At 66.4% G+C, this 113,499-nt stretch carries 97 protein-coding genes, 1 other RNA gene and 4 pseudogenes; 45 read left to right on the top strand and 57 right to left on the bottom strand.

Annotated features, from left to right (window positions below):
- Nucleotide 1 precedes the first annotated feature (1 nt).
- Nucleotides 2–77, bottom strand: a non-coding RNA gene (locus tag AX284_RS00500) — sX9 sRNA.
- A gap of 127 nt (nt 78–204) precedes the next feature.
- On the opposite strand from AX284_RS00500, the gene AX284_RS00495 reads away from it, so the two are divergent.
- From AX284_RS00495 to AX284_RS00475, 5 genes are all read left to right on the top strand, one after another.
- A complete protein-coding gene (locus AX284_RS00495; RefSeq protein WP_068382988.1) occupies nt 205–630 on the top strand; it encodes a polyribonucleotide nucleotidyltransferase in 426 nt (141 codons plus the stop codon).
- The gene (locus AX284_RS00490) at nt 630–1,544 is read left to right on the top strand and encodes a cation diffusion facilitator family transporter (protein WP_017639148.1); all 915 of its coding nucleotides are present in this window, start codon (nt 630–632) and stop codon (nt 1,542–1,544) included. Before AX284_RS00495 ends, AX284_RS00490 begins: the two co-directional genes overlap by 1 nt.
- Before the next feature lie 79 nt (nt 1,545–1,623).
- Nucleotides 1,624–3,153 carry an apoptosis inducing factor family protein gene (locus tag AX284_RS00485; protein WP_064307408.1) on the top strand — a complete coding sequence of 510 codons (1,530 nt, stop codon included), beginning with the start codon at nt 1,624–1,626 and terminating at the stop codon, nt 3,151–3,153.
- 9 nt (nt 3,154–3,162) lie between these two features.
- A complete protein-coding gene (locus AX284_RS00480) occupies nt 3,163–3,633 on the top strand; it encodes a metallophosphoesterase family protein (RefSeq protein WP_068382986.1) in 471 nt (156 codons plus the stop codon).
- A 10-nt stretch (nt 3,634–3,643) separates the two neighbouring features.
- Entirely contained in the window at nt 3,644–4,264 is a 621-nt protein-coding gene (locus AX284_RS00475; RefSeq protein ID WP_068382983.1) for a flavin reductase family protein, read from the top strand.
- A 59-nt stretch (nt 4,265–4,323) separates the two neighbouring features.
- Here the strand turns inward: AX284_RS00475 and AX284_RS00470 are convergent, their stop codons facing one another.
- From AX284_RS00470 to AX284_RS00440, 7 genes are all read right to left on the bottom strand, one after another.
- Nucleotides 4,324–5,262, bottom strand: coding sequence for a glutathione S-transferase family protein (locus AX284_RS00470; protein ID WP_068382981.1), 939 nt, complete (start codon nt 5,260–5,262; stop codon nt 4,324–4,326).
- Nucleotides 5,250–5,570: a GIY-YIG nuclease family protein gene (locus AX284_RS00465; RefSeq protein WP_177329635.1), complete on the bottom strand. Its 321-nt coding sequence runs from the start codon at nt 5,568–5,570 to the stop codon at nt 5,250–5,252. Before AX284_RS00465 ends, AX284_RS00470 begins: the two co-directional genes overlap by 13 nt.
- Nucleotides 5,571–5,572: 2 nt before the next feature.
- Complete coding sequence (pcsA, locus tag AX284_RS00460) at nt 5,573–6,265, bottom strand: phosphatidylcholine synthase (RefSeq protein WP_085982652.1); 693 nt, start codon at nt 6,263–6,265, stop codon at nt 5,573–5,575.
- A 265-nt stretch (nt 6,266–6,530) separates the two neighbouring features.
- A complete protein-coding gene (locus AX284_RS00455; protein WP_017639134.1) occupies nt 6,531–7,298 on the bottom strand; it encodes an amino acid ABC transporter ATP-binding protein in 768 nt (255 codons plus the stop codon).
- A 10-nt stretch (nt 7,299–7,308) separates the two neighbouring features.
- Nucleotides 7,309–8,409, bottom strand: a complete 1,101-nt coding sequence (locus AX284_RS00450) for an amino acid ABC transporter permease (protein ID WP_017639133.1) — start codon at nt 8,407–8,409, stop codon at nt 7,309–7,311.
- Nucleotides 8,410–8,418: 9 nt separating this feature from the next.
- Nucleotides 8,419–9,606, bottom strand: coding sequence for an amino acid ABC transporter permease (locus AX284_RS00445; RefSeq protein WP_017639132.1), 1,188 nt, complete (start codon nt 9,604–9,606; stop codon nt 8,419–8,421).
- A 100-nt stretch (nt 9,607–9,706) separates the two neighbouring features.
- Entirely contained in the window at nt 9,707–10,735 is a 1,029-nt protein-coding gene (locus AX284_RS00440; RefSeq protein ID WP_017639131.1) for an amino acid ABC transporter substrate-binding protein, read from the bottom strand.
- 383 nt (nt 10,736–11,118) lie between these two features.
- On the opposite strand from AX284_RS00440, the gene AX284_RS00435 reads away from it, so the two are divergent.
- The 3 genes from AX284_RS00435 to rhlB all read left to right on the top strand — a co-directional run bounded on the left by AX284_RS00435 (nt 11,119) and on the right by rhlB (nt 14,502).
- Nucleotides 11,119–11,763 carry an alpha/beta hydrolase gene (locus AX284_RS00435; protein WP_017639130.1) on the top strand — a complete coding sequence of 215 codons (645 nt, stop codon included), beginning with the start codon at nt 11,119–11,121 and terminating at the stop codon, nt 11,761–11,763.
- A 199-nt stretch (nt 11,764–11,962) separates the two neighbouring features.
- Complete coding sequence (locus AX284_RS00430; protein WP_068382978.1) at nt 11,963–12,913, top strand: GGDEF domain-containing protein; 951 nt, start codon at nt 11,963–11,965, stop codon at nt 12,911–12,913.
- Between the two features lie 95 nt (nt 12,914–13,008).
- Nucleotides 13,009–14,502: an ATP-dependent RNA helicase RhlB gene (gene rhlB / locus AX284_RS00425; protein WP_068382976.1), complete on the top strand. Its 1,494-nt coding sequence runs from the start codon at nt 13,009–13,011 to the stop codon at nt 14,500–14,502.
- 253 nt (nt 14,503–14,755) lie between these two features.
- Here the strand turns inward: rhlB and moaE are convergent, their stop codons facing one another.
- The 4 genes from moaE to AX284_RS00405 all read right to left on the bottom strand — a co-directional run bounded on the left by moaE (nt 14,756) and on the right by AX284_RS00405 (nt 17,559).
- Nucleotides 14,756–15,208, bottom strand: coding sequence for a molybdopterin synthase catalytic subunit MoaE (moaE, locus tag AX284_RS00420; RefSeq protein WP_068382973.1), 453 nt, complete (start codon nt 15,206–15,208; stop codon nt 14,756–14,758).
- Nucleotides 15,209–15,210: 2 nt separating this feature from the next.
- On the bottom strand, nt 15,211–15,462 hold the full coding sequence (locus AX284_RS00415; RefSeq protein WP_017639126.1) for a MoaD/ThiS family protein: 252 nt from the start codon (nt 15,460–15,462) through the stop codon (nt 15,211–15,213).
- Nucleotides 15,459–15,938, bottom strand: coding sequence for a cyclic pyranopterin monophosphate synthase MoaC (gene moaC, locus AX284_RS00410; protein ID WP_017639125.1), 480 nt, complete (start codon nt 15,936–15,938; stop codon nt 15,459–15,461). The genes AX284_RS00415 and moaC overlap by 4 nt, the downstream gene beginning before the upstream one ends.
- 229 nt (nt 15,939–16,167) lie before the next feature.
- Complete coding sequence (locus AX284_RS00405; RefSeq protein ID WP_017639124.1) at nt 16,168–17,559, bottom strand: PhoH family protein; 1,392 nt, start codon at nt 17,557–17,559, stop codon at nt 16,168–16,170.
- A gap of 354 nt (nt 17,560–17,913) precedes the next feature.
- Between AX284_RS00405 and yaaA the strand changes: the two genes are divergently transcribed.
- The 6 genes from yaaA to AX284_RS00375 all read left to right on the top strand — a co-directional run bounded on the left by yaaA (nt 17,914) and on the right by AX284_RS00375 (nt 24,781).
- Nucleotides 17,914–18,693: a peroxide stress protein YaaA gene (gene yaaA / locus AX284_RS00400; RefSeq protein WP_017639123.1), complete on the top strand. Its 780-nt coding sequence runs from the start codon at nt 17,914–17,916 to the stop codon at nt 18,691–18,693.
- A 398-nt stretch (nt 18,694–19,091) separates the two neighbouring features.
- Nucleotides 19,092–20,552, top strand: coding sequence for a mannose-1-phosphate guanylyltransferase/mannose-6-phosphate isomerase (locus AX284_RS00395; RefSeq protein WP_068382971.1), 1,461 nt, complete (start codon nt 19,092–19,094; stop codon nt 20,550–20,552).
- Nucleotides 20,553–20,669: 117 nt separating this feature from the next.
- On the top strand, nt 20,670–21,533 hold the full coding sequence (locus AX284_RS00390) for a TIGR01459 family HAD-type hydrolase (protein WP_068382967.1): 864 nt from the start codon (nt 20,670–20,672) through the stop codon (nt 21,531–21,533).
- A gap of 25 nt (nt 21,534–21,558) precedes the next feature.
- On the top strand, nt 21,559–22,533 hold the full coding sequence (locus tag AX284_RS00385) for a 2-hydroxyacid dehydrogenase (RefSeq protein WP_064307527.1): 975 nt from the start codon (nt 21,559–21,561) through the stop codon (nt 22,531–22,533).
- 230 nt (nt 22,534–22,763) lie between these two features.
- Nucleotides 22,764–24,284, top strand: coding sequence for a fumarate hydratase (locus tag AX284_RS00380; RefSeq protein WP_017639118.1), 1,521 nt, complete (start codon nt 22,764–22,766; stop codon nt 24,282–24,284).
- Between the two features lie 128 nt (nt 24,285–24,412).
- Nucleotides 24,413–24,781: a putative quinol monooxygenase gene (locus tag AX284_RS00375; protein WP_068382965.1), complete on the top strand. Its 369-nt coding sequence runs from the start codon at nt 24,413–24,415 to the stop codon at nt 24,779–24,781.
- Here AX284_RS00375 and AX284_RS00370 read toward each other — a convergent pair.
- The 4 genes and pseudogenes from AX284_RS00370 to AX284_RS00355 all read right to left on the bottom strand — a co-directional run bounded on the left by AX284_RS00370 (nt 24,756) and on the right by AX284_RS00355 (nt 30,602).
- A complete protein-coding gene (locus AX284_RS00370) occupies nt 24,756–26,060 on the bottom strand; it encodes an acyltransferase family protein (RefSeq protein ID WP_082731486.1) in 1,305 nt (434 codons plus the stop codon). The genes AX284_RS00375 and AX284_RS00370 overlap by 26 nt on opposite strands.
- Nucleotides 26,061–26,154: 94 nt before the next feature.
- Nucleotides 26,155–27,309 carry a phospholipase D-like domain-containing protein gene (locus AX284_RS00365; RefSeq protein ID WP_017639112.1) on the bottom strand — a complete coding sequence of 385 codons (1,155 nt, stop codon included), beginning with the start codon at nt 27,307–27,309 and terminating at the stop codon, nt 26,155–26,157.
- Nucleotides 27,310–27,467: 158 nt separating this feature from the next.
- Nucleotides 27,468–29,606, bottom strand: coding sequence for a putative bifunctional diguanylate cyclase/phosphodiesterase (locus AX284_RS00360; protein ID WP_173150037.1), 2,139 nt, complete (start codon nt 29,604–29,606; stop codon nt 27,468–27,470).
- Nucleotides 29,607–29,856: 250 nt separating this feature from the next.
- Nucleotides 29,857–30,602, bottom strand: a pseudogene (locus tag AX284_RS00355) (OmpA family protein).
- A gap of 167 nt (nt 30,603–30,769) precedes the next feature.
- On the opposite strand from AX284_RS00355, the gene AX284_RS00350 reads away from it, so the two are divergent.
- From AX284_RS00350 to AX284_RS00340, 3 genes are read left to right on the top strand one after another with little or no spacing between them, the layout of a single operon-like run.
- On the top strand, nt 30,770–31,060 hold the full coding sequence (locus AX284_RS00350; protein WP_068382959.1) for an ArsR/SmtB family transcription factor: 291 nt from the start codon (nt 30,770–30,772) through the stop codon (nt 31,058–31,060).
- A 16-nt stretch (nt 31,061–31,076) separates the two neighbouring features.
- Entirely contained in the window at nt 31,077–32,240 is a 1,164-nt protein-coding gene (locus AX284_RS00345; protein ID WP_017639108.1) for an MFS transporter, read from the top strand.
- 15 nt (nt 32,241–32,255) lie between these two features.
- Complete coding sequence (locus AX284_RS00340; RefSeq protein ID WP_068382957.1) at nt 32,256–33,305, top strand: alkene reductase; 1,050 nt, start codon at nt 32,256–32,258, stop codon at nt 33,303–33,305.
- Between the two features lie 565 nt (nt 33,306–33,870).
- On the opposite strand, the gene AX284_RS00335 is transcribed toward AX284_RS00340, so the two are convergent.
- The 4 genes from AX284_RS00335 to secA form a co-directional block, all read right to left on the bottom strand.
- Nucleotides 33,871–34,818, bottom strand: coding sequence for a Nudix family hydrolase (locus AX284_RS00335; RefSeq protein ID WP_017639106.1), 948 nt, complete (start codon nt 34,816–34,818; stop codon nt 33,871–33,873).
- Nucleotides 34,815–35,453, bottom strand: coding sequence for a glutathione S-transferase family protein (locus AX284_RS00330; protein WP_068382955.1), 639 nt, complete (start codon nt 35,451–35,453; stop codon nt 34,815–34,817). Before AX284_RS00330 ends, AX284_RS00335 begins: the two co-directional genes overlap by 4 nt.
- 82 nt (nt 35,454–35,535) lie before the next feature.
- Nucleotides 35,536–36,753, bottom strand: coding sequence for a bifunctional glutamate N-acetyltransferase/amino-acid acetyltransferase ArgJ (gene argJ, locus AX284_RS00325; protein WP_068382952.1), 1,218 nt, complete (start codon nt 36,751–36,753; stop codon nt 35,536–35,538).
- 187 nt (nt 36,754–36,940) lie between these two features.
- Nucleotides 36,941–39,682 carry a preprotein translocase subunit SecA gene (gene secA / locus AX284_RS00320; protein ID WP_017639103.1) on the bottom strand — a complete coding sequence of 914 codons (2,742 nt, stop codon included), beginning with the start codon at nt 39,680–39,682 and terminating at the stop codon, nt 36,941–36,943.
- Between the two features lie 234 nt (nt 39,683–39,916).
- On the opposite strand from secA, the gene AX284_RS00315 reads away from it, so the two are divergent.
- Nucleotides 39,917–40,375: a DciA family protein gene (locus AX284_RS00315; protein WP_017639102.1), complete on the top strand. Its 459-nt coding sequence runs from the start codon at nt 39,917–39,919 to the stop codon at nt 40,373–40,375.
- A 3-nt stretch (nt 40,376–40,378) separates the two neighbouring features.
- On the opposite strand, the gene yjiA is transcribed toward AX284_RS00315, so the two are convergent.
- The 3 genes from yjiA to AX284_RS00300 form a co-directional block, all read right to left on the bottom strand.
- A complete protein-coding gene (gene yjiA, locus AX284_RS00310; RefSeq protein WP_068382949.1) occupies nt 40,379–41,371 on the bottom strand; it encodes a GTPase in 993 nt (330 codons plus the stop codon).
- Between the two features lie 216 nt (nt 41,372–41,587).
- Entirely contained in the window at nt 41,588–41,791 is a 204-nt protein-coding gene (locus tag AX284_RS00305) for a YbdD/YjiX family protein (protein WP_007162682.1), read from the bottom strand.
- A gap of 12 nt (nt 41,792–41,803) precedes the next feature.
- On the bottom strand, nt 41,804–43,861 hold the full coding sequence (locus tag AX284_RS00300; RefSeq protein WP_068382947.1) for a carbon starvation CstA family protein: 2,058 nt from the start codon (nt 43,859–43,861) through the stop codon (nt 41,804–41,806).
- A gap of 165 nt (nt 43,862–44,026) precedes the next feature.
- On the opposite strand from AX284_RS00300, the gene AX284_RS00295 reads away from it, so the two are divergent.
- The 3 genes from AX284_RS00295 (at nt 44,027) to AX284_RS00285 (ending at nt 46,547) form a co-directional block, all read left to right on the top strand.
- Nucleotides 44,027–45,400, top strand: a complete 1,374-nt coding sequence (locus AX284_RS00295) for a cache domain-containing protein (protein ID WP_017639099.1) — start codon at nt 44,027–44,029, stop codon at nt 45,398–45,400.
- Nucleotides 45,397–46,035 carry a response regulator gene (locus AX284_RS00290; RefSeq protein WP_064307514.1) on the top strand — a complete coding sequence of 213 codons (639 nt, stop codon included), beginning with the start codon at nt 45,397–45,399 and terminating at the stop codon, nt 46,033–46,035. Before AX284_RS00295 ends, AX284_RS00290 begins: the two co-directional genes overlap by 4 nt.
- Nucleotides 46,036–46,181: 146 nt before the next feature.
- Nucleotides 46,182–46,547: a PilZ domain-containing protein gene (locus tag AX284_RS00285; protein WP_017639097.1), complete on the top strand. Its 366-nt coding sequence runs from the start codon at nt 46,182–46,184 to the stop codon at nt 46,545–46,547.
- A gap of 156 nt (nt 46,548–46,703) precedes the next feature.
- On the opposite strand, the gene AX284_RS00280 is transcribed toward AX284_RS00285, so the two are convergent.
- From AX284_RS00280 to AX284_RS00260, 5 genes are all read right to left on the bottom strand, one after another.
- The gene (locus AX284_RS00280; protein WP_017639096.1) at nt 46,704–47,414 is read right to left on the bottom strand and encodes a copper resistance protein B; all 711 of its coding nucleotides are present in this window, start codon (nt 47,412–47,414) and stop codon (nt 46,704–46,706) included.
- An 86-nt stretch (nt 47,415–47,500) separates the two neighbouring features.
- A complete protein-coding gene (gene radA / locus AX284_RS00275; protein ID WP_017639095.1) occupies nt 47,501–48,862 on the bottom strand; it encodes a DNA repair protein RadA in 1,362 nt (453 codons plus the stop codon).
- Between the two features lie 115 nt (nt 48,863–48,977).
- Nucleotides 48,978–49,247 (bottom strand): hypothetical protein, encoded by a 270-nt coding sequence (locus AX284_RS00270; RefSeq protein WP_017639094.1) that lies wholly within the window; start codon nt 49,245–49,247, stop codon nt 48,978–48,980.
- Nucleotides 49,248–49,397: 150 nt separating this feature from the next.
- Nucleotides 49,398–49,607: a hypothetical protein gene (locus AX284_RS00265; RefSeq protein WP_017639093.1), complete on the bottom strand. Its 210-nt coding sequence runs from the start codon at nt 49,605–49,607 to the stop codon at nt 49,398–49,400.
- 95 nt (nt 49,608–49,702) lie between these two features.
- A complete protein-coding gene (locus tag AX284_RS00260; RefSeq protein ID WP_007162691.1) occupies nt 49,703–49,942 on the bottom strand; it encodes a YdcH family protein in 240 nt (79 codons plus the stop codon).
- Nucleotides 49,943–50,167: 225 nt separating this feature from the next.
- Here AX284_RS00260 and mscL point away from each other — a divergent pair, with 225 nt between their 5' ends.
- Complete coding sequence (gene mscL / locus AX284_RS00255) at nt 50,168–50,617, top strand: large-conductance mechanosensitive channel protein MscL (protein ID WP_017639092.1); 450 nt, start codon at nt 50,168–50,170, stop codon at nt 50,615–50,617.
- Nucleotides 50,618–50,639: 22 nt separating this feature from the next.
- On the opposite strand, the gene AX284_RS00250 is transcribed toward mscL, so the two are convergent.
- A complete protein-coding gene (locus AX284_RS00250; protein WP_017639091.1) occupies nt 50,640–52,193 on the bottom strand; it encodes a TerC family protein in 1,554 nt (517 codons plus the stop codon).
- Nucleotides 52,194–52,426: 233 nt separating this feature from the next.
- Complete coding sequence (locus tag AX284_RS00245) at nt 52,427–53,203, bottom strand: ferredoxin--NADP reductase (protein ID WP_017639090.1); 777 nt, start codon at nt 53,201–53,203, stop codon at nt 52,427–52,429.
- A 72-nt stretch (nt 53,204–53,275) separates the two neighbouring features.
- Here AX284_RS00245 and AX284_RS00240 point away from each other — a divergent pair, with 72 nt between their 5' ends.
- The 3 genes from AX284_RS00240 (at nt 53,276) to AX284_RS00230 (ending at nt 56,845) form a co-directional block, all read left to right on the top strand.
- Entirely contained in the window at nt 53,276–54,406 is a 1,131-nt protein-coding gene (locus AX284_RS00240; RefSeq protein WP_068382945.1) for a methyltransferase, read from the top strand.
- A gap of 28 nt (nt 54,407–54,434) precedes the next feature.
- Entirely contained in the window at nt 54,435–55,874 is a 1,440-nt protein-coding gene (cls, locus tag AX284_RS00235) for a cardiolipin synthase (RefSeq protein WP_017639088.1), read from the top strand.
- Nucleotides 55,875–55,960: 86 nt separating this feature from the next.
- Nucleotides 55,961–56,845 carry a hypothetical protein gene (locus tag AX284_RS00230; RefSeq protein WP_068382943.1) on the top strand — a complete coding sequence of 295 codons (885 nt, stop codon included), beginning with the start codon at nt 55,961–55,963 and terminating at the stop codon, nt 56,843–56,845.
- On the opposite strand, the gene glsB is transcribed toward AX284_RS00230, so the two are convergent.
- From glsB to AX284_RS00215, 3 genes are all read right to left on the bottom strand, one after another.
- Nucleotides 56,842–57,756, bottom strand: a complete 915-nt coding sequence (gene glsB, locus AX284_RS00225) for a glutaminase B (protein WP_197480238.1) — start codon at nt 57,754–57,756, stop codon at nt 56,842–56,844. The two genes, AX284_RS00230 and glsB, sit on opposite strands and share 4 nt — an antisense overlap.
- Nucleotides 57,757–57,832: 76 nt before the next feature.
- On the bottom strand, nt 57,833–59,149 hold the full coding sequence (locus AX284_RS00220) for an ATP-binding protein (protein WP_068382941.1): 1,317 nt from the start codon (nt 59,147–59,149) through the stop codon (nt 57,833–57,835).
- On the bottom strand, nt 59,150–59,845 hold the full coding sequence (locus AX284_RS00215; RefSeq protein ID WP_017639084.1) for a response regulator transcription factor: 696 nt from the start codon (nt 59,843–59,845) through the stop codon (nt 59,150–59,152). It lies immediately after the preceding gene.
- 150 nt (nt 59,846–59,995) lie between these two features.
- On the opposite strand from AX284_RS00215, the gene AX284_RS00210 reads away from it, so the two are divergent.
- Nucleotides 59,996–61,147 carry an efflux RND transporter periplasmic adaptor subunit gene (locus tag AX284_RS00210; protein WP_068382940.1) on the top strand — a complete coding sequence of 384 codons (1,152 nt, stop codon included), beginning with the start codon at nt 59,996–59,998 and terminating at the stop codon, nt 61,145–61,147.
- Nucleotides 61,147–64,257: a multidrug efflux RND transporter permease subunit gene (locus tag AX284_RS00205; RefSeq protein ID WP_068382938.1), complete on the top strand. Its 3,111-nt coding sequence runs from the start codon at nt 61,147–61,149 to the stop codon at nt 64,255–64,257. Before AX284_RS00210 ends, AX284_RS00205 begins: the two co-directional genes overlap by 1 nt.
- 126 nt (nt 64,258–64,383) lie before the next feature.
- Here AX284_RS00205 and AX284_RS00200 read toward each other — a convergent pair whose 3' ends face one another.
- Nucleotides 64,384–64,854, bottom strand: a complete 471-nt coding sequence (locus AX284_RS00200; protein WP_017639081.1) for a nuclear transport factor 2 family protein — start codon at nt 64,852–64,854, stop codon at nt 64,384–64,386.
- 89 nt (nt 64,855–64,943) lie between these two features.
- Nucleotides 64,944–65,708 carry a LuxR family transcriptional regulator gene (locus AX284_RS00195; protein WP_068382936.1) on the bottom strand — a complete coding sequence of 255 codons (765 nt, stop codon included), beginning with the start codon at nt 65,706–65,708 and terminating at the stop codon, nt 64,944–64,946.
- A 154-nt stretch (nt 65,709–65,862) separates the two neighbouring features.
- On the opposite strand from AX284_RS00195, the gene AX284_RS00190 reads away from it, so the two are divergent.
- Together AX284_RS00190 and AX284_RS00185 are read left to right on the top strand one after the other, a co-directional pair.
- The gene (locus tag AX284_RS00190; RefSeq protein WP_068382934.1) at nt 65,863–67,245 is read left to right on the top strand and encodes an APC family permease; all 1,383 of its coding nucleotides are present in this window, start codon (nt 65,863–65,865) and stop codon (nt 67,243–67,245) included.
- 26 nt (nt 67,246–67,271) lie between these two features.
- The gene (locus tag AX284_RS00185) at nt 67,272–68,204 is read left to right on the top strand and encodes an acetamidase/formamidase family protein (protein WP_068382932.1); all 933 of its coding nucleotides are present in this window, start codon (nt 67,272–67,274) and stop codon (nt 68,202–68,204) included.
- Here the strand turns inward: AX284_RS00185 and AX284_RS00180 are convergent.
- Nucleotides 68,177–69,073 carry a DMT family transporter gene (locus tag AX284_RS00180; protein ID WP_068382931.1) on the bottom strand — a complete coding sequence of 299 codons (897 nt, stop codon included), beginning with the start codon at nt 69,071–69,073 and terminating at the stop codon, nt 68,177–68,179. The genes AX284_RS00185 and AX284_RS00180 overlap by 28 nt on opposite strands.
- Nucleotides 69,074–69,211: 138 nt before the next feature.
- On the opposite strand from AX284_RS00180, the gene AX284_RS00175 reads away from it, so the two are divergent.
- Nucleotides 69,212–70,138: a LysR family transcriptional regulator gene (locus AX284_RS00175; protein WP_068382930.1), complete on the top strand. Its 927-nt coding sequence runs from the start codon at nt 69,212–69,214 to the stop codon at nt 70,136–70,138.
- On the opposite strand, the gene modC is transcribed toward AX284_RS00175, so the two are convergent.
- The 4 genes from modC to ettA all read right to left on the bottom strand — a co-directional run bounded on the left by modC (nt 70,130) and on the right by ettA (nt 74,420).
- Nucleotides 70,130–71,206, bottom strand: coding sequence for a molybdenum ABC transporter ATP-binding protein (modC, locus tag AX284_RS00170; RefSeq protein WP_068382929.1), 1,077 nt, complete (start codon nt 71,204–71,206; stop codon nt 70,130–70,132). The genes AX284_RS00175 and modC overlap by 9 nt on opposite strands.
- A complete protein-coding gene (gene modB / locus AX284_RS00165; RefSeq protein ID WP_068382928.1) occupies nt 71,203–71,880 on the bottom strand; it encodes a molybdate ABC transporter permease subunit in 678 nt (225 codons plus the stop codon). Before modB ends, modC begins: the two co-directional genes overlap by 4 nt.
- Before the next feature lie 4 nt (nt 71,881–71,884).
- A complete protein-coding gene (modA, locus tag AX284_RS00160) occupies nt 71,885–72,640 on the bottom strand; it encodes a molybdate ABC transporter substrate-binding protein (RefSeq protein ID WP_068382927.1) in 756 nt (251 codons plus the stop codon).
- 115 nt (nt 72,641–72,755) lie between these two features.
- Nucleotides 72,756–74,420, bottom strand: a complete 1,665-nt coding sequence (gene ettA / locus AX284_RS00155) for an energy-dependent translational throttle protein EttA (RefSeq protein ID WP_017639072.1) — start codon at nt 74,418–74,420, stop codon at nt 72,756–72,758.
- Between the two features lie 211 nt (nt 74,421–74,631).
- On the opposite strand from ettA, the gene AX284_RS00150 reads away from it, so the two are divergent.
- Nucleotides 74,632–78,825, top strand: coding sequence for an EAL domain-containing protein (locus AX284_RS00150; RefSeq protein ID WP_068382924.1), 4,194 nt, complete (start codon nt 74,632–74,634; stop codon nt 78,823–78,825).
- A 123-nt stretch (nt 78,826–78,948) separates the two neighbouring features.
- Nucleotides 78,949–80,202 carry a serine hydroxymethyltransferase gene (glyA, locus tag AX284_RS00145; RefSeq protein ID WP_068382922.1) on the top strand — a complete coding sequence of 418 codons (1,254 nt, stop codon included), beginning with the start codon at nt 78,949–78,951 and terminating at the stop codon, nt 80,200–80,202.
- 212 nt (nt 80,203–80,414) lie between these two features.
- Here glyA and trxB read toward each other — a convergent pair whose 3' ends face one another.
- Nucleotides 80,415–81,389, bottom strand: coding sequence for a thioredoxin-disulfide reductase (gene trxB, locus AX284_RS00140; protein ID WP_068382920.1), 975 nt, complete (start codon nt 81,387–81,389; stop codon nt 80,415–80,417).
- Between the two features lie 300 nt (nt 81,390–81,689).
- On the opposite strand from trxB, the gene cysZ reads away from it, so the two are divergent.
- Nucleotides 81,690–82,442 (top strand): sulfate transporter CysZ, encoded by a 753-nt coding sequence (gene cysZ, locus AX284_RS00135; RefSeq protein WP_068382918.1) that lies wholly within the window; start codon nt 81,690–81,692, stop codon nt 82,440–82,442.
- A gap of 360 nt (nt 82,443–82,802) precedes the next feature.
- Here cysZ and AX284_RS00130 read toward each other — a convergent pair whose 3' ends face one another.
- The gene (locus AX284_RS00130; RefSeq protein WP_017639847.1) at nt 82,803–83,288 is read right to left on the bottom strand and encodes an FKBP-type peptidyl-prolyl cis-trans isomerase; all 486 of its coding nucleotides are present in this window, start codon (nt 83,286–83,288) and stop codon (nt 82,803–82,805) included.
- Between the two features lie 225 nt (nt 83,289–83,513).
- Here AX284_RS00130 and AX284_RS00125 point away from each other — a divergent pair, with 225 nt between their 5' ends.
- Both AX284_RS00125 and AX284_RS00120 read left to right on the top strand, forming a co-directional pair.
- A complete protein-coding gene (locus AX284_RS00125) occupies nt 83,514–84,242 on the top strand; it encodes a GNAT family N-acetyltransferase (RefSeq protein WP_068382917.1) in 729 nt (242 codons plus the stop codon).
- Nucleotides 84,239–85,036 carry a lysophospholipid acyltransferase family protein gene (locus AX284_RS00120; RefSeq protein ID WP_068382916.1) on the top strand — a complete coding sequence of 266 codons (798 nt, stop codon included), beginning with the start codon at nt 84,239–84,241 and terminating at the stop codon, nt 85,034–85,036. The genes AX284_RS00125 and AX284_RS00120 overlap by 4 nt, the downstream gene beginning before the upstream one ends.
- Here AX284_RS00120 and AX284_RS00115 read toward each other — a convergent pair.
- Entirely contained in the window at nt 84,979–85,566 is a 588-nt protein-coding gene (locus tag AX284_RS00115) for an acyl carrier protein phosphodiesterase (RefSeq protein ID WP_068382913.1), read from the bottom strand. The two genes, AX284_RS00120 and AX284_RS00115, sit on opposite strands and share 58 nt — an antisense overlap.
- 94 nt (nt 85,567–85,660) lie before the next feature.
- On the opposite strand from AX284_RS00115, the gene AX284_RS00110 reads away from it, so the two are divergent.
- Together AX284_RS00110 and AX284_RS00105 are read left to right on the top strand one after the other, a co-directional pair.
- Nucleotides 85,661–86,620, top strand: a complete 960-nt coding sequence (locus tag AX284_RS00110) for a 2-hydroxyacid dehydrogenase (protein WP_068382912.1) — start codon at nt 85,661–85,663, stop codon at nt 86,618–86,620.
- Between the two features lie 29 nt (nt 86,621–86,649).
- Entirely contained in the window at nt 86,650–87,651 is a 1,002-nt protein-coding gene (locus tag AX284_RS00105) for a class I SAM-dependent methyltransferase (protein WP_068382910.1), read from the top strand.
- Between the two features lie 189 nt (nt 87,652–87,840).
- On the opposite strand, the gene AX284_RS00100 is transcribed toward AX284_RS00105, so the two are convergent.
- Nucleotides 87,841–88,662 (bottom strand): M48 family metallopeptidase, encoded by an 822-nt coding sequence (locus AX284_RS00100; protein WP_017639853.1) that lies wholly within the window; start codon nt 88,660–88,662, stop codon nt 87,841–87,843.
- A 141-nt stretch (nt 88,663–88,803) separates the two neighbouring features.
- Between AX284_RS00100 and AX284_RS12195 the strand changes: the two are divergent.
- From AX284_RS12195 to AX284_RS12180, 4 genes and pseudogenes are all read left to right on the top strand, one after another.
- Nucleotides 88,804–90,075: pseudogene (locus AX284_RS12195) on the top strand (HAMP domain-containing protein); the annotation flags it as partial.
- Nucleotides 90,049–90,933: a methyl-accepting chemotaxis protein gene (locus tag AX284_RS12190; protein WP_442963832.1), complete on the top strand. Its 885-nt coding sequence runs from the start codon at nt 90,049–90,051 to the stop codon at nt 90,931–90,933. The pseudogene AX284_RS12195 and the gene AX284_RS12190, both read left to right, overlap by 27 nt.
- Before the next feature lie 130 nt (nt 90,934–91,063).
- Nucleotides 91,064–92,332, top strand: a pseudogene (locus AX284_RS12185) (HAMP domain-containing protein); the annotation flags it as partial.
- Nucleotides 92,333–92,662: 330 nt separating this feature from the next.
- Nucleotides 92,663–93,190: pseudogene (locus AX284_RS12180) on the top strand (methyl-accepting chemotaxis protein); the annotation flags it as partial.
- Between the two features lie 4 nt (nt 93,191–93,194).
- Here the strand turns inward: AX284_RS12180 and AX284_RS00085 are convergent.
- The 3 genes from AX284_RS00085 to AX284_RS00075 are packed head-to-tail and all read right to left on the bottom strand — an operon-like array spanning nt 93,195 to nt 94,264.
- Nucleotides 93,195–93,812 (bottom strand): SOS response-associated peptidase, encoded by a 618-nt coding sequence (locus AX284_RS00085; protein ID WP_068382902.1) that lies wholly within the window; start codon nt 93,810–93,812, stop codon nt 93,195–93,197.
- 9 nt (nt 93,813–93,821) lie between these two features.
- The gene (locus AX284_RS00080) at nt 93,822–94,082 is read right to left on the bottom strand and encodes a putative signal transducing protein (protein ID WP_068382901.1); all 261 of its coding nucleotides are present in this window, start codon (nt 94,080–94,082) and stop codon (nt 93,822–93,824) included.
- Complete coding sequence (locus tag AX284_RS00075; protein ID WP_068382900.1) at nt 94,082–94,264, bottom strand: CPXCG motif-containing cysteine-rich protein; 183 nt, start codon at nt 94,262–94,264, stop codon at nt 94,082–94,084. The genes AX284_RS00080 and AX284_RS00075 overlap by 1 nt, the downstream gene beginning before the upstream one ends.
- A 107-nt stretch (nt 94,265–94,371) precedes the next feature.
- Here AX284_RS00075 and AX284_RS00070 point away from each other — a divergent pair, with 107 nt between their 5' ends.
- Nucleotides 94,372–95,532 (top strand): 1-acyl-sn-glycerol-3-phosphate acyltransferase, encoded by a 1,161-nt coding sequence (locus tag AX284_RS00070; RefSeq protein ID WP_068382898.1) that lies wholly within the window; start codon nt 94,372–94,374, stop codon nt 95,530–95,532.
- A gap of 60 nt (nt 95,533–95,592) precedes the next feature.
- Here AX284_RS00070 and AX284_RS00065 read toward each other — a convergent pair whose 3' ends face one another.
- From AX284_RS00065 to AX284_RS00035, 7 genes are all read right to left on the bottom strand, one after another.
- The gene (locus tag AX284_RS00065; RefSeq protein WP_007161696.1) at nt 95,593–96,180 is read right to left on the bottom strand and encodes a YajG family lipoprotein; all 588 of its coding nucleotides are present in this window, start codon (nt 96,178–96,180) and stop codon (nt 95,593–95,595) included.
- 118 nt (nt 96,181–96,298) lie between these two features.
- A complete protein-coding gene (gene adeC, locus AX284_RS00060) occupies nt 96,299–97,801 on the bottom strand; it encodes an AdeC/AdeK/OprM family multidrug efflux complex outer membrane factor (protein ID WP_064307488.1) in 1,503 nt (500 codons plus the stop codon).
- 1 nt (nt 97,802) lies between these two features.
- Nucleotides 97,803–100,937: an efflux RND transporter permease subunit gene (locus AX284_RS00055; RefSeq protein ID WP_068382897.1), complete on the bottom strand. Its 3,135-nt coding sequence runs from the start codon at nt 100,935–100,937 to the stop codon at nt 97,803–97,805.
- A gap of 12 nt (nt 100,938–100,949) precedes the next feature.
- A complete protein-coding gene (locus AX284_RS00050) occupies nt 100,950–102,143 on the bottom strand; it encodes an efflux RND transporter periplasmic adaptor subunit (protein WP_068382894.1) in 1,194 nt (397 codons plus the stop codon).
- Between the two features lie 348 nt (nt 102,144–102,491).
- Complete coding sequence (locus AX284_RS00045) at nt 102,492–103,070, bottom strand: YceI family protein (protein ID WP_068382892.1); 579 nt, start codon at nt 103,068–103,070, stop codon at nt 102,492–102,494.
- A 35-nt stretch (nt 103,071–103,105) separates the two neighbouring features.
- Complete coding sequence (locus AX284_RS00040; RefSeq protein ID WP_068382891.1) at nt 103,106–103,660, bottom strand: cytochrome b; 555 nt, start codon at nt 103,658–103,660, stop codon at nt 103,106–103,108.
- Between the two features lie 173 nt (nt 103,661–103,833).
- Complete coding sequence (locus AX284_RS00035) at nt 103,834–105,411, bottom strand: flavin monoamine oxidase family protein (protein ID WP_068382889.1); 1,578 nt, start codon at nt 105,409–105,411, stop codon at nt 103,834–103,836.
- A gap of 173 nt (nt 105,412–105,584) precedes the next feature.
- Here AX284_RS00035 and AX284_RS00030 point away from each other — a divergent pair, with 173 nt between their 5' ends.
- The 3 genes from AX284_RS00030 to AX284_RS00020 all read left to right on the top strand — a co-directional run bounded on the left by AX284_RS00030 (nt 105,585) and on the right by AX284_RS00020 (nt 108,452).
- Nucleotides 105,585–106,985, top strand: a complete 1,401-nt coding sequence (locus tag AX284_RS00030; RefSeq protein WP_068382887.1) for an adenosylmethionine--8-amino-7-oxononanoate transaminase — start codon at nt 105,585–105,587, stop codon at nt 106,983–106,985.
- Nucleotides 106,986–106,998: 13 nt separating this feature from the next.
- Entirely contained in the window at nt 106,999–107,727 is a 729-nt protein-coding gene (locus AX284_RS00025; RefSeq protein ID WP_017640968.1) for a 16S rRNA (uracil(1498)-N(3))-methyltransferase, read from the top strand.
- A 65-nt stretch (nt 107,728–107,792) separates the two neighbouring features.
- Complete coding sequence (locus AX284_RS00020; protein ID WP_017640969.1) at nt 107,793–108,452, top strand: HAD-IA family hydrolase; 660 nt, start codon at nt 107,793–107,795, stop codon at nt 108,450–108,452.
- On the opposite strand, the gene AX284_RS00015 is transcribed toward AX284_RS00020, so the two are convergent.
- The 3 genes from AX284_RS00015 to AX284_RS00005 all read right to left on the bottom strand — a co-directional run.
- Nucleotides 108,449–108,916, bottom strand: coding sequence for a chemotaxis protein CheW (locus AX284_RS00015; RefSeq protein WP_068382886.1), 468 nt, complete (start codon nt 108,914–108,916; stop codon nt 108,449–108,451). The genes AX284_RS00020 and AX284_RS00015 overlap by 4 nt on opposite strands.
- Nucleotides 108,917–108,927: 11 nt before the next feature.
- Nucleotides 108,928–109,947 carry a chemotaxis protein CheB gene (locus tag AX284_RS00010; RefSeq protein WP_068382885.1) on the bottom strand — a complete coding sequence of 340 codons (1,020 nt, stop codon included), beginning with the start codon at nt 109,945–109,947 and terminating at the stop codon, nt 108,928–108,930.
- Nucleotides 109,940–113,499, bottom strand: a 3,560-nt coding sequence (locus AX284_RS00005) for an Hpt domain-containing protein (protein WP_153015295.1), incomplete at its 5' end; no start/stop codon positions are given. The genes AX284_RS00010 and AX284_RS00005, both read right to left, overlap by 8 nt.

Genomic DNA, 113,499 nt, shown 5'->3' with positions numbered 1-113,499 from the left:
CGGCTAACAAAATGTAGCGAGCGGCTGTCAGGCAGGTGCGCGCGGCGCGCAGGAACCGCAGTGTACGAGTGGTACATGAGGATTCCGAGCACTGCACGCACCTGTATGGCAGACGCGCAGTAGTTTTGTTTGTCGCTCTAAAGCGTCTCGCCCGCCGTGATTCCGGCCGCTATAGTGGCGTCCTCATCCAACCGGAGGTTGTCTATGTCGATGCGTACCCGCGCGGTGTGTGGCGTCCTCGCCGCCGCCCTGTTCACCCAGCTGACCGCTTGCGGCTCCCTGTTCTACCCCGAGCGCCGCGGCCAGATCACCGGCAGTGGCCGTATCGACCCGGGCATCGTCGCCCTCGATGCCATCGGCCTGCTGTTCTACATCATTCCCGGCCTGATCGCCTTTGGCGTGGACTTCGCCACCGGCGCCATCTACCTGCCCGACAACAGGCGCGCCGAGGTCGATCCGAGCGAGCTGAACAAGGCGGTGAACCCGGACGGCAGCGTTGATCGCGCGCGCCTCAAGGCCATCATCCAGCAGGCTACCGGCCACAACCTGCCGCTGGACGATCCACGCCTGCTGCAGCGCAGCGGCAGCAACGAGCAGCTCGCCAGCCTGGGTCTCGCGCCGCGCGCCTGATGAGCGACCCGCACCGCACCGAGCGGCTCCTGCGTCGCGCCACCGCCGCCTCGGTAGCGGTGGCTACGACGCTGATCCTGGCCAAGGCCGTGGCCTGGTGGTTCAGCGGCTCGGTCAGTCTGCTCGCCGGCCTGACCGATTCGCTGCTCGATGGCCTGGCCTCGGTGTTCAACCTGCTGGCAGTGCACTACGCCCTCAAGCCCGCGGACGACGACCACCGCTACGGTCATGGCAAGGCCGAATCCCTGGCCGGCATCGCCCAGGCGGTGTTCATCGGCGTCAGCGCCGTACTCATCGCCTGGCAGGCCATCGGTCGCCTGCAGCAACCCGAGCCCCTTGGCGCCCATGCCCTGGGTATCGTCGTCACCCTGTTTTCCCTGGTCCTGACCGCCGTGCTGGTGGCCTACCAGCAACACGTCATCCGTCTCACCGATTCCACGGTGGTCCGCGCCGACGCTCTGCACTATCGCTCCGACCTGCTGCTCAACGTCGGCATCCTGATCGCCCTGACGCTGACCGGCTTCGGCTGGTACTGGCTGGATCCGCTGTTCGGCCTGGCCATCGCCCTCTACATCCTCTGGAGCGCCTATGGCATCGCCCGTGACTCCTTCGGCGTGCTGATGGACCAGGAACTGCCCGCCGACATCAGCGAGCACATGCTGCAGCTGGCCTGCCAGGTACCCGGCGTGATTGGTGCCCATGACCTGCGTACCCGTCTCTCCGGCAATCACTGGTTCGTGCAACTGCACCTGGAGCTGCCGGGGCAGATGAGCCTGTCCCGCGCTCATGTGCTGTGCGACGAAGTGGAAGCGGCCATCCGCGCCGAGTATCCCCAGGCCGAGGTGCTGGTCCACGCCGATCCGCTGGATGCGCCCGACGTGCCCCATCGTCATCCGCTGCCGCCCGCCACCTGAGCGGAACCCGGCACCGTTGCGCTCCCTCGAATCTGCATAGCCTGATTTGAGAGCGTCCCAGACGGCGCCGGAGTTCACCATGAAAACCCTGCACCCGGTCGCGCGCCTCGCCGACCTGCGCGAAGACCGTGGCACCGCGGTCAAGATCGAAGACATCGAAATCCTGCTACTGCGCGTCGGCGACCAGGTCCAGGCCTTCCAGGCCCACTGTCCCCATGCCGGCGCCCCGCTGGCCGAGGGCGCCGTCTGCCAGGGGCGGCTGGTCTGTCCCTGGCACAAGGCGAGCTTTGCCGTCGACGATGGCAGCCTATGCGAACCGCCGGCGCTGGACGCCCTGCAGCGCTATCTGGTGGAGGTGCGCGATGGTGAGGTGCTGGTCGGTACCAAGCCACTGCCCTCACAAGCGGCCGAAACCCAAAGTGACGAGCGCCTGTTCGTCGTCGTGGGCGCGGGCGCCGCAGGCACGGCCGCCGCCGCTGCCCTGCGTGAGTTCGGTTACGGCGGGCGCCTCTTGTTGATCGGCCACGAACCGGGGGAGCCCTATGATCGGACCGCCCTGTCCAAATTCGTCCTCCAGGGCGACAAGGCCCCCGACGAAGCGCCGCCGCTACGCGAGGCCGACTTCTTCCGCCAGCAGCGCATCGAACGCCTGCACGCCGAGGTGAACCGCCTGGATCCCCAGACCTGCCAGCTGGAACTAGGCAATGGCCAGACCCTGACCTACGACGGCTGTGTGCTCGCCACCGGCGGTGAACCCAGGCCCCTTGACGTTCCCGGTGCCGAGCTCAAGGGCACTCACCTGCTGCGGACCCGCGCCGACGCGGCCGCCATCCTGGCCGACTTGCCCGCCGAGGGCCGCGCGGTGATCGTCGGCGCCAGCTTCATCGGCCTGGAAGCCGCCTCCGCCCTGCGCAAGCAGGGCCTGGCGGTGGACGTGGTCTCCCCCGTCTCCCTGCCCTTCGTCAAACAGATGGGCGAGACCCTGGGCCAGCACTTCAAGACCCTGCATGAGGCCAATGGCGTCATCTTCCACGCACCCAGCGAGGTGATCGGCTTCGAAGGCGAGGGTCAGGTCCGCCAGGTCAGGCTCAAGGACGGTACCCGCCTACCCGCCGACCTAGTACTGGTGGGTACCGGTATCGCCCCGGCGACTGCCTTCCTCGTCAACCTGCCCCTGGCTGACGACGGCAGCGTCCCGGTCGACGGCCAGCTCAGGGCCGCCGAGGGTCTCTACGCCGTTGGCGATCTGGCCACCTTCCCTTATGCCGGTCAGCCGACCCGGATCGAGCACTGGCGCCTGGCCCAGCAACACGGCCGCCTGGCGGCACGCAACCTGCTCGGCCACGCCGAAACTTACGCGGACGTGCCGTTCTTCTGGACCCTGCATCACGGCAAGCGTTACGAGTACCTCGGCCATCCCCGCCAGTGGGATGACATGCACCTCGACGGCAGCCTGGGTGATCAGACCTTCGTCGCCCTGTTGCTGGCCGAGGATCTGGTGGTAGGCGTAGTGGCCTGCCAGCGAGAACGTGCCACCGCCATCCTGTCCCAGCGTCTGCGCCAGCCGCTGGGACGCGCCGAGGCTCTGGACATCGTCCAGGCCAACTGAGGAGCTGCCATGGCCAATCCCTATCGCGTCGGCCTGATCGCCGACACCCATGGCCTGATGCGCCCCCAGGCCCTGGAGGCCCTGGCCGGCAGCGATTTCATCCTGCACGCCGGCGACATCGGCAAGCCGGAGATCCTCGACGCGCTGCGCGAGCTGGCACCTCTGGCCGTGGTCCGGGGCAACAACGACGACGTGCCCTGGGCCGATGACATCCCCGAGCGCGTCACCCTGAACCTGGCCGGGGTCGCCATCCATATGCTGCATATCCTGCCGGAACTCGACCTGGAGACCGCCGGCGCCCCGGTGCGCGTGGTGGTCAGCGGACACTCGCACAAGCCGCTGATCGAAGAGCGTGATGGCGTACTCTACGTCAACCCCGGCAGCGCCGGCCCACGGCGCTTTCGGCTGCCGATCAGCGTCGGCCGCCTGACCCTGGACGCCGGCCAGATCCAGGCCGAGATCCTGGAACTCACTCCCTGAAGGAACCCCGATGAGCATCGACTACCACTTCTACGAACCCGCCCAAGGCCACGGCCTGCCCCATGATCCCTTCAACGCCATCGTTGCGCCGCGCCTTATAGGTTGGATCTCTTCGCAAAGCGAAGCCGGCATCCTCAACCTGGCGCCCTACAGCTTCTTCAACGCCTTCAACTACAAGCCGCCGCTGATCGGCTTTTCCAGCCAGGGCTACAAGGACAGCGTGGCCAATATCGAGCGCACCGGTGAATTCGTCTGGAATCTGGCCACCCGCGAACTGGCCGAGGAGATGAACGCCAGCAGCGCCATGGTCGGGCCGGAGGTAGACGAATTCGCCCTGGCCGGTCTTGAGCCCGCACCCTCCACCCTCGTCAAGGTGCCACGGGTCGCCCGGGCCCAGGTGGCCTTTGAATGCAAGTTGAGCCAGATCGTACGGCTCAAGACCGCCGCTGGTGAGGACTTGGACCAGTGGCTGGTGCTGGGCGAGGTGGTCGCCGCCCATATCGACAAGCGCCTGCTCAAGGATGGCATCTACCAGACCGCGGCCGCTCGTCCCATCGTGCGGGGCGGTGGCCCGGCCGACTATTTCGAGATCACCGAGGCCGCGCTGTTCCGCATGCGCCGCCCGGACTGACCGGCTTGCTCCGGAATGCAAAACGGCGCCCTTGGGCGCCGTTGTTGTTTTCGCGAGGGCTAATTCGCCGCACTGACGCGGAAATTCAGGCGCGGGAAATGCACCTGGATGGCCCCCAGCTGCTCATCGTGGCGACGGATCACCAGGGCTTCGCTATCGGCATGGACCAGCTCACCCACCACGGGATCCACGCCATAGTCGGTCGCCGCCACGCTCACTCGCTCGCCCCAGGCAAAGCCCTCCACGGCCAGCGCCTGGTCACGCGGCAAGGCCACCGGCTCCGCCGTCCTGGCGATCTCCAGCGCCTCGGCGGCACCGAGATCCTCGTAGGTACCGTGGCCGAAACCCAGCACCCGGGCGAACCAGGCGGCGATCTCGGGGCGCTCGTCGATCAGGGGCGCCAGCTGCGGCGTGCTCTTGAGGAACCAGAAGTTGTGAGCCAGGGCGATGTCGGCTACCGAGGGCGCGCCGAAGAGGAATTCGCCCTGGCTGCGCTGCAGCTGCGTCTCCAGCCGCGACAACAGGGTCGGCAACTGCTGCCGGGCCTGCTCGGGCGTCAGCCGGCTCAGGCTGCCGCCGCTGAACAGCGCCTTGCGGTCATCCAGAAAGGCCTGGGCCTGCTCCGGCGGCAGGCTGGCCAGGCGCGGGCCCATGATCTCCGGCTGGAACATCAGCGCCACGGCGTGCTGGAACAGCACCGAGTCCGCCCAGCCGGCAAAGGCGGCCACGACCGCCTCCTGGCCTTCCGGGAACAACGCCGGCACGGCCTTTTCCGCCTCCAGGCGGCGAGCGATCAGGGCCGTGTCGCAATAGACGTCCGCACCCACCTGCAGCACCGGCGTCTTGCGATAGCCACCGGTGAGGGCCACCAGCTCAGGCTTGGGCAGCATCCGCGGAATGATCACCGAACGCCAGGCCAGCCCCTTGAAGCCCAGCAGCAGGCGCGCCTTCTCGGCGAAGGGCGATTGCCAGTAGTGATGCAGAATCAGCTCGGACATGACAGCACTCCTGAATCAGCCTCGGATAGGGGGCCGGACAGGGCCAGCACCAGGGATTCCTTGGCTCGTTTGGGTAGCTTCTTGATCTGGATTTCGCGGCGCAGGGCGGCCGACTTGTCGCCGCAGGCTTCCACATAGACCAGCGCCTGGGCCGGGCTGGAGGCGAAGAAGCGGGCACCGCGGCCACTGCGGTGCTGGGCGAAACGGCGCTCGGGATCATCGCTGATGCCGCAATAGAGCGCCTGATTCTCGGCACGCACCAGGTAGACATACCAGGTGCGCGCGGGTGGCAGGGGGTCGTCGCTCACCGTCAGGCGAACCACTCCCGGGCGGTACGCCAGACGCACACGCCAACGAAGTAGATGCCGCTGGCGAACCAGAGCACCATCAGCCACAGCGGCTTGTCGGGATGCACGAACACCATCATCGCGCTGCTGAGCAGCCAGATGGAGGTCACGGTGATGTTCACCGCCATCAGCTGGCGCACACGGAAGGGATGCAGGAACTTGACCCGGGTCAGGGTCAGGGCGGCCAGTACCAGCACCACCGCCATGCTGAACCAGGGCGCCAGGTCCAGCACGTAGAAATACAGCGCCACTACGTTCCAGGCTGCGGGAAAGCCGACGAAGTAGTTGTCGGCGCTCTTCATGTTCACATTGCAGAAACAGAACAGCGACGACAATAGGATGATGCCCACCGCCACCAGTTCGAAGTGCGGCGGCAAGGGGACGAAGCGATAGATGAAGATGGCCGGAATGAACACGTAGGTCAGGTAGTCGACCACCAGGTCCAGCGCCGAACCGTCGAAGTGGGGCAGTACCCGCTTGACCTCGAACTTACGCGCCAGGGTGCCGTCGAGCCCGTCGACGAGCAGGGCGATGCCGAGCCACATCAGGCAACCCTTGGGTTGACCGTCGACCAGAGCGAGCAGCGCCAGAAGCGCGAGGATCACACCACTGGAGGTCACCGCATGGGCGCCCCAGGCCTTGGCTTTTGTTAGCATGAGCGGATGGGAAATGGAGTTCACGGGCGTCTCTCTATGATGACGGCTTCGACTGCCCGGCGCACCGCTCGTTCTAGCGATGCGCTGCGAAATCGACAATGAAGCCGGTGAACGGCAAGGCGGACCTTGACCGCCGACCCCGGAAACCGGGCGCCAAACATCGAGGATACCGCGCCTTGAGGTCCTTTGCCCGCCTTCCCGCCGAACGCCCGTGATTGGGTTCGCAGGTAGACCGGGGCGGATGGGTGTCCACCCCGGTCGCGTCTCAGTGCAGGATCTGCCCGAGGAACAGGCGCGTACGCTCATTCTGCGGGTTGTCGAAGAACTGGTCCGGAGCGGCCTGCTCGACGATTTCACCCTTGTCCATGAAGATCACCCGGTTGGCCACAGTGCGGGCAAAGCCCATCTCGTGAGTCACGCAGAGCATGGTCATGCCGTCCTGGGCCAGACCGATCATGGTGTCCAGCACCTCCTTCACCATCTCCGGGTCGAGCGCCGAGGTCGGCTCATCGAACAGCATGATGCGCGGCTGCATGCACAGCGCCCGGGCGATGGCCACGCGCTGCTGCTGGCCACCGGACAGCTGGCCCGGAAACTTGTGGGCCTGCTCGGGAATGCGCACCCGCTGCAGGTAGTGCATGGCGATCTCTTCGGCCTGCTTCTTCGGCAGCTTGCGCACCCACATGGGCGCCAGGGTGCAGTTCTGCAGCACGGTCAGGTGCGGGAAGAGGTTGAAGTGCTGGAAAACCATGCCGACTTCGCTGCGAATGGTCTCGATCTGCTTGAGATCGTTGGTCAGCTCGGTGCCGTCGACGATGATCTGGCCCTTCTGGTGCTCTTCCAGGCGATTGATGCAGCGGATGGTGGTGGACTTGCCCGAGCCGGACGGTCCGCACAGCACGATGCGCTCGCCCTGGGTGACGGTCAGGTTGATGTCCTTGAGCACGTGGAACTGGCCGTACCACTTGTTCACGTCCTTGAGCTGGATCATGACCTTGCTGCTGTCGACCGGCTGCTTGTTGCTTACGTTCATCTATTGACTCCTAACGCTTGTGGCCGGTGTTCAGCTTGCGCTCCAGACGGGCGGAGTAGCTGGACATGGCGAAACAGAAAATCCAGAAGACCAGGGCGGCGAACACATAGCCTTCGGTGGACAGACCAGGCCAGGCCGGGTCGGAGGTGGCGCGCTTGATGCTGTTGAGCAGGTCGAACAGGCCGATGATGACCACCAGGCTCGAATCCTTGAACAGCGCGATGAAGGTGTTGACGATGCCCGGGATCACCAGCTTGAGCGCCTGCGGCAGGATCACCAGGCCGGTGGTCCGCCAGTAGCCCAGGCCCATGGCCGCGGCGGCTTCGTACTGGCCCTTGGGAATGGCCTGCATGCCACCCCGCACCACCTCGGCGATATAGGCCGCCTCGAAGATGATCACCATGACGATGGCGCGCAACAGCTTGTCGAGGTTCATGCCATCGGGCAGGAACAGCGGCAGCATCACCGACGACAGGAACAGCACCGTGATCAACGGGATACCCCGCCAGAACTCGATCATGGTCACGCAGATGACCTTGATCGCCGGCAGCTTGGAGCGCCGTCCCAGGGCCAGCAGAATGCCCAGCGGCAAGGCGCCGACGATACCCACGGCGGCGATCACCACGGTCAGCATCAGGCCGCCCCACTCGGTGGTGGGCACCACGCGCAGACCGAAACCGCCATACAGCAGCCAGAAGGCCACCAGCGGATAGATCACCAGCAGGGCCAGACCGTAGCGAGCCTTGTGCTTGAAACTGTCGAGGAACAGCGGGATGGCGCCGATCACGGCGATCACCACGGTCAGATCCACACGCCAGCGCTGATCGCCGGGGTAGAAGCCGTACATGAACTGCCCGAAGCGCTCCTTGATGAACACCCAGCAGGCGCCACCCGGGGCGCAATCGGCACGGGTGCTGCCGCTCCAGGTGGCATTGATGAAGGCCCAGTTCACCACCGGCGGCACGATCAGCCAGACGATGTAGAGACCGAACAGCGTCAGCAGGGTATTGCCGATGCTGGAAAACAGATTGCCTCGAATCCAGGCCAGGGCACCGACGCTGGAAGGCGGCGGCGGCAGGTCCGGTTTGAAGGTATGGGTCTGGTTACTCATACGCGCTCCTTAACGCTCGATCAGCGCGATGCGCTTGTTGTACCAGTTCATCAGGATACTGATGCTGATGCTGATGGCCAGGTAGACGCTCATGGTGATGGCCATGGTCTCGATGGCCTGGCCGGTCTGGTTCAGGACGGTGCCGGCGAACAGCGCCACCATCTCCGGATAGCCCACCGCGGCGCCCAGCGAGGAGTTCTTCATCAGGTTCAGATACTGGTTGGTCAGTGGCGGAATGATCACCCGCAAGGCCTGGGGAATGATCACCAGCCGCAAGGTCAGGCCCGGACGCAGCCCCAGGGAGCTGGCCGCCTCGGTCTGACCGTGGCTGACCGCCTGGATACCACCGCGCACCGTCTCGCCGATGAAGGCCGCGGTATAGACCGACAGGGCCAATGCCAGGGAGACCAGCTCGGGGATGATCACCCAGCCGCCGCGCAGGTTGAAGCCCTGCAATTCCGGCACTTCCCAGTGCAACGGCCTGCCGAAGACCAGGGCCGCCAGCAGCGGGATCCCGATCAGCAGCGCCAGCACGGTCCACAGCACCGGAAAGCGCTGGCCGGTGGCATGCCGCCGTTTGCGCGCCCAGCGCACCACCACCACGCTGGCGACGATGGCGATCAGCAGCGCGATCAGACCGGGTAAAAAGCCGGCATCGGCGATCGGCGCCGGCATGTACAGGCCGCGGTTGTTGACGAAGAAGGCATCGCCCAGGGTCAGGCTCTGGCGCGGACCCGGCAGCGGCGCGAGCACGGCGAAATAGACGAAGAAGATCAGCAGCAGCGGCGGAATGTTGCGGAAGGTCTCGATATAGACCGTGGCGACCTTGCGCAGCAGCCAGTTGTTCGACAACCGCGCCACACCCACGCTGAAGCCGATGATGGTCGCCAGGAAGATGCCGATGACCGACACCAGCAGGGTGTTGAGCAGACCGACCAGGAAGACGCGCCCGTAGGTATCGCCTTCGCTGTACGGAATCAGGTGCTGGGGAATGCCGAAGCCGGCGGTGTTGTTGAGAAAGCCGAAGCCGGAGGTGATGCCCCGGTTGGCGAGGTTGGTCTGGGTGTTGTCGAACAGGAACCAGCCGAAGGCCACCACGGCGACCACGGCCACGATCTGGAACAGCCAGGAGCGTACCTGCGGGTCGGTGAGCAGCGACCCACGGACCGGTGCGGACGGTTTGCTAACGTTTTGCATCTACTTGGAGCCTCATTAAATTCTCGCCCCACAGCGCGGGTAGCGCTGCAGGGCGAGAATCTGCACATCCGGAAGGTGTTCGGCGACTAAGGCGCCGAGATCAACGGACCGGCGGGGCGTACTGCAGACCGCCTGCATTCCACAGGGCGTTGAGGCCACGCTTGATCTTCAGGTCGCTGCCCATGCCGACGTTGCGCTCGAAGACTTCGCCGTAGTTGCCCACCTGCTTGACGATCTTCACCGCCCAGTCCTTCGGCAGCTTCAGATCCTTGCCGAATTCGCCATCGGCGCCGAGCAGACGACGCACGTCAGGGTTCTTGGAGTCCTTGGCCTGGGCTTCGACGTTGGCGGAGGTCAGACCCAGCTCTTCGGCGTTGACCATGGCGAACAGCGACCACTTGACCACGGTCAGCCAGTCTTCGTCGCCACGCCGCACGGCCGGTGCCAGCGGCTCCTTGGAGATCACCTCGGGCAGCACGACGTAGTCGTCGGGCTTGGACAGCTTGTTGCGCTGGGCGTACAGCTGCGACTGGTCGGAGGTCAGGACGTCGCAACGACCGGCTTCCAGCGACTTGGCGCTCTCGTCCGAGGTGCTGTAGGTGATGGGGGTGAACTTCATGCCGTTGGAACGGAAGTAGTCGGCCAGGTTGAGTTCGGTGGTGGTACCGGCCTGGATGCACACGGTGGCGCCGTCCAGTTCCTTGGCGCTCTTCACACCCAGCTTATTGCTCACCAGGAAGCCCTGGCCGTCATAGTAGGTGACGCCGGCGAAGATCAGACCCATGCCGCCATCGCGGGAGCTGGTCCAGGTGGTGTTGCGCGACAGCACGTCGATCTCGCCGGATTGCAGCGCGGTGAAACGCTCCTTGGCGGTCAGGGGAGTGAAGCGAACCTTGGTGGAGTCACCGAAGACTGCAGCGGCCACGGCGCGGCAGACGTCGACGTCAATGCCCTTGTAGTCACCCTTGGAGTCGGTGAAGGAGAAGCCCGGCAGGCCATCGCTGACGCCGCATTGCACGAAACCTTTGTTCTTCACCGCATCCAGGGTAGCGCCTGCGTGAGCCATGCCGGACAGGCCAAGAGCAGCGGCGGTGGTCAGAATTGCCAGGGTAGACTTCACCATCTTCATCGATAAGCTCCACTTTGTTTATGAATTACGTTCCAGTTGCACGGCAGCACGATGTCTCTCGCCTGATTGCCGTGGAACCCGCCCACCCGATCCCTGGGCGTCCTTCATCAAGGGAAGAAGGAGACGCACTGGAAGGCATGACGAAGCAGTGAGTCAGTGTTACCTGTTAGTGCACTACCTGGCCGCAGCCTAGATGAGGCAATTTGCGGACCAGTGAATGCGACAGAAGCTCACTTGGCTCAAACCCGGCAATCGCGAGACTTCGAGCAAAAAGCCGGACGAATAAATTACGAAAATGCGACACGCATTTTGTGCACCATCTGTTACCACACCCATTTTTAGTGGCACCAAACTGGAGCAAAGCCTTGGAAAATTCGCCTCTTGTGCTGGAATCGCCCAGCGGAACCGCCGATAGCTGCGTCATTTGGTTGCATGGCCTGGGAGCCACCCAGCATGACTTCGAACCCGTTGCCGAATTGTTGCAGCGCACCCTGACCACAACCCGCTTCGTCCTGCCTCAGGCACCGACCCAGGCGGTCACCATCAATGGTGGCTGGGCCATGCCCTCCTGGTACGACATCCTGGCCATGAATCCGGCCCGGGCCATCGACCGCGCTCAGCTGGATGCATCGGCCGCCACGGTGCAGGCGCTGATCGAGACCCAGCAGGCCCAGGGCATTCCTGCCGAACGCATCGTGCTGGCCGGCTTCTCCCAGGGGGGCGCCGTGGTTCTGCATACCGCCTACAACACCGCCTGCCCCACCCTGGGTGGCGTCATGGCGCTATCGACCTATGCGCCCAGCTTCGAAGACGCCCAGGTCAACCGCGGTGGTGCCACCCCGGTGCTGTGCCTGCATGGCGACCAGGATGACGTGGTACCCCTGGCCCTGGGGCGCGCTGCCTACGAGGCGCTGGTGGCCGCCGGCGTGGAAGCGCTCTGGCACAGCTATCCCATGCGCCACGAGGTCATTCCCGCGGAAATCCAGGATATTCAGGGCTGGCTGCTGGCACGTCTCGGCGGAAAATAAAGACCGAATCGCCGAGCCGTTGCGTTTTTGGAAACCGGTCGACAGTTTGCGGAATCCGGGCACGAATGGAGGCCCGGACAGGGCCAAGCGAACGAACTTTGAGGTACCCATCCGGTCCAGTAGGGGTGCCTGAAGGTCGTGATGTGCATGGAGCAGCTATGGCCCGAGTTTTCCTTTCAGCCCCCGGGGTGATCCTTTGATGGCTGCCCCCTTGTCGGCCTGGCTGGCCGAAGTACCGGTCGCTTCCCTGAAGGACCTGCGCCTGTTCAAGGGCGTGGAGACCTACCTGCTGGAAGCCCTGATCGCCCGCTCGGCCACCCGTAGCCTGGTCGCCGGTGAGTGCCTGCTCTCGCCCGCCATGATCAACCAGTACATGTACCTCATCCTGGAAGGTCGCCTGCGAGTCCACCTGGGCTCGCCGGAAAATCCGCCCATCTATCTGCTCGGCCCAGGCGAATGCTCGGGCGAGATCAGCTTCATGGACAACGAGCGGCCCAGCGCCCACGTCATCGCCGAAGCCGACACCCAGGTGCTTTGCCTGCATCGCGACCTGGTGCTGGAGCTGATCGAGCGTTCTTCCAAGGCCATGCACAACCTGCTCGGCATCCTCTGTGAGCGGATGCGCCGTGGCAACCAGCTCATCGTCGACACCGAACGCAACGCCAATGTCGATACGCTGACCGGCCTGTTCAATCGGCGGCGCCTCGAGCAGCTGTTCGAGCGCGAGAGCACCCGTTGCGCCTTCAATCGGCAGCCCCTGAGCCTGCTGATGCTGGATGTCGATCACTTCAAGCGCTACAACGACACCCATGGTCATCTGGCGGGCGACTATGCCCTGTGCCTGGTCGCCAATACCCTGCGCGACCAGTTGAGACCCAAGGACAGCATGGCGCGCTATGGGGGCGAGGAGTTCGTCATCCTGTTGCCGGAAATCGATCGCGACGAGGCGATCGCCATTGCCGAGCGCCTGCGCCAGAGCCTGGCGGAGATCAAGGATTTCTATTCACCCTGCGGCAAGCTGCCGGGCGTCACCGTGTCCATTGGCCTGGCGCAGATGCGCAAGGCCGATTCCCTGGACGAACTGGTCGGGCGCGCGGATAAGTCGCTCTATCAGGCCAAGGATGCCGGGCGCAATCGGATCAGCGGCTGAGCGGATTGCGCCTGCGTTCGGCAGGTAGTTGTTGCCGGGCACGTAGGTTGCTTTACACTGCGGTCTCATTCCGCTTTCGATGATCGAGACCCCCCGTGCTCAAGGCACTCAAAAAATTTCTGGGCAAGGATCAAGAGGTCGCTCAGCCGACCCCCTCCCCTGCGCCCCAAGCTACCCCCAGCGCCGCTCCTGAAGCCCCCTCCTCTCCTGCCCCGATCGCGCCCGAGCCCCAGGCCGAGCGTGCGCCGCGCAAACCGCGTACCCCAGGCGAAACCCGCAGCCAGGAATCCCGCCTCCAGGAGCCGCGCGCCCAGGTGGAAAAATCCGCCAAGCCACGTCGCGAACGCAGCCCGCGCAAGCCCAAGCCGATCGACACCTGGAAACTGGAAGACTTCGCCGTCGAGCCCCAGGAAGGCAAGACGCGCTTCCACGACTTCAAGCTGGATCCGCGCCTGATGCACGGCATCCACGACCTCGGCTTTCCCTACTGCACGCCGATCCAGGCGCAGGTGCTGGGTTTCACCCTCAAGGGCAAGGACGCCATCGGCCGCGCCCAGACCGGCACGGGAAAGACCGCGGCCTTCCTGATCTCGACGATCACCCAGCTGTTGACCACCCCGCCGCCCAAGGAGAGGTACATGGGCGAGCCGCGGGCGCTGATCATCGCGCCGACCCGCGAGCTGGTGGTGCAGATCGCCAACGACGCCCTGGATCTGGCCAAGTACACCGGGCTCAACGTCATGAGCTTTGTTGGTGGCATGGACTTCGACAAGCAGCTCAAGCAGCTCGAAGCGCGCTACTGCGACATCCTGGTCGCCACCCCGGGCCGCCTGCTGGACTTCAACCAGCGCGGCGAGGTGCACCTGGACATGGTCGAGGTCATGGTGCTGGACGAGGCCGACCGCATGCTGGACATGGGTTTCATTCCCCAGGTTCGCCAGATCATCCGCCAGACGCCACCCAAGAGCGAACGCCAGACCCTGCTGTTCTCCGCCACCTTCACCGACGATGTGATGAACCTGGCGCGGCAGTGGACCACCGATCCGGCCATCGTCGAGATCGAGCCGGAAAACGTGGCCAGCGACACCGTCGAGCAGCACGTCTATGCCGTGTCCTCCAGCGACAAGTATCGCCTGCTCTACAACCTGGTCGCCCAGAACAACTGGGAGCGGGTGATGGTGTTCGCCAACCGTCGCGACGAGGTGCGCCGCATCGAAGAACGCCTGACCAAGGACGGCATCAGCGCCGCCCAGATGTCCGGTGATGTGCCCCAGCACAAGCGCATCAAGACCCTGGAAGGCTTCCGCGCCGGCAAGATCCGCGTGCTGGTGGCCACCGACGTGGCCGGTCGCGGCATTCACGTCGACGGCATCAGCCACGTGATCAACTTCACCCTGCCGGAAGACCCGGACGACTACGTGCACCGCATCGGTCGTACCGGTCGCGCCGGCGCCAGCGGTACCTCCATCAGCTTCGCCGGTGAGGACGACGCCTTCGCCCTGCCGCCCATCGAAACCCTGCTGGGGCGCAAGATCGGTTGCGAGATGCCGCCAGCCGAGTTGCTCAAGCCGGTCCCGCGGCAGCGTTGAGTAGCGCTGCCCCACCACGGCTCCTACGGGCCGCGGTAGGTTGGGCTGAGCGCAGCGAAGCCCAACATTGCCTCGAGGGCCGCCACTGTTGGGCTTCGACGATGGAACCGTCTCAACCCAACCTACGGTCTATCATGGCCATGACTGCGATAAGCCAGTCGCTCCTACAAGATAGGTCGTAGAGTGGATGACGGCGCAGCCTCATCCACCAATAGCCGGAGCACCACGTGGAAAACGCTGTGCGGTTTTCCCCCTACGTCGCCCAACGCCCCGCGGCGTCCTGGTCGCTGGCACGCCCATCCACCCAGCGCGGGCCCTCGGATGTGTCCTCCTTCTTCCAGAAGGGTGCGCGGGTCTTGAGATAGTCCATCACGAAATTGCAGGCCTCGAAGGCCGCCTGGCGATGGGCGCTGGCGGTACCGACGAAGACGATGGGTTCGCCCGGCTCCAGGCGACCGATGCGATGCAGGATATCGACGTTAAGCAGCGGCCAGCGCTGATTCGCCTCTTCGACGATGCGCGCCAGGGCCTTCTCGGTCATGCCGGGAAAGTGCTCGAGGAACAGCCCGCCGACGTCGCGCCCAGCGTTGAAGTCCCGTACATAACCGACGAAACCCACCACGGCACCGATGCCGGTGTTGGCGGCATGCAGGGCATTGAGCTCCTGGCCAGGATCGAAAGCCGCAGCCTGTACACGAATGGCCATGCCTAGCCTCCGGTCACGGTGGGAAAGAAGGCGACTTCGTCGCCATCGCGCAGCGGCTCGGCCAGCCCGCAGAGTTCTTCATTGCGGGCGCACATGAGACCGCGCTCGCCCAGAGTCTCGGTCCAGATTCCACCGCGCTGGACCAGGTGCTCGCGCAGGTCGCCAACGGTGGCCAGATCAGGCTCCCAGGCCAGACTGTCCTCGGCGAGACCCAGCACCTCGCGATAGCGGGCGAAGAATTGCACGCGGATCATGCCGGCTGCTCCTTGGCGCGGAAGTGGCCACTCTTGCCGCCGTTCTTTTCCAGCAGGCGTACCGCCTCGATGGTCATGCCCCGATCGACCGCCTTGCACATGTCGTAAAGGGTCAGGGCCGCGACACTGGCTGCGGTCAGGGCCTCCATCTCCACCCCGGTCTGCCCGGACAGCTTGCAGGTGGCGGTGATCCGCACCGCATCGGGCGCTTCCGCGGCCAGCTGGACCTTGACGCCGGTCAGCATCAGCGGATGGCAGAGCGGGATGAGATCGGCGGTCTTCTTGGCCGCCTGGATGCCGGCGATACGGGCCACAGCGAAGACATCGCCCTTGGGGTGGCCGCCGCTCTGGATCAGGTCGAGGGTTTCCGGACGCATGCGCACCCGGGCTTCGGCGGTGGCTTCACGGAAGGTCACCTGCTTGTCGGTGACATCGACCATGTTGGCACGGCCTTGGGAATCGAGATGGGTCAGCACGGCATGACTCCTGGAAAGGACCTGCCATTGTAGACCTGCGGCTAGGGATTTGATCCCCGCCCGTGACCAGACGGGGATCGTGGGCTGTGTCTAAAAAGTGCCTGCGCTCGGTCATGCTGCGTTAACAATCCGTTCGGAATGCTCATTTACCACTCGTAAACTCCGCTTCCTCACGGATTTTTGCCTTGCCTGACCTTCGCTCGGCTACTTTTCAGACAAGCCCTAGCACTTACAGATGGGACTCTGCGTATTCGGCGAGGATGGACCGGGGTACGCCCTGCAGGGTGATGTGCACTCCGTGGTTGAAGCCCTTGAAGCGCTCGGACAGGTAGGTGAGACCCGAGCTGGTGGCGGAAAGGTAAGGCGTATCGATCTGCGCCAGGTTGCCCAGACAGATCACCTTGGAGCCGCTACCGGCGCGGGTGATGATGGTCTTCATCTGGTGTGGCGTGAGGTTCTGGCATTCGTCGATGAGGATCAGACTCTGCTGGAAGCTGCGACCGCGGATGTAGTTCAGCGATTTGAACTGCAACGGCACCTTGCTGAGGATGTAGTCCACGCTGCCGTGGGGGTTGTGGTCGTCCATGTGCAGGGCTTCGAGGTTGTCGGTGATGGCGCCCAACCAGGGCTCCATCTTCTCGGCCTCGGTCCCGGGCAGGAAGCCGATGTCCTCGTCCAGGCCCTGGACGCTGCGGGTGGCGATGATCCGCCGGTATCTCTTGGTGACCATGGTCTGCTCGATGGCCGCGGCCAGCGCCAGGATGGTCTTGCCCGAACCCGCCGCACCGGTCAGGTTGACCAGGTGGATATCCGGCTCCAGCAGGGCGAACAGCGCCAGCGCCTGGTAGATGTCCCGCGGCTTCAGTCCCCAGGCTTCCTGGTGCATCAGGGGCTCCTGGTGCATGTCGAGCAGGATCACCTCGCCGTCACGCACCGCCTTGACCCAGCCGACGAAGCCCTGCTCGTCGAGCACGAAGTCATTGACGTTGAACGGCGGCATTTCGGCCGACAGCTGCACCCGGTGCCAGACCCGGCCCAGCTCCTGCCGGCTTTCCACCTTGCTCACGTTGTCCCAGAAGGACCCCGGCAGGTTGTGATAACCCTGGGACAGCAGGGAGACATCATCGAGCAACTGGTCGGTCTGGTAGTCCTCGGCGGCGATGCCGCAACCACGCGCCTTGAGGCGCATGTTGATGTCCTTGGTGACCAGCACCACCCGCTCCTGGGGATGCTGGGTGCGCAATTCAACGAGTTGGTTGATGATGCGGTTGTCGTTGATGTCGTCGGGCAGGCAGGCCATGGGCCCGGCGCGACGCCCCATGAGAATGGACAGCCGCCCCTTGGCCTCGCCCTTGCCGCGGGGGATGGGCACGCCTCGCTCGACGTCCTCGGGCGAGGATTCGGCCAGGACACTGTCGATCAGGCGGATCGCCTGCCGGCATTCGGCGGCAACGTTGTGCTTGCCGGTCTTGAGCTTGTCGAGTTCCTCCAGGACCGTCATGGGGATGGCGACGTGATGCTCCTCGAAATTGAGCAGCGCGTTGGGATCGTGGATCAGTACGTTGGTGTCGAGCACATAGAGGGTGGGCTGGGTGGGGCGGGAACGTCCGTGATCATCCATACTCGGTCACCTCGTAGAAACGCTTGACTCGCAAGCCTGTCGACGGAGCGCCAGAACGACGCTCCGCGGCGAAAGGTGCCGTCGCTCCAGCAACGGGTTCACGGACCGGCCAACATGAGGGCACGGGACCCGAGAGATGCGACGGACACTTCGGTAATAACGCAAAAGACCTGAGGCACAAAAGCTTTTTTTGGCCGCGTCCAATTTTTTTCACGGACCTGTCGATGTTGCCGCCCGACCCGGCAACCTCGCCCCGAGACCGTGGTCAATACCTATCGACTCCATCGGCAAGGCCCACTGGAGCCGAGCGGCGGAGACTTCTAGAATGGCGCCTCGCCCAGAGGAGCCAAGCCGATGCTGATGGTGATTTCCCCCGCCAAGACGCTGGACTACAGCACACCGCCCAGCACGTCCCGCCATACCCTGCCGCAATACCTGGAGCACTCCCGCGAACTGATCGACGGACTTCGCCAGCTCGCGCCGGCAGAGGTCGCCGCGCTCATGGGGGTGTCCGACAAGATCGCCACCCTCAATGTCGCCCGCTTCGGCAGCTGGACCCCGGACTTCACGCCGGAGAATGCCAAGCAGGCGCTGCTGGCGTTCAAGGGTGACGTCTACACCGGCCTTGCCGCCGAGGACTTCCAGGAAGACGACTTCGATTTCGCCCAGCGCCACCTGCGCATGCTGTCCGGACTCTATGGCCTGTTGCGTCCGCTGGATCTGATGCAACCCTATCGCCTGGAGATGGGCACCAAGTTCGCCAATCCGCGCGGCAAGGATCTCTATGCCTTCTGGGGCGAGCGTATCAGCGACTGGCTCAAGGCGGATCTCGCGGCCCAGGGGGACGACGTCCTGCTGAATCTGGCCTCGAACGAGTATTTCAGCGCGGTGCGCCGGGCGCGCCTGCAGGCCCGCGTCGTGGATGTGGAATTTCGCGATCTCAAGAATGGCGACTACAAGATCATCAGCTTCTACGCCAAGAAGGCGCGCGGCCTGATGGCGCGGCACGTGATCAAGCAGCGCGTCTCCACGGTGGACGAGTTGCGCGAGTTCGGTGACCAGGGCTATCGCTACTCGACCGAGCGCTCCTCGGCCGACACGCTGGTGTTCCTGCGCGATACACCGCCGGATTAGCCGGGCGAATCGACGGATGGCACAATTGCCCGCACGCTGGGCCACCGAACTGGCTAGAGGGTCACATTCGACGCCTGCCATCCGTGAAAGACTGTCATCTCCCTCCAATAAAAAAGGTTTCAGCCCCGTAGCGGAGAGGTTTCAGGCGACAAAAGTTGCCGGACATCTCAAAATCGCTGCCTTTCCGGAAAAAGGAAATTTTGCTGAGAACCACTTTCGTTTGATTCTGTCTTTGTCTGGTCCTTGCCCTAGGCCATGATGGCCAATGGCAATCAGTCCGCACGTTCAATTTGTACCGGTCGACGCTTCGGCCGGTTGATCTTTTCGAAGCATGGACGCTTCGTCCCGACCTCAGGGACAGCGGCCACAAATCAGCAGACGCTGAAGGAGTAACGCCCATGATTCCCGTCATCCTGTCCGGTGGTAGCGGCTCGCGACTCTGGCCCCTCTCGCGCAAGCTCTACCCCAAGCAGTTCCTGGCCCTGACCAGCGAACAGACCATGTTCCAGGAGACCATCAATCGCCTGGGCTGCGAGGGCAGCATCGATTGCCCCATCATCGTCTGCAACGCCGAACACCGTTACCTGGTGGAAGAGCAGCTCAAGGCCGTCGAGTGCAAGCCGCAGGCGCTGATCATGGAGCCCTTCGGTCGCAACACCGCGCCGGCCGTGGCCATCGCTGCCATGCAACTGGTCGCTGACGGCAAGGACGACCTGATGCTCGTGCTGCCCGCCGATCACGTGATCGAGGACGAAGCCCAGTTCAAGGCCGCCCTGCAACAAGCCGCCGCCGCCGCCGAGCGTGGCGAGATGGTGCTGTTCGGCATTCCGGCCACCGCGCCCGAGACCGGTTACGGCTACATCAAGACCGGCTCCAACGACGGTCTGCCCCAGGGCGTGTCCCGCGTCGAGCGCTTCGTCGAGAAGCCCGATGCCGTCACCGCCACCGAATACGTGGCTTCCGGCGACTACTGCTGGAACAGCGGCATCTTCCTGTTCCGCGCCAGCCGTTTCCTGGAAGAGCTGAAGAAGCACGACACCGACATCTATGACACCTGCCTGCTGGCGCTGGAGCGCAGCAGCATCGACGGCATCAACATCAGCATCGATGCCGCCACCTTCGCCGTCTGCCCGGACAATTCCATCGACTACGCCGTGATGGAAAAGACCACTCGCGCCTGCGTGGTGCCGATGAGCGCCGGCTGGAACGATGTCGGTTCCTGGTCCGCGCTGTGGGACGTCCATGCCAAGGACAGCAATGGCAACGTCATCAAGGGCGACGTCGTCCTGCATGACAGCCGCAACTGCCTGGTGCACGGCAACGGCAAGCTGGTGACCCTGGTCGGCCTGGACGACGTGGTCGTGGTGGAAACCAAGGACGCCGTCATGATCGCCCACAAGGACAAGGTCCAGGACGTCAAGAAGCTGGTCAACACCCTCGAGAAGCAGAATCGCAACGAGGTCAAGGCGCACCAGGAAGTCTTCCGTCCCTGGGGTTCCTACGACTCCATCGACATGGGCCAGCGCTTCCAGGTCAAGCGCATCACCGTCAAGCCGGGCGCTCAGCTGTCGCTGCAGATGCACCACCACCGTGCCGAACACTGGATCGTGGTCTCCGGTACCGCCGAGGTCACCTGTGACGACAAGGTCTTCCTGCTGACCGAGAACCAGTCCACCTACCTGCCGATGACCTCCGTGCACCGCCTGGCCAACCCCGGCAAGGTACCGCTGGAGCTGATCGAAGTGCAGTCCGGTGGCTACCTGGGCGAAGACGACATCGTCCGCTTCGAAGACATCTACGGCCGCGTCGACACCCAGGCCCTGGAAGTTGCCAAGGCCGGCAAGGCGCCCACGCGCTAAGCACTGCCAACAGGCACCAAACAGACACCGGCTCAGGCCGGTGTCTGTGTTTTCGGCAGCCGCTCGGCAAAACGGGTTAGGCTTGTCGTTTCCCCTTTTCGCCATCGGATCCGCCGCATGACCGCTCCCACCCTGCTCCGCCTCGCTCAACTGGACGAGGCGCTGGCCGCCTACGACGGCTTCATCCTCGACCTCTGGGGCGTGCTGATCGACGGCTACGAGACCTTTCCCGGTGCTCGCGCCTGGCTGGAGCGTCGCGCCACCGAGGGCAAGCCGGTGTGGTTCCTCAGCAATGCCTCGCGCGATGCAGACGGCATGGTCGAAGAGCTGGGCAAGCTGGGCGTGTCGCGCGACCTCTTCGCCGGCATCACCACCTCGGGCCAGTTGGCCATCGACGCCTTTCAGCAGGATCCGCAATTTCGCGAAGGCGGCATCTACCTGTCCGGTCCTGGCACCGGCCAGGTCGGCTGGCCCGCGGAGATCCGCGCGCGTTTCGTCGAGGATATCGACCAGGCCGCCATCATCCTCGGCGTCGGAAGCTTTCCGGAAGACGAGCTGGAGACCCGCTTCGCGCCCTTGGCGACTGCCCTGGACAAGCCTTTTCTCTGCGCCAACCCGGATCGCAACGTGGTGTCCGGGGGTCTACCCTTCTATGCGGCCGGCAAGCTGGCCGATCGTTTCGCCGCCCTGGGTGGCACGGTCACCTGGTATGGCAAGCCCGATCCCTATGCCTTCCATTGCGCGGCAGGGGCGCTGGCCGAACGGGGTGCCAGACACCTGCTGTTCGTCGGCGACTCCCTGGTGACCGATGTGCCCGGTGCAGTGGCGGCAGGTATCGACTGCCTCTGGCTGGCCACAACTGGCATCCACCGCGAGGCGCTTGGGCTGAGCTTCAACCAGGAGCCGACCCGCGAGGGTCTCGAGCCGCTGCTCAGGCAACATCCCGAGCGCCCGCGCTTCGCCGCGGCCGGTCTGGCCTAATCCTTTTCCGTACGCCGAGGTATCGATGAGCAAGAAGCACGTAATGGTCTTCAACCGCCTGCCCGAAGAACTGGTGGAGCGTCTGCGCCAGCACTTCACGGTCGAGGTGATCCCCTTCAGTGCCAACATCGACCTCTTCGCCGCCTCCGCGGCCAAGGCCCAAGGCCTGATCGGCGCCAGTCGCAAGCTCGGCGAGCAGGAACTGGAGATGGCCACCACCCTGGAAGCCATCGCCAGCGTTTCGGTCGGCTACGACAGCTATGACGTGGACTACCTGACCGAGCGCGGCATCCTGCTCACCAACACCCCTGACGTATTGACCGACACCACCGCCGACCTGGGCTTCACCCTGCTGATGAGCGCCGCCCGACGAGTGCCGGAGCTGGACGCCTTCGTCAAGGCCGGCCTCTGGCGCAAGGGCATCGGTGAAGAGCATTTCGGCACCGACATCCATGGCCGCACCCTGGGCATCGTCGGGGCCGGTCGCATCGGCGCCGCCATCGCCAAGCGTGGCCACTTCGGCTTCGACATGCCGATCCTCTACACCGCAAACAGTGCCAAGCCCGAGCTGGAAGAGCAGATGGGTGCCCAGCGCCGCGAGCTGGACGAGCTGCTCAGGGAAGCCGACTTCGTCTGCCTGGTGGTGCCCCTGTCGGCCGCTACCGAAGGACTCATAGGGGCACGCGAGTTGGGCCTGATGAAGTCCAGCGCCATCCTGATCAACCTGGCGCGCGGCCCGGTCATCGACGAGGCGGCGCTGATCGAGGCGCTGCGCAGTGGCCAGATCCGTGGCGCGGGCCTGGACGTCTATACCCGCGAACCGCTGGAGGCCTCGCCGCTGTTCGAGCTGCCCAACGTGGTCACCCTGCCGCACATCGGCTCGGCCACCCACGAGACCCGCTACGCCATGGCAGAGCGCGCGGTAGACAATCTGATCGCGGCCCTCACCGGCGAGCGCCCCTCCGATCTGGTCAATCCCGCCGCCCTGGACCACCGCTAGGCGCTGATCGCCCACCGCCAGCCCAGGCGGCGTGCCGTCCGGCCGCTTAAAGGCTATACTGCCGCGCCGCTCTCGGGTCGGCCGCCCTGGCCGGGTGGGCCTCTCTCAGTGTGTCAGGCCACCCCTCCGATCGGGCCCCTTCGCGGCCCGGTCCGTGCGACCCGAATTGCGCGCCCGTCTCGCCACCGCCCGTGGTCGAGACGCAAGAAACCGCCAAGAGGAGCGCGTACATGACCGTGATCAAGCAGGATGACCTGATCCAGAGCGTTGCCGACGCCCTGCAGTTCATCTCCTATTACCACCCCGTCGATTTCATCCAGGCCATGCACGAGGCCTACCTGCGCGAAGAATCCGCCGCCGCGCGCGACTCCATCGCCCAGATCCTGATCAACTCGCGGATGTGCGCCACCGGCCATCGGCCGATCTGCCAGGACACCGGCATCGTCACCGTCTTCGCCAAGGTCGGCATGGACGTGCGCTGGGACGGCGCCACCCTGAGCCTAGACGAGATGATCAACGAAGGCGTCCGTCGCGCCTACAACCTGCCGGAAAACGTCCTGCGCGCCTCGATCCTGGCCGACCCGGCCGGTGCCCGCAAGAACACCAAGGACAACACCCCGGCGGTGATCCACTACCAGATCGTTCCCGGCAACACCGTGGAGATCGACGTCGCGGCCAAGGGCGGCGGCTCCGAGAACAAGTCGAAGATGGCCATGCTCAACCCGTCCGACTCCATCGTCGACTGGGTGCTCAAGACCGTGCCGACCATGGGCGCCGGCTGGTGCCCGCCGGGCATGCTGGGCATCGGCATCGGCGGCACCGCCGAGAAGGCCGCGGTACTGGCCAAGGAATCGCTGATGGACGAGATCGACATCCATGAGCTCAAGGCCCGCGGCCCGCAGAATCGTCTGGAAGAGCTGCGCCTGGAGATCTTCGACAAGGTCAACCAGCTGGGCATCGGTGCCCAGGGCCTGGGCGGCCTGACCACGGTACTGGACGTCAAGATCAAGGATTACCCGACCCACGCCGCCTCCCTGCCGGTGTGCATGATCCCCAACTGCGCCGCCACCCGTCACGCCCACTTCGTGCTCGACGGCTCCGGCCCCGCCAGCCTGGAAGCCCCGCCGCTGGACGCCTATCCGGAAATCGTCTGGGAAGCCGGTCCGAGCGCTCGTCGCGTCGACCTCGACACCCTGACCCCGGAAGAGGTGCAGAGCTGGCAGCCGGGCGAGACCGTGCTGCTCAACGGCAAGATGCTCACCGGTCGCGATGCCGCCCACAAGCGCATGGTCGACATGCTCAACAAGGGCGAGTCGCTGCCGGTGGACCTCAAGGGCCGCTTCATCTACTACGTCGGCCCGGTCGATCCGGTGGGCGACGAGGTGGTCGGCCCGGCCGGTCCTACCACGGCGACCCGCATGGACAAGTTCACCCGTCAGATCCTCGACCAGACCGGCCTGCTGGGCATGATCGGCAAGTCCGAGCGCGGCCCCATCGCCATCGAGGCGATCAAGGACCACAAGGCGGTGTATCTGATGGCCGTGGGCGGCGCCGCCTACCTGGTGGCCCAGGCCATCAAGGGCGCCCAGGTGCTGGCCTTCCCGGAACTGGGGATGGAAGCCATCTATGAGTTCGAGGTGAAGGACATGCCGGTGACCGTGGCCGTCGACACCCGTGGCGAGTCGGTGCACATCACCGGTCCGCAGCTGTGGCAGAAGAAGATCGCCGACAGCCTGGCCGTCGAGATCTAAGCGCCAGTCGCGACGGAAAAGCCCAGCCCCGTGCTGGGCTTTTTCTTTGGGCGCACGTCCGTCAGCCGGTGGGAGCCTTGCCGAGCGGCAGGGGTCGCATGGAGACCATCCCCGACCCCGGAGCCCCCATGCCCACTCTTCCCAGCGATTCCGTCTGCAGCCTGGCCCCCGTCTTCGCCGTCCAGCCCAACCAGCTCGAAGCCTTCAAGCGCCTGGGCGAGGCCATGCTGGAGCGCACCCGCAACGAACCCGGCTGCCTCTACTACAACTTCTGCTATGACGGCACCACGGCGCGTTGCCGCGAAGGCTATCGCGATGCCCAGGCACTGCTGGCACACCTGGACAACGTCGGCGATCTGCTGGAGCAGGCCCAGGCCATCGCCACCCTCGAACGCTTCGAGGTATTCGGTGCAGCCGATCAGCTGGAGCAGCTGCGCGAGCCGCTGGCGGCCCTGAACGCCCGCTTCTTCGTCATGGCCGCAGGCTTCCGCCGCTAGCCTGGGGTGGCTGCTGCGGCGGCGCCAGCCGCGGCAGCAGAACCGCGAGGATGCGCTTGCGGGTCGGCACCACCAGCCGCTCCTGGAACAGCACGCAAAGCACCACCACTGCCAGCAGGAACAGCCAGTACCACTCGATGGAGTTGGTATAGGCCCCGGCGGCGGCGATGCAGACCTCGCGATTACCGCTGAGACAGGCTTTAAGATCACCGCCGATCAGCTGCTCCAGGGTCATGTAGATGCCCGACAGGGGCACGTGCAGGGCGAACATCGACAGCGAGGCCGCGCCCAGCCGCGGCGACCAGTGGCGGATGCGCTCACTGGCCGGCTCCTGAGCCAGCGCGGCCAGGTAGACCAGGATCAGTTGCGACGGCAGGAACAGGCCGTTATGGAACAGGAAGTACCAGAACTTGGGCCCATGGGTGAACAGTGCCGTACCCAGGGCGAAGCTCAGGACCAGGTAGCTCGCCAAGAGCACCCGCTGCCGCTCCGACGGTGCCCAGCCTCGCTCGTACTGGCGGCGAAAGATGGCATACAGCAGGATGCCGGCGAGAAACTCCGGCAAACGGAACAAGGGCACCCGCTGCAGGAGGCCGGTGAAAGGCATGCCGTAGTTCTGGTTGGCGATCACCAGCAGCGGCGGGATCAGATAGAGCGCCCAGACCAGCAGCAACAGCTGCCAGGGACGTTCGCTGGTCATCAGCCGCGGTGCCAGCTTGGGAAAGGTCAGATAGAAGAAGAACAGCGCCGAGATCGACCAGAGCGGCGCATTGAAGGTGAGATAGTAGGGATTCCAGGCCTGCAGCATGAACAGTTGCAGCACGGCGTTGAAGGCCAGTTCCACGTTGGTCATGAAGTGCTGGAACAGCTCGGGGTTGGTCCGTGCCAGGGGCTCGTTGGTGTCGAACACCACGAAGCGGATGCTGGCCGTGGCTGCACCCGGCGGTATGCCGAGGCTGCCGATCCAGGTCACCACCGCCATCGCCAGCAGCAGCGCGAAGATATGGATCGGATAGAGGTTGGCGAACCTCTTGACCCAGAAGCTGCGCGCCGGCTCGCGCAGGCTGCCACGGCCGCAATAGACATGGGCGAGCAGAAAGCCGGAGAGCACGAAGAAGGTGCTAGTGGCGAAGAAGCCCATGCTGGTGATCTCGTCCAGCAGGGGGATGGTCTTGCGCTCGGGATAGAAATGGATGGTGTGGTAGACGACCACATAGAAACCCATCAGGAACCTGAGCCACTCCAGACCGATGAAGCGGTGTTTATCTAAAGTCTGCACTAAGGCGTTACTCGTCTGGCCTCGTCCGCGGGACGATGGGTCCGGCCTACTGCACCGGATCGGTTATGTTACCCGCACCTGACCACCGGGGCTGCTAACCGCGCCCCAGTACACCGATCACCAGGCGATCCAGCGAACCCCACAGCCACTCGCGCGCCCGTCGCCACCAGGGACGGCTGCGCCAGAATTCCAGGGTGATCTCGCGGCTCTGGGCGAAATCCTTGACGAAGCTGGCCGCCACCGCCTGGCTCAGACCGCGATCCACCGCCTCGACATTGGCCTCCAGGTTGAATCTCAGATTCCAGTGATCGAAATTGCAGGAGCCGACGCTGACCCAGTGGTCCACCAGCACCATCTTGGCGTGGATGAACCTGGGCTGGTATTCGTAAATGCGCACGCCCGCGCGCAACAGGCTGCGGTAGTAGCGCTGCCCGGCGAAGCGCACCGGTGGATTGTCGGTATGGCGACCGGTGAGCAACAGGCGCACGTCGACGCCACGCCGCGCCGCGCGCCGCAAGGCCCAGCGCACGCGCCAGGTCGGCAGAAAGTAGGGAGTGGCGAACCAGATGCGCTCCTGGCCACCCACCAGAGCGCGGATCAGCGCTTGCAGGATGTCGCGGTGCTGGCGGGCATCGGCATAGGCGACCCGGCCCTGCCCTTCCTGGGCAACGGGCGGCGGCGGTGGACGCTCGCGTCCCCGCCGCGGTCGCGGCTTCCAGGCGCGGCGGCGACGGACCGCTTCCCATTGCCGCTCGAACAGGGCCAGCCAGTCCGCCACCAGCGGACCCTGGATACGCACCATCACCTCGTGCCAGTTGCAGTCGCTCTTGGCCGGATCCCAGAAGTCATCGGTCGCGCCGCTGCCACCGACAAAGGCCTCTTCGCCGTCGATGACGAAGATCTTGCGATGATCGCGGTGCAGGTTGTGCAAGCCATGGCCGAAGCGCACGGGATTGAAGAGCCGCAGCTCGGCGCCCGCCTCTTCCAGCTGGCGGCGCAAACCGGCGTCCATCCGCAGGGTACCGAAGCCGTCGAACAGGCAGCGCACCACGACGCCCCGACGGGCCGCCTCGGTCAGCGCCACGAGCAGCTGCTCGGAGCAACTGCCGGCTTCCACCAGATAGAGTTCGACATCGATCTGGCGACTGGCACCAGCGATGGATTCGAGCATGGCCGGAAAGAACCGACCGCCGTCCACCAGCAATTCGAACCTGTTGTTTTCCCGCCATGGAAAGACGGCGCCCCGCATGCTTCCTACTCCGTGCCTGTGGCCATTGCATAAGAAGGCGCGGACGAAGGTTCGTTCAGTGGCGGTCGTGGTTTGGCTGGCGAGTGCCGGCCTGGGAAGTCTCGCCAGCCCTGGCACGCCGCCTGCCCGACGGCCTGCGCCGATGGACGGCGGCGCGCCTAGAGCGTCGGCTCGGGGCGCCGGGAGATCCAGTCCACCTGCTGCGGGAAGCGTCCGGTCAGCTCGGCGCTCAATGGCCGGGAAACCAGGAAGCCCTGCATGATCTCGCAGCCATGCTCAAGCAGCCAATCGCGCTGTTCCAGAGTCTCCACCCCTTCGGCGATGACCTCCAGATCCAGGTTGCGGCCCAGTTCGAGGATGGTGCTGACGATGGCGGCATCGCGCGAGGAATCCAGCATGTTGGCAATGAACAGCTGATCGATCTTGAGGGTATCCAGTTCGAAGTGACGCAGATAGGCCAGCGAAGAATAGCCGGTGCCGAAGTCGTCCACCGCGATACGCACGCCCAGCGCCCGCAGTTGTGACAGCTGCGCCCGGGTGTAGTCGATGTCGTGCATCAGTGCCGATTCGGTCACCTCGATTTCCAGCTGCTCGGGCCGCAGCTGGTGGGTCTCGATGATCTGGCGCAGACTCTCCGTCAGTTGCGGCATGCCGAATTGCACCGGGCTGAGGTTGATGCTCAGCAGCAGTTCGTCGCCATAGATCTCCTGCAGGGACTGCAGTTTGGTCGCGCCTTCGCGGAAGATCCAGTCACCGATGCGGTTGATCAGCCGGGTCTCTTCCAGCAGCGGGATGAAGACACTGGGCGAGACCTTGCCGGCCACCGTGTGCTCCCAGCGCAGCAACGCCTCGAAGCCACGCAGGCGACCGTCGCGCAGATAGACCTGCGGCTGGTAGGCGAGCACGAAATCCTTGTTGTCGATGGCATTGCGCACGCTTTCTTCGAGCATCAGCCGGGAACGGGCACGGCCATTCATTTCCGGCGAGAAGAAACGGTATTGCTGACGACCGCCACGCTTGGCCTCGTACATGGCGATGTCGGCGGATCTCAGCAGGCCGTCCACGGTGTGGCCGCAGTCGGGATAGCTGGCGATGCCGATGCTGGCGCCCAGGCTGACCTCCATGCCGTCGATGCGATGCACCGTGGCCAGCAGCTCCAGCAGCTTCTCGGCGACCCGGGCGGCATCCTCGGGATGCTCCAGGGAATCGAGCAGTGCGGTGAATTCGTCGCCGCCCATGCGCGCCAGGATGTCGTAGGGCCGCATGCAGCTCTTGAGCTGCTCGGCGACGATGCACAGCACCCGGTCACCCGCTTCGTGGCCGAGGGAATCGTTGATGCGCTTGAAGCCATCGAGATCGATGTAGAGCACGGCCATGCGTTTGCCGTTGCGACCGCTGCGCGCCAGCGCCGCTTCCAGCGTCTGGTTGAAGCCGCGGCGATTGAGCAGGCCGGTCAGGGCATCGGTGACGGCCTGGGATTCCAGTTGGTCCTGCAACTCGCGCATGCGCGACATGTCCAGGGCGATGATGACCATGGCCCGCTGCATACGTGGCAGCGGCGCGCAGGACAGCGCCACCGGCAGGCTGTCGCCGCGGTTGGTACGCAGGCGCGCGTCGTGCAGGCGATAGGTCTCGCGGCGGTCGTAGTGCTCCATGAAGGGCGAGGTCTGCCAGTCGTCGAGACCGCTGCCGCCTTCGAGGAAGTCGAGAAAATTGGCGTGTACCAGGTCGCTGACGCTGCATCTCAACATGCGAGCGATGGCGGCGTTGGCGAAGGTCACCCGACCCTGCTCGTTGACGGTGAGGATGCCCTCGGCGGCGTTGTCGAGCAGCGAGTCGCTGAACGACTTGGCCAGCTCCAGCTGCTGGGTAGCCTGCAACAACTCGCGGCGATTGCGCTCGTGATCGAGCAACGAGCGCACCTTGTGCCTGAGGATGTTGGGATCGACGGGCTTGAGCAGGTAGTCCACCGCACCGGTGGCATAGCCACGCAGCACCGATTCGTAGGAGTGGGCTTCGGCGGAAACGAAGATGATCGGCGTGAAGCGGGTGCGCAGGTTGCTGCGCATGATGCGCGCCACCTCGAAGCCGTCCATGATCGGCATCTGGACGTCGAGCAGGACCAGGTCCACGGTTTCGTCCAGCAGGTATTGCAGGGCGCGCTCACCCGAGGCGGCGGTGATCACCCGCCAGTTCCCGACCTCCAGCACGGCCTGCATGGCGAACAGGTTCTCCTGGCGGTCGTCGACCACCAGCAACACCGGGCCTTGTTCTGTCTGCGGCAACGGGCACTCCATCAAGCCTCTTCTCCCCGCGGCGTCTGCCGCCGTGCAGCAGCCATGCGCGGCTGGCTACCCCTTCCCTTCGTGTCCGTTATGCGATGTGTCGCTCCAACCCTACTAGCGTAGCAGCCGGACAGGCGTCTGCCGCCTGCAATTTGCCAGGAGGGACCCTTCGCGACGTCTATCAGAGCGCAAAACGAAAAAGCAGTTTCCGCAACCCTTCACCAAGGTGCAGAAACTACGGGTCGCGGGCGACGAGCGGTCACTATTGGGCGGGGGTGCCAGTAGCGCCGGGCAGGGGACGCAGGTTGACCTCGACGCGGCGATTCTGCGCCCGACCATCGGCGGTGGCATTGCTGGCGATGGGCGCATCGGGACCGGCGCCGCGGGTGCTCAGTCGCGCTGCGGGTACGCCCTGGGCGGTCAGGTAGCCGGCGACGTTCTGCGCCCGGCGCTGGGACAACTCGACGTTGTGGGCGCGGCTGCCGGTGCTGTCGGTATAGCCGACGATCTCGATGCTGTTCTGATCGAACTGCTTGAAGGAATTGGCCAGATCGTTCAGCGGCTTGTAGAAGCTGTTGGCGATATCGGCGGAATCGGTGGCGAAGGTGATGTTGCCCGGCATGATCAGCTTGATGTCATCGCCCTGACGCTGCACCTCGACACCGGTATTTTCCATCTGCCGACGCAATTCGGCTTCCTGGCGATCGGCGTAGTAACCGTAGCCGGCAGCGGCTGCGCCCACGGCAGCGGCGCCGATCAGCGCGCCCTTGCCCCGATGGTTGTGATCGATGGCGGCACCGGCGACGGCACCGGCCAAGGCACCCAGGCCGCCGTACTTGGCGGTCTTGGAGGTGCCACCGCTGACCTGACCCTGGTTTTCGTAGGGATTGGGGGATGCGCATCCAGCCAGGGTGGCCAGGGCCAGGCTGGCGAGAAGGATACGGGTGGGCAGCGCCATGTCTTTACTCCTTGAAATCCATCGCGGCGGACAGGGCCGCTCCTGGCAATTCTAGCTATGTGATCTGAATCGCAACTGAACGAGGCGGTAGCCACGGACACTTATCGCGATAGTGAGCCTCTAAGCCCACGATAGCCAGAATTGAAGATAGATAGCTTGCATATCGATTTTTTGCGATCTAAGGTTCGGTAGAACCCAATATGACGATACGACCGCAATGGACGAGATCCTCAAGGCCCTGGCTAATCCCCTGCGTTGTCAGATCCTGGGCTGGCTGCGTGATCCCCAGCAGTATTTTCCGCACCAGGAACACGACCTGGGGACGGGCGTCTGCGCCGGGCAGATCGAGGCACGCGCCGGCCTGTCGCAGTCCACGGTCTCGGCGCATCTGGCCGTATTGACCCGTGCCGGCCTGGTCACCACGCGGCGCATCGGCCAATGGGTGTTCTACCAACGCGACGAGGCCGCCATTCAAGCCTTTCTGCAACGTCTCGCTCGCGAACTCTAGTCTGCAAGGAATCCTGATGCCCGCTTCCCTCATCGTGCTGGCGCTGAGCGCTTTCGCCATCGGCACCACCGAATTCGTCATCATGGGGCTGCTGCCCAATGTCGCCGCCGATCTCGGCGTGTCCATCCCTAGCGCCGGCTGGCTGGTCACCGGCTATGCCCTGGGTGTGGCCGTCGGCGCGCCCTTCATGGCGCTGGCCACGGCCCACTGGCCGCGCAAGCGCGCCCTGCTCGCCCTGATGGGCATCTTCATCGTCGGCAACCTGCTCTGCGCGGTGGCCAGTGGCTACAACATGCTGATGCTGGCCCGGGTGGTCACGGCGCTCTGCCACGGTGCCTTCTTTGGCATTGGCGCCGTGGTGGCCGCGAGCCTGGTGCCGGAGAATCGCCGCGCCTCGGCGGTGGCCCTGATGTTCACCGGCCTGACCCTGGCCAATGTGCTGGGCGTGCCCTTGGGCACCGCCCTCGGCCAGGCCGCCGGCTGGCGTTCGACCTTCTGGGCGGTGGTGGCGATCGGCGTGGTCGCCCTGATCGGTCTCTGGCGGGTCCTACCCACCGATCGCAACCAGCCGCGCGCCGATCTGCGCCGGGAGTTGCTCGCCCTGCGCGGCCTGGGCTTCTGGTTGGCGCTGTCGATGACAGTGTTCTTCGCGGCCTCCATGTTCGCCCTCTTCACCTATGTCGCGCCGCTGCTGCAGGAGGTCACCGGCGTCTCGCCCCGTGGCGTCACCGGCACCCTGCTGTTGATCGGCCTGGGCCTGACCCTGGGCAACTTCATCGGCGGTCGGCTGGCCGACTGGCGCCTGGCCACCAGCCTGGTGGGCATCTTCGTCGCCCTGGCGCTGACCTCCGCCGCCCTGCGCTGGACCGGCCAGGCCTTCCTGCCCGCCGAGATCACCCTCTTCCTCTGGGCCGCGGCCGCCTTCGCCGCCGTACCGGCCCTGCAGATCAACGTGGTCACCTTCGGCAAGGACGCGCCGAATCTGGTCTCGACCCTCAACATTGGCGCCTTCAACGTGGGCAACGCCCTCGGCGCCTGGGTCGGTGGCCTGGTGATCGATCACGGTCTGGGTCTTACCGCGGTACCCCTCGCCGCCAGCGGGCTCGCCCTGCTGGCCCTTATCGCCACCCTGCTGACCGCCAGCCAGGCCCGCAAGAGCGGCCTGGCGACCGCCAGCTAATCAAGAGAGCTAGCCATGACTCAGCTGTTCGAGCCGATCAAGATCGGCGCCCTGGAACTGCCCAACCGCGTCATCATGGCGCCCCTCACCCGCTGCCGCGCCGAACCGGGCCGGGTTCCGGGCGATCTGATGGTCGAGTACTACGTGCAACGCGCAACCGCCGGCCTGATCATCACCGAGGCTACCTCGGTAGATCCCATGGGCGTGGGTTATCCCGACACCCCCGGCATCTGGTCCGACGCCCAGGTGGCCGGCTGGCAACGGGTGACCACTGCCGTGCACAAGGCCGGTGGCCGCATCGTGCTGCAACTCTGGCATGTGGGCCGCATCTCCGACCCCCGCTACCTCGACGGCGAACTGCCGGTGGCGCCGAGCGCCATCGCCGCCCAGGGCCACGTCAGCCTGCTGCGCCCCAAGCGTGACTATGTCACCCCGCGGGCACTGGAAACCGCCGAGATCCCCGGTATCGTCGCCGCCTATCGCCATGGCGCCGAGAACGCCAAGCGCGCCGGGTTTGATGGCGTCGAGGTCCATGGGGCCAACGGCTATCTGCTTGACCAGTTCCTGCAGAGCGACACCAACCAGCGCACCGACAACTATGGCGGCTCCATCGAGAATCGCGCCCGGCTGCTGCTGGAAGTGACCGATGCCTGCATCGATGTCTGGGGTGCTGATCGCGTCGGCGTGCACCTGTCCACCCGTGGCGACATGCACACCATGGGCGACAGCGACCCCGCCGCCACCTTCGGCCATGTCGCCCGCGAACTGGGCCAGCGCCAGGTCGCCTTCATCTGCATCCGCGAAGCGGCCGGCAGCGACAGCCTGGGCCCGGACCTCAAGGCGGCCTTCGGCGGCGTCTACATCGCCAACGAGAAATTCGACAAAGCCAAGGCCAATGCCTGGCTGGACGAAGGCAAGGCCGATGCCGTGGCTTTCGGCGTGCCCTTCATCGCTAACCCGGACCTGCCGCAACGCCTGGAGCAGGATGCCCCGCTCAATGAGCCGCACCCGGATACCTTCTACAGCAAGGGCCCGGTAGGCTACATCGACTATCCGCGGCTGTAATTTTCCCGCCGACAAGAAAAGCCCGCCGATTGGCGGGCTTTTTCATGGGGATTCAGGTTTATCGCGGCCATGGGCCGCTCCTACGGTAATGTCTGAACCTGTAGGAGCGACTGCATCGGCGGACCGTCATGGCAGTGATGCCCCTAACGTCCCGGCATCAACCGTAGGTTGGGCTGAGACGGTTTTATCGTCGAAGCCCAACAGTCATGGGCACGGCCCACCCATGTTGGGGTTCGCTGCGCTCAGCGTCAACCTACGTCAGGAGCCGTAGGTTGGGTTGAGACGGCTCCATCGTCGAAGCCCAACAGGCACGAGCACAGTGCCTCCCTGTTAGGCTTCGCTGCGCTCAGCGCCAACCTACGTCAGGAACCGTAGGTTGGGTTGAGACGGCTCCATCGTCGAAGCCCAACAGGCACGAGCACGGTGCACCCCTGTTGGGCTTCGCTGCGCTCAGCGCCAACCTACGTCAGGTACCGCAGGTTGGGTTGAGACGGCTCCATCATCGAAGCCCAACAGGCACGAGCACAGTGCCTACCTGTTGGGCTTCGCTGCGCTCAGCGCCAACCTACGCCGGTGTAGCCCAGAACGCGCGGATCGCCGCCACGCCCTGGGCGCCGGCCTGCCAGGCGCCGGTGAGGTCGGCATCGCCCAGCCCTCCCAGCAGATAGGCCGGCAGGTTGCAGTCGGCCAGCAGTTGCTGGGCCTTGACCCAGCCCAAGGTCGGGGCGCCGGGGTGGCTGGCGGTGGGCATCACCGGCGACAGAGTGACGAAATCCACCCCCATCTGCTGAGCCAGGGCCAGTTCTTCGGCGTCGTGGCAGGAGGCCGCCAGCAGGCGCTGTTCCGGAAAGGGTCGCCCATTGGGCGCATAGCGACGCAACTGCTCGGCGGTCAGGTGCCAGCCGGCCGCGGGGAAGTCGCCCAGCCACTCCAGCGGGCCCTTGAGCATCAGCTGGGCGCGGCCGGTGCAGAGCCCCTGGACGTCGCCGGCCAGGTCGCGGTACTGGGGATCGAAGTTGTCCGGCGTGCGCAGCTGGACCAGGCGGATGCCGCTGTCCAGCGCTCGATGCAGGCCGTTGAGCAACTCCGCGGTGGTCAGCTCGCCGGGGGTGATGAGATAGCGGTCTGGCAGCCGCGCCGCCTGGACGATGGGTCGGTTGGCTGCGGGAAAGTCATAGTCGAGCAGCGCGCGCGGGGCGACCCAGGTCAAGGGCTGGCCCTCGGCGCCGTGGGCCTTCCCGGTGAAGGCGTCCACCTGCCAGACGTCCAGCAGCACCGCCTGGTCGGGATAGTCGTGGCGGACCTGCAACAGCGGGCGGGCCGCAGTCACCCTGATGCCCAGCTCCTCGGCCAGCTCGCGTTCGAGCGCTACGGCCGGGGCCTCACCGGCCTCGACCTTGCCCCCCGGAAATTCCCAGAGTCCGCCCTGGTGCTTGTGCGCCGGACGCTGGGCGATAAGGATCTGCCCCTGGGGATCGCGAATCACCGCGGCAACCACATGCAGACGAGTCATGCGCTCTGCTCCTCCGTTTCAGCCTCCGCCAACCAGCGCTGGAAGGCCGGCCAGGCGTAGATGGTTTCGACATAGGCGGCCGCCTCGGCCGACAGCTCCACGCCGTAGCTGCGGAAGCGACTGGCGACCGGCGCATAGAAGGCATCGGCGATGGTCGGCGTGCCGAACAGATAAGGGCCCTGCTGGCCATAGCGCTCGCGGCATTCGCGCCACAGGCGCTGGATGCGCTGGATGTCTTCCACCGCCTCGGCGGTGGTCGACTTCAGCCGCTGGCGGCGACGCAGGTCCATGGGCAGCTCGCGGCGCAGGGCCAGGAAGCCACTGTGCATCTCGGCGCACAGCGCCCGGGCATGGGCGCGGGCCAGGGTGTCCGTCGGCCACAGCCCGGCATCGGGATAGGCCTCGGCGAGATACTCGACGATGGCCAGGGAATCCCAGATGGTGCCCTCGGCCAGTTTGAGCACCGGCACCTTGCCGGTCGGTGACTGGGCCTTGAGCAAGGCGCGGCTGTTGGGGGTATAGAGCGGAATCGCCACCTCTTCAAAGGCAGCGCCGCTGAGCTCCATGGCCAGCCAGGCGCGTAGCGACCAGGAGGAGAAGTTCTTGTTGCCGATCACGAGTTGCAACTGGGACATGCGGGGATTCCTCGAAACGATGCGGCCCGCGAGGACCGCCGCAGGCGCCCGTCGGTGCGGACGCCCAGGCGTCGGATAGCCGTCAGGTACGGTACTCGGCGTTTATCTTCACATAGTCGTGGGACAGGTCGGTGGTCCAGATGGTCTCGCTGTGGCTGCCGCGACCCAGCTCGATGCGGATCTCGATCTCGGCCTGGGCCATGACCCGCGCGCCCTGCTCTTCCGTATAGGTGGCCGCGCGACCGCCCTGCTGGCAGATCTGCACGCCGCCAAGGAAGACGTCGATCAGGCTGACGTCCAGCTGAGGCACGCCGGCCCGGCCAACGGCGGCGAGGATGCGGCCCCAGTTGGGATCGGAGGCGAACAGCGCGGTCTTGATCAGCGGCGAATGGGCCACGGCGTAGCCGACGTCCAGGCACTCCTGGGCATTGCCACCGCCATTGACCTGCACGGTGACGAACTTGGTGGCACCCTCGCCGTCACGCACGATGGCCTGGGCCAGTTCGGCGAACACTGCGAACACCGCCTCGCGCAGCTGCTCGAAGGCCGCACCGCTGGGCTGGGCGATTTCCGCCATGGCCGCCTGGCCGGTGGCAACCAGCATGCAGCAGTCGTTGGTGGAGGTGTCGCCATCGATGGTAATGCGGTTGAAGGAGCGATTGGTGGCATCGGCCAGCAGGTCCTGCAGCAGGCCCCGAGCGACCTTGGCGTCGGTGGCCACGTAGCCCAGCATGGTCGCCATGTTCGGCTTGATCATGCCGGCGCCCTTGCTGATACCGGTCACGGTAACGGTGGTGCCGTCCACCTGGAACTGGCGGCTGGCGCCCTTGGGCAGGGTGTCGGTGGTCATGATGCCGGTGGCGGCGGCGGCCCAGTTGTCTTCGGCCAGGTCGGCCAGGGCGGCCGGCAGCGCAGCTTCGATCTTTTCCACCGGCAACGGCTCGCCGATCACGCCGGTGGAGAACGGCAGCACCGCTTCCTCGCCGACGCTGGCCAGAGTCGCCAGGGTCTTGGTGGTGCGCTCGGCCGCGGCCAGGCCCGGCTGGCCGGTACCGGCATTGGCATTGCCGGTGTTGGTCAGCAGGTAGCGGACGGGGCCAGCGAAGCGCTGGCGGGCAATGATGACCGGCGCCGCGCAGAAGGCGTTCAGGGTAAAGACCCCGGCCACGCTGGAGCCTTCGGCACAGCGCATCACCACCACATCCTTGCGCCCGGGACGCTTGATGCCGGCAGAGGCGATACCGAGTTCGAAACCGGGAACCGGGTGCAGCGTGGAGAGCGGACCGAGACCGACAGCCATGGGAAAACTCCAGTGAAAGAAAAGGAAACGCCGCGAGCGGAAAACCGGTCGCGGCGTGGAAATCAGCCTTCCAGCGCCCGCCTCGCCCAGCCTGGGCAAGGGGCGCAGACAGCCTAGCGGGTGGAGTTTACAACCTGTCGGCGGCTATGCCGACCGGTTGCCGTCGCCGCGGCTGCCTGGGCAGGTCTCAGTCGAGCTTGCCGTGGCACTGCTTGTACTTCTTGCCGGAACCGCAGGGGCACGGCTCGTTGCGACCGATCTTCTGGTCGTTGCGCTGGGGCTGCAAGGGCACCACGGTGTCCTCGCCCTGCTCGTCCTCGAGCACCTCGGGGTCGACCAGCGAAGGCGCCTCGGCGTGCTGGAACTGCATACGCTCGGCCAGGGCTTCGGCCTCGCGGCGCATGCGCTCCTCTTCCTCGACCGGATCCTCGCGGCGCACCTGGACGTGGGACAGCACGCGGATGGTGTCGCGCTTGATGCTTTCCAGCAGCTCCTGGAACAGGGTGAAGGACTCGCGCTTGTATTCCTGCTTGGGGTTCTTCTGGGCGTAGCCGCGCAGATGGATACCGTGGCGCAGGTGGTCCATGGTGGTGAGGTGGTCCTTCCAGAGGTCGTCGACCACCCGCAGCAGCATCTGCTTCTCGAAGTTGCGCAGGGCCTCGCGACCGGCCATGTCTTCCTTTTCCAGGTAGGCGGCTTCGAGCTGCTCGAGGATCTTCACCCGCAGGGTGTCCTCGTACAGCTTGTCATCCTCGTCCAGCCACTGACCGATGGGCAGTTGCAGGCCGAAGACGCTGTAGATCTCCGCTTCCAAGCCGGGCACGTCCCACTGCTCGGGCAACGACTGCGGCGGGATGTGCTCGTTGATCACCTGGGTCAGGGTTTCCTCGCGGAAGCCCTTGATGGTGTCGCCGACGTCTTCGTTGGCCAGCAGGGTGTCGCGCATGTGATAGATCACCTTGCGCTGCTCGTTGGCTACGTCATCGTATTCCAGCAGCTGCTTGCGGATGTCGAAGTTGCGGCCTTCGACCTTGCGCTGGGCCTTTTCGATGGCGTTGGTGACCATGCGGTGCTCGATGGCCTCGCCGCCCTGCATGCCCAGAGCCTTCATGAAGTTCTTCACCCGGTCGGAGGCGAAGATGCGCATCAGGCTGTCTTCCAGCGACAGGTAGAAACGGCTGGAGCCCGGGTCGCCCTGGCGACCGGCACGACCGCGCAGCTGATTGTCGATCCGGCGGGATTCGTGGCGCTCGGAGGCGATCACATGCAGGCCCCCGGCGTCGATGACCTGCTTGTGGCGCGCCTGCCAGGCGGCCTTGATCGCGGCGATCTGCTCCTCGGTGGGATTCTCCAGGGCCGCGACTTCGACTTCCCAGTTACCGCCGAGCAGGATGTCGGTACCGCGACCGGCCATGTTGGTGGCGATGGTCACGGCGCCCGGACGACCGGCCTGGGCGATGATCTCGGCTTCGCGCTCGTGGTACTTGGCATTGAGCACCTTGTGCTCAATGCCGGCCTGGGTCAGCAGCTGGTCGACGTACTCGGAGCTCTCGATGGAGGCGGTACCCACCAGCACCGGACGGCCTTCGGCCTGGCACTGCTTTACGTCCTCGATGATGGCCTGGTACTTCTCGGCCTGGGTCAGGTAGACCAGGTCGTTGAAGTCCTTACGGGCGACCTCGCGGTGGGTCGGGATCACCAGCACGTCGAGGTTGTAGATCTGGCGGAACTCGAAGGCCTCGGTGTCGGCGGTACCGGTCATGCCACCGAGCTTGTTGTAGAGGCGGAAGTAGTTCTGGAAGGTGGTCGAGGCCAGGGTCTGGCTCTCGGGCTGGATCGGCAGTCCTTCCTTGGCCTCGATGGCCTGGTGCAGGCCTTCGGAAAGACGGCGACCCGGCATGGTCCGGCCGGTGTGCTCGTCGATCAGCAGTACCTGGTCCTGCTGGACGATGTACTCGACGTTGCGATGGAACAGGGTATGGGCGCGCAGACCGGCGAACACGTGGGTCAAGAGGCCCAGGTTGTGCGCCGAATAGAGGCTCTCGCCCTCGGCCAGCAGCCCGACTTCGGTGAGCATCTCCTCGATGTACTGGTGACCCAGTTCGGTGATCTCCACCTGGCGGGTCTTTTCATCGATGGTGTAGTGGCCGACCTGGGTCGGATTGCCTTCCTCTTCCTCGATGTGCTGCTGCAGACGCGGGATCAGCAGGTTGATCTTCTGATAGAGCTCGGAGCTGTCTTCGGCCTGGCCGGAGATGATCAGCGGAGTCCGGGCTTCGTCGATGAGGATGGAGTCCACCTCGTCGACCACCGCGAAGTTCAGCTCGCGCTGGTACTTCTCGGCCATGCTGAAAGCCATGTTGTCGCGCAGATAGTCGAAGCCGAATTCGTTGTTGGTGCCGTAGGTGATGTCCGAGGCATAGGCGGCGCGTTTCTCTTCCGGCGGCTGGAACGGCAGGATGATGCCCACCGACAGGCCGAGGAACTCGTACAGCGGCCGCATCCAGTTGGCGTCGCGGCGGGCCAGGTAGTCGTTCACCGTGACCACGTGGACGCCCTTGCCGGACAGCGCGTTGAGATAGACCGGCAGGGTGCCCACCAGGGTCTTGCCCTCACCGGTACGCATCTCGGCGATCTTGCCTTCGTGCAGCGCGGCGCCGCCGATCAGCTGGACGTCGAAGTGACGCATGCCCATAACGCGCTTGCCCGCCTCGCGGACCACCGCGAAGGCTTCCGGCATCAGGGCATCGAGGGACTCGCCCTTGGCCACACGCTGCTTGAATTCCTCGGTCTTGGCGCGCAGTTGCTCGTCGCTCAGGGAGGCAATCTGGGATTCCAACGCATTGGTGGCCACCACGACCTTGCCTAGGCGTTTGACATCTCGTTCGTTCTTGCTTCCAAAGAATTTCTTCAACAAAGGCGCAAACATATCGACTGGAATTCTTCCGCTGGAATGAGGGGAGCGAAACGGGCGGCAAGGCCTCTGCAGAGCCTGGCCAGACGCCTGGGCGCGGGGGTTGAAACCCGCGGTGTCCCGCAATGGTAATCGGGCATTCTACTCGGAAATGCCGATGAGGAAAGAACGACGGGCCCCTGGCCGCCAGGACGCCAGAGCGATCTGTTACCATCGGCGTCCTCTCTTCGCCCATCGCGAGTCCTGCGCATGGCCTTTCGTCCGCTCAACGCCGTCGCTCCCGCTGCCCTGCTGCGCCAGGCCAAACCGCTCAAGGCGCTGTTTCGCGAGGCCGAGCGACTGGGTCGGCTGCAACAATTGTTGGAAGAGCAGCTGCAACCCGCTGCCCGCCCCCATTGTCGGGTGGCCAGCTGGCGCGAGGGCACGCTGCTGCTAGTGGTCAACGACGCCCACTGGGCGACGCGGCTGCGCTATCAACAGCGCCGTCTGCTCCGGCTGCTGCAACAGGCGCCGGAGTTCGTTGGCCTGACGCGTCTGCAGTTCAAGATGCAGCCGAGTCCTGGCGTCGCCACCCGCGCCCGGCCGGTGCGCCAGGTCAGCCAGGTGGGCGCCGACAGCCTGCGTGAAGTCGCGGCCGGGATCCGCGACCCCAAGCTCAAGGCTGCCTTGGAGCGGCTGGCCAGTCGCACCGGCCAGGTCGCGGACTAGGCCTCAGGCCTTGGCCACCGCCCGCTCGAAGGCGGCGCGGATGCGGTCTTCCGGCAGGTCCATGCCGATCAGCACCACACGACTTTCGCGCTCTTCGCCTGGGAGCCAGTCACGCTCCCAGTCGGCGGCATAGATCTGCTGCACGCCCTGGAACAGCAGGCGGCGGTCCTCGCCAGCGATATTCAGCAGACCCTTGTAGCGCAGTAGGTCACAGCCGAGGGTATCGAGCAGCATCTCCATCACGCTGCTGATCTTGGCCTGGTCGAAGGGCCGGGACTCGCGGATGGCGATGGACTGGATGCGCTCGGTAAGGCTGACCGCTTCCGACACCGGCCGCAGCGGGCGGAACAGCGTCGGTGGCGCCAGGTCTTCGTCGTGCAGGTTGAAGCCGCGGATGTCCAGCAACTCCGCCAGCTCGATGCGGCCGTGGTCGACATGGCGAATCGGCGCGCGACGATTGATGCGTTGCAGGCGATTCTCCAGCGCCTCGACGGCCGCCGGTTCGGCCAGGTCGAGCTTGGTCAGCAGCAGGCGATCGGCGAAACCGATCTGCGCCTGCAGCAGCGGATCGCTCAGCTGCTCGCTGGCGTGGACGGCGTCCACCAGGGTCAGCACCCCATCGAGCAGATAACGCTCGCGCAGGAGGTCGTCGGTAAAGAAGGTCTGGGCCACCGGACCGGGATCGGCCAGGCCCGTGCATTCCACAACCAGGCGCTCGAAGTCCAGCTCGCCGCTGTCCAGCCGCTCCAGCAGCACGGTCAGGGCATAGGCCAGGTCCTTGCTGCCGGTGCAGCAGACGCAGCCGTTGGCCACCTTCATCAGTTGCACGGCACCGGCGTCTTCGAGCAATTCGCCGTCGACGTCCAGGGCGCTGAATTCGTTTTCGATCACGGCGATCTTGAGACCATGCTCGGCTTGCAGGATGTGCTTGAGCAGGGTGGTCTTGCCGGCGCCGAGAAAGCCGGTCAGGACGGTGACGGGGATGGGTTCGTGCATGGAAACTCCAGACAGAAAGAGGCCGGGCTTGGAGCCCGGCCTTAGAACCTGCTCACGATCTCGCGAGCTAGAGACAAACAAGGCGAAAATGGCTGAGGAAGCGGAGTTTACGAGTGGTAAATGAGCATTCCGACCGGGCTGGCGACCCAGGGCATTTTCAACGCCGTTTGGCCGACGCGCAGCAGATCGTGAACAGGTTCTTAGGGTGATCCTGGGTCAGCAGCAGCGGATGGCGCCCGACTTGCCGCCACCGTAGCGCGCCTCCTGGCGCTCACGGAAGAAGGCTTCGTAGCTCATCACCGGCTGGTCCGGGTGCTTGCCGCGCATGTGCTCGACATAGGTGTCGTAGTCGGGCATGCCCACCAGCATCTTGGCGGCCTGCCCGAGGTATTTGCCCATGCGACCCAGGTCATTGAACATGAAGATTCTCCTTTAGGCGCCCGCTACCGGCTGGAAGGGGGTCTCGCGATCGGTCCGCTCGGGCTTGGCCAGTGCGGCGCGACCGACCTTGATGGAAAAGAACAGGATGCTCATCACCACCACCAGGAACAGCACCGACAGGGTGGCGTTGGTGTAGGCGTTGAAGACGATGTGCTGCATCTGTTCCATGCTCTTGGCCGGGGCAATCACCTGCCCCTGGGCCATGGCGGTGCTGTACTTCTTGGCCAGGGCCAGGAAGCCGACCACCGGATTCGAATCGAACAGCTTGATCAGGCTGGCGGTGGTGGTGCAGATCAGCAGCCAGACGGCCGGCACCAGGGTGACCCAGACATAGCGCTGGCGCTTCATCTTGATCAGCACCACCGAGCCTAGCATCAGGGCGATACCGGCGAGCATCTGGTTGGAGATACCGAACAGCGGCCAGAGGGTGTTGATGCCACCCAGCGGATCGACCACGCCCTGATACAGCAGCCAGCCCCAGAGGGCGACGCAACCGGCGGTGCCGATGACGTTGGCGGTCCAGGAGTCGGTCTTCTTCAGCGCCGGCACGAAGCTGCCCAGCAGGTCCTGCAGCATGAAGCGTCCGGCGCGGGTACCGGCGTCTACCGCGGTGAGGATGAACAGCGCCTCGAACAGGATGGCGAAGTGGTACCAGAAGGCCATGGTGTTCTCGCCCGGCAGCACGTTGTGCATGATCTGGGCGATGCCCACCGCCAGGGTGGGAGCACCACCGGCACGGGCCAGGATGGTGTGCTCACCGATCTCGGTGGCGGTGGCCTGCAGCATCTCGGGCGTCACCACGAAGCCCCAGGTGCTGATCTTGGCGGCCACCGACACCACGTCGGCGCCGACCACGGCGGCCGGGCTGTTCATGGCGAAGTAGACGCCCGGCTCGATCACCGAGGCGGCGACCATGGCCATGATGGCGACGAAGGACTCCATCAGCATGGCGCCGTAGCCGATGTAGCGGGCATGGGTTTCCTTGGCGATCAGCTTGGGCGTGGTGCCCGAGCTGATCAGCGCATGGAAGCCGGACACCGCGCCACAGGCGATGGTGATGAACAGGAAGGGGAACAGGGTGCCCTTCCAGACCGGGCCGGTGCCGTCGACGAACTGGGTCAGGGCCGGCATCTTGAGCATCGGCATGGTCACCAGGATGCCGATGGCCAGGGCGATGATGGTGCCGATCTTGAGGAAGGTGGACAGGTAGTCACGCGGAGCCAGCACCAGCCAGACCGGCAGCACGGCGGCGACGAAGCCGTAGCCGATCAGCATCCAGGTGATCTGCACGCCGGTGAAGGTGAAGGCCGGACCCCAGACCGGATCGGCGGCGACCAGGCCGCCCACCCAGATGGACGCCAGCAGCAGCACCACCCCGATCAGCGAGATCTCGCCGATGCGACCGGGGCGGATGTATCTCATGTAGACGCCCATGAACATGGCGATCGGCAGGGTGGCGATCACCGTGAACATGCCCCAGGGGCTCTCGGCCAGGGCCTTGACCACGATCAGCGCCAGCACCGCGAGGATGATGATCATGATCAGGAAGCAGCCGAACAGGGCGATGGTGCCAGGGATGCGTCCCATTTCCTCGCGCACCATGTCGCCCAGGGAGCGACCGTTGCGGCGGGTGGAGAGGAACAGGATCATGAAGTCCTGCACCGCGCCGGCGAAGACCACCCCGGCGATCAGCCAGAGGGTGCCGGGCAGATAGCCCATCTGGGCGGCGAGCACGGGACCGACCAGCGGACCGGCACCGGCGATGGCGGCGAAGTGATGGCCGAAGAGGATGTGCTTGTTGGTGGGGACGTAGTCCAGGCCGTCGTTGTTGAGCACGGCGGGCGTGGCCCGTCTGGCGTCGAGGCCCATCACCTTGGTGGCGATGAACAGGCTGTAGTAGCGGTAGGCAACGAGGTAGATCGCCACGGCGGCGACCACAATCCAGAGGGCGTTGATCGCTTCGCCTCGACTCAGCGCCACGGTACCCAGCGCGAAGGCGCCCAGTACGGCAACGGCGAACCAGGCTAGATGGCTGGCCATTCGGGTCATGCTTGTTCTCCTGCCGCGCATCTGTGACCGCGGCGATACTTGTTATTGTGAGAGCCCACAGCGGAGCCATATTACTATCGGCGGCTCGACGCGACAGCGAAATTCGCAGAACTACCCAAGGCCCGCTACGTAGTTCTACGTAGCGGGCAGTCCGGACAGGTGCCGATGCAACTCAAATACAAGATGGTCGCCCTCGGCCTCCTGCCGCTCCTGCTGGCGGTGGCAGCGGTCTGCCTGGTGGTGTTGGAACAGAGCCAGCGCCTGGGCGAGCAGCAGGCGCGCCTGCTCGAACACAGCATCCTCGGCAGCAAGAAGACCGAGTTGCGCAACTATGTGGAGATGGGCGTCAGTGCCATCCAGCCCCTGTATGGCAGCGGCCGCGACGACGACGAAACCCGGGCCAGGGTACTGGCGCTGCTGGCCAGTCTGAATTTCGGCAGCGACGGCTACTTCTTCGTCTACGACCAGCATGGCCGCAACCTCATGCATCCACGCCAGCCCGAATTGGTCGGGCGCGACCTCTGGCAACTGACCGACGGCAACGGCCTGCTGGTGATCCAGGCGCTGCTCAAGAGCGCCCGCGAAGGCGACGGCTTCCAGCGCTATGGCTGGCAGAAGCCTTCCAGTGGGCAGATGGCGGAAAAGCTGGCCTACGTGACCCAGCTAGAACGTTGGGGTTGGGTGCTGGGCACCGGCCTCTATCTGGATGACGTGGACGCCGCCCTCGCCCAGGTCCGCCACGACGTGGCCGCCGGCATCCGCACGACCCTGTTGGCCAGCGCCGGGGTGGCCCTGGTGGCGGTGCTGCTGGTATTCGCCGGCGGACTGACGCTCAACGTCAGCGAACATCGCCTGGCCGATCGCAAGCTCAAGCAGCTGACCCAGAGGCTCATCACCTCCCAGGAAGAGGAACGCTCCCGACTGTCACGGGAATTGCACGACGGCATCAGCCAGTTGCTGGTGTCCATCAAATTCCAGTTCGAGCTGGCCAGCCGCGAGCTCGGCGCGAGCAAGCCCAGCGCCGGCGAGACCCTGCGCGAAGGCACCCAGCGCCTGGCGGCGGCCATCGGCGAGATCCGTCGCATCTCCCACGACCTGCACCCTTCGCTGCTGGATACCCTCGGCCTGCCTGCCGCCCTGGGCCAGCTGGTGGAGGAGTTCCGCCAGCGCAGCGGCCTGAACGTGGACTATCGGCAGACCCTCGACGACAGTCCCGCCGGCGGCGACATGGACGTCGCCCTGTTCCGTATCGTCCAGGAGGCCCTGACCAACATCGAACGCCATGCCGCGGCCCAGCGGGTGGTCATCGACCTGCAGCGGCGCGGGCGCTGGATCTGCCTGACCGTGCACGATGATGGCCGCGGCTTCGATACCGGCCAGGTGGAGCGCCTCAGCGGCGGCATCGGCCTGCGTAACATCCGCGAGCGGGTGGAGCTGTTCGGCGGTCGTTGCGCCATCCAGTCCGGGCCCGGCGGCACGACCCTGGACGTGGTTCTGCTACGCTCGGACCTCCCGGCCGACGAGGAAAGCCCGACATGACGCCCATCCGCATCCTCCTGGTCGACGACCATGCCCTGGTCCGCGCCGGCGTGCGAGCGTTGCTGGGCACCATCGAGCGCTTCGCGGTGGTCGGCGAGGCCGGCAGCGGCGCGGAAGCCCTCGACCTGCTGGCGCGTCTCGATCCGGACATCCTGCTGGTGGACATCGGCCTCAAGGACATCAACGGCCTGGAGCTGACTGCCCTGATCGCCGAACGCGCACCCCGTGCCCGGGTGTTGATCCTGAGCATGTACGACAATCGCGAATACGTCAGTACCTCGCTGCGGGTGGGCGCGGCCGGCTATGTACTCAAGGATGCCCCCTCGGAGGAAATCATCGCCGCGGTGGAAGCCCTGGCGGTCGGCGGACGCTTCTACAGCAGCGCCATCGCGGCCCGCCTGGGTGAAGGGGGGACCCACGAAGGGGAACTCACCCCCCGGGAACGCCAGGTGCTGTTGCTCATGGCCCAGGGCCTCAACAACAAGACCATGGCGCAGCAGCTGGGGCTCAGCGTGCGGACGGTGGAGACCCATCGCCTGAGCATCCGCCGCAAGCTGGACATCCAGAAGCCGGCCGATCTGGTCCGCCATGCGCGCGAGTACGGCTGGCGCCCCGAAGGTGCGTCCAACGTCTGACCAGCAGGCCGCTGCTCGCGCCCAGGCGACCAATGAGCCCTCTCCTTCTGGCTCCGCCGGTCACCGCCGGCTACCCTTCCAGGAGTAGTCGATACGAGACGGCCCCGGTCGTCTACAGTGATCAGGAAACCTCAGGAAGACCTTCCATGAACGACACCAACGAGCGTCGCCGCTTTACCCGTTTCACCTTCGATGCCCCTGCGCAGTTGCACCAGGGTGAGCGCCAGTGGGCGGCGCCCGTGGACGACATCTCGCTCAAGGGCGTGCTGCTGGCCCGACCTGCCGATTGGTCGAATCAGTCACGCGCGGCCTATGAGTTGCGCATCCGGCTCAATGACGAGACCGAGGTGACCATGGGCGTGGAGCTGGTACGGGAAACCCCGGAGCAACTGGCCTTCGCCTGTCGCCAGATCGACCTGGACTCCATCAGCCACCTGCGCCGGCTGGTGGAGCTGAACCTCGGCGACGAGACCCTGCTGGAGCGCGAGTTGGCGGCGTTGGGTACGCCCTGAGCGAGGCCTTGCCAAGGTGGGTCGAGCCAAAGCGAAGCCTACGATGCGCGAATTCGACCCTGGCTGTTGGGCTTCGACGGTGGAGCCGTCTCAACCCAACCTACTGCATCGATAGCCTCGTAGGTTGGGTTGAGCGAAAGCGAAGCCCAACGGCGCTTAGAACTCCAGATGCAAGCCCACCACCAGCCGGGCGTCGTGGGTGTCTTCGCCCTCTTCCCGCGCCATGGCAGCGGTGTTGCCGTGGGTGGCGTTCCAGGACACCCCGACATAGGGCGCCACCTCCGGGGTCACCTGATATCTCAGGCGCAGCCCGGCTTCGCTTTCGGCGAAGCCGGCGCCCTGGCCGCGGGCCTCGTCGTTGCGACCGTAGAAATTGAGCTCGGTGTGGGGCTGCAGGATCAGCCGCTGGGTCAGGGCCCAGTCGTATTCGGCCTCCAGGCGCAGGGCGGTCTGGTTGTTCTCGCCAAGGAAAGCGGTGATCTCGATGTCGAGATCCTCGGGATCGTGCTCCTGGATCCCCAGGGCGGCCCAGGTCTGCGGCGAGCCGGGTTTGAAATCCTGGCGAATGCCGGCCACGCTGCCCCAGCCCTTGGCCAGCGCGTGCCCCCAGAGGGCCTGCACCTCGGCCTGCTCGGTGTGGCCATTGGTGCGTTCGCCCTGGCTGCGGAAATCCAGCCGATTGGCGCCACCGCCAAGGGCCCAGCCTTCCAGATCCCAGTTGAAGACACTACCCTCGTCGGCGTGCTGCCATTCCAGCTGATCCACCTCCAGGCTGGCCGGGGCGGAACTGCTGGGATCGGCGGCCTGCACCAGGGTGCTGATAGCAAAGCTGGCAAAGAGTACGGAAAGCGGGAGCAGACGAGACATGGCGGGTATCCAGGGTCATGGAAGCGCCTGATAGACCACCCTGCCCCACCGAGAGTTTTAAAAAATATTACAAAGGCCGCGCCAGGCTATTCGAACAGTGCATCCAGTGCCTGCTCCAATCGAGTCACGGCCACCACCTGCAGACCGGGCGGCGGATCCTTGGGCGCGTTGCCCTTGGGCACGATGGCGCGCTTGAAGCCGTGCTTGGCCGCTTCCTTGAGACGCTCCTGGCCACTGGGTACCGGACGGATTTCGCCGGACAGGCCGATCTCGCCGAACACCAGCAGATCGTGCGGCAGGGCGCGGTCCCTCAGGCTGGAGATCACCGCCGACATCAGCGCCAGGTCCACCGCCGTCTCCAGCACCTTGACCCCGCCGACCACGTTGATGAAGACGTCCTGGTCGTAGGTGGGGATGCTGCCGTGGCGGTGCAGCACCGCCAGCAGCATGGCCAGGCGATTCTGGTCCAGGCCCACGGTGACCCGGCGCGGGTTGGCCAGGTGACTGGTGTCCACCAGCGCCTGCACCTCCACCAGCATGGGCCGCGAACCCTCCCAGGTCGCCATGACCACACTGCCGGCCACCGCCTCCTGGGCACGATTGAGAAAGATCGCCGAAGGGTTGGAAACCTCCTTGAGGCCTTTATCGGTCATGCCGAACACGCCCAGCTCGTTGACCGCGCCGAAGCGATTCTTCACCGCTCTGAGCATGCGCAGACGGCCGTCCGATTCGCCCTCGAAATAGAGTACGGTGTCGACCATGTGCTCCAGCACCCGTGGTCCGGCCAAGGCGCCTTCCTTGGTGACGTGGCCAACCAGAAAGATGGCGGTACCGGTCTGCTTGGCGAAACGTACCAGCAGGGCCGCGCTCTCGCGCACCTGGGCCACGCCACCTGGGGCGGATTGCAGTTGCTCGGTGAAGATGGTCTGGATGGAGTCGATCACCATGACCCGCGGCTTTTCCTGGCGGGCGGTGGCGACGATGGTCTCGATGCAGGTCTCGGTCATGACCTTGAGCTTGTCTTCCGGCAGACCCAGGCGCCGGGCGCGCATGGCCACCTGTTGCTGGGATTCCTCGCCGGTGACATAGAGCGCCGGCATGCGCGCGGCCAGATGACAGAGGGTCTGCAGCAGGATGGTGGACTTGCCGATGCCAGGATCACCGCCGATCAGCACCACGGAGCCGTCCACCAGGCCGCCACCCAGCACCCGGTCGAGTTCGGTGGAATCGGTGGTGAAGCGCGGGGTTTCCTCGACGCTGACCTCGGCCAGGGTCTTGATGGTCGCCTGCGCCCCGGCCCAGCCAGCGCGCCCGGAGGGTACGGCGGAGGTCTCGACGACGGTTTCCACCAGGGTGTTCCAGGCACCGCACTCGCCGCACTGACCCGCCCACTTAGGAAAGGTGGCGCCGCATTCGGTGCAGCCGTAGAGACGCTTGGCCTTGGCCATGGCGGAATTCTCCAGTCGAGAAAGGAAGGTTCCCAGCATACCACGACTGGATGCATAGACAGTAAAAAGGCGCGATCCCGGGGGAGCGCGCCTCTCTCAAAAGCGGGCTTGAGCCTTAGTTACCCTCGCCACCCGGCTGACGCAGCATGGTCAGGGCCTGGTTGGCCTGGGCGATGCACTTCTTCTCATCGCCGGCCTTCTGGGCGGCCATGGCGTTCTTGCGGAAGTCGGCGATCTGCTGGGCCTGGGAGCTGCCCGGGCCGATCATGTTGGTCTTCATCTTGCTGGCGTCATCCAGCTTCTGCAACTGCACCGCGCACAGATCCTTGGCGAACACGGGGGCGGTGGCGAACATCATCAGGGCGATCAGGGCGGTACGCTTCATGGGGACATCCTCATTGGGGAGGGCCAGGTAGGCCGGATAAACCTCGCTCACCCCACGAAACTCGTCTGGGGTAACCCATTGACCGTCAGGCATCGTTGGTCGTTCAGCGCGCCATCATTGGCGTTTACCCTCGGGCCAGCCGCTCTGGGACTAGTGCTTGAGCGTCGAAATCATCGCCGCATCGCCACGCATCCAGACCGGCAACGCCTGTTGCCAACGCTCCTGTTCGAGCAGTTGCAGGTCGGCCAAAAGTCGGCTGTATTCGGCGAATTCCTGTTGGACGCGACGGCGTTGCGCGTCCACGGCCGCTTCGGTGATCCACAGGTGCCACTGCTGGTACATCGCCACTTCGTCGGTCATCGGCTCCTCTCCTGGGAGGCCATGATGGCAACGCCGGCGGCCCTTGCCAATCGCACTAAGGTGGGGCTCGACCCTGCAGATCGAGCCCGACACAGCTAGGACGGGTATTTCAGCTGCTGAGCGATTTTGTCCTTGAGCAGGACACGCTCGCGGCGCAGGCGCCCCAGTTCCTCGTCGCCGCTGGACTCTTCCACTTCTTCCAGATCGAGGATCTGCTGATCGAGCTTCGCGTAGTCTTCGAGCAGCTTGGCAAAGGCCGCATCGGTCTGGGGACGGCTGTCCAGCTGCTCGGCGTATTCGGGAAAGTCTTTGTGCAGGTCGTGTTTGGCAACCATCAGAGGCTCCTTGGGGTGAGAGATAGAGGTCGCGAGGGCCGCAGCTCTCGTCGTACAAGGGTGGACCCGGTCCTTTCGACAAAGTGCGACAGCCACGACCAGCTGCCGATTCGCTGACGATTTGACGCTGGCGGGGAACCTAGAGACCGTCAGCAAGGTTCCAAACCCGAGCGAAGCGAGCACAATCGTCTATCGTCTCTTCGAAACCATCCAAAGGAGTGCAGCATGAGCATCATTGCCGAGTTCAAGAAATTCGCCATGAGAGGCAACGTGGTCGACCTGGCGGTCGGCATCATCCTGGGCGCGGCTTTCGGCAAGATCGTGTCGTCCTTTGTAGCCGACATCATCACACCGCCGCTGGGGTTGCTGCTGGGGGGTGTGGATTTCTCCCAGCTGGCCATCACTCTGAGGGCTGCCATAGGTGACCAACCGGCCGTGGTCATGTCCTACGGCAAGTTCCTGCAGACCATCTTCGACTTCGTGATCATCGCCTTCGCCATCTTCATGGCGATCAAGGTGCTCAACCGCCTGCGCCTGCACCAGGATGCCGCGCCCTCTGGCCCGACCAAGGACCAGGTGCTGCTGACCGAGATCCGCGACCTGCTGAAAGAGCAGAACAGCCAGGCGACCGCGGCCCCTGTCGTCAAACAGGAACCGCCGATCACCCCGCAGTAGAAACCTGCTGGATCCCGCCTCGCTAGGAGGCGGGTCGCTCCAGGCGGATCCAGCCGATCCGTCGATCCTTGACCGATTCCACCGTCAGCTGCCAGCCCTGGTATTCCAGGCGATCACCAGCCACCGGCAGGCGGCCCAGCAGGTCCACCACCAGGCCGCCCAGGGTCTGGTAGTCGTCGTTTTCCGTGATCTGGAAACCGGTGCGCTGGGCCAGGGGATGCAGATTCAGACCGCCGCTGGCGCGATAGCCGTTCTCCACCCTTTCCAGCTCCGGCAGGCTCTCCTCGCTGGCATCCGGCAGTTCGCCGGCAATGGCCTCGAGGATGTCGGTCAGGGTCAGCAGGCCTTCGAAGCCACCGAATTCGTTGACCACGAAGGCCACGTGGGTGGAGGCCGCGCGCAGCTGTTCCAAGGCACCTAGCACCGTGGCCTGGGCCGGCAGGTGGATGGGGGTGCGCACCCGGGCGCGCAGGTCCGGTGACTGGCCCTGGAGGATGTCGGCGAACAGCTCCTTCTTGTGGACATAGCCCAGGGGCTCGTCGATGTTGCCATTGACCACCAACGGCAACCGCGAGTGAGCCGAGGCCAGCAGTTGCTCATGCAGTCGTTCCGGCGGAGCGTCGGCATCGAGGATGTCGACGTCGGCGCGGGCGGTCATCACCGTACGCACCGGGCGTTCGCCCAATTGCAGCACGCCACTGATCATCAGGCGCTCACGGCGATCGAAGACCGGGCCTTCGCCCTTCTCGCCTTCCATCAGTTCGGCGATGTCCTCGTCCACCTCGTCTTCGCGCAAACGACCACCCAGCAGGCGCAACACGGCCTGGGAGGTCCGCGCACGCATGCCGAGCCGCTCGTGCATCTGCCGCTTGCGCTTCCAGCGCACCACCTGGTTGGCCAGCTCGATAAGGATCGAGAAGCCGATGGCGGCGTACAGATAGCCCTTGGGAATGTGGAAGCCCAAGCCTTCGGCGGTCAGGCTCAGACCGATCATCATCAGGAAGCCCAGACACAGCATGATCACCGTGGGGTGGGCGTTGACGAAGGCGGTCAGCGGCTTGCTCGCCACCAGCATCAGACCGATGGAGATGATCACGGCGATCATCATCACGCTCAGGTGCTCGACCATGCCCACGGCGGTGATGACGGCGTCCAGCGAGAACACGGCGTCGAGCACCACGATCTGCGCCACCACCGGCCAGAAGGCGGCGTAGGTCCGGCTGCCACCGGTCTTGTGGGTATGGCCCTCGATGCGTTCGTGCAGCTCGGTGGTGGCCTTGAACAGCAGGAAGATGCCGCCGAACAGCATGATGAGGTCACGACCGGAGAAGGCCTTGCCGAAGACCTCGAACAGCGGTTCGGTGAGGGTGACCATCCAGGAGATGCTGGCCAGCAGGCCCAGACGCATGATCAACGCCAGCGACAGGCCGATGACCCGTGCCTTGTCACGCTGCGCCGGAGGCAGCTTGTCGGCGAGGATGGCGATGAAGACGAGGTTGTCGATGCCCAGGACGATTTCCAGGACGATCAGGGTCAGCAGCCCCAACCAGGCGGTGGGATCGGAGATCCATTCCATTAGCGGTATGCCTCCGCAAGAGAGGGCCGGACGGCCACGGAGGAAAGACAACGGGAGGGGGTGTTGGCCGCGCCTGGCCAGGAGGCCGGGGGCGGCTCGGATCTGTCACTGCTCATCGGAACTCGAAAGGTAGCCTTGGAAATTCCGATCCTAGAGCAAGGCGGGGCCAAAGCTAAAGGTCCAACCTTTTCCAATTGTGAAGAAAACGTAAAGACGCCCGGATAACTTCCCGGTTACCAGTAGTTTTCCACCGCCACCTGGCCGGGTCGGCGACTCAGGGCCAGCTGCAGATCGCGGGTCTTGAGCAGCTGGCGGGTGTCGTCGACCATCTCGGGATTGCCGCAGATGAGGATCCGCGAGTGCTCGGGCGACAGCGTGACGCCGGCGGCGCGTTCCAGCTCGCCGTTCTCGATCAGGGTGGTGATGCGGCCGCGCAGGGCGCCGGGGTGATCCTCGCGGGTGACCACCGGGACATAGACCAGGCGGTCGGTGAGGCCTTCGAGGTGCTCCACCTGGCCGTAGCCGTTGATGACGTCCTGGTAGGCCAGGTCGCGGGCCTCGCGCACGCTGTAGACCAGCACGATGCGTTCGAAGCGCTCCCAGGTGTCGGGTTCCTGCAGCATGGACAGGAAGGGTGCCAGGCCCGTGCCGGTGGCCAGCAGCCAGAGATCCCGACCGCCGCCGAAGCGCTCCAGGGTGAGATAGCCATAGGGCTGCTTTTCCACCAGCAGCTCGTCGCCCTCGCGCAGGCGGCTCAGCTCGCTGGTGAAGGCGCCGCCAGGCACCACGATGGAAAAGAATTCGAGGAATTCATCGTGAGGTGCCGAGACCATGGAATAGGCGCGCCAGACGATGTCGCCATCGGCCTTGCGCACGCCCAGCCGGGCGAATTGGCCGGCGCGAAAGCGATAGCGCGGGTCGCGGGTGGTCCTCAGGCTGAAGAGGTTGTCGCTCCAGGGCCAGACGGCGGTGATCGTCTCGCGGGTGAACTTGTCTTCGGTGGCGGTCATACTGGCCTCTTTTTCCCGATTGCTTAGAGCCATTGTCCCGCACTGGGCCGCCGATAAACACCGACAGAAACCATGCCTTCTCTCGTCTCGCCCTTCGCCACCCTCGAACTCGACCGTCAGCCACCGCGCCGCGACGATCCCCTGCAGGCCTTCGACGCCGCCGACGAGTACCTCCTGCAGCAGGTCGCCGAGGGCGGCCTGGCTCCCGCCACCCGGGTGCTGGTGCTCAACGACGCCTTTGGCGCCCTGGCCGTGAGCCTGGCCGGCCATGCCCAGGTGACCTCCAGTGGCGATTCGCACCTGGCGGCCCTGGCCCTAGCGGCGAATCTGGCACGCAATGGCCTCGCCGCCGATGCGGTTACCTTCGTCCCGGCCAGCGAGGCGACGGGTGGGCCCTTCGATCTGGTGCTGATACGGGTGCCCAAGACCCTGGCCCTGCTGGAAGAACAGCTGATCCGCCTGCACGGCCAGTTGGCGCCGGACGCTCAGGTGATCGCCGGCGGCATGCTCAAGCATCTGCCCCGCGCCGCTGGCGACCTGCTGGAGCGGCACATTGGCCCGGTACAGGCCTCGCTGGCGGTGAAGAAAGCCCGACTGCTATCTGCCACGCCCGCGTCGCGGCCGGCGGTAGCCTCGCCCTACCCAAGTCGTTATCGCCTGGATGCACCGCCGCTGACTCTGGTCAACCATGCCAATGTCTTCTGCCGCGAGGGTCTGGACATCGGTACCCGCGCCTTCCTGCCGCACCTGCCCCAGGGTCTGGGCCAGGCCCGGGTAGCCGATCTCGGTTGCGGCAACGGCGTGCTGGCCCTGGCCTGTGCCCTGGCCAATCCGGAGGCGCAATTCACCCTGGTGGACGAGTCCTACATGGCGGTGCAGTCGGCGCAAGAGAACTGGACCGCGGCCTTCGGCGAGCGACCGGTGGCGATCCGCGCCGCCGACGGCCTGGCCGAGCAGCCGCCGCGGTCGCTGGACCTGATCCTCTGCAATCCACCCTTCCACCAGCAACAGGTGGTGGGCGACTTTCTGGCCTGGCGCATGTTCCAGCAGGCACGGGCGGCGCTGAGCGAGCAGGGCGAACTCTGGCTGGTGGGCAATCGCCACCTGGGTTACCACGTCAAGCTCAGGCGCCTGTTCAAGCGCGTCGAACAGATCGCGGCCACGCCGAAATTCGTGATACTCAAGGCGGTCCAACCCCTCTGACATACATCCGGAGAAGAGAGCCGCCCGCGTGCCATCCCTGCCCCTCGATCTCCACTACATCGCCCTGGTGCTCGAACTGATCGGCATCAGCGCGGCGATCCACGCCATCGTCACGGTGCGTACCGCCCAGGGCGCCATGGCCTGGGCCATGGCGCTGGTGTTCATGCCCTTGCTCAGCCTGATTCCCTATCTGGTGTTCGGCCGGCGCCGCTTCGACAGCTATGTGAAGGCACGGCGCCAGGCCGACGAGGAGATGGCGCGCCAGGCCGCCGAGCTGGACTGGCGGCCCTGGATCGCCGAGGCCATGGCCGCCCAGCAGTGCAGCGCGGCCAACCGCAAGCTCAAGGCCATGACCGCCCTCACCGGCACCCCCTGCGTCGCCAACAACCAGGTGCGGCTGCTGATCAACGGCGAGGAAACCTTCGCCGCCATCCTCACGGCCATCCGCGGGGCGCAGAAGGTGGTGCTGGTGCAGTTCTTCATCATCCACGACGACGCCCTAGGTCTGGCCTTGCAGAACACCCTGCTCGACCGCGCCCGCGCTGGAGTCCAGGTCTTTCTGCTGTACGACGCCATCGGCAGCCATGCCCTGCCGCGCGCCTATGTGGAAAAGCTGCGCGAGGCCGGTTGCGAGGTGAAGGGCTTCAGCAACCGCCGCGGACTGATCAACCGATTCCAGGTCAACTTCCGCAACCACCGCAAGATCGTGATCGTGGATGGCGAGGTGGGCTTCACCGGCGGGCTCAACGTCGGCGACGAATACATGGGCCTCAAGCCGCCCCTGGCGCCCTGGCGCGATACCCATCTGGAACTGCGCGGCCCGGCCCTGGCCACCCTGCAGGAGACCTTCGCCCAGGACTGGTACTGGGTGACCCGGCGGCTGCCCACCCTGCTGCTGCCGGAACGCTACGAGGACGGCGGGGTGCTCTGTCAGGTGGTGCCCAGCGGCCCGGCGGACGACCAGGAGACCTGCTCGCTGTTCTTCGTCGAGGCTATCCATTCGGCGCGCCACCGGGTCTGGATCACCACGCCCTATTTCATTCCCGACGAAGCCGTCTCGGCGGCCCTGCGCCTGGCCGCCCTGCGCGGGGTCGACGTGCGCATCCTCCTGCCCTCGCGACCGGACCACAAGGTGGTCTATGCCGCGTCCTACCTCTATGCCTTCGAGGCGGTGCACGCCGGGGTGCGGGTGTTCCGCTACGGTCCGGGCTTCCTGCACCAGAAGGTGGTGCTGATCGACGAGGACGTGGCCGCGGTGGGCAGCGCCAACCTGGACAACCGCTCCTTCCGCCTCAACTTCGAGGTCATGGTGATGGTGATGGACGTCCCCTTCGCCTGGGAGGTGCGCAAGATGCTGGAGCAGGACTTCAGTCGCTCCCGCGAACTCACCCCCGAGGACAACGCCGCCCTGCGCCGCTGGCGGCGGGTGGCCATGCGCGTGGCGCGGGTGTTTTCGCCGGTGCTCTAGAACCCCGGAACCCGCTCTGCGACGGCCCGGTCCGATGCCTCATGGCGCCTCACCCGGAGCGCCCCGCGCCCCCGGAGTCGCCCGCCATGCCATCCTTTTCGCCGCTGCGTTGCGTCTGCCTGCTGGCGGGCGGTCTGGCCCTGGAGGCCACCGCTGCGCCGCGCAGCGTGCCCTCCATCGAAAGCGAAGACGCCGCCCTGGGCAGCGTGGAGGTCAGCGAAAACTCCGGGCGCTTCCATCCGCAACTGGGCATGGACGTGCGCAACGGCGACTTCTCCCGCGGCAACTACGATGACGACGCGGCCAGCCTCGACCGCATCCCCTTGCACCTGCAGGCGGGCTTCGCGCTGGATCTGCACCAGGGAAGCGACGGCGTGGCCGATGCCTGGCTGGTGTTCAGCAGCAGCAATGGCTTGCACAGCCCGTCCAGCGAGGAACGGGTCAGCCCGCGGCGCTGGTACGAGAGCAACAACCTGCTCGGGCTGGTGGTGTCGCCGGCCGAGGGCCTGAGGGTCGGCTTCGTCTACACGGTCAAGAGCAGCCCCAACGACGTCGCCGCCACCACCCAGGAGGTCAGCCTGACCCTGGCCTATCAGGCCGATACGGGCCTGGGCGCCTGGCGCCCGGGGCTGGCGGTGACCACCCGCACCCAGGGCGACAGCGGCCTCTATACCCAGGGCAGCCTGGAGCCGGGGTTGGATCTCACCCCAGGCGGTCTGCGCCTGAGTTTCCCCAGTGCCCTAGGGGTGGGCTGGAACGGCTTCTACGGACCGGATTCCGGAGACCGCCTCTATGCCCGCACCGGCCTGGCGCTGGAGCAACCGTTCCGCTGGGGCGACACCCGCTGGAGCGCTCGGGCCGAAGCCCTGGCGCTCTACCGCGACGGTGCCCTGCGCGAGTTAAGCGGTCCGGAGGGCGAGACCGACGGCGTGGTGCCCCAGGTGACCCTCAGCCTGTCCATGGCCTACTAGCCCAACGGCGCCACCCCAAGGCCCTCGACCAGACATTCGAGGGCGCGCAGGCCGGCCACCGAGTTGCCATAGCTGTCCAGCCGCGGCGACCAGACACAGATGCTCATCTGCCCCGGGACGATGGCGACGATGCCGCCCCCGACCCCGCTCTTGCCCGGCAGGCCGACGCGCCAGGCGAAGTCGCCCGCGGCATCATAGAGGCCGCAGGTCAGCAGCAAGGCATTGAGCTGACGCGTCTGCTGGGGGGTCACCACCGCCTGACCATCCTGGGGATTGACCCCACCGTTGGCCAGGAAGGCAAAGGCCCTGGCCACGTCGCTGCAGCTCATGGCCAGAGCGCAGCCATGGAAATAGACGTCGAGGACGTCGTTCACCTCGCTGTGGAGATTGCCGTAGGCCTTCATCAGATAGGCCAGGGCGGCGTTGCGCGCCTTGTGGTCCATTTCCGAACGGGCTACCCGGTCGTCGAAATTGATGGCCGGATTGCCGGCCAGGCGCCGCGCTTGTTCACGCATCATCCAGTGGATGGACATGATGCGTGACACCAGCAGCTCGCAGACCAGCACGGCGCCGGCGTTGATGAAGGGATTGCGCGGCACGCCCTTCTCTTCTTCCAGCTGAGCCATGGAATTGAAGGCATGACCGGACGGCTCGCGGCCGACGCGGGTCCAGATGTCCGGCTCGTCCAGGCGCTGCATGGCGATCACCAGGTTGAGCACCTTGGAAATCGACTGGATGGAAAACGCCGTATCGGCCGCACCCGCACGCCAGACCTTGCCGTTGATGTCACAGACGGCGATGCCGAACTGATCCGGCGCCACCTCGGCCAGGGCCGGGATGTAGTCGGCCACTTCACCTTCGCCGAAGTGGCGCGGCGCGGCGGCGGCGATACGGTCGAGCAACGGCTGCAGCTGATGGCGATCGAAAAGCTCTGGCATGGCGAATCCAAGGCGGGCGGGGGCGCCAAGTGTAGGGGCCCTGGCGGCCTCAGGCGAGCCCCGCGGGCGCCTGCAGGGGCAGGCGGATCTCGAACCGCGCACCGCCCCGCGTACCGGCGCTCAGGCCCAGGCGGCCAGCCTGGTTTTCCACCGCGCGACGGCTGATGGCCAGGCCCAGGCCGAAGCCGCCGGTGGCACGGTCACGGCTGCGATCCATGCGGTAGAAGGGCTCGAAGACTCGCTCGCGCTCGGCCTCGGGGATGCCTTCGCCATCGTCTTCCACCGCGATCAGCAACGTCTCGCCGTCACGGCGGACCGTTACCCAGACCTCACGCTGGCAATAGCGCAGCGCATTGCCGACGAGATTCTGCAGGGCGCGGGCCGTGAGCCGCGGGGCCAGCTCGACCCGCATGGGCGCCTGCACCATGTCCAGGTGCACCTCGACGCCGCGACGCTCCTGCTCCTCGGCGAAGTCGGCCAGCACGCTGTCGAGAAAGGCTTCGAGATCCAGGCCCAGGCGTTCGGGCGGCTGCTGACTGCTCTGCAGCCGGGCGAAGGACAGCAGTTCGTCGACCAGGGCATCCAGTTCGCGGACGTGGCGCACCAGTTGCTCCAGCTGGCGGTGGGTCTCGGCGGGCAGTGGATCGGCCTGCAACAGTGCCAGGCCGAATTCCAGACGCGACAAGGGCGTGCGCAATTCGTGGGAGACGGCGTTGAGCAGGTCGCGCTGCTGGACGATCAGCGCCTCCAGCTCCTGAGCCATGTCATCGAAGGCCCGCGCCAGCTCGCCGACATCCGAGCGCGGCGAGATGGCCGTACGCTCGCCCAGATGGCCCTTGCCCAGTCGTGCCGCGGTGCGCCGCAGCCGTTCCAGGTCGCGCCAGTGCGGACGTAGCCAGACATAGAGACAGATCAGCAGGGCCGCGCCGATCAGGGCGTTCATCGCCCAGTAGGTCAGGGCGATGTCGGTGGGCGCCTCGGGGATGCCGATCCACAGCACCTGATCTGCCGGCAGCGGCACCAGGGCCGCACTGGGTTCGCCATAGTCACCCAGGCGTACCCGTCGCTGGCCGGCAGCGAGGTCTGAGCGCTCCTCCAGACTGAGGGCCTGATCGTCGCGCGGGACCAGGCGCAGGCTGATGGGCGCCAGCTCCGCGGCCAGTTCGTCCTGCAGCGCCGGCCAGCGCTCCGGCGGCGTGGTGGTGAAGGCGCGCTGAACCAGGCTGAGCGGACCGTGCAACTGCTCCAGGGTATAGCGGCTGTAACGCTCGTCGAACACCTTGAGCAGCGCCTCGGGTACCAGGTAGCTGGCGGCGCCGTAGGTCACCAGCAGGATGAGGTAGAGGCGGACGAGGATCTTGAGCATCTATTCCCACTCGGCGCGAGACAGCAGATAACCCTTGCCCCAGACGGTCTTGATCCGTCGCGCTTCGCCAGGATGCTCCTCGAAACGACGGCGCAGCTTGGAGATGGCCACGTCCACCGAGCGGTCGACGCCGTTGAATTCGATGCCGCGCAGTTGCTGGATCAGCTGGTCGCGGCTGAGCACCTCGCCGGCATGGCGCATGAGGACTGCCAGCAGGTTGAATTCAGTGGACGACAGCTCCACCAGCTGGTCGCGCCACCAGACCTGGCGCTCGCCCGGCAGCAACCGCAGCTGGCCGATAACCAGGCGATCATCGGTGGCCACCTCGCCCAGCTGGCAGCGGCGCAGCAGGGTGCGGATGCGCGCCAGCAGCACCCGCGGCTCGCAAGGCTTGCTGACGTAGTCGTCAGCACCGATCTCCAGCCCCAGCACCTGGTCGTGGCTGTCGTCCAAGGCGGTGAGCATCAAGATCGGCAGGCCCGGCTGGGCGGCGCGCAGCTGGCGGCAGACCTGCAGGCCATCCAGCCCCGGCAGCATGACATCGAGCACCACCAGCTGCGGGCGCAGTCGCTGCACCGCGGCCAGGGCCTCGTCGCCACGGCCGATCACGGTCACGGCATAGCCCTGGCGACCCAGGTAGGTGGCGATGAGGTCAGCCAGGGCGGCGTCGTCTTCGACGATGAGCAAGGGGATCACGGCAGCTCTTCATGGCGGCAAAGCCCGAGCATAGCCGAGCGCAGCACCGGCGGGCGCAGGCCTTAACACTCTTTCACAAGAGACCTACAGACGTTTACAGGGTGGCCTGCGCGAGGCGCCTACCATGACGCTCTTCTGGAGGAAGCCCCGATGTTCCCGATCCGCCCTGCCCTCGGCAGCCTCGTGCTGCTCTGTCTGCTGCTCGCCGCCTGCGACCGTCCGGCCCCGGAAGCCGCCGCCCCGACCGCGCCCAGGGTGCAGGTGGAGACCCTGCACCCCAAGCCCCTGGCCATCGCCAGTGAATTGAGTGGCCGCCTGGTGGCGCCACGGACCGCGGAAGTACGGGCACGGGTCGCCGGCATCGTGCTGCAGCGGGTGTTTCGCGAAGGCAGTGAGGTCAAGGCCGGTGAGGTGCTGCTCCGCATCGATCCGGCGCCGCTGCAGGCCGAGGTGGACAGTGCCGCCGCGGCCCTGCGCAAGGCCGAGGCCAGCGCCTTCCAGACGCGGCGCCTGGCCGAGCGCTATGCGGCGCTGGTCGAGAGCGAGGCGATCAGTCGCCAGGAGCAGGACAACGCGCGTGGCGCCAGCCTGCAGGCGGAGGCAGAGGTGGCGGCGGCCCGGGCGGCGCTCAAGCGGGCGCGGCTGAATCTGGGCTATGCCACGGTCACCGCGCCCATCGCCGGGCGCATCGGCAAGGCGCTGGTCACCGAGGGCGCGCTGGTCGGCCAGGGCGATGCCACGCCCCTGGCGATCATCCAGCAGCTGGACCCCATCCATGCCGACGTCACCCAGTCGACCCGCCAGCTCAAGGCGCTGCGCGATGCCCTGCGGGACGGCCGGCTGCAGCAGGTGGCGCCGGATCAGGCACGGGTGACGCTGCTGCAGGAGGATGGCAGCCCCTACCCCGAGAGCGGCCGCCTGCTGTTCGCCGATCTCACGGTGGACGCCAACACCGGGCAGATCACCTTGCGCAGCCAGTTTCCCAATCCACGGCGCGACCTCTTGCCGGGCAGCTTCGTGCGGGTACGCCTGGAGCAGGCGCGCCTCGATCAGGGTTTGAGCGTCGCCCAGCAGGCGGTGCAGCGCAGCGTCGATGGCGGGGCCCAGGTCTGGGTGGTGGATGCCGAAAACCAGGTCGCCCTGCGCGAGGTGCGCCTGGGCCCGGTGGTCGAAGGTCGCTGGGTGGTGGAGTCCGGCCTCGCCGCTGGTGAGCGCGTACTGCTCTCCGGTCTGCAACAGGCGCAACCGGGCCTGGTGGTGGAACCCCAGGAAGCCCAGGCCGCCACGGCGGAGGTGCGCTGATGGCCAACTTCTTCATCGACCGCCCGGTGTTCGCCTGGGTGGTAGCGCTGTTCATCCTGCTCGCCGGGCTGCTGGCCATCCCGCAGTTGCCGGTGGCCCAGTACCCCAATGTGGCGCCGCCGCAGATCGAGCTGTACCTGACCTATCCGGGCGCCTCGCCGCAGACCCTGGACGAGAGCGTGGTCAGCCTCGTCGAGCAGGAGCTCAATGGCGTCAATCACCTGCTCTATTTCTCCTCCAGCAGCAGCCAGGGCAGCGCCACCCTGACCGTGACCTTCCAGCCCGGCACCGATCCGGAGCTGGCCAAGGTGGACATCCAGAATCGCCTCAAGGTGGTGGAGCCGCGCCTGCCGCGGGCGGTCACCCAGCAGGGCATCCAGATCGAGGAGACCTCGGCTGGCTACCTCATGTTCGTCACCCTCTCCGCCACCGACCAGCGCCTCGACACCACCGCCCTGAGCGACTATCTGGCACGCAACGTGGTCAACGAACTGCGCCGCCTGGACGGCGTGGGCAAGGCCCAGCTGTTCGGTGCCGAGCACGCCCTGCGCGTCTGGCTCGATCCCAGTCGCCTGGTGGCGGTCGGCCTGACCCCGGCGGACGTGACCCGGGCCATCGCCGAGCAGAACGTCCAGGTGGCGGCCGGCAGTATTGGCGAGCTACCGGCCCCCGCTGGCCAGGAACTGACCGCGCCGGTGCTGATCAAGGGCCAGCTCAGCGACCCCGCGGAGTTCGCCGGCATCCTGCTGCGCGCCGGAGCCGACGGTTCCAGCGTGACCCTGGGCGACGTGGCCCGGATCGAAGTGGGCAGCCAGAGCTACAACTTCGGCACGCGGCTGGACGGCAAGCCTTCGGTGGCGGTGGGGGTGCAGCTGGCACCCACCGCCAACTCCCTGGCCACCGCCCAGGCCGTGCGCGCCAAGCTGGCCGAGCTGTCCCAGTATTTTCCACCCGGGATGAAATACGACATCCCCTACGACACGGCGCCCTTCGTCGAGATCTCCATCACCCAGGTCATCCATACCCTGCTGGAGGCCATGGCGCTGGTGTTCGCGGTGATGTACCTGTTCCTGCAGAACCTGCGCTACACCCTGATCCCGACCCTGGTGGTGCCGGTGGCGCTGCTGGGCACCTGCGCCGTGCTCCTGGCGCTGGGCTATTCGATCAATGTGCTGACCCTGTTCGGCATGGTGCTGGCCATCGGCATCCTGGTGGACGACGCCATCGTGGTGGTGGAGAACGTCGAGCGACTCATGGCCACGGAGGGCCTCGATCCCCGCGCGGCCACCCGCAAGGCCATGGGCGAGATCTCCGGCGCCATCGTCGGCATCACCCTGGTGCTGACCGCGGTCTTCGTGCCCATGGCCTTCATGAGCGGCTCGGTCGGCGTCATCTATCGCCAATTCTCGGCGTCCATGGCGGTGGCCATCCTTTTCTCCGCCTTTCTCGCCCTGAGCCTGACCCCGGCGCTGTGCGCCACCCTGCTCAAGCCGATTGCCCAGGGCACCCATGCCCGCAGCGGCTTCTTCGGCGCCTTCAATCGGGGCTTCGAGCGCCTGACCGGCGGTTTCGAGGGCTGGGTGGCCCGCGCCATCCGCCGCCTGCTGCCCAATCTCGTGCTGTTCGCCGTCCTGCTGGCGGCCCTGGTAGCGCTCTATGGCCGTCTGCCCGGTGCCTTCCTGCCCACCGAGGATCAGGGCTATCTGATCACCGACATCCAGCTGCCGCCCGGGGCCACCCAGGAGCGCACCCTCAAGGTGATCGAGCGCCTGGAGCGCCATTACGCCGAGGAGCCGGGGGTGGCCAACGATCTCGTCCTGCTCGGCTTCAGCTTTTCCGGCAGCGGCCAGAACGCCGCCCTGGCCTTTACCACCCTCAAGGACTGGTCCGCCCGCGGCCCGGCCGATTCCGCCGCGGCCATCGCCGAGCGCGCCAATGCCGCCCTGGCCGGCGAAAGCGAGGCCCTGGGCTTCGCCGTGCTGCCACCGCCGGTGGAAGGCCTGGGCACCTCCAGCGGTTTCGAGGTGCGCCTGCAGGACCGGTCCAATCGCGGCCAGGCGGCGCTCAAGGCAGCGCGGGATGAATTGCAGGCCAAGCTGGCGGGCAATCCGATCATCGCCTACGTGCGGGAAACGGCCCTGGCCGACAGCGCCCAGGTGCAACTGGTGGTGGATCGCCGCCAGGCCGCCGCCCTGGGAGTGGGTTTCGCCGCCCTCGGCGAGACCCTGGGCACCGCCCTGGGCTCCAGCTACGTCAATGACTTTCCCAATCGCGGACGGATGCAGCAGGTGATCGTGCAGGCCGAGCTGGGCAGCCGCAGCCAGGTGGACGACCTGCTGCGCCTGGAGGTGCGCAATGAGCGCGGGCGCATGGTGCCCCTGTCCGCCTTCGTCAGCGCCGACTGGACCCAGGGTGCGGCGCAACTGTCGCGCTACAACGGCTATCCGGCCATCAGCCTGTCCGGCGAGCCGCTGCCCGGTCACACCACCGGCGAGGCCATGGCCGAACTGGAACGCCTGGCCGCGGAGCTGCCACGGGGCTTCGCCCTGGAGTGGACGGCGCTGTCGTTGCAGGAACGCCTCTCCGCCGGCCAGGCACCGGTGCTGCTGGGGCTGTCGCTGCTGGTGGTGTTCCTCTGCCTCGCCGCCCTCTACGAGAGCTGGTCGATTCCCACCGCGGTGCTGCTGGTGGTGCCCCTGGGGGTGTTAGGCGCGGTGCTGGCGGTGACCCTGAGGGGAATGCCCAACGATGTCTTCTTCAAGGTCGGCCTGATCACGGTGATCGGCCTGACGGCGAAGAACGCCATCCTGCTCATCGAATTCGCCAAGAGCCTGCACGACGGCGGCATGGACCTGTACCAGGCCACCTGCCGTGCCGCCCGGCTACGCCTGCGGCCCATCGTCATGACCTCACTGGCCTTCATCCTCGGCGTGGTACCGCTGGCCCTGGCCACCGGCGCCAGCTCGGCGAGCCAGCAGGCGGTGGGCACCGGGGTGATCGGCGGCATGCTCAGCGCCACCCTGGCGCTGATCTTCGTGCCGGTGTTCTTCGTGCTGGTGCTGCGGGTGGTGGGGCGATTGCGGCGCAATCCGGAGCAGCGCCCTGACTAGATCCGGCCTGCTGTCGCGGATGGCCAGCCTTCGCGGTGGGTCATCCGTCGCGTTTTCCACCGAGACCTAAAGCCGCACCCGGTGGACAAGGCAACGCCCCGGTCCAGGCTACGCCCTATCCAAGTCTTACAACCCCAGGTCGCTCAACCCCGGATGATCGTCCGGCCGCCGCCCCTGGGGCCAGTGAAACAGCCGTTCAGCCTCGCTGATCGGCAGGTCGTTGATGCTGGCGTGACGCTCGGCCATCAGACCCTGGTCGTCGAAGTGCCAGTTCTCGTTGCCGTAGGCGCGGTACCACTGGCCGTCTTCATCCCGCCATTCGTAGGCGAAGCGCACGGCGATGCGCGCGCCGTCATGGGCCCACAGCTCCTTGATCAGCCGGTACTCGTGCTCGCGCTGCCACTTGCGGGTGAGAAAGGCCTCGATGGCGGCGCGGCCCTGGAGGAAATCCGAGCGATTACGCCAGCGGCTGTCGGCGGTATAGGCCAGGGCCACCTTGGCCGGATCGCGGCTGTTCCAGCCGTCTTCGGCGGCGCGGACTTTTTGCTGGGCGGACTCCAGGGTAAAGGGAGGAACGGGGGGACGGGCAGCGCTCATGGGGACTCTCCTTGGCAGATGAGGCCCCAGTGTCAGGCCGCAGCGGGAGTGTCACAAGGTCGAACGGCCCACGGATCTGGCCAAGTCGCTCAGACTTCTACCAGGCGATAGTGCAATCCCCGCACCACCGCCTCGACCCGGTTGCGCGCGCCCAGTTTGCGGGCGGCGGAGTTGAGGTGCAGGTTGACCGTGGCGGTGGAGCGGTTGAGGGTCGCGGCGATGCGCTTGGCGGTCAGCCCCTTGGCGGAATACTGCAGGCATTCACGCTCGCGCGGTGTCAGGCGGATCTGGCCGCAGCGCCGCTCGGCGGGCGCGAGCAATTCGTCGGCGCGGGCCTGGAAGGCATGGGCGAGGACCAGAAAGGCGCCTAGACAGGCTTCGCCGGCGGCCTCGGCGTCCGGGGCATCGGCATCGAGGATGCCGGTCAGGGTGGCGAAGGCACCGCCGGGCAGGTGCAGCGGTACCGTCACCCCGGTGGCGAGGCCGCTGTCACGCACATAGCAGGTGACCGGCCGATGACTGTCACCCAGGTACTCGCGCAGGGCGCTACGGGTTTCGCTGCGAAACGACCAGACGAAGGGTGCCGCGCGCCGGCTGGCGCACTGTTGCACCGGATCGATCTGGTAGTAGCCGCGCTCGCACCAGAAGGCCTGCATGTCCGCCGGGGCGTTGCGCACCTTGAACACCGAGGGCGTGATGAGCACCCCCTCGTGACTCAGCGGCACCGGGGCGTAGTCGTAGATCAGCGCCTTGCAGCCGAGGCGATCAGCGCTGGCCTGCACCGCATCCAGACAGGCGTCGAGCGTGGGCAATCCGACGAGGCGGCGGCTGATGGTGAGCAGATCGGCATGCATCTTGGAGCTCCTCCCCTGGATCACGATGGGGAACGCGAAGCAAAGGTTCTGCCAGTCACGCCAGCGCTGCTGCAAACCTAGCACTTTTATGGATGGGGCCAGCGTCCACCCTGGCCTAGAGTCGAGTCTACCCCGCCCCTTCGAGGAAGCCCCTATGACTCAGCACGCTCCGTCCGGCGACAGCGCCGACCTCGCCCGCTTCGGCTACACCCAGGAACTCAAGCGCCAGCTCGGGCTGAAGGACCTGCTGATCTACGGTCTGGTGTTCATGGTGCCCATCGCCCCCTTTTCCATCTTTGGCGGGGTATTCGACGCCAGTCACGGCATGGTGCCCCTCACCTACCTCATCGGCTTCGTCGCCATGCTGTTCACCGCGGTCAGCTACCAGCAGATGTCGCGCGCCTTCCCGGTGGCCGGCTCGGTCTATGCCTACGTCGGCCGCGGCCTGCACCCGGCGCTGGGTTTCCTCGCCGGCTGGGCCATCCTGCTCGACTACCTGCTGGTGCCCACCCTGCTCTATGTGATCGGCGCCAACGCCATGGCCAACGTCATCCCAGCCATTCCCCAGCCGCTGTGGATCGTTTTCTTCGTCGGCCTCAACACCCTGGTCAACCTGCGTGGCATCGAGACCACCGCCCGCGCCAACCGGCTGTTCCTCTATGGCCAGCTGGCGGTGCTGCTGGTGTTCGTGGTGCTGGCGTCCCTGGCCATCAGCCGCGGGGTCAACGGCGCCGAATGGACCTTGAAGCCGCTGTACAACTCCCAGGAATTCTCCCTGCCGCTGATCTTCAGCGCCCTGTCGGTGGCGGTGCTGTCCTTTCTCGGCTTCGACGCCATCTCCACCCTCTCCGAAGAAACCCGCGGCGGCAGCCGCGTGGTGGGTCGCGCCACCCTACTGGCCCTGACCCTGGTGGCCGCGCTGTTCATGGTGCAGACCTGGCTGGCCGCCCTGCTGCAACCCAACCTGATCCAGTACCCCGACGCCGATGCCTCGAACAACGCCTTCTACGAGATCGGCCGACTGATCGCCGGCCCCTGGCTGCAGGTGGTGATCGCCCTGGCGGTGGCCATCGGTGCCGCCATCGCCAATGCCCTGGTGGCCCAGGCCGCCACCTCCCGGCTGCTGTTCGCCATGGCCCGCGACCGCCAGCTGCCGCAGTTCCTGCGCCAGATCCATCCCAAGACCCGGGTGCCGCAGCGCGCCATCCTGCTGGTGGCGGCTCTGAGTCTGATGCTGGGACTGTTCTTTGTCGGCCAGATCAACCTGCTCGCCTCCATGTGCAACTTCGGTGCGCTGACCGCCTTCCTGCTCCTGCATGTAGCAGTGGCCTGGCATCACCGCGGCGCCGGTCGCCCGCTGCTGTACGCCCTGGTCCCGCTGGTCGGCTTCATCATCCTCGCCTATGTGCTGTTCAACGCCGACATCTACGCCAAGGTCGGCGGCAGCTGCTGGATGGTGCTGGGTCTGGCCGTGCTGGCCTTTCTCAAACTCAGCGGTCGGACCACGGAATTCAAGGCCAATGACGCCGTCCACTAGGCATTGCCCGCCCGCGGAGGCTTCCGATGATCAAGACCCTGCACAGCCAGCACTGCCATTGCGGCTGGGATCACAGCCTCGCCCCGGCGCTGGCGGTCGCGCCGGGCGAGACGGTGAGCTTTGCCTGCCGTGACGCGGCGGACGGCCACTTCCACGCCCACTCCAGTGCCGCCGACGTCGCCACCCTGCCCTTCGAGCGGGTCAATCCGGTCTGCGGCCCGCTGTGGATCGAGGGTGCCGAGCCCGGTGATGTACTCAGGGTGACGCTGGACAGCTTCACCCCCAGCGGCTTTGGCTGGACCGCCAACATACCCGGCTTCGGCCTGCTCGCCGACCAGTTTCCGGACCCGGTGCTGCAGCTCTGGCATTACGACCGCAGCGGGCAGACACCGGCCGCCTTCGGCGAGCTGGCGCGGGTCCCGCTCAAGCCCTTCGCCGGCACCCTGGGGGTGGCTCCTGCTGCGCCAGGTCTGCACTCGGTGGTGCCACCGCGGCGGGTGGGCGGCAACCTGGATATCCGCGACCTGGCCGCCGGCACCAGCCTTTACCTGCCGGTGGAGGTAGCCGGGGCGCTGTTTTCCATCGGCGATACCCATGCTGCCCAGGGCGATGGTGAGGTCTGCGGCACCGCCATCGAGACCGCCATGGCGGTCACTGCGACCTTCGAGCTGATCAAGCAGCAGCCGCTGGCCATGCCGCGCTTCAGCACCCCGGGGCCGGTCACCCGTCACCTGGACGGCGCGGGTTACGAGGTCTTCACCGGCGTCGGGCCGGACCTGCTGGCTGCGGCGCGCATGGCCGTCAGCGGCGCCATCGACTGGCTCGGGCAGACCCGCAACCTGCCGGCGGAACAGGCCTATCTGCTCTGTTCGGTCTGTGGCGACCTGCGCATCAGCGAGATCGTCGACGTGCCCAACTGGGTGGTTGGCTTCTATTTCCCGCGGATCGTGTTCGAATAGTCTGGCGCCCGCCGTGGCAACGTCCCCCACAGCGAGGCGATGACGATCAGCAGGCCGCCCAGCCAGCCCCAGAGGCCCAGGCGTTCGTCCAGCCAGAAGCTGGCGAACAGCGCGCCGAACAGCGGCTCGGCGCCCATCAGCAGGGCGACGCGGGTGGCGCTGGTGCGGCCCAGGGCATAGTTCTGGGCGAGAAAGGCGCCCAGGGTGCAGAACAGCACCAGGTAGCCGGTGGCGAGCCAGAAGCCTGGCTGCACGGGCAGCGGCGCCAGACCCGGGCCCAGGACGAACAGCAGCAGACAGGCCAGGCCCACCACGCCGGTCTGCACCGCGGTCAGCGCCAGGGCCGGCACCGGGGCACTGGCCTGCTGCAGACGCCGGCGCACCACGCAGACGTTGACCGCGCGCAATACGGCCGCCAGCAGGATCAGGCCGTCCCCCAGGTTGAAGCTCAGGGTCACCCCACGGGTCAGCAGCCCGGCGCCCGCCACCGCCAGCGCCGCGGCGCCCAGGGCGCGGGCCTCGGGGCGCTGGCCGAGCAGCCACCACTCGGCGAAGGGCGTCAGGGCCACGCAGAGGCTGATGAGAAAGGCGGCGTTGCTGGCGCTGGTCAGGGCCACGCCATAGGTCTCGGCGAGAAAGATCGCCAATAGCAACAGACCGGTCGGCACCCCGGGGCGCCAGGCTCGCCGGCCCTCGCCCCTCAGAGTGGGTAGCAGCAGCGCTGCGGTGAGACAGAAGCGTAGCGCCAGATAGCCCATTACCGGATAGAGCACCACGGCGTCCTTGACTACGGCATAGCTGGTCCCCCAGACCAAAGCAGTGGCGAGCAGCAGGCCTTCGGCGAGGCCGAAGGTGGGGCGTTGCGACATGACAGCATCTCCCTGAATTAGGCCGCCAGTGTGCCCGCCCCAGGTAGGTGCGATAAGCCCGCCTGCGTGCATAGCTCTTGTTCCGCCAGGGAAGCAATGACAGTCTTCCCGGCCCCATTGCTTCCCGTGGATTTTGGCATGGACCTTCTGCGCGCCCTTCCCCTGTTGCCCTGCATGGTCGCCTTCGCCAAGGTGGTGGAGACCGGCAGCTTCACCGCCGCCGCCCGGCTGCTGGACGCCACGCCTTCGGCGGTCAGTCGCCAGGTCGCACGGCTGGAACGGGAGTTGGGGGTACGCCTGTTGCAGCGCACCACCCGCCAGCTGCGCCTGAGCGAGGCCGGCCGCGAGGTGCTTGGCCACTGCCGCCAACTGCTAGCCGCCGCCGGCGCGGCATTGGACAGTGGCCTGCAGCACCGCGAAGAACCTCGCGGCCAGGTGCGGCTGGCGGTGCCCAAGGCGGTCGGCTACCGGCTGATAGCGCCGCTGCTGCCGGACTTCTTCCAGCGCTATCCCGAAGTGGATCTGCAACTGCGCCTGGACGACCGCCCGCTGGACCCCATCGCCGACGACCAGGATCTGCTGGTGCGCATCACCGAGCAGCCGCCTGCCGGCTTCGTCGCCCGACCGCTGCGGGAGATGGACTTCGTGCTCTGCGCCAGCCCGGCTTATCTAAAAGGGCGCGGCACGCCGCAGCAGCCCCAGGCACTGGCCGAACACGATTGCCTGTACCTGGGCGAAACTCCGGGCGACCAGCGCTGGCAACTGCGCCGCGGCGACCGGGTGGAAAGCGTGACGGTGCGCGGCCGCCTGGCCTGCAATCACAGCGGCGTGCGCCTGGAAGCCACCCTCGCCGACCTCGGCATCGCCTGCCTGCCGGCCTTTGCCGCCGAAGCCGGTCTGGCCGACGGCAGCCTGCTGCGGGTACTGCCCGACTGGCAATACCTCGGTCCCTACCAGGGCACCGCCTGGCTGCTCTATCCACCGGATCGCCAGCTGCCGGCAGCGGTCAGGGTGCTGGTGGATTTTCTGCTGGAGCGACTCCGGCCTGCGGCAGCTTCAGGCTAATACGGCCACCGACTTGAGCTGCGCCCAGACCCGACTGCCTGGCTGCAGCGCCAGGCGTTCCAGCGAATAGCGGGTGATCCGCGCCAGCAGCGCCGTACCGCCCAGGTCCAGGCGCAAGAGCACCTGGGCGGGCGAGCGGGTCGGGGCGATTTCGGCAACGGTCGCGGGCAGCACATTGAGGATGCTGCTGTGCTGGCGTTCCAGGCTCAGGCTGACGTCTCGCGCCAGTACCTTGATGCGTAGCGCCTGCCCGGACGGCAGCGGCGCATGGGCGAGCAACACGCGCTGCTCGCCCGGCAGGCCCAGACTGAGCAGGCCGTAGTCCGGGTCATGGCCGAGCACCCGCCCTTCCAGCACCACCCCGGCGTCTTCGGCCAGGGCGATGGGCAGGTCGAGGCGCGCCAGCACCCCGCTGGTCGGCCCGCTGGCCAGCACCCGGCCCCGCTCCAGCAGCACCAGGTGATCTGCCAGCCGCGCCACCTCGTCGGGGGCGTGGCTGACATAGAGGATCGGCAGCGCCAGCTCTCGGGTCAGGCGTTCCAGGTAGGGCAGGATCTCGGCCTTGCGCTCGGCGTCCAGCGCCGCCAGGGGCTCGTCCATGAGCAGGAGGCGCGGACTGGTCAGCAGCGCCCGGGCGATGCCGACCCGCTGGCGTTCGCCGCCGGACAGGCGCGCCGGCATCCGCGCGAGCAGTCCCTCGATGCCCAGCAGCTCGACGATCTGTTCCAGCGCCAGCCGCCGGTCGCCTGGTGCCACCCGCTTCCAGCCGAACAGCAGGTTGCGACGCACGTCCAGGTGCTCGAACAGATTGGCATCCTGGAAGACATAACCCAGGGCACGCCGATGCGGCGGCAGGAACAGCCCGCGCTCGCTGTCCTGCCAGGTCTCGCCGGCCACCACCAGGCGCCCGCGGGCCGCGGGTTCGAGGCCGGCCACGCACCTCAGGCAGCTGGTCTTGCCCGAGCCCGAGGGGCCGAACAGCGCGGTGACGCCGCTGCCGGGCAACGCCAGGTCCACGTCCAGCGTGAACCCCGGGTGCGTGAGTTGGAATCTCGCCGCGAGACTCATGTCCAGGCCGACCGCCCGCGGCGCCCATAGAGCAGCAGCAGGATCACGAAGGAGAAGGCCAGCATGCCGCCGGCCAGCAGGTGCGCCTGGGGATACTCCATGGCTTCCACGTGATTGAAGATCTGGGTAGAGACCACCTGGGTGCGCCCGGGGATGTTGCCGCCGATCATCAGCACCACGCCGAATTCGCCCACGGTATGGGCGAAGCCGAGGATGGCGGCGGTGACGAAGCCCGGCCGCGCCAGCGGCAGCACCACATGGAAGAAGGTATCCAGGGGGCCGGCCCTGAGGGTAGCCGCCGCTTCCAGGGGACGTGGACCGATGGCCTCGAAGGCGTTCTGCAGCGGCTGCACCACGAAGGGCAGCGAATAGAACAGCGAACCCACCACCAGCCCGGCGAAGGTAAAGGGCAACCGACCCAGGCCCAATGCTTCGGTCAACTGCCCCACCCAGCCTTCCGGCCCCATGGCCAGCAGCAGGTAGAAGCCGATCACCGTGGGCGGCAAGACCAGCGGCAGGGCCACCAGGGCGCCGACGGGCCCCTTGAGCCGGGAGCGGGTGCGTGCCAGCCACCAGGCGAGGGGCGTCCCCAGCACCAGCAGCAGCAGCGTGGTCACGCTGGCCAGTTCCAGGGTCAGGCGGATCGCCGCCCAGTCCGCCGCGCTCAGGGTCATGGGATCACTGCCGGTAGCCGTAGGCCTTGAGCACCGCGGCCGCCTGGGGTCCCTTGAGATAGGCCAGTAGCGCCTTGGCCGCCGGCTGCTCTTGGCCCTTGTCCAGCAATACGGCGTCTTGGCGGATCGGCTCATAGAGCGCGGCCGGCACGATCCAGGCCGAGCCTTCCTTGATCTTGCCGTCCTGGTAGATCTGCGACAGGGCGACGAAACCCAGCTCGGCATTGCCGGTGGCGACGAACTGGTAGGTCTGGGTGATGTTCTGGCCTTCCACCCGCTTGGCCGCCACCGCCTCGGTCAGGCCCAGCTTGGCCAGCACCTGGGTGGCGGCCAGGCCATAGGGCGCGGTCTTGGGATTGGCCACGGCCAGGTGGGCGAAGGCGTTCCGCTTGAGCACGGCGCCCTCGCCATCCACATAGCCGGGCTTGGGCGACCAGAGCGCCAGGGTGCCGATGGCATAGGTGAAGCGCGAGTCCTTGACCGCCGCGCCCTCGCTTTCCAGCTTGGCCGGAGTGGTGTCATCGGCAGAGAGAAAGACCGCGAAGGGCGCGCCGTTCCTGATCTGGGTATAGAGCTGGCCGGTGGCGCCGCTGGAAATCACCAGCTGATGACCGGTGTCCCGGGTGAACTGCTCGCCGATGGCCTTGAGCGGCGCGCTGAAATTGGCGGCCACGGCCACCTGGACCTCGTCAGCCAGGGCGGGGGTGGCCAGGGCCGCGGTGAGGAGGGAAAGCAACAGGCGGGAACGGCTGGAGATCATCGGATCTGGCTCCATCGAGGGCTAGCAGCCCCTTTGCAGCCGCAGGACGCTGGCTGCTACAGAGGGCACAAAAGAAAACGCCGGCAGGTTGCCCCGCCGGCGTTGGTGCTGACGCTTACGCCAGCTTCTTGTACTTGACCCGCTTGGGCTGGGCCGCGGCCTCGCCCAAGCGCTTCTTGCGATCGGCTTCGTACTCGGTGTAGTTGCCTTCGAAGAACACCACGTTGGAATCATCCTCGTAGGAGAGGATGTGGGTGGCGATACGGTCGAGGAACCAGCGGTCGTGGGAGATCACGATGGCCGCGCCGGGGAAGTCCAGCAGGGCGTCTTCCAGGGCCCGCAGGGTTTCCACGTCCAGGTCGTTGGAGGGTTCGTCCAGCAGCAGCACGTTGCCGCCCTGCTTGAGGGTCAGCGCCAGGTGCAGACGCCCGCGCTCACCGCCGGAGAGGTCCTTGACGAACTTCTGCTGGTCGGCGCCCTTGAAGTTGAAGCGCCCCACGTAACTGCGCGAGGGCACCTCGTAGTTGCCGATCTTGATCACGTCGGAGCCGTCGGAAACCTGCTCCCAGACGGTCTTGGTGTCGGACAGGTTCTCGCGGCTCTGGTCGACGCTGGCCAGTTGCACGGTGTCACCGATCTCGATGCTGCCCGCGTCCGGCTGCTCCTTGCCCATGATCATGCGGAACAGGGTCGACTTGCCGGCGCCGTTGCCACCGATGACGCCAACGATGGCGCCCTTGGGCACCACGAAGCTCAGGTCGTCGATCAGCAGGCGGTCGCCATAGCCCTTGCTGACGTTCTTGAACTCGATGACCTTGTCGCCCAGCCGCTGACCGGCGGGGATGTAGATCTCGTTGGTCTCGCTGCGCTTCTGGAATTCCTGGGACTGCATTTCCTCGAAGCGCTGCAGCCGGGCCTTGGACTTGGACTGGCGGGCCTTGGCGCCGGAGCGCACCCATTCCAGTTCGGCCTTCATGGCCTTGGCATGGGCGGCTTCCTGCTTGGCTTCCTGGGTCAGGCGCGCGGCCTTGGATTCCAGCCAGCCGGAGTAGTTGCCCTCGAAGGGGATGCCCTGGCCTCGGTCCAGTTCCAGGATCCAGCCGGCGACGTTGTCGAGGAAGTAGCGGTCGTGGGTGATGGCCACCACGGTGCCGGGGAAGTCGTGCAGGAAATGCTCCAGCCAGGCCACCGAGTCGGCGTCCAGGTGGTTGGTGGGTTCGTCCAGCAGCAGCATGTCGGGGGCCGACAGCAGCAGGCGGCACAGCGCCACGCGGCGCTTCTCGCCACCGGAGAGCACACCGACCTTGGCGTCCCAGGCCGGCAGGCGCAGGGCGTCGGCGGCGACTTCCAGCTGGCGCTCCAGGTTGTGGCCGTCGGCGGCCTGGAGGATGGCTTCCAGCTTGGCCTGCTCGGCGGCCAGGGCGTCGAAGTCGGCGTCCGGCTCGGCGTAGGCGGCATAGACCTCGTCCAGGCGGGCCTGAGCCTGCTTGATCTGGCCGACCGCTTCCTCGACCACCTCACGAACCGTCTGCTCGGGATCAAGTTTCGGTTCCTGCGGCAGATAACCCACATTGATACCGGGCATCGGCCGCGCTTCACCTTCGATCTCGGTATCGACGCCGGCCATGATGCGCAGCAGCGTCGACTTGCCCGCGCCGTTCAGACCGAGCACGCCGATCTTGGCGCCGGGAAAGAACGACAGGGAGATGTTCTTGAGGATTTCACGCTTGGGCGGCACGACCTTGCCGACCCGGTGCATGGTGTAGACGTATTGAGCCATGGGAGAACCTTGGGACCGGAATGAAAAACAGGGGACACAGTATGGCGTCAGCAGCGAACGCTGTCGAAACCCCGCGCGACGAAAGCGCCGACGCTGATCACGCGGAAAAAACCGGCGGAGACACCGTCCGGTCCCTTATCATAGGCCATCCCTGCCCCGCGGAACCGGGCGCAGCCGAACGGCCATCGCCTCTGCAGGAACGCAGTCCGTCGTGAATAGCCCGCCCTCCTCGCTGCCGGAAGAGCCGCTCGCCCCCTCCTCGCGACGCCTGACCCGCGGTCTGCTGATCCTTTCGCTGCTGGCCATGCTGGCCCTGATGTTCTGGCAGGCCTTCGCCAGCGTGGCCGAGCGCGAGGCCCTGCGTCGCGAACAGCTGGAAGGCCTGACCCGGCAACTGGCCAACACCGTCGAATTCGGGCTGGCGCTCAAGGCCCAGGCCGTGCGCAGCACCCTGCGCTGGTCGCTGGATCCAACCCTGCCGCTGGCGCCCAATCTGCTGCTCAGTCTCAAGGACTTCTTTCCCGGCCTGCAACAGGTGCGCTGGCTGCCGGCCAATGCCAACCTGCGCGCCGCGCGCCTGGGTGATACACCAGACGCCGCCTTCATCCAGCAACTGATCGCCCGCAGCGGTCAGGCCGACTTCCGCTACGGCTACAACGCCGAGGCCAGCGCCGCGCCCCTCTATGTGCTGCTGGCCGGCGATCCTCAACTGCAGGACGGCTGGTGGGTGCTGACCAGCGCGCCCCTGCTCGAATCCCTGTGGCGGCCGAGCCGGGTGCCATCGGGCCTCGACTGGCGCCTGGAGGATCGCACCCAGGGCACCCTGCTGTTCCGCGTCGGCGCGATCCCGGCGGCGAGCGGCATCGACGAGGTCCGCCAGGAGCTGGCCTACAGCAACTGGCAGGTGGTGGGTACCCATCCCGGCGAAGACGTGGGCGCCACGTTGCTGGGCGCCTCCTTCGGCCGCCTGGCGCTGTTCAGCCTGTCCGGCCTGGTGGCCGCCATTCTGCTCTACCTGCTGCTGCGCGAAGAACAGGGCCTGCGTGCCCTCACCCTCGCCTCGCGGCGTGGCTTGCGCCTGGCGGGCACCGCCCTGAACGGCATCGAGGAAGCCGTCTGCATGACCCAGGCCGATGGCCGCCTGGTCCATGTCAACGCCACGGCCGGCCGTCTGCTGGGCATCGCCCCCGACGACGCCCAGCAGTATTTCCTCGCCAGTCTGTTGCCCCCGTTGGTTGCCCTGACGCCCGCCGAGCGGGACAGTGGTGCCCTGATCAGCCTGACGGTGGAGGGGCAGCCACGCCGTTTCACGGTCAGTTGCCATGCCCTGGCGGAGAGCCAGCCCAGCGCCCGGGTCCTGCGTGACCGTACCCAGACCCAGGACGGTTTCGTCTGGGTGCTGCGCGACGTCACCGACCAGCAGCGCAACCTGGACACCATCCAGACCACCCGTCAGCGCTATGAGAACATCTTCAACGGGGTGCACACCGGCATCTGCGTGGTCGATCTGAGCGCCATCTGGCCCCGCATGCGCGACCTGGGGCTGGAGCGCCCCGAGCAACTGGCGGAGTTGTTCGCCCGCCAGCCCGATGTGCTGGATACCCTGGGTCGCCAGGTACGCATCACCGAGATCAACCAGCGCGCTCTGGAAATGCTCGGCATCGAGCACCTCGACCAGGCCTGGGCGCGGCTGGTAGGTGACTCCCACGTCCAGCTCGGTGGCAAGCGCTACCGCCTGCTGGCCGGCCTGCTCTCCGGCCAGCAGGTACTGGAACTCGAGACCTGCATCAGCACCGCCGAGGGCGAACGGCACCTCTGGCTGACCATGCACCTGCCAGCCGACCCCAGGCACCTCGACGCGACCCTGCTCAGCCTCAACGACATCACCCAGCGCAAGCTCGGCGAATTGCGCCTGCTCGAGCGCGACAGCTTCTGGTCGAATCTGATCAGCGCCATCCCCGACACCCTCTATACCTATGACGTGGCCAGCGGCGAGCTGACCTACGAGAGTCGTTCGCTGGCCCTCAAGCTCGGCTATCCGCCGGAGGCCTTCGCCAGCCTCGGGCGTGCGCGCCTGCACCCGGATGACCTCGAACTGCACGAGCGGGTGGTGAGCATGCGCCCGACGCTCTCCGACCAGCCCAGCAGCAGTCTCTTGCGCTGGCAGCACCGCAACGGCGGTTGGCGCTGGTTCGACGTGCGCGAGCAGCGCCTTGCCCGTGCGGCGGACGGCACCGCGGCGAGCGTGGTCGGGCTGGCCCTGGATGTCACCGACATGGTGCGGGCCAGCGAGCGCCTGCGCGAAAGCGAGAATCGCTACCGGCAGCTGGCGGAAAGCATCAGCGACGTCATCTTCACCACCGACGCCCAGCTGGTGCTCAACTACATCAGTCCCTCGGTGGAGGAATTGCTCGGCTATCCCGTCGGTGAGCTGCAACAGCGCACCCTGGCCGAACTGGTGGTGCACTCGCGCCAGTGGCAGGAGGTCCGGCGCACCCTGCAACGGCTGCTGCGCAGCCTCGACAATCCACGCGCCCTGGCCGAGTTGCGCCGCGAGCACTTCGCGCCCCTGGTGCTGGACTGCCTGCACGCCCAGGGGCATACCCTGCAGATCGAGCTGCGCCTCAAGCCGCTGTGGGACGACCACGAGCGCTTCGCCGGCCTGCTCGGCATCTGCCGCGACATCTCCGCCCAGCGCCGCACGGACAAGGACATGCGCATGGCGGCCACGGTGTTCGACCACTCGGCCGGCGCCATCCTGGTCACCGATCCGGCGGGCTACATCGTGCGGGTCAACCGCACCTTCACCCGCATCACCGGCTTCAGCCCCGAAGAGGTGTTCGACCAGCAACCGATGATGCTCTGCGCCGACAAGCAGGAAGCCAACCAGCTGCAGCACGTGATGCAGCAGCTGCGCACCGAGGAGAGCTGGGAAGGCGAACTCTGGCAGCGCCGGCACGACAACGAGCCCTACCCCTCCTGGGTCGGCATCACTGCCATCCGCGACGACGACGGCGACCTGATGAGCTATGTCTGCTTCTTCGTCGACATCAGCGAGCGCAAGGCCAGCGAAAGACGCATCCACCGCCTGGCCTACTATGACGCCCTGACCCTGCTGCCCAACCGCACCCTGTTCCAGGATCGCCTGCACAACGCCCTGCAGCAGAGCCGCCACAACGGCAGCTGGGTGGTGCTGATGTTCCTCGACCTCGACCGCTTCAAGCCGATCAACGACAGCCTCGGCCACGCCGCCGGCGACCGCTTGCTCAAGGAGGTGGCCATGCGCCTGACCGCCTGCGTCGGCACCGAAGACAGCGTGGCGCGCATGGGGGGTGACGAATTCACCCTGCTGCTTTCCGGCCTGGAAACCCGCGAGGCCGCCCTGGCCCAGGCGATCCGCGTCGGCGAGCTGATCCTTACCCAGCTGGCCGAAGCCTTCATCCTCGAAGGCCGCGAATTCTTCGTCTCCGCCAGCATCGGGATCGCCCTGTCGCCCCAGGACGGTAGCGAGCTCAGCCAGCTGATGAAGAACGCCGACACGGCCATGTACCATGCCAAGGAGATGGGTAAGAACAACTTCCAGTTCTACCAGGCCGAGATGAACGCCCGCGCCCTGGAACGCCTGGAACTGGAAGCCGATCTACGCCATGCCCTCCTGCAGGGGGAGTTCCGCCTGCATTACCAGCCGCAGTATCGCTGCGACACCCGCCGCCTGACCGGGGTCGAGGCCCTGCTGCGCTGGGAGCACCCGGTGCGCGGCCACGTCTCGCCGGCGGAGTTCATCCCGGTGCTGGAGGAGATCGGCCTGGTGGTCCAGGTGGGCGACTGGGTGATCCGCGAGGCCTGCCGGCAGATGCGCGAATGGCACGCCGCCAAGGTGCGCATCCCCAAGGTCTCGGTGAACCTCTCCGCCCGCCAGTTCAGCGATGGCCAGCTCGGCCAGCGCATCGCCGCCATCCTCGCCGAGACCGGTCTGGCACCGGCCTGCCTGGAAGTGGAACTGACCGAGAGCATCCTGATGCGTGACGTCGGCGAAGCCCTGCAACTGCTGGGCGAACTCAAGGGCCTGGGGCTGTGCATCGCGGTGGACGACTTCGGTACCGGCTACTCGTCGCTCAACTACCTCAAGCAGTTCCCCATCGACATCCTCAAGATCGACCGCAGCTTCGTCGACGGCCTGCCCCACGGCGAGCAGGATGCCCAGATCGCCCGGGCCATCATCGCCATGGCCCACAGCCTCAACCTCTCGGTGATCGCCGAAGGGGTGGAAGAGCAGGAGCAGCTGGATTTCCTGTGCACCCATGGCTGCGACGAGGTCCAGGGTTTCCTCTTCGATCGCCCCTTGCCGCCGGACCTGCTGCGCCAGCGCCTGGAACGTCAGGGTCTGTTTCCCGTGCTGACATGAGACCGGTGGCGCCACCGCATGACTGGCGCTCATACCTCAGAGTTCCCGCGATGGGGTAGAATGTTGCCCCTCACGAGCCCGACCGGGCTCGCTCTTCGCCATGCCTCAGGGGACCCTGCCGCCATGTTCAGCCGTGAAACCACCCTCGCCCGCTTCGACGCCGACCTGTATGCCGCCATGCAGCAGGAAGCCCAGCGTCAGGAAGATCACATCGAGCTGATCGCTTCGGAAAACTACACCAGCCCGGCGGTCATGGAAGCCCAGGGTAGCGTGCTGACCAACAAGTACGCCGAAGGCTATCCCCACAAGCGCTACTATGGCGGTTGCGAATACGTCGACGTGGTCGAGCAACTGGCCATCGACCGCGCCAAGCAGCTGTTCGGCGCCGACTACGCCAACGTCCAGCCGCATTCCGGCTCCCAGGCCAACTCGGCCGTGTACCTGGCGCTGATCGAAGCCGGCGACACCATTCTCGGCATGAGCCTGGCTCACGGCGGCCACCTGACCCACGGCGCCACCGTGTCCTCGTCAGGCAAGCTGTACAACGCCGTCCAGTACGGCATCGACGAGCAAGGCCTGATCGACTACGCCGAGGTCGAGCGCCTGGCCCAGGAGCACAAACCCAAGGTCATCGTCGCCGGTTACTCCGCCTACTCCCAGGTGCTGGATTTCGCCCGCTTCCGCGCCATCGCCGATGCCGTGGGTGCCTACCTGTTCGTCGACATGGCCCACTTCGCCGGCCTGGTCGCCGCCGGTGTCTACCCCAATCCGGTGCCCTTCGCCGACGTGGTCACCAGCACCACCCACAAGACCCTGCGCGGCCCGCGCGGCGGCCTGATCCTGGCCAAGGCCAACGAAGCCATCGAGAAGAAGCTCAACTCGGCGGTCTTCCCCGGCGCCCAGGGCGGTCCGCTGATGCACGTCATCGCAGGCAAGGCGGTGTGCTTCAAGGAAGCCCTGCAGCCCGAGTTCAAGACCTATCAGCAGCAGGTGATCAAGAACGCCCAGGCCATGGCCGGCGTGTTCATCGAGCGCGGCTTCGACGTGGTCTCCGGCGGCACCGACAACCACCTGTTCCTGCTCAGCCTGATCAAACAGGAAATTACCGGCAAGGATGCGGACGCTGCCCTGGGTCGCGCCTTCATCACCGTGAACAAGAACTCGGTGCCGAACGATCCGCGCTCGCCCTTCGTCACCTCCGGTCTGCGCATCGGCACCCCGGCCGTCACCACCCGTGGCTTCCAGGAAGCCGAGTGCCGCGAGCTGGCCGGCTGGATCTGCGACATCCTCGGCAACATGGGCGACGAATCCGTGATCGACGCCGTGCGTGAGAAGGTCCAGGCCGTCTGCGCCCGCCTGCCGGTATACGGCAAGTAAGAGGTCCGCCTTCCCCCCTCTCCCCTGGGAGAGGGCCGGGGTGAGGGAAAACCCCAAACAACGAGCCCCGACCAATCGGCCGGGGCTCGTTGCATTTCCAGAAAGATCGTCAAGGCAGCCAAGCCAGGTCTTGTCGCAGGCCGGAAGAGCCCGGAAACGAAAAAACCCCGGCCAGTGCCGGGGTTTTTCGTTGTCAGGCGACAATCAGGCGCTTACAGGACCTGCAGATCGCCCAAGCCATCCAGGTAGCGCTCGGCGTCCAGAGCGGCCATGCAACCGGCACCGGCCGAGGTGATCGCCTGGCGGTAGGTGTGGTCGGCCACGTCACCGGCGGCGAACACGCCCGGGACGTTGGTGGCGGTGGCATTGGCCTCGCGACCACCCTTCACCACCAGGTAGCCGTCGTGGCTGTCCAGCTGGCCTTCGAACAGCGCGGTGTTGGGCGTGTGGCCGATGGCGACGAACAGACCGGCCACCTGCAACTCCTCGGTGCTGCCGTCGTTGTTCTTCAAACGCACCCCAGTGACGCCCATGTTGTCACCCAGCACCTCGTCGACGCTGGCATTGAGCTTGAGCACCATCTTGCCTTCGGCGACCCGGGCGCGCAGTTTGTCCTGCAGGATCTTCTCGGCGCGGAAGGTCTCGCGGCGGTGGATCAGGGTCACCTTGCTGGCGATGTTGGCCAGGTACAGGGCTTCCTCGACCGCGGTATTGCCGCCGCCGACCACCGCCACCTCACGGTTGCGATAGAAGAAACCGTCGCAGGTGGCACAGGCGGACACGCCCTTGCCCATGAAGGCTTCTTCGCTGGCCAGACCCAGGTAGCGGGCGCTGGCACCGGTGGCGATGATCAGGGCGTCGCAGGTGTAGGTGGCGCTGTCACCCTTGAGGGTATAGGGCTTGCCACCGAAGTCCACGGCGTTGATGTGATCGAAGACGATCTCGGTCTCGAAGCGCTCGGCGTGCTCGCGCATCCGCTCCATCAGTGCCGGACCGGTCAGGTCATGGGGATCGCCAGGCCAGTTGTCGACCTCGGTGGTGGTGGTCAGCTGGCCGCCCATCTGCATGCCGGTGATCAGCAGCGGCTTGAGGTTGGCCCGGGCGGCATAGACCGCGGCCGTGTAACCGGCCGGACCGGAACCGAGGATGATGAGACGCGAATGACGCGTGGTGCTGGCTTCAGACATGACATTCTCCCTGCCGGGGTCTCCGGCAGACCTAAGAGTAAAGTGGCCCGCGCGCCGTTGGGGCGCACCGGCCGGTGTGCGTGCGGAGCCGTTCCGCGAGCGCCCATCGCTCCTGGCGAGGGTGCGACCGGTGTCGACGGGCGGACGCCGGGTCCAGGGATGGGGCTAAGCCTAACGGGTGCCGCCCCGCCACAGAAGCGAGCATTCTAAATCCAGACCATAGGGCGCGCCTATGTCGACTGCTTCGCCAATGGCGCCCTGAGGTAAGCTGTGCCTTCCCGCCACCTGTCAGGAATGTTCATGGCTGTCGCTCCCCTGTCCGGCTCCGCCTACTTCGCCGAAGGGCTGCGCCTGGTGACCCGCCCCGGCATGCGCCGCTTCGTGGTCATCCCGCTCACCATCAACCTGCTGCTCTACGCCGCCATCCTCACCTTCGCCGTACGGGGCTTCGAAGGCTGGCTGGAGCAACTGATGCCAAGCCTGCCGGCCTGGGCGGGCTTCGTCGAATGGCTGCTCTGGCCGCTGTTCGTGCTCCTGCTGTTGGCGATCATCTTCTTCACCTTCACGCTGCTGGCGAACCTGGTAGCGGCGCCCTTCAACGGCTTTCTCGCGGAAAAGGTCGAGGTATTGGTGCGCGGGCAGGACGACTTCCCACCCTTCAATCTCACCGAGCTGGTCACCATGGTGCCGCGCACCCTGCAGCGTGAACTGCGCAAGCTGGGCTACTACCTGCCACGCGCCCTGGGCCTGCTGGTGCTGACCTTCATCCCCGGTCTCAACCTGATCGCCGCGCCGCTGTGGATCCTGTTCGGCGTCTGGATGATGGCGGTGCAGTACATCGACTTTCCCGCCGACAACCACAAGCTGGATTTCCGCAGCATGCTCGCCTGGCTGCGCACCCGCCGCCTGCGCTGCCTGGGCTTTGGTGGCGTGACCTACCTGGCGCTGCTGGTGCCCGGCCTGAACGCCCTGTTCATGCCTGCCGCCGTGGCCGGGGCGACGCTGTTCTGGGTACGTGAGGAAGGCAACAAGGCGCTGGTGGTGCGCTCCTGAGCCCTGCCCGCCGGACGTCCCAACACACCCTATCCCGACAGCGACTCCCGATTGTTGGGCTTCGGCGATAAAGCCGCCTCAACCCAACCTACGGCTATCCTCCGCGTAGGTTGGGTTGAGCGTAGCGAAGCCCAACAACTCCGGACCACCACGCCGGATACCATGGTTTCTGGCTGTTGGGCTTCGGCGATGGAGCCGCCTCAACCCAACCTACGGCGCGCTCCGCCCACACCGCCAAACAAGCCCCCTCTCCCCCTGGGAGAGGGTTGGGGTGAGGGCGCTCCCCGCACGGACTCCACAAACGACGACGCCCGCGCCGGCAAGGCCGGACACGGGCGTCGTGGAAAGCTGTCGCCAGGCTTAGTGCTGGTGACCGCCTTCGCCATGGATATGACCATGGGCGATTTCTTCATCGCTGGCGGCACGCACATTGACCACCTTCACATCGAAGTTCAGGCGCTGGCCGGCCAGGGGATGGTTGCCGTCGACGGTGACCTGGTCGCCGTCGATGTCACGCACGGTGACGATCTGCATGGCGCCGTCCGGGCCGGACGCGTGGAACTGCATGCCCACTTCCAGCTCGTCCACGCCTTCGAACATTTCCTTGCCCAGGGTGGCAACCAGTTCGGGCGTGTATTCGCCATAGGCGTCTTCCGGCTCGATGGCCACTTTCAGCTCGTCACCGGCCTGCTTGCCGGACAGGGCACGCTCCAGACCCGGAATGATGTTGCCTGCGCCTTGCAGGTACACCAGCGGAGCACCACCAGCGGAGCTGTCGATGACTTCGCCGGCGTCGTTGGTCAGGGTGTAGTCGATGGATACTGCCGTGTTCGCCGCGATCTGCATGGCCAGAACCTTCATGCTGGGAAAAATTTAGGATGACGCATCAGTCTACGCGTCCAACTTAGCAATTGCGAATGCGTTCGGTCAGTCCCCTGGCGCCCGGAGGCATCTGGAGGGCGCCCCTGCAACGGTGCGCGACCGCCCGTCACGCAATCGCCACGGCCGCTTCACGGGGCTGTCATCCCGGCTACCTAGGGTTTGCTGCATACCCACTGCCGGAGCCCTGCCATGCCGATTTCAGTGTCCGCACCGCCCGCGCTGCGCGCCGAACGCCTGTCGACCGCTGCAGATATCCGCGCCGCCCAGCGCCTGCGAGCCGCGGTCTTCGGCAGTACCTACGGCGTGCATTTCGCTGATAACCTCGACCAGGACCCCTACGACGCTCACTGCTTGCACCTGGGCGTGCGCGACCTGCGCAGCGGCGAGCTGATCGCTACCACCCGGCTGCTCGACGGCCGTCGGCGCGAGCGGCTGGGCAGTCTCTACAGCGAGAGCGAATTCCAGCTGGAGGGTCTGGACACGCTGCAGGGCCCGCTGCTGGAAATCGGCCGCACCTGCGTGGCGCCCGGGCATCGCACCGGCGCGGCCATCGCCCTGTTGTGGGCGGAACTGGCCGAGATCATGGCCTGCGGCGACTACCGCTACCTCATGGGCTGCGCCAGCGTGCCCATGGCCGACGGCGGCCTGCAGGCGGCCGCCCTGCTGCGCCAGGCGGCGCGGGACGAACGCATCCCAGCGATCCGCGCCACGCCGCGGCGGCCGCTGCCCTTCGTCGCCGTGCCGGACAACCTGGTGGTGCAGCTGCCACCCCTGCTCAAGGCCTATCTACGCCTAGGTGCCCAGGTCTGCGGCGCGCCCTGCTGGGATCCGGAATTCGGCGTGGCCGACGTTTTCATCCTGCTCAAGCGCGAAGACCTCTGCCCGCGCTATGCCCGCCACTTCAAGGCCGCGGTATGAGGCGACTGCGCCGCGCCCGGCGACTGCTGCCGGTGCTGGCCGCGCTGTTACTCGGGGCACTGTTCGCCCTGACGGTGACGTTGGCGGTGGCGCTGAGTCGCCGGCCCTGCCTGGTGCTGCGGCAACGGCTGACGCGGCGCTTCTTCCAGGTGCTGACCTGGGCGCTGCGGTTGCGGCTGGAGGTCAGCGGCGAGGTGCCGCGCGGCACCCATCTCTGGCTGGCCAATCACGTGTCCTGGCTGGATATCGTCGCCCTGGGCAGTCTGCGGCCGCTGAGTTTCCTGTCCAAGGCAGAGGTGGCCCACTGGCCCTTCGCCGGCTGGCTGACGCGCCAGGCCGGTACCCTGTTCATCCGCCGTGGCGCCGAGCGCGGCGATGCCCTGGGCGAGGCCCTGACCACGCGCCTGACCCAGGGCCTGTCGCTGGCGCTCTTTCCCGAGGGCACCACCACCGACGGCAGCGGGCTGCGCACCTTTCACGGCCGGCTGCTGAGTCCGGCCATCGCCACCGGCACCCCGCTGCAACCCGTGGCGCTCAGCTACTGGCGCCACGGCGAGCCTGACCGGGCCGCGGCCTTCATCGGTGACGACGACCTGGTGAGCCATCTGCTGCGCCTGCTGGACAACGGCGGCACCACCCTGAGGATCGAACTGCTGCCGCCCATCCTGCCCCAGGGCCGGCCGCGCCAGGTGCTGGCAGGTGAATGCCAGGCCGCCATCGCTGCCCGCCTCGGGATTCAGCTGGAACCGCGCGCGGCCCGTTCGGCGGCGGCAAAGGCCTGCAGCTGCGGATAGAAGTCGCGAAAGTCTTGCAGCAGGCCGTCATAGGCGGCGTCCAGCTCGGCGAAGGCGCCGGCCAGCAGTTCCGGGCGCGACAGCCGTCGCGCCATGCCCTCCACCACCCGCTCCAGCACGGCGAAGTCCGTGTAGCTGCCCAGCCAGTCCTGGCGCGCCATCAGGGGGGCGATAGAGGCCAATCGCGGCGGCAGTTCCGGCTCGTCCAGCAGGGTCTGGTAGCAATCCGCGACAAAGCTCGGCAGCGGCTGATCGGCGTAGTCGGGCCAGAGGCGCGCCAGACAGTGATCGAAGAAGACGTCCACCAGCAGACCGGCCACTCGCCGCCGCGCCGCGGGCAGCCGGGCCTTGGCCCGGATCACCAGGGGGTGGTCATCGGTGTAGACGTCGATGCGCCGATGCAGCCGGATGCCGGCGGCGATCCCGGTTGGCCAGGCGTCCGCCGAACCCTTGACGAAATCGCCATAGAGACTGCCAAGACGGTCTTCGCGGCTGGGGCCGCCCAGGTGCAGGTGAGCGAGATAATTCATCACACCAGCATACTCCAGCCGCAACCGGGCGGTTTTCCTGGACGACCCGCGGCTGCTAGGCTCGGGCCTCCTTCCCTTCTCCGCTGGAGTCGTCATGCCCGCTCGCGCCGTGTTCCTCGACTATGCCTCCCTTGACCTGGGCGATCTGGACCCGGCGCCGCTGCGTGCGGTGTTCGACGAGCTGGAGCTGTACCCCGCCACCGCCTCGGACGAGATCACCGCGCGACTGGCCGGCGCCCAGGTCGCCATCGTCAACAAGGTGGTGCTGGACGCCCAGACCCTGGCCGCCTGCCCGGAATTGAAACTGGTGCTGGTGAGCGCCACCGGTACCAACAACATCGACCTGGACGCCGCCCGCGCCCAGGGCGTGCGGGTCTGCAACTGCCAGGGCTATGGGACCGCCTCGGTCGCCCAGCACACCCTGACCCTGCTGCTGGCCCTGGCCACGCGGCTACCGGATTACCAGGCGGATATCCGCGCCGGGCGCTGGCAGACCGCCAGCCAGTTCTGTCTGCTCGATCACCCCATCGTCGAGCTGGAGGGCAAGACCCTTGGCCTGCTCGGCCTGGGCGAATTGGGCAGCGCGGTGAAGCGCCTGGCCGAAGCCTTCGGCATGCAGACCCTGGTGGGCCAGTTGCCCGGTCGCCCGGCGCGCCCGGGCAGCCTGCCGCTGGCCGAACTGCTGCCCCAGGTAGATGCCCTGACCCTTCACTGTCCGCTCACCGAGCTGACCCGCGGCATGCTGGGCGCCGCCGAACTGGCCGCGATGAAGCCCACGGCCTTCCTGGTCAACACCGCACGCGGCGGCATCGTCGACGAACAGGCCCTGGCCGATTGCCTGAGGCGCGGCCACCTGGCCGGCGCCGCCACCGATGTGCTCAGCGTGGAGCCCCCGCGTGACGGCAATCCGCTGCTCGCCGGCGACATTCCGCGACTGATCGTCACCCCGCACAACGCCTGGGGTAGTCGCGAGGCGCGTCAACGGATCATCGGCCAGCTCGCCGCCAATGCCGAGGGGCATTTCGCCGGCACGCCGCACCGGGTGGTCTGCTAAAGTTCGCGCTTTTTTCGCCAGGTAGCCCCATGGATCCGCGCAGCGAAGTCCTCCTCCGTCACCCCGAGCGCTTTGGCGGCGCCTTGCTGCTCGCCGGCTTGCCGGCCGATGACCTGCTCGGCACCCTGCCCGCGGCCAGCGGCTGGAGCTGGCATGCGGGCGAGGCCGAACAACTGGTCCGGCGCTATCCGGGTCGCGTCAGCCTGGGGATCGAACCCCCGGCGGGCGACTTTGCCAGTGCCGTGCTGTTTCTGCCCAAGTCCCGCGAGGCCACCGACTTCCTGCTCACCGCCCTGACTCGCTGCCTGCCCGCCGAGGGCAGCCTCTATCTGGTCGGCGAAAAGAAGGCCGGTATCGAACGCGCCGCGCGCCAGCTGGGTGCCTTCGGTAAGGCCAGCAAGCTCGACAGTGCCCGCCATTGCCAGCTGTGGGTGGTGCAGGGACCGCACACCGAAGCCGATCCGCGCCCCGATGCCTGGCTGCAACGCCAGCGGCTGGAGCGGGCTGGGGTGAACCTGGACATTCTCAGTCTGCCGGGCGTCTTCAGCCATGGCCGGCTGGACGTAGGCACGGCGCTCTTGCTGGACCAGCTCGACGGCCTGCCCGAGGGCGCGGTGCTGGACTTCGGTTGCGGCGCCGGCGTGGTCGGCGCCGCCCTGGCTCGCCGCTATCCCGCCAGCACCCTGCATCTGCTGGACGTGGACGCCTTCGCCGTGGCCAGCAGTCGCCAGACCCTGGCGGCCAATGGTCTCGCCGGAACGGTGATCGCCGGCGACGGCATCGCCGCGGCGCCCACGGGCCTTGCCGCCATCGTCAGCAATCCGCCCTTCCACAGTGGCGTGAAGACCGATTATCGCACCACCGAGACCCTGCTGGCCGACGCGGTACACCATCTGCGCCCCGGCGGCGAGCTGCGCCTGGTGGCCAACAGCTTTCTGCGCTATCCCCCATTGATCGAGGCTGCCTTCGGCAACTGCCGCACCCTGGCCGAGCGGGACGGCTTCAAGGTCTATAGCGCGCGGCGGCGGTAACGCTGTTGGGCTTCGCTGCGCTCAACCCAACCTACGCGGCATCCGTAGGTTGGGTTGAGACGGCTCCATCGTCGAAGCCCAACAGGCGCGGCCGAACCGCGGCAATGTTACCCCCGTAGTACCCAACCAGCACCCTCTCCCCTTGGGAGAGGGTTGGGGTGAGGGAAACCGCCACCCCTAGCCAAAACCTCACCCCTTCTTCGCCGCCTCATACAACGGCATCACCTTGGGAATCGCCGCCTGCAGCGCCTTGGTGCGGTTGGCGTCGGAGGGGTGGGTGCTGAGGAATTCCGCCGGCTGCTTGCCCTGGCTGGCCTGGGCCATCTTCTGCCAGAGGGTGATGGCGGCATTGGGGTTGTAGCCGGCGCGCGCCGAGAGCTCCAGGCCGATCAGGTCGGCCTCGTTCTCGTTGCCGCGGCTGAACGGCAGGGTCAGGGCCACCTGGGACACCTGGTCGGCCAGTTGCATGCCGCCCTGCCCAACGCCCAGCAGTGCCCCGCCAAGGTTCTCGCCCATCTGGATGGCATAGGCCCGCGACATCTGCTCGCGGCTGTGCTCGCGCAGGGCGTGGGCGATCTCGTGGCCCATCACCGCCGCCAGCTCGTCGTCGGTCAGCTTGAGCTGATCGATCAGGCCGCTGTAGACGAAGATCTTGCCGCCCGGACCGCAATTGGCGTTGAGCTCGTCGCTCTGCACCAGGTTGACCTGCCAGTCCCAGTTCACCGCGTCCGGGCGGAAGGCCGCGGTCTGCGGGATCAGGCGCTTGGCGATGGCGGCGACGCGCTTGCCGTCGGCGCTGTCATTGGCCAGCTTGCCGGCGGCCTTGGCTTCGCTGACCGTCTTGGCATAGGACTGGGCGTACATCTGGTTGACCTGCTGCTCGGACAGCATGCTGAACATGTACTGCTTGCGCTGCACCCCGACCGCGCCACCCGAGGTGGTGTTGACGGTCTGGCAGGCGACCAGTAGCAGGCTCAAGGACAGGCCTGCGAGGGGAAGGATACGGCGCATGGGAATCTCCAGGTATCGAGGCGGATACAGCATAGAGAGGGGCGTCGCGCCCGGCAACGTTCGTGCGCAGGCGACCGGAGGCCTCAATGGATCGTCAGCGCCGCCGATAGCCACGGCATTGAATGCCCTCCGGAGTCCCCGATGAGTTCCAGATCCATCCGCACCTCCATCACCCTGCTGGCCGGCGCCTGCATCCTGGTGGTGGTGATCGCCTTGATCGCCTATACCCTGCTCGCGGGTCAGCGCACCCGCACGCTGGTCGATACCCATACCGAAGCCCTGGCCGCCACTGCCGCAGAGGCCCAGCTGACCGCGGAAGCCGAAGCCGTGGGCAACCAGCTGCAGCGCCAACTGGACGTTCCCCTGCAACTGGCCAATCAACTGGCGCAGCTCAACGTGGCCATGGGCAGCGGTGGCGACCAGCAGGTCGACCTGGATCGCCAGAGTCTGGTCCGGCTCTTGGGCCAGACCCTCAAGCGCCAGCCCGGCCTGCTCAGCCTCTATACCGTCTGGGAACCCAATGCCATCGATGGCCAGGACGAGCGCCATCGCGGCGACGCCGCGGCCGGCTACGACGAGCAAGGCCGCTTCACCCCTTGGTGGCACAAGACCCTTGATGGCGACGTGACGGTGGAGCCGATTGGCGAGACCGTGGAAAGCCAGACCCGCCTGCCCTCGGGCGTGCGCGAAGGCGAGTACTACCTCTGTCCACGGGAAACTCGCACCACCTGCGTGCTCGACCCCATGCCCGACACGGTCAACGAACAGCAGGTGCTGATCGCTTCCTTCAACGTGCCCATCCTGGTCGGTGGCGCCTTCAAGGGCGTGGTCGGCGCCGACGTGCCGCTGGACTTCATCCAGCGCCAGTTGGTCAAGGCCAATGGCCGCCTCTATGGCGGCGTGGGCCGCATGGCCCTGGTCGCCGGGCGGGGCACCCTGGTCGCCTACACCGCCGACGCCAGCCAACTGGGCAAGCCGGCCGAACCAGTGCTGGGCGCGATGCTGGCCGGCCTCAAGGACCTGGGCGAGGGCGTCACCCGCCGTTTCGACACCAAAAGCGAGCGCTACCAAGTCTATCTGCCGCTGCGCTTCACTGGCGACAACCGCCAGGTCTGGACGCTGATCGTCGAATTACCCCGCGAAGCCGTGCTGGCCGATCTCCATAGCCTCAAGGACACCCTGGGCAGCCAACGCCACCAGGATGTGGTCGGCATGCTGCTGGTGGGCCTGGCGGTCGCCGGTGCCGGCCTGCTGGTGCTCTGGCTGATCAGCCTGCGCATCGCCCGGCCGCTGCGGCAGATGGTCGCCATGCTCGACGCCATCGGCCAGGGCGACGGCGACCTGACCCAGCGCCTCGCCACCGAGCGCCGTGACGAGGTCGGCGCCATGGCCGGCGGCTTCAACCGCTTCCTGGCGTCGCTGCAGAACCTCATCGGCCAGCTGGTCCGCTCGGTGGGCGAAGTGGCCACGGCGGCCGAGCACACCTCCCATATCGCCCAGCGCACCCGCGACGGCGTGGAGCGGCAGTTGCAGGAGATCGACCAGCTGGCGACCGCCATGCAGGAGATGACCGCTACCGCGCAGGACGTGGCCGGCAATGCCGGTCGCGCGGCACGCGCCGCCACCGAGGCGGACGGCGCGGTCAACGAAGGTCAGCGCCTGGTGCAGCAGAACGTCGCCAGCAGCGTCGCCCTCGCCGAGGAGATCGAGCGTGCGGTGGAGCAGGTGCGCCGGGTCGCCGAGGACAGCGAGAACATCGGCTCCATCCTCACCACCATCAACGGCATCGCCGAGCAGACCAACCTGCTGGCGCTCAACGCCGCCATCGAGGCGGCCCGCGCCGGCGAACAGGGCCGTGGCTTCGCCGTGGTGGCCGACGAGGTGCGCAACCTGGCGCAAAAGACCCAGGTCGCCACCGGCGAGATCCAGAGCATGATTCAGCGCCTGCAGCAGGGCACCCGCGAGGCGGTGACGGTGATGCAGGCCAGCGGCGCCCAGACCAGCACCCAGGTCGCCCAGACCGAGGCCACCCGGCGCGCTCTGGACACCATCCTGGCGGCGGTGAGCGAAATCACCAGCATGAATCTGCAGATCGCCAGCGCCGCCGAGGAGCAGAGCGCGGTGGCCGAGGACATCAATCGCAACGTGGTCAATATCGGCCAGAGCGCCCAGGCGGTCCACGGCGAAGCCGACAGCGCCTCCCGCGCCGGCCAGCAACTGCGCGAACTGGCCGAGCAGCAACGCCAGCTGGCGGGACGCTTCCGCGTCTAGCAAGGCTAGCTGCGTGCCCCTCCTCTCTGCTTGGGGAGGGATTCGTCGGCACCGATGCGCCGCTAAAACCTAAAGGTAGCGCGGTGCACTGCCGATAACCTCGCGCCACCCAAGCACTGGAGTGTTGTCGATGTCTTTCCGCTCAGTCCGTACGACCATCACGCTGCTCTCGGGGAGCTGCATCCTGGCCGTGGTCATGGCGCTCGTCGGTTATGTGCTCTTTGCCGGCATGCGCACCCAAAGCCTGGTCGACACCCATACCGCCCAGCTTGCCGAGCGTGCTGCCCAGGCCCGGTTGGATGCCCAGGCCCAGGCGATTGCCGGCAGCCTGATGCAGAAGCTGGATCTGCCGCTCACGGTCGCCCGCGGTATCGCCCAACTCAATGCCCAGGCCGACAGCAGCGCCGAACGGCCCCTGCGGATCGACCGTGAAGGCCTCAACAACCTGCTCCAGCAGACCCTGCTCGACAATCCCGAACTGCTCGATGTCTATGTGGGCTGGGAGCCCAATGCCTTCGACGGCGCGGATGCCCAGTACGCCGGACGCAGCGAAGCCGGCTATGACGCCACGGGTCGCTTCATGCCCTGGTGGTATCGCACACCCGAGGGCGGCCTGAAGGTGGAACCCCTGGGGCCGACCATGGAAAGCCAGACGGTGCTGCCCACCGGGGTCCGCGAGGGTGAGTACTACCTTTGCCCGCGGCAGAGCCTCAAGCCCTGCATCGTCGATCCGGCACCCTACGAGATGAATGGACAGAAGATCCTGATGTCCTCCTTCAACGTGCCCATCCTGGTCAAGGGTGCCTTCAAGGGCGTGGTCGGCGCCGACCTGTCCCTGGCCTTCATCCAGGAGCAGCTCAAGCAGGCCAACGCCGGTCTCTACGAGGGCGCGGGCAGCATGGCGCTGGTCGCCAACCGCGGCACCCTGGTGGCCTATACCCGGGATCCCAAGGCGCTCGGTCAGCCGGCCGCGCAGATACTCGGCGACGCGGCCCAGGGCCTGGCGCAACTCGGCGATGGGGTGACCCGCCGCTTCGATAGCCAACACGACCTCTATCAGGTGTATCTGCCGCTGCGCCTGGGCAACAATGCCACCACCTGGACGTTGATCCTGCAGCTACCCCGCGCGGCGGTGCTCAGCGATCTGCATCTCCTGCAACAGGCCCTCGGCGAGCAACGCCGTACCGATATGGCCGGCATGCTGCTGGTGGGCCTGCTGGTGGCTGGCGGCGGCCTGCTGCTGCTCTGGCTGGTCAGCCTGCGCATCGCCCGCCCGCTGCGGCAGATGGTGGCCATGCTCGACGACATCGCCAAGGGCGATGGGGACCTGACCCAGCGGCTGACGGTCAATCGCCGCGACGAACTCGGTGCCATCGCCAGCGGTTTCAATGCCTTCCTCGGTTCGCTGCAGCACCTCATCGGTCAGCTGGTACATTCGGTCAGCGACGTGAACACGGCCGCCACCCAGACCTCCAACATCGCCCAGCGCACCCGCGACGGCGTGCAGCGCCAGCTGCAGGAGATCGACCAGGTGGCCACCGCCATGCAGGAGATGACCGCCACCGCCCAGGATGTCGCCAGCAATGCCGGACGCGCCGCCCAGGCGGCTACCCAGGCCGATAGCGCCGTGAGCGAAGGCCAACGTGTGGTGCGGCAGAATGTCAGCGACTGCGCCACCCTCGCCGCGGAAATCGAGCGCGCTGTGACCCAGGTACGCCTGGTGGCCGATGACAGCGAGAACATCGGTTCCATCCTCACCACCATCAACGGCATCGCCGAGCAGACCAATCTGCTGGCGCTCAACGCGGCCATCGAGGCGGCCCGGGCCGGCGAGCAGGGCCGTGGCTTCGCCGTGGTGGCCGATGAGGTGCGCACCCTGGCGCAAAAGACCCAGGTCGCCACCGGCGAGATCCAGAGCATGATCCAGCGCCTGCAGAGCGGCACCCGGGAGACCGTGGCGCTGATGCAGAACAGCCATGCCCAGACCAGCAATCAGGTGGAACAGACCCAGGCGGCCAGCCGGGCCCTGGAGGTCATCCTCACCGCCGTGGGCGAGATCACCGAAATGAATCTGCAGATCGCCAGCGCCGCCGAGGAGCAGAGCGCGGTGGCCGAGGACATCAATCGCAACGTGGTCAACATCGGCCAGGCGGCCAATGGCGTACACGACCAGGCTGATCAGGCCACCCGCGCCGGTAGCCACCTGAGCGAACTGGCCGAACGGCAGCGCCAGTTGGCGGCGCGCTTCAAGGTCTAGCGGGTCACAAGGGCGTCAAACACTCCGGCCCGTCTACCTCGGGCCGGTTGACGATGTTGGCCAAGACCCGCTCGCGCAGCGGCATGCCGCCCGCGGCCAACAGCTCCTGCAGGGCTTCGGGCGTGCTGTCCGGATCCTGCCAGAGGGCACGACCCGCTGCATCGAGCAGAATGGGGCGGCGCAGCGGACCGGCCGCCTGGGTGACCATGGCCACCGACAGCCAGAGCTGATCCCCGGCCGGATAGGCCTCCCAGAGCGCGGCGAACCAGGCCAGGGGTTCGCCATTGAGCATCCAGTAGGGCCGCTTGCGGTGGCCACCGCGCCATTCGTAGAAGCCGTTGGCCGGCAGCAGACAGCGCCGCAGGCGAAAGGGCTCGCGAAACATCGGCTGGGTGGCCAGGCTTTCGGCGCGGGCATGGGTGGGGGTGCGGGACAGATCGGTGAGCCAGGGCGGCGTCAGCCCCCAGCGACCGCTGTCGACCCGCTCGCCCTCGGCGGTCCGCCGCTGCAGCAGCACCTGCTGGTGGGGCGAGATGTTCCAGCGCGGGGGATGCTTGTCGGGAAAACCCGGCAAGCCGGCGAATTCAGCGGGCCAGCGGAACAGGGCGTAGCGTCCGGACATGAAAACCTTTCAACAAATGAGGATGCCCTGCTCGGGAGAAGGATCCTCTCCCGGCAGGGGCGTGGCGGCATTGTACGCGGCGATCAGCGCCTGCGCGCGCTGCGCCTCTTCGTCCTCGACCAGCAGGGCGAGCAAGCCCACCGCGGGCAGATCGCCGATGCCACCGAGCAGATGGCGCCCGGCGAGAAAGCCGCTGATGCCCTCGCTGGCCAGCACCGCCAGGAGCAATTCGCCTTCGTGCAGCGAACCCGGCTCATAGATGCGGCGCATCAGTCGTCCTCCCGCCGAACCTCGAGATTCCAGTCCTCGCCATCGGTGTGCAGGCCGAAGCGGATCGGTCGGCAGCAGACTTCACAGTCCTCGTAGTAGTCCTGGTCACCGCCGCTGAGGTCGAGCACCACCTCGCCCAGTTCGCTGCAATAAGGGCAATCGTATTCCTGGCTTTCCAGCATCTGCCTGCACTCCTTGACCGCCAACCTGCCGCCCATCCGGCCCCTGACGCTTGCATCTGGCGCCACGCCCACTACTATGGCCGCCGGAATTTCTACAAGAGAACACCATGGGCGAGTTCGAAGCCATTCGACCCTATAACGACGCGGAAGTCCCCGGGGTTCTGGCCCGCCTGATCGACGACGACCACTTCATCGGCATCCTTGCCGGCTACCGGTTCCCGCGCCTGTCCAAGGGACTCGGCTGGGTAGTGCGCCCCCTGCTGCGCACCCGCCTGCGCCAGGAACTGAGTGGTATCCAGAGCGTCGCGGCGCTGCAGGACAAGCTCGAACCCTATGTGGATCGCGCCATCGAGAAGGCCTCGGACGGCGTCACCTACTCGGGCATCGACCAATTGCGCAGTGGTCGCGCCTATCTGTTCCTGGCCAACCACCGCGACATCGTGATGGACCCGGCCTTCGTCAACTATGCCGTCTACCACGCCGGTCTGCCAACGCCGCGCATCGCCATCGGCGACAACCTGCTGCAGAAGCCCTTCGTCAGCGACCTGATGCGGCTGAACAAGAGCTTCATCGTGCACCGCTCCATCAGCGGTCGCCGCGAAAAGCTGGCGGCGTACCAGAACCTGTCCGCCTACATCAATCACTCGATCCGCCAGGACGGCCAGTCCATCTGGATCGCCCAGGCCGAGGGCCGGGCCAAGGACGGCAACGACCGCACCGATTCGGCCATCCTCAAGATGTTCCACATGAGCTGCAAGGACGAGCCCTTCGCCGAGCTGGTCAAGGCGCTCAACATCGTGCCGGTGTCCATCAGCTACGAATTCGATCCCTGCGACCAGGCCAAGGCCCGCGAACTGCACATCCGCGCTACCACTGGCAGCTACACCAAGGCGCCGGGCGAGGACGACGTCAGCATCGCCCTGGGCATCACCGGCTACAAGGGCCGAGTGCACGTGGCCTTTGGCGAGCCGGTGAGCGGCGAATTCGAGGACGCCAAGGCGCTGGCCCAGGAAATGGACCGGCAGATCCTCGGCAACTACCGGCTGTTTCCGGCCAGCTACCTGGCCTATGCCGCCTGGGATGGCCGCGATGCGGAGCTGGCCGTGCCCGCCGTGGACGCCCTGTTTCCGGCCGAGGAGATCGAGGTCGCCCGTGCCGAGTGGGAAAGACGCCTGGCCGAATGCCCGGCGGAGTACCGGGCACAACTGGTGCGCCAGTACGCCCAGCCGGTGCTGAACAAGTACCGCGTGCTGGCCGGCCTGGAATAGTCGCCAGCAGCCCACGAAAAAGCCCGGCCAGTGCCGGGCTTTTTTGTGGGCGGTAGGTTTTCAGCGACCGCTGAGCACCTGCACCACGGTCGGATCCTTGAACACCCGGGTCAGGGCATCGCTCAGCACATCGCTGACCAGCTTGGTGTTGGCCTCGGCGTTGGGTGCCATGCCGAAGCGCTGGTTGAGGCTGGCGCCGTAGCGGCCGCGGTAGCCACGCTGGCTGTTGCGCACGTCCACCTGGAAGGCCGCGGCGACGTCGGAGGCGGTGACGTACAGCTCCTTGGGCGACTGGTAGTTCAGCTCGGCCAGGGTCAGGGTCAGCTGGGGCGCACCCGGGCCGGCATTGGGCGACGGGGTGAAGCCCATCTGGCGTACGGCCTTCTCGGCTTCCGCCTGCAGCTTGGGAATCACGTCCTGGGTCTGCACCACCACCACGCTGGTGTCGGGATAGAGACCGCCGCGGGTGCCCAGGGTGAAGGAGGAACGCCCGTCGACCACCCGGACCGAGACCGGCTGGCCTTGGCCGACCGGCGCGATGGGCGCGGTGATCTGGGGTTGCGGACTCAATTGCTGAGGGCTGCTGGCACAGCCGGCCAGGGTCAGACCAGTGGCGGCGAGCAGGCCGAGCAACAGGCGATAGCGCATGCAGAAACTCCAGAGAAAGGGACAGGGGGCAGTATACCCAGCCCCCCAGCGGCGTCGATAGACGGGGCCCCCCGGACAAGGAAACGCCGGCTCGGGCCGGCGTCTCTTCAAACCAGGGTCAGGGCTTGGCCGCCAGCGGCGGCCGGGTCTGGCTGCGTTCCAGCCAGCCGCCACCGAGGGCCTTGTACAGGGTGACCTCGCTGTTGAGCTGGTTGAGTCTGTCGGTGATCAGCTGCTGCTGGGCGCTGTACAGCGAGCGCTGGGCGTCGAGTACCGTGAGGTAGTTGTCGATGCCCTGGCGATAGCGCAGGTTGGCCAGGTCGTAGTACTCCTGGCTGGCCTGCACCAGGTCCTGCTGGGCCTGCAGCTGGTCGTCGTAGGTGCCCTTTGCCGCCAGGGCATCGGCCACCTCGCGGAAGGCAGTCTGGATCGACTTCTCGTAGGTGGCGACGTTGATGTCCTTCTGGATCTTGGCCGCATCCAGGCTGGCCTTGAGGCTGCCGGCCGTGAAGATCGGGATGTTGATGCTCGGCGAGAAGGTCCAGTAGCCGGAACCGGCGTCGAACAGGCCGTTCAGGTCCCGGCTGGCCGTACCGCCCTGGGCGGTCAGGCTGATGCGCGGGAAGAAGGCCGCCCGGGCCGCACCGATGTTGGCGTTGGCGGCGCGCAGCTGCAACTCGGACTGGAGGATGTCCGGACGCTTCTGCAGGAGATCCGACGGCAGGTTGGCCGGCAGGTCGGCGAGCAGATCGGTACCGTCCAACCCCTTGCTCTGCGGCAGCTCCGCCGGGATCGAGGTACCCAGCAGCAGGGCCAGGGCATTGCGATCCTGGGCCACCTGGCGGGTGTACTGGGCCAGATTCGCCCGCGCCCCTTCCAGGGCGGTGCGCGACTGGCGCAGGTCCAGGCCGCTGGCCACGCCGTTCTCCACGGTCTGGCGGGTCAGGTCGTAGGAGCGCTGGTAGGCGGCGAGGGTCTCGCGAGTCAGTTGCAGCATGCGCTGGTCGGTGAGCCAGGCGTAGTAGGCGTTGGCTACTTCCGAGACCAGCGAGATCTGGGTGCTGCGGCGTCCTTCGCTGGTGGCGAAGTAGTTGAGCAACGCCTGCTCGCTGAGGCTGCGCAGGCGCCCGAACAGGTCCAACTCATAGGAGGTGAAACCCAGGGTCACGCTGTACTGGCTGCTGATGCTGCCACCGCCGCCACCCCCCGCGCCATCGGCGCCGTTGCCGGCGAGCAGTTCGCGGATGGCGGAGACCTGGCTCAGATCCTCGGGTGACCGGGTACGGGTCCCGGTGCCGCTGACGCCGATGTCGGGAAACAGCTCGGCGCGCTGCACGCGGTATTGCGCCTGGTAGAGGCGCACGTTCAGCGCGGCCTGACGCAGGTCGCGGTTGTTGTCCAGCGACAGCTGGATCAGCTGCTGCAGGGCCGGGTCGCGATAGAAATCGCGCCAGCCGATGTCGGCTGCCTGCTGGTCACGATTGACCGTCAGGGCATCGTAGGCCTGGCCATGGGGCCAGGCGTTCTCCACCGGCGCATTGGGTCGCTGGTAATCGGGGATCAGGCTGCAGCCGGAGACGGCCAGCATGCCCACGACCACCGCCAAGACAGACTTCTTCATATCAGTGTCCTTCCTTGCCATGGGCTTCCTGGTCCTTGGTGGCCTTGTCCTTGAACAGGCTGCTGACCACCACGTAGAACATGGGAATCCAGAAGATCGCCAGGATCGTGGCGGTGAGCATGCCGCCGATCACGCCGGTACCCACGGCGTGCTGGCTGCCGGAGCTGGCACCCGAGGAGATCGCCAGGGGTACCACGCCCAGGATGAAGGCCATGGAGGTCATGATGATGGGCCGCAGACGCATGCGCGAGGCTTCCACCGCCGCGTCGACGATGTTCTTGCCGCCTTCGTGCAGTTCCTTGGCGAATTCCACGATCAGGATGGCGTTCTTCGCCGCCAGGCCAATGGTGGTGAGTAGACCGACCTGGAAGAACACGTCGTTGGCGAGGCCGCGGAAGTAGGTGGCCAACAGCGCACCGATGACGCCCAGTGGCACGACCAGGAGCACCGCGATCGGAATCGACCAACTCTCGTACAGCGCCGCCAGGCAAAGGAACACCACCAGCATCGACAAGGCATAGAGCGCCGGTGCCTGGGAGCCCGACAGCCGCTCCTCGTAGGACAGACCGGTCCAGGCGATACCCACGCCCTGCGGCAGGTCCTTGGCCATGCGCTCGATCTCGGCCATGGCGTCACCGGTACTGTAGCCAGGCGCGGCGGATCCCAGGATCTCCAGCGAGGAGATGCCGTTGTAGCGCTCCAGCTTGGGCGAGCCGTAGATCCACTCGCCACGGGCGAAGGCCGACACCGGCACCATCTCGCCCGAGCCGTTGCGCACGTACCACTTGTTGAAATCCTCGGGATTCATCCGTGCGCTGGCTTCGCCCTGCATGTACACCTTCTTCACCCGACCACGATCGATGAAGTCGTTGATGTAACTGGAGGCCCAGCCGCTGGACAGCGTCTGATTGACATCGCTCTGCGACAAACCGAGCGCCCGCACCTTTTCGTCGTCGACGATGAGCTTGAACTGCGGCTCGTCGTTGAGACCGTTGGGCCGGGTCTGCATCAGCTTGGGATTCTGCGCAGCCATGCCGAGCAGCTGATTGCGCGCGGCCATGAGCGCCTCGTGGCCAATGCCGCCGTTGTCCTGCAGATAGAAGTCGAAACCAGTGGCGTTACCCAGCTCCAGTACCGCGGGCGGTACCACCACGAAGACGATGGCATCCCGGATCTGCGAGAGATAGCCCATGGCGCGTCCGGCAACCGCACCGGCGGCGTCGTTGGCATCAGGGCGCTGGTCCCAGGGTTTCAACTGGATGAACGCCAAGCCCGAACTCTGACCGCGACCTGCGAAGTTGAAGCCGTTGACGGTGAACATCGAACCCACGGCTGGCTCGTTCTTCATCATCTGCTCGCGCATGGTATCGAGCACCTGCTGGGTGCGCTCGGCGGACGAACCGGGCGGTGTCGTGACCTGGCCGAACAGAATGCCCTGGTCTTCTTCTGGCAGGAAGGACGAGGGAATGCGCGTGAACAGGAAAGCCATGCCGGCGACGATGACCACATAGACCAGCAGGAACGGGATCTTGTGGCGGATCACCGCGGCGACGCTGCGCTCGTAACGGTGCTGGCCACTCTCGAACTTGCGATTGAACCAGCCGAAGAAACCACGCTTCTCGTGGTGCCCCTGCTTGACCGGCTTGAGCATGCTGGCGCACAGCGCGGGCGTGAAGACCAGAGCCACCAGTACCGACAACGCCATGGAAGTGACGATGGTGATGGAAAACTGGCGATAGATCACCCCGGTGGAGCCACCGAAGAAGGCCATGGGCACGAACACCGCCGACAGCACCAGAGCGATACCCACCAGGGCGCCTTGGATCTGCTCCATCGACTTACGGGTCGCTTCCTTGGGCGAGAGCCCCTCCTCGGCCATCACCCGCTCGACGTTTTCCACCACCACGATGGCATCGTCCACCAGCAGGCCGATGGCCAACACCATGCCGAACATGGTCAGGATGTTGATGGTGAAACCGGCGGCCAGCAGCACCGCGAAGGTACCCAGCAGGACTACCGGTACGGCCATGGTCGGAATCAGGGTGGCCCGGAAGTTCTGCAGGAACAGGAACATCACCAGGAACACCAGCAGGATCGCCTCACCCAGGGTCTTGACCACCTCGTGAATGGACGCGGTCACTACCGGCGTGGTGTCATAGGGATAGACCACGTCCATGCCTTCGGGCATGAACGGTTTGAGGCGGTCGATGGTGGCGTGGACCGCCTTGGCGGTGTCCAGGGCGTTGGCCCCGGTGGCCAGACGCAGGGCCATACCCGAAGCCGGCTTACCGTTGAACTGGGCATCGATGGACGAGTTCTCGCCACCCAGTTCGATCCGCGCGACGTCACGCAGCCGAACCTGGGCACCGCTCTGATCCACCTTGAGGAAGATCTTGCCGAATTCCTCGGCCGAGGTCAGGCGGGTCTTGCCGATGATGGTGGCGTTGAGCTGCTGGCCCTTGACCGCCGGCAGGCCACCGAGCTGACCCGAGGCGATCTGCACGTTCTGGCTGCTGACCGCATTGCTGACATCGACCGGGGTCAGCTGATACTTGAACAGCTTGTCCGGATCCAGCCAGATACGCATGGCGTACTGCGAGCCGAATACCTGGAAGTCGCCGACACCGCTGGTCCGCGCGATGGGATCCTGCATGTTGGAGACGATGTAGTTGGACAGGTCGTCCCTGGTCAGGGAGCCGTCCTTGGAGACCAGGCCCACCACCATCATGAAGTTGCGCTGGTACTTGGCGACGCGGATACCCTGTTGCTGCACTTCCTGTGGCAGCAAGGGCGTCGCCAGCTGCAGCTTGTTCTGCACCTGGACCTGGGCGATGTCCGAGTTGGTACCCTGATTGAAGGTCACGATGATGGTCATGCTGCCGTCGGAGTTGGACTCCGAGGAGATGTACCTGAGGTTGTCGATCCCGTTCATCTGTTGCTCGATGACCTGGACCACGGTGTCCTGCACCGTCTGCGCCGAGGCGCCAGGATAGGTCACCTGGATCGAGACCGCCGGAGCGGCAATGTTCGGGTACTGGTTGATCGGCAGATTGACGATCGCCAGGATGCCGGCGAGCATCATCACCAGGGCGATTACCCAGGCGAAGATGGGCCGGTCGATGAAGAACTTTGACATCGGGCGCTCCCTTTATTGGCCCTGACCGGCCGGCTGCTGCTCGGCGGAGGCGACGTTGCCGGCAGGCTTGGCAGTGACACTGGCGCCGGGTTTAACCTTCTGCAGACCTTCGGTGATGACCTTGTCACCCGCCTTGATGCCTTTGGATACCAACCAGTCGGCACCCAAGGCCCGCTCGGTCACCAACTCGCGCAGCTCGACCTTGCCTTCCCCATTCACCACCATGGCGGTGGGCTTGCCCTTCTGATCACGTGTGACCCCTTGCTGGGGTACCAGGATGGCATTCTGGCGCACCCCCGATTGCAACTGGGCACGCACGAACATGCCGGGCAGCAGCAGCTTGTCGGGGTTGGGGAATTCGGCACGGATGGTCACCGAGCCGGTGCCCTGATCCACCGAGACCTCGGCGAACTTGAGCTTGCCGGAACGGCTGTAGGCACTGCCGTCTTCCAGCATCAGCTTGACCTCGGCGGCGTTCTCGCCCTGCACCTTCTGCAGTTGACCACTGTCCAGCTCGCGGCGCAGACGCAAGAGGTCGGTGGCGGACTGGGTGACGTCGACATAGATGGGATCGAGCTGGGTGATGCTGGTCAGGGCGGTGGTCTGATCGGCGGTGACCAGGGCGCCTTCGGTCATCATCGAGCGGCCAATGCGGCCGGCGATGGGCGCGGCGACCTTGGTGTAGGCCAGATTGATCTCGGCATTGCGCAGGGCGGCCCTGGCCGATTCCACCTGGGCTTCATTCTGCCGCTGCATGGACAGCGCATCGTCGGCTTCCTGCTTGCTGATCGCCTGTTCCTTGACCAGGGCGCCATAGCGCTGGGCCTTGAGCCGGTTCGACGCCAGGGTCGCCTGGGCCTGGGCCAGGGAGGCCTTGGCGGAATTGACGTCGGCTTCGTAGGTGCGCGGATCGATCTGATACAACTGCTGGCCAGCCTTCACGTCGGCACCTTCGGTGAAGGAGCGCTTGAGCAGGATGCCGCTCACCTGGGGCCGCACCTCGGCGATACGGAAGGCGGAGGTACGCCCGGGGAGTTCGTCGGTCAGGGTGACGGTGCGGGGTTGCACCGTCACCACCCCGACTTCCGCAGGCTTCTGCTGTTGCTGCTGCTGGTCCTTGTTGTCCTGCTTGCCGCAGGCGCCCAGGGCCAGGGCCACGGCCAGCAGGGCGGGAGCGAAAAAGGCATGCGCCGGCTTGATCTGCATATCAAAAGTCCTTGAAAGCGGGGAAATGAGCATGCGCAGCGCGCCTTGTGGATCCGCACCGGCTCGAGCATAGGATATTGTTATCAGACAAATATACTTACGTTCACGACTGTTTGTAAATAATCCAAGTGCCATGCTCGGGTATTTCGCCGGATACGACGACCCCTCGCGAAAACGACTATTCCGAGAAAAGTCAGGCCGGTGCGGCCGACCTCGGTAGCAGACCATGCGGCGGGAGCCGAGTTCTGCCGGGGAATCCCGGTGGCGCCCGGCTCGTCGGCAAAGACGACCAGACACAAAAATGCCGGACGAATCCGGCATCTTTGGTTACAACCTGCAGGCGTCCCGTTACTGGCGTACGCCTTCGAAGGACAGCATGAATTCCACTTCCTGGGATTTCGGGCCGAGGTCCTTCTGGATGTTGAAGTCCTTGAGCTTGAGGGTGGTGGTGCCCTCGAAGCCGGCACGGTAGCCGCCCCACGGGTCCTTGCCCTCGCCCATGAAGTGGGCCTTGATGGTGACCGGCTTGGTCACGCCGTTCAGGGTCAGGTTGCCGGTGACGTCGGCGGTGCCGTCGCCAGTGGGGGTGACCTTGGTCGATTCGAAGCTGGCCTGGGGATGGGCGGCGACGTTGAGGAAGTCGGCGCTGCGCAGGTGCTTGTCACGCTCGGCGTGGTTGGTGTCGACGCTGTCGGTGTTGATGGTCACCTTGACCTTGTCGGCGGCCGGATCCTTGGCATCGAAGCTGAAGTTGCCGTCGAAGTCCTTGAAGGTGCCGTACAGCCAGCTGTAGCCCAGGTGCTGGATACGGAACTGAATGAAGGCGTGCTGGCCCTGCTTGTCGATCTTGTAGTCGGCGGCCATGGCCTGGCCAGCGCCCAGCAGAGCGGTACCCAGGGCCAGGGCGGCAACGGTTTTCTTCAGCATTGGATGGAGCTCCATGTGGTGGTGGGAAGCGAACATCAGGAAGGGATGTGGACCCGGCCGAGCATGCGGACCAGGGTGCCGTCGCGGTCGACGAAGTGGTGCTTGAGCGCGGCCAGCATGTGCAGGCCGGCCAGGATGATCAGCGTCCAGGCGAACCAGAGGTGGATCTTGCCGGCGGTATCGGCCTGATCCGGCAGGCCGCTCAGGGTCGCCGGGACCTTGAACCAGCCGAAGACATCGATGGCCACGCCATCGGCGGTGGAGATCAGGTAGCCAGCCACCATGACGCTGAGCATCAGCCCATAGAGCAGGAAGTGCCCGGCACCCGCCGCGCGACGTACCAGCGGGCTGCCCTCCACCGGCGGCGGCGGACTGACCAGGCGCCAGAGCAGGCGCAGCACCAGGGCGATCAGCAAGAGAATGCCGGCGCTCTTATGCAGTTCGGGGGCGGTGTGGTACCAGGTGTCGTAGTAGTCCAGGGTGCGCATCCACAGGCCGGAGGCGAACATGGCGACGATCGCCAGGGCCATGACCCAATGCAGAACCAGACTTACCAGACCGTAGCGAAGGCCGTCGTTGCGCCAGTGCATCGCTTTTCTCTCCTGAAAAAGCTTTGCCTAAGCCTAGCCGCAAACGTATCGATGGAAAGCGGAAAAAGTGTCGAATCAATATCGAAGGAATCGATGGATCGGACGACGCGCGAGCGCCCCGTCCGCTCAGGCCCAGAGGCTGCGCAGGGGCAGCGTCCGGGTTCGGGTCACGCTCAGAACGACCAGTGGAACAGCTTCCAGAAGAAGCCGTGCTCGCCACTGTCCTTGGCCGGCGCGGCCTCGGTGGCCTTGGGCGCAGCAGCCGGCTGGGCGGTGTTCTTGGCACTGGCCGCGACCGGCACCACGGCCTTGCCGGCCTTGAGGTCGCGGACCTGGCCGGCGGCGCGCTGACCGCTGGCGAGGGCGCCTTCCAGGGTGCCCGGGTGCAGCGGATCGGTGTGCTCGCCAGCGAAGATCACCCGGCCGGTGGGCTTTTCCCACAACCGCCAGTAGCGGGTGATCTGGCCCGGACCATAGGCCAGGTAGGCGCCGCCCAGGCCCGGATCGCGGCTGTAGCGGCGGACTTCGTAGCCGGAGAAGGCGCCGCGCGCCTTGGGATAGAATGCATGGAAGCGGATCAGCACCTGGTCGACCATCTGCTTGTCGCCAAAGGCCTGTACCAGGCGCGCGCTGTCACCGGCCAGGTTGACCAGCACATTGGCGCCGCCCTTCACGTCCGGCTCCACCCACAGCATGCCCAGGCCCTGGTCGCTGTAGATCTCGCCACTCATGCGCGACTTGCTGTCCCACACCGGGGTCTTGAATTTGAGCAGGATCTGGTCGCGCCAGCCATAGGTGGTGCCCTTGATCGCCGCCTGCTGGGTGGCGTCCAGCGCCGGGGTCATCTGCACCTGGCCGAGGGCGCGCAGCGGCACCGCCATCACCACGTAGTCGGCCTTGTAGCCGGTGGCACCGGCCTTGACCACGACGCCGTCCTTGTCCTGGACGATACTCGCTACCTTGCTGTCGGTCTTGATCGTCTTGATCTGCTTGACGAAGGCCTGGGCCAGCACCTCGCTGCCACCGGGCAGACGGGAGGCGCGCAGGTCCTTGTCGTCGACGCCGCGATAGACGCGGGTCTGCTGGGCCAGATAGAGCAGCGACAGGCGCGAGGGCTCGTCGTAGCGGACGCGGATACGCTGGTTGATCAGCTGACGGGCCACTGGTGGCAGATTCTGCTTGTCCAGCCAGGTGGCGGCGTTGATCTGGTCGAGGGCGTGCAGGGTCGGGGTGGCGGTCGGCTGCAGCGGATCGCTGATGGCGGCGGCCAGGTCGTCCAGGGACTTGTCGACGCGCTTCAAGGCATCGGCCACGGCCGGCATCTTCTGCGCCAGGTCGTCCTGGGAAAAGTACTGGCCTTCGATCAGATAGCCCGGGGTGCGCACGAAGGACGGCGCGTCCACGGTCTTGAGCTTGAAGGTGTCCAGATAATGATTGAGCACCGGCTGGGCCTTGGTATCGCCGATCCATTCGCTGGAGGCGAGACCGGAACGACCGCCGACGCGCGCGCCGGCTTCCAGCAGGGTCACGTTCCAGCCGGCCTGCTGCAGTTCATAGGCCGAGGCCAGACCGGCCATGCCGGCGCCGACCACGATCACCGAGGGACCACTGGGCGCGACGGGTGCCGCGGCAGCCTTTTCCGGCGCCTTGTGCGTCTCTTTATGGGCCTTCTCGGCAGCGCCTGCGCTCAGGCTGGTAGCGAATACGCCGGCTGCCAAGCAGACGGTAAAACCTGTCCAACGCGACGACATCTTTTCTAGACTCCTGGGACCGGGAAACGGCGGTGGCGCAGCATACGCCAGCGGCCCCGGGGCAACCAGACGGCGCCATGACCGGCAATCGGCCCGCGCCTTGCTCCCGTCGCGCGCCCTGGCTTAGGCTTGCGCCCCCTTTTTATCGCCGGGCCCGCCGCCAGGAGACGCCAATGACCAATCACGACTGGATGCGCCGTGACCTGGAGGTGCTCTGGCACCCCTGCACCCAGATGAAGGATCACGAGCAGCTGCCGGTGATCCCGATCCGCCGCGGCGAAGGCGTCTGGCTGGAGGACTTCGACGGCAACCGCTACCTGGACGCGGTCAGCTCCTGGTGGGTCAATGTCTTCGGCCACGCCAATCCGCGCATCAACGACCGCATCAAGGCCCAGGTCGACCAGCTGGAGCACGTCATCCTCGCCGGCTTCAGCCACCAGCCGGTGATCGAGTTGTCCGAGCGCCTGGTCGCCCTGGCCCCGGCCGGCCTCGACCGGGTGTTCTATGCCGACAACGGCTCCTCGTGCATCGAGGTGGCCTTGAAGATGAGCTATCACTACTGGCGCAACGTGGGCCAGCCGGAAAAGCGTCGCTTCGTCACCCTGACCAACAGCTACCACGGCGAGACGGTGGCGGCCATGTCGGTGGGTGACGTGGCGCTGTTCACCGAGACCTACCAGGGCCTGTTGCTCGACACCCTCAAGGTGCCGAGCCCCGACTGCTATCTGCGCCCCGAGGGCCTGGGCTGGGAAGCGCATTCGCGGCAGATGTTCGCGCACATGGAGCGCACCCTGGCCGAGCATCACGCCAGCGTCGCCGCGGTCATCGTCGAGCCGCTGATCCAGGGCGCCACCGGCATGCGCATGTACCACCCGGTCTATCTGCGCCTGTTGCGCGAGGCCTGCGACCGCTATGGCGTGCACCTGATCCATGACGAGATCGCCGTGGGCTTCGGTCGCACCGGGACGATGTTCGCCTGCGAACAGGCCGGCATCCGTCCAGATTTCCTTTGCCTGTCCAAGGCCCTCACAGGCGGCTACCTGCCGCTGGCCGCCTGCCTGACCACCGATGCCGTCTACCAGGCCTTCTACGACGACTACCACACCCTGCGCGCCTTCCTGCATTCCCACAGCTACACCGGCAATCCGCTGGCCTGCGCCGCCGCCCTGGCGACCCTGGACATCTTTGCCGAGGACGACGTCATCGCAGCCAACAAGCCCCTGGCCCGGCGCATGGCCGAGGCCACCGCGCACCTGGTCGACCATCCCCACGTTGGCGAGGTACGCCAGACCGGCATGGCCCTGGCCATCGAGATGAGCGCCGACAAGGCTCGCCGTACGCCCTACCCCTGGCAGGAGCGCCGCGGTCTCGCCGTCTATCAGCACGCCCTCTCCCGTGGCGCCCTGTTGCGACCCCTGGGCAACGTGGTCTACTTCCTGCCGCCCTATGTCATCACCCCCGAGCAGATCGACTTCCTCGCCGAGGTGGCGAGCGAAGGCATCGACCTCGCCACCCGCACCTCGGTCAGCATCGCCCTGAGCGACCTGCACCCCAACCACCGCGATCCCGGCTGATCTGGAGTCCGCCATGCGTCTCACCCGCTGCCACCTCGACCTGCCCCTGGCCCTCGGCCGCCTCGACCTCCCCGAGGCCCAGGCTCACTACCTGGGCCGCGTGCTGCGCCTGGCGCCGGGGGATGCCGTGCAGCTGTTCGACGGCAGCGGCCGGGAGTACCTCGGCCAGGTCGCCGCGGTGGGCAAGAAAACCCTCAGCGTCGACCTGACCGAGGAATTGCCCGGCCAGCCCGATTCGCCGCTGCGGATCCACCTCGGCCAGGGCCTGTCCCGCGGCGAGCGCATGGACTGGGCGATCCAGAAGGCCACCGAACTGGGGGTGGCCGAGATCACCCCGCTGGTCAGCGAACGCTGCGAGGTGCGCCTCAAGGACGAACGCGCCGACAAGCGTCTGCAGCACTGGCGTCAGGTCGCCATCAGCGCCTGCGAGCAGTGCGGGCGCTCCACGGTGCCGCTGATCCATCCGCCACAGTTGCTGGCCGACTGGCAGACCGGGCTGGATGCCGACCTCAAGCTGGTCTTGCACCCGGTGGCCGAGCCGCTGGAAAGCCATGCCCGCCCTACCCGTCTGGCGCTGCTGATCGGTCCCGAAGGCGGCCTCAGCGAGGCCGAAGTCACGGCCGCCCGCGCCGTCGGTTTCCAGCCGGCCCGCCTTGGGCCGCGGGTGCTGCGTACCGAGACCGCCCCGGTGGTGGCCCTGAGCGTGGCCCAGCAACTCTGGGGTGATTTCCAGACCCCATGATCTGACCTGGGCCGCTGCCCCGCGGTGGCCCGCCTCTTTCCCCACGGATAGTTTTGGAGCCCTGGATGACCCTGCCCTCTCGCCCCTACGCCGCCTTCCTGTTCGACATGGACGGTACCCTGCTCACCAGCGTGGCCTCCGCCGAACGCGCCTGGAGCACCTGGGCCCTCGGCCATGGCCTCGACCCGGCGGACGTCCTGGCGGTGATGCACGGCGTGCGCGCGGTGGAGACGGTCAAGCGCTTCGCGCCCGCCGGCGCCGATATCGAAGCCGAGACCCGCGCCATCACCGAACTGGAGATCGCCGATGTCGCGGACATCCAGGAAATCCCCGGGGCCGCGGCCTTTCTCGCCAGCCTGCCGGCCGGCAGTTGGGCGCTGGTTACCTCGGCGTCACGCCGCCTGGCCGAAGTCCGCCTGGCCGCCGCGGGCATGGCTCTGCCGCCGGTGATGATCTGCGCCGAGGACGTCACCCAGGGCAAACCCGCGCCGGACTGCTTCCTGGCCGGGGCGCGCAAGCTGGGCGTGGAGATCGGTGATTGCCTGGTGTTCGAGGATGCCCATGCCGGCTTTGCCGCGGCCAAGGCGGCCGGCGCCGATGCCGTGGCCATCACCGCCACCCATCGCCAGCCGTTGGACCTGGGGTTGCCGACCCTGGCCGACTATCGCGGCGTCGGCATCAGCCGTGAAGAAAACGGCGCGATGCGCCTGACCCGACAGGACTAGAACACACCCGCGGCGGCGAGGCGCTCTTCCACCCCGATCAGATCGGGGATGCGCGCCGTGCCGCCTTCGTAGGCCACCGCCCCCAGCTCCAGGGCGGCCAGGGGTAACTCGGCCGCGGCCAGCTCCGGGGTGATGCGTAGCGAACGCGGAATGCTGCGGATCAGCAGGGCCAGGAACCGGACCCGCTCACGCCCACCCAGGGCATTGAGAATGGCCACTCGCGCATGGCGATCGCCGTCGAATTGCGCGGCATGGCCGCTGGAGAGCGCCTCGAAGCTGATCAGCGGCAGGCGCAGATCGCGCCAGGCGACCTGTCCCAGACACCAGTCGGGCTGCACCGGCAGCGGCCGGATCTCGCGGCAGGGCACCAGTTCGGCCACCGCCGCATTGGGCAGCAGCAGGGTACGATCGGCCAGGGTCAGCAGCAGACCGGTCAGGTGTTCGGCGGGAGCGGCGGTCGACATCGGAGATTCCTTTAGCTTCGCTGCTCGGCCAGGCGCGCCACCAGGGCTTCGGCCAGGCCGCGGGGATCGGCGGTAAGGGTCGCGAGACCCGATTCGCGCAGGCTTTCCGGCATGCTCGGGGCGATGCAGGTGCTCGCCGACTGGGTCCAGAGCGTGCCACCGCGGCGCCGCACATAGGGCGCCGAGGCGGTACCATCGTTGCCCATGCCACTGAAGACGATGACCCCGCAACGGGTGCCGAAGTGCTGCGCCAGGTTGAGCATCATCTGGCTGATCGACGGCGTATAGGGCTCGGGCCAGGCGCGCTCGACGATGTCCAGGGCGCTGTTGGCACGGAAGGTGAGTTCCTGCTGGGTGGGTACCACCACCACCTCGCCGCAGCGCACCGGCTCACCCGGGCGCACGCCCTGGATGTGCCACTGGCTGTGCCGGCCCACCGCGCGCAGCAGGCTGGCGGCAAACCCGTCGCCGATGTGCTGGGCATAGAGGAAGCCGACCGGCAGCCCGCCCGGCAGGGCATCGAGAAAGGCCTTCACCGCCGCTGGACCACCCAGGGACGCCGCCAGCAACCAGACTTCAGGTGCGGGATCGCCCGCCGGCAACGGCAGATTGGCTAGGGGTTCGGGCAGGGTCAGGCGCGGGGGGCGCGGCTGGTCCTGCAGCAGGGTCTCCAGCGCCGGGCCGACCGCCGCCACCGGATCGCCGATCAGCCGCTTGAGCTTGCCGATCAGGCGCTTCTCCCACTGGGTGAAGGGATCGGTGAAGCGCTCGGGCGCCTGGCCTTCGCCGAACAGGATGGGCACCTCGGCCCCTTCCAGCAGCGCGTCGACCAGCGACGACTCTTCCGTCTGGCTCAAATCGATCAGCCACAGGTCGGTCGCGACCGTGGGCCAGGCCGCTTCGTCGAAACGCTCCGGATCGCTGTTGAGGACGACGTGATAGCCATTGTCGGCCAGCACCTGCTGCAGCACGTGGCGCTGCAGCGGACTGTCGGCCAGGATGGCGACGCGGGCATTGTGCATCTCAGTCATGATCCCTGACCAACCGGTGGATGTGGGCCAGGAGTTCGCTCTCCTGGTAGGGCTTGCCCAGGTACTCGTTCACGCCCAGGCTCAGCGCCCGCTCGCGGTGTTTTTCCCCGGTCCGGGAGGTGATCATCACGATCGGCAGGTCCTTGAGGCGTGCGTCGTGGCGCACCAGGGTCGCCACCTCGAAGCCGTCCATGCGCGGCATCTCGATGTCCAGCAGCAGGATGTCCGGTTGCCGTTCCTGCAACTGGGCGATGGCGTCCACCCCGTCCTTGGCGGTGAAGACCTCCATGCCATGGCGTTCCAGCAGGCGACTGGTGACCTTGCGCACCGTGACCGAGTCGTCCACCACCATGACCAGCGCCGGCCGGGTGACCTCGGCCACCGTGGCCGAGCCCTGCGCCAGCCGTGCCAACTCGTCGCGGGTACCGCGCTGACTGCGGATCATGGCCAAGAGGTCGAGAATCACCACCACGCGCCCATCCCCCAGCAGGGTGGCACCGGACAGGCCCGGTACCCCGGCGAATTGCGGGCCGAGGCTCTTCACCACGATCTCCCGCGAACCGGCCACCGCATCCACCTGCACGGCCACCGCGTATTCGGCGGAGCGCACCAGCACCACCGGCAGCGGTAAGCTCTGGCCGCTCAGCTTGGGCTGCTGGCCGTTGCCGAGCAGGTGGCCCAGGTAGCGCAGATCATAGTGCTGGCCGCCGTATTCGAAGGTACTGGCGCCCGGGCGGTAATAGCGTTCGAGGTCGGCGGCGGTCACCCGCACGATGCCCTCGATGGTGTTGAGCGGCACGGCATAGAGATCGTCGCCGGCATGCACCATGAGCGCGCGGTTCACCGACACGGTGAACGGCAGGCGGATGGTGAAGCGCGTCCCCTCGCCCGCCACGCTGTGGATGTCCATGTTGCCGCCGAGCTGTTTCACCTCCTGGTGCACCACGTCCATGCCCACGCCACGTCCGGAAATCTGGGTGACGGTTGGCGCCGTGGAAAAGCCGGATTCGAGGATGAATTGCAGCAGTTCCTGATCGGTGAGCTGCGCGTCTTCCGCCATCAGGCCGCGCTCGATGGCCTTGCGGCGCACCGCGGCCAGATCGATGCCACGACCGTCGTCGGCCAGGGTCAGGATGATGTCGCCGCCCTCGCGGCGCAGATCCAGGCTGATCACGCCCTCGGCCGGCTTGCCGGCGCGCTGGCGCCCGGCGGCGTCCTCGACCCCGTGGTCGATGGCGTTGCGCAGCATGTGCTCCAGCGGCGGAATGATCCGCTCCAGCACCGTGCGGTCCAGCTCGCCCTCGGCGTTGCCGACCTGCAGCTCGACCGGCTTGTCCAGTTCGGCGCTGACCTGACGTACCACCCGGTGCAGCCGCGGCACCATGCGCTCGAAAGGCACCATGCGCGTCTGCATGAGGCTTTCCTGCAACTCGGTGTTAACCCGCGCCTGCTGCAGCAATAGGGTCTCGGCATCGCGATTGCGCTGGCCCAGGGTGTTCTTCAGATCCAAGAGGTCGGAAGCCGATTCGAACAGCGCCCGGGACAGCTGCTGCAGCTGGGAATAGCGATCCAGCTCCAGGGGATCGAAATCCTCGTAGCCGGCGCGATCCACGTCTTCGTGGTGACGACTGATGATCTGCGCCTGGGTCTCGGTATCCAGCCTGCGCAGCTGATCGCGGACCCGCTCAATGGTGGCTTCCATCTCGCCGAGGGTGGTGCCGATGTCGCTGACCTGCTGTTCGACGCGACCGCGGAAGATCGAGGTCTCGCCGGCCAGGTTGACCAGCTGTTCCAGCAACGCGGCCGGCACCCGCACCAATTCCTGGGAAGAGCGCCGCTGCGCCGCCTGCTGGCGGACCTGCTGCAGGCGCTGCACGAAGGGCAGCGGCGCAATGGGCGCCGCGGGCGTCTCGGCCGCCACCATGAGCGGCGCCACGGCAACGCCTGCCACCGGCAATTCGGTCGGTGCGTGTTGCGCACCGGCTGCGCCGTCCACGCCTGGAGAGTCTGCAACGTCAGCATCCGCGTCCGTCGCGGCCAGCGGCAGGTCGGCTTCGAAGGACTGCTGCTCAAGGTCGGCGGGCGCGTCCGACGCCTGGGGTGCGACCGTCAGGGGCGTGGCAGGCAGCGACAACTGGGCCACGGCCAGTTGCAGCCCGTCGACTCCCTGGGTCGCCAGGTCGCGAACGCGGTCGCCTGCGCCCAGCCCTACGGCCTGCGAACGCAACTCGACCAGTTGCTGTTCCAGTCCATGGGCTTGCTCGCCCAGGCCATGAAGGCCAGCCAGGCGAGCACCGCCCTTGAGGGTATGCAGACAGCGCAGCAGCTCGTCCACTGCCACCTCGGGCGCGGCCGGCCAGCCGGCCAGGGCCTCGTCCATGCTGACCAGCAGGTCCTGGGCCTCCTCGATGAAGATTTCGAGGATTTCCGCGTCGGTGTCTGCGTCGAAGACCGGCGTGGCGGCGGGCACCGCGGTGGCGGTCACGCTCGCTGCCAGCGGCGCTCCGCGATAATCGCGCAGGGCCTCGATGAGCTCAGCGGCGGGGGCCGGGGCCTGCCCCTGGGCCAGGGCTTCGAGTTGTTCGTGCAGGCGGTCATGGCAACGCTGCAGCAGGCCGCCCAGTTCTGCGCCGGGCTTGATCCGTCCCCGCGCCAGGCCTTCGTAGAAGGCCTCCAGGGCATGGGCCAGATCGCCGATGGCATCCACCTCGGCCAGGCGTGCACCGCCCTTGAGGGTATGCAGGTCGCGCAGCAGGGATTCCAGCGCGAGACTATTGTGCGGCTCGGCTTCCCAGGCGCGCAGCGAGGTCGCCATGCTGTCGAGCAGGTCGCGACTCTCTTCGATGTAGATGGCCAGCAGCTCAGCGTCGGGACCTTCGTCCGCCTCCGGCACAGCGGCCATGGGCAGCGGTTCCGGGTGCTGGGACTCGGTCTCGGGCGCACTGTTCGCTACCGGGTCATCGATGTCGTTGGCGGCATCCACCTGGCCTGGAGCTGGCTCGGATTCACCTGCGGCCAGGTCATCGAGGTGACCGGTACGGATGCGCTGCAGGCGTTCGACCTGCTCGGCATGCTCGCTGACCGGCGTACCCGCCGCCAGCTCGTCCAACTGCGCCGCCAGGCAGCCATGGGCGTCTTGCAGAGGCTGGGCCAGTTCGCCACCACCGGCGAGGCGGCCGTCGAGCAGGCCTTCGTAGATGGCGTCCAGCTCCGTAGCCAGGCGCGCCACTGGCACCACCCCGGCGAGATGGGCACCGCCCTTGAGGGTATGCAGATCGCGCTGCAAGGTGCCGAGGTGGAAGCTCTGCTGGGGCTCAACCAGCCAACGTTTCAGTGCCCGGTCGGCGCTGTCCAGCAGATCCTGGGCCTCTTCGAGGAAGATCAGCTGCATCTCCGGATCGACGGTGGCGGTAGCCTCCGACTCGACCGCCGCGGCGTCCGGCGACTCGGTGTCCGCGGCCCGCGGCAGAGGCTCCTCCGCCGCTTCCGGCAGCTCGCGGTCAGGCTCGGCTTCGGCTTCGGCTTCGGCTTCGGCTTCGGCTTCGGCTTCGG

The organism is Pseudomonas sp. HUK17 (genome assembly GCF_001566765.1).
This window is presented reverse-complemented; position numbering and strand designations above follow the sequence as displayed.

Excerpts from the sequence above, each read along its gene's own strand:
- AX284_RS00430 (WP_068382978.1), top strand. The coding sequence starts at position 11,963 with ATGGCTGCCCCCTTGTCGGCCTGGCTGGCCGAAGTACCGGTCGCTTCC.
- AX284_RS00105 (WP_068382910.1), top strand. The coding sequence starts at position 86,650 with ATGGATCCGCGCAGCGAAGTCCTCCTCCGTCACCCCGAGCGCTTTGGC.
- AX284_RS00055 (WP_068382897.1), bottom strand. The coding sequence starts at position 100,937 with ATGTCAAAGTTCTTCATCGACCGGCCCATCTTCGCCTGGGTAATCGCC.
- AX284_RS00285 (WP_017639097.1), top strand. The coding sequence starts at position 46,182 with ATGAACGACACCAACGAGCGTCGCCGCTTTACCCGTTTCACCTTCGAT.
- AX284_RS00305 (WP_007162682.1), bottom strand. The coding sequence starts at position 41,791 with ATGTTCAATGACCTGGGTCGCATGGGCAAATACCTCGGGCAGGCCGCC.
- AX284_RS00180 (WP_068382931.1), bottom strand. The coding sequence starts at position 69,073 with ATGTCGCAACGCCCCACCTTCGGCCTCGCCGAAGGCCTGCTGCTCGCC.
- AX284_RS00020 (WP_017640969.1), top strand. The coding sequence starts at position 107,793 with ATGACCCTGCCCTCTCGCCCCTACGCCGCCTTCCTGTTCGACATGGAC.
- AX284_RS00350 (WP_068382959.1), top strand. The coding sequence starts at position 30,770 with ATGGACGAGATCCTCAAGGCCCTGGCTAATCCCCTGCGTTGTCAGATC.
- AX284_RS00115 (WP_068382913.1), bottom strand. The coding sequence starts at position 85,566 with ATGAATTATCTCGCTCACCTGCACCTGGGCGGCCCCAGCCGCGAAGAC.
- AX284_RS00450 (WP_017639133.1), bottom strand. The coding sequence starts at position 8,409 with ATGAGTAACCAGACCCATACCTTCAAACCGGACCTGCCGCCGCCGCCT.
- AX284_RS00375 (WP_068382965.1), top strand. The coding sequence starts at position 24,413 with ATGCCCACTCTTCCCAGCGATTCCGTCTGCAGCCTGGCCCCCGTCTTC.
- AX284_RS00070 (WP_068382898.1), top strand. The coding sequence starts at position 94,372 with ATGGGCGAGTTCGAAGCCATTCGACCCTATAACGACGCGGAAGTCCCC.
- AX284_RS00035 (WP_068382889.1), bottom strand. The coding sequence starts at position 105,411 with ATGTCGTCGCGTTGGACAGGTTTTACCGTCTGCTTGGCAGCCGGCGTA.
- AX284_RS00445 (WP_017639132.1), bottom strand. The coding sequence starts at position 9,606 with ATGCAAAACGTTAGCAAACCGTCCGCACCGGTCCGTGGGTCGCTGCTC.
- AX284_RS00295 (WP_017639099.1), top strand. The coding sequence starts at position 44,027 with ATGCAACTCAAATACAAGATGGTCGCCCTCGGCCTCCTGCCGCTCCTG.
- AX284_RS00470 (WP_068382981.1), bottom strand. The coding sequence starts at position 5,262 with ATGTCCGAGCTGATTCTGCATCACTACTGGCAATCGCCCTTCGCCGAG.
- AX284_RS00395 (WP_068382971.1), top strand. The coding sequence starts at position 19,092 with ATGATTCCCGTCATCCTGTCCGGTGGTAGCGGCTCGCGACTCTGGCCC.
- moaE (WP_068382973.1), bottom strand. The coding sequence starts at position 15,208 with ATGGCCATTCGTGTACAGGCTGCGGCTTTCGATCCTGGCCAGGAGCTC.
- AX284_RS00300 (WP_068382947.1), bottom strand. The coding sequence starts at position 43,861 with ATGACCCGAATGGCCAGCCATCTAGCCTGGTTCGCCGTTGCCGTACTG.
- AX284_RS00230 (WP_068382943.1), top strand. The coding sequence starts at position 55,961 with ATGCCATCCTTTTCGCCGCTGCGTTGCGTCTGCCTGCTGGCGGGCGGT.
- AX284_RS00250 (WP_017639091.1), bottom strand. The coding sequence starts at position 52,193 with ATGGAATGGATCTCCGATCCCACCGCCTGGTTGGGGCTGCTGACCCTG.
- modB (WP_068382928.1), bottom strand. The coding sequence starts at position 71,880 with ATGACCCTGAGCGCGGCGGACTGGGCGGCGATCCGCCTGACCCTGGAA.
- AX284_RS00360 (WP_173150037.1), bottom strand. The coding sequence starts at position 29,606 with ATGGAGTGCCCGTTGCCGCAGACAGAACAAGGCCCGGTGTTGCTGGTG.
- AX284_RS00485 (WP_064307408.1), top strand. The coding sequence starts at position 1,624 with ATGAAAACCCTGCACCCGGTCGCGCGCCTCGCCGACCTGCGCGAAGAC.
- AX284_RS00440 (WP_017639131.1), bottom strand. The coding sequence starts at position 10,735 with ATGAAGATGGTGAAGTCTACCCTGGCAATTCTGACCACCGCCGCTGCT.
- AX284_RS00065 (WP_007161696.1), bottom strand. The coding sequence starts at position 96,180 with ATGCGCTATCGCCTGTTGCTCGGCCTGCTCGCCGCCACTGGTCTGACC.
- AX284_RS00260 (WP_007162691.1), bottom strand. The coding sequence starts at position 49,942 with ATGGTTGCCAAACACGACCTGCACAAAGACTTTCCCGAATACGCCGAG.
- AX284_RS00040 (WP_068382891.1), bottom strand. The coding sequence starts at position 103,660 with ATGCACTGGCGCAACGACGGCCTTCGCTACGGTCTGGTAAGTCTGGTT.
- yjiA (WP_068382949.1), bottom strand. The coding sequence starts at position 41,371 with ATGCACGAACCCATCCCCGTCACCGTCCTGACCGGCTTTCTCGGCGCC.
- AX284_RS00010 (WP_068382885.1), bottom strand. The coding sequence starts at position 109,947 with ATGACTGAGATGCACAATGCCCGCGTCGCCATCCTGGCCGACAGTCCG.
- AX284_RS00455 (WP_017639134.1), bottom strand. The coding sequence starts at position 7,298 with ATGAACGTAAGCAACAAGCAGCCGGTCGACAGCAGCAAGGTCATGATC.
- argJ (WP_068382952.1), bottom strand. The coding sequence starts at position 36,753 with ATGGCTGTCGGTCTCGGTCCGCTCTCCACGCTGCACCCGGTTCCCGGT.
- AX284_RS00025 (WP_017640968.1), top strand. The coding sequence starts at position 106,999 with ATGCGTCTCACCCGCTGCCACCTCGACCTGCCCCTGGCCCTCGGCCGC.
- secA (WP_017639103.1), bottom strand. The coding sequence starts at position 39,682 with ATGTTTGCGCCTTTGTTGAAGAAATTCTTTGGAAGCAAGAACGAACGA.
- radA (WP_017639095.1), bottom strand. The coding sequence starts at position 48,862 with ATGGCCAAGGCCAAGCGTCTCTACGGCTGCACCGAATGCGGCGCCACC.
- pcsA (WP_085982652.1), bottom strand. The coding sequence starts at position 6,265 with ATGCTAACAAAAGCCAAGGCCTGGGGCGCCCATGCGGTGACCTCCAGT.
- AX284_RS00390 (WP_068382967.1), top strand. The coding sequence starts at position 20,670 with ATGACCGCTCCCACCCTGCTCCGCCTCGCTCAACTGGACGAGGCGCTG.
- AX284_RS00185 (WP_068382932.1), top strand. The coding sequence starts at position 67,272 with ATGATCAAGACCCTGCACAGCCAGCACTGCCATTGCGGCTGGGATCAC.
- AX284_RS00280 (WP_017639096.1), bottom strand. The coding sequence starts at position 47,414 with ATGTCTCGTCTGCTCCCGCTTTCCGTACTCTTTGCCAGCTTTGCTATC.
- AX284_RS00030 (WP_068382887.1), top strand. The coding sequence starts at position 105,585 with ATGACCAATCACGACTGGATGCGCCGTGACCTGGAGGTGCTCTGGCAC.
- AX284_RS00085 (WP_068382902.1), bottom strand. The coding sequence starts at position 93,812 with ATGTCCGGACGCTACGCCCTGTTCCGCTGGCCCGCTGAATTCGCCGGC.
- AX284_RS00405 (WP_017639124.1), bottom strand. The coding sequence starts at position 17,559 with ATGGATGATCACGGACGTTCCCGCCCCACCCAGCCCACCCTCTATGTG.
- adeC (WP_064307488.1), bottom strand. The coding sequence starts at position 97,801 with ATGAAGAAGTCTGTCTTGGCGGTGGTCGTGGGCATGCTGGCCGTCTCC.
- AX284_RS00050 (WP_068382894.1), bottom strand. The coding sequence starts at position 102,143 with ATGCAGATCAAGCCGGCGCATGCCTTTTTCGCTCCCGCCCTGCTGGCC.
- AX284_RS00130 (WP_017639847.1), bottom strand. The coding sequence starts at position 83,288 with ATGCAGATCGCGGCGAACACGGCAGTATCCATCGACTACACCCTGACC.
- AX284_RS00015 (WP_068382886.1), bottom strand. The coding sequence starts at position 108,916 with ATGTCGACCGCCGCTCCCGCCGAACACCTGACCGGTCTGCTGCTGACC.
- AX284_RS00195 (WP_068382936.1), bottom strand. The coding sequence starts at position 65,708 with ATGCATGCCGATCTGCTCACCATCAGCCGCCGCCTCGTCGGATTGCCC.
- AX284_RS00245 (WP_017639090.1), bottom strand. The coding sequence starts at position 53,203 with ATGACCGCCACCGAAGACAAGTTCACCCGCGAGACGATCACCGCCGTC.
- AX284_RS00475 (WP_068382983.1), top strand. The coding sequence starts at position 3,644 with ATGAGCATCGACTACCACTTCTACGAACCCGCCCAAGGCCACGGCCTG.
- AX284_RS00210 (WP_068382940.1), top strand. The coding sequence starts at position 59,996 with ATGTTCCCGATCCGCCCTGCCCTCGGCAGCCTCGTGCTGCTCTGTCTG.
- AX284_RS00200 (WP_017639081.1), bottom strand. The coding sequence starts at position 64,854 with ATGAGCGCTGCCCGTCCCCCCGTTCCTCCCTTTACCCTGGAGTCCGCC.
- mscL (WP_017639092.1), top strand. The coding sequence starts at position 50,168 with ATGAGCATCATTGCCGAGTTCAAGAAATTCGCCATGAGAGGCAACGTG.
- AX284_RS00340 (WP_068382957.1), top strand. The coding sequence starts at position 32,256 with ATGACTCAGCTGTTCGAGCCGATCAAGATCGGCGCCCTGGAACTGCCC.
- AX284_RS00270 (WP_017639094.1), bottom strand. The coding sequence starts at position 49,247 with ATGAAGCGTACCGCCCTGATCGCCCTGATGATGTTCGCCACCGCCCCC.
- AX284_RS00205 (WP_068382938.1), top strand. The coding sequence starts at position 61,147 with ATGGCCAACTTCTTCATCGACCGCCCGGTGTTCGCCTGGGTGGTAGCG.
- AX284_RS00385 (WP_064307527.1), top strand. The coding sequence starts at position 21,559 with ATGAGCAAGAAGCACGTAATGGTCTTCAACCGCCTGCCCGAAGAACTG.
- AX284_RS00120 (WP_068382916.1), top strand. The coding sequence starts at position 84,239 with ATGAGGCGACTGCGCCGCGCCCGGCGACTGCTGCCGGTGCTGGCCGCG.
- AX284_RS00315 (WP_017639102.1), top strand. The coding sequence starts at position 39,917 with ATGGCCTTTCGTCCGCTCAACGCCGTCGCTCCCGCTGCCCTGCTGCGC.
- AX284_RS00290 (WP_064307514.1), top strand. The coding sequence starts at position 45,397 with ATGACGCCCATCCGCATCCTCCTGGTCGACGACCATGCCCTGGTCCGC.
- AX284_RS00110 (WP_068382912.1), top strand. The coding sequence starts at position 85,661 with ATGCCCGCTCGCGCCGTGTTCCTCGACTATGCCTCCCTTGACCTGGGC.
- AX284_RS00240 (WP_068382945.1), top strand. The coding sequence starts at position 53,276 with ATGCCTTCTCTCGTCTCGCCCTTCGCCACCCTCGAACTCGACCGTCAG.
- AX284_RS00415 (WP_017639126.1), bottom strand. The coding sequence starts at position 15,462 with ATGATCCGCGTGCAATTCTTCGCCCGCTATCGCGAGGTGCTGGGTCTC.
- glyA (WP_068382922.1), top strand. The coding sequence starts at position 78,949 with ATGTTCAGCCGTGAAACCACCCTCGCCCGCTTCGACGCCGACCTGTAT.
- trxB (WP_068382920.1), bottom strand. The coding sequence starts at position 81,389 with ATGTCTGAAGCCAGCACCACGCGTCATTCGCGTCTCATCATCCTCGGT.
- AX284_RS00220 (WP_068382941.1), bottom strand. The coding sequence starts at position 59,149 with ATGCTCAAGATCCTCGTCCGCCTCTACCTCATCCTGCTGGTGACCTAC.
- AX284_RS00330 (WP_068382955.1), bottom strand. The coding sequence starts at position 35,453 with ATGTCCCAGTTGCAACTCGTGATCGGCAACAAGAACTTCTCCTCCTGG.
- AX284_RS00335 (WP_017639106.1), bottom strand. The coding sequence starts at position 34,818 with ATGACTCGTCTGCATGTGGTTGCCGCGGTGATTCGCGATCCCCAGGGG.
- ettA (WP_017639072.1), bottom strand. The coding sequence starts at position 74,420 with ATGGCTCAATACGTCTACACCATGCACCGGGTCGGCAAGGTCGTGCCG.
- cysZ (WP_068382918.1), top strand. The coding sequence starts at position 81,690 with ATGGCTGTCGCTCCCCTGTCCGGCTCCGCCTACTTCGCCGAAGGGCTG.
- AX284_RS00480 (WP_068382986.1), top strand. The coding sequence starts at position 3,163 with ATGGCCAATCCCTATCGCGTCGGCCTGATCGCCGACACCCATGGCCTG.
- AX284_RS00365 (WP_017639112.1), bottom strand. The coding sequence starts at position 27,309 with ATGCGGGGCGCCGTCTTTCCATGGCGGGAAAACAACAGGTTCGAATTG.
- AX284_RS00175 (WP_068382930.1), top strand. The coding sequence starts at position 69,212 with ATGGACCTTCTGCGCGCCCTTCCCCTGTTGCCCTGCATGGTCGCCTTC.
- AX284_RS00045 (WP_068382892.1), bottom strand. The coding sequence starts at position 103,070 with ATGCTGAAGAAAACCGTTGCCGCCCTGGCCCTGGGTACCGCTCTGCTG.
- yaaA (WP_017639123.1), top strand. The coding sequence starts at position 17,914 with ATGCTGATGGTGATTTCCCCCGCCAAGACGCTGGACTACAGCACACCG.
- AX284_RS12190 (WP_442963832.1), top strand. The coding sequence starts at position 90,049 with ATGGCCGGCGGCTTCAACCGCTTCCTGGCGTCGCTGCAGAACCTCATC.
- modA (WP_068382927.1), bottom strand. The coding sequence starts at position 72,640 with ATGATCTCCAGCCGTTCCCGCCTGTTGCTTTCCCTCCTCACCGCGGCC.
- modC (WP_068382929.1), bottom strand. The coding sequence starts at position 71,206 with ATGAGTCTCGCGGCGAGATTCCAACTCACGCACCCGGGGTTCACGCTG.
- AX284_RS00490 (WP_017639148.1), top strand. The coding sequence starts at position 630 with ATGAGCGACCCGCACCGCACCGAGCGGCTCCTGCGTCGCGCCACCGCC.
- AX284_RS00380 (WP_017639118.1), top strand. The coding sequence starts at position 22,764 with ATGACCGTGATCAAGCAGGATGACCTGATCCAGAGCGTTGCCGACGCC.
- AX284_RS00125 (WP_068382917.1), top strand. The coding sequence starts at position 83,514 with ATGCCGATTTCAGTGTCCGCACCGCCCGCGCTGCGCGCCGAACGCCTG.
- AX284_RS00100 (WP_017639853.1), bottom strand. The coding sequence starts at position 88,662 with ATGCGCCGTATCCTTCCCCTCGCAGGCCTGTCCTTGAGCCTGCTACTG.
- AX284_RS00265 (WP_017639093.1), bottom strand. The coding sequence starts at position 49,607 with ATGACCGACGAAGTGGCGATGTACCAGCAGTGGCACCTGTGGATCACC.
- AX284_RS00075 (WP_068382900.1), bottom strand. The coding sequence starts at position 94,264 with ATGCTGGAAAGCCAGGAATACGATTGCCCTTATTGCAGCGAACTGGGC.
- AX284_RS00495 (WP_068382988.1), top strand. The coding sequence starts at position 205 with ATGTCGATGCGTACCCGCGCGGTGTGTGGCGTCCTCGCCGCCGCCCTG.
- AX284_RS00190 (WP_068382934.1), top strand. The coding sequence starts at position 65,863 with ATGACTCAGCACGCTCCGTCCGGCGACAGCGCCGACCTCGCCCGCTTC.
- AX284_RS00345 (WP_017639108.1), top strand. The coding sequence starts at position 31,077 with ATGCCCGCTTCCCTCATCGTGCTGGCGCTGAGCGCTTTCGCCATCGGC.
- AX284_RS00080 (WP_068382901.1), bottom strand. The coding sequence starts at position 94,082 with ATGCGCCGCATCTATGAGCCGGGTTCGCTGCACGAAGGCGAATTGCTC.